We start from the raw sequence: 115,343 nt of genomic DNA, 5'->3' as shown, positions 1-115,343 counted from the left end.
CTTTCATCTCAGGGGTTAAGTGATAATGTTAGATTGGGTAAGTGCAATGAAGCCCTGCCATATAACACTCAAATTCAGCAAGAAGATTTCCAAACAGAAGATGTTTCTCAATACATTCATATTTTCTCCGACATAGTAAAAGAGAACCCATTATCATTACCCTATAAGTTCCAGCAGGGATTGCAGTATCTATCTATGGTGTCGTCAGAAAGGATAGTGAATTCATACGTTCCAAAGAATAATCAAATAAAGGGTGCTCAGGATTCTAACCATTGTGATAGGGTGGTTATTGGAGCAAGATTTGCTGCTGTAGAAGTGAGTGTTGGCCCTATGTTTAAAAATACTGGATATAAATCTAACTCATTGTGTTCGAATATTGATAATTTCGACAATAGTACTGGTTGGATTCAAGATTCATTACTAAATGAAAGTAGAAAATATACCTATTTAGCTAATCTGAAAAATTCACCTGCTGACGCATTTTATCGCAACCCGGTAGCTCGTAATTATCGTGTTTTCTTTAAAGGTATGCGCTATCTATTTAAAATAAGTGGAGATAAAGCATGGTTTAATGAGGGAGGCGAGGATGACTGCTCTTGATGTTGCGGCATTGTGTTTGAGTATTTTGAAGGATGGGGTTTTTATATTTTCTATCTGGTTTGTTATTACTGGTGTATCTGTTGGTCTATTACAAACTATATTCAGTGTACAAGATCCAGGGTTGCCATTAACTGCAAAGTTGATTGTACTTTTCATTCTTTTAACCCATGCCGGGAAAGATGTGTACGAACAGTTTCAATTATTATTTAGTGTTTTGTAACTTATTATTAACAAAAGTAAAGTTATAAGGAGAATTACGTTGAAAAATTTTAGAAATATTATTTCCAGAATTTTAATTGAGAAGTTAGGTTTGGATGCGGTGATGTTGTCACGGCTTGATGGCAATAAACCTGTTTGTATTGAACTAAACGGCGGGGCAGAGATATATATAACCTATGACGATGATTTTACATTACTCATGTTTATAGAAATACCAATTAAAGATTTTCGGGTTCTACAAATGAAATCATCACAAGTTATGGAGGTTTTTATAGCAGATGAGGAGTTACATATGAATGTGAAACAGAAAAAATTGGTTGTACTCACTCATCTGGATGCTGAAAGTAAAAATTTAGATGATAAATTGTTAGATAAATTAGTATCCTTTAATATTGTCTATGAGATCATTAATGGGTGAAGTAAGAGCTAAAATTGAGTATGTTTATTCACTCTGGAATAAACATGAATGTTAGTGAATTGAGATGGTTCTATTGGGTATACTGACTTGATTGAATTTTCCTTGAATAATAAAGATATTGTGAAAGTGGAAGGTTTTATTAAAAAGACAGTTTGAATAATGGTGAATTATCTCGATAAAAACTGGTCAGTAACAACAAGAAAGTAATAGGTAACCTGCCTTTTGGCGGGTTATTTGACGGACTGTGAATTCTACTGTTAGTACAGTTTTTCCATTCTAAATTTTGTGGTTTTGAGTGCAACCACTTCAAATGTCAAATGATACAAAGGAAAAATATCTTGGTTATGGCTATGACTAAGTAAGAGATATCACATTTTATGAGACTTTAATATGAATCTGAACTATGCGAAAAATTAGGAATATAAATCTATATAAATAATTTTTTTGAAATAAAAAACTATATTTTGTGTGATTTTCAATGCAACTTCCTTTCTTTAAGGTACTTGTGGCTGAATATGATGGCATGTGAAATAAAGTGCTACTTGATGAGGTTAGTTGAATAGTATCGTTGTGTAGAAGGCTTGGGGAGACGGACGTCATCTGCTCCCATTGGGAGGGAAGATCTTGTTGCTGAGATTTGTTTGAGCTCCTTATTGTATTGATTAGCCAGACATTTGGTGTGAATTTTAGAGGTGTTATAAAATGAAAGATTATGTTATTGGCCGGAATGTATTTTTTAACAGCTTAAAATGTAATATTTCATCTACTGTTCAGGAAATAACATTAGGAAGTAGGGAAGCAAGCCTGTTAGAGTTATTCTGTAAAAATCCAAATGAAGTGATTAATAAGACACAGATCCATGAATCAGTGTGGGGAGCAGTGATTGTTAATGAAACGTCGTTGACTAAGGCTGTTTCTAATCTTCGGAAAGCGTTATCTGGATTTGATGATTTGACTTGTGAAATAAAAACTATACCAAAAGAAGGATACATTTTTATCATTGGCGAAAAACTTGATAATTGGTGTATTAAAGAAAATTTGTTGCCTAAAGAAGTTAGCTTATCTTTTAGTCGTCAAGATAAAAAAATGGATGTCGTTTCTGATGAACTGAGCCTTCAAAATAGCATTTCTCCTGCGGTTAGTAAGTCGTTTTTAAATCTAGTATATATCGTTATTCTTTCATCCTTATTTTCATCAGTGATAACGACAGGATTAATCACATTTATCAGTCAGCGCTGAGATTACAGTGGTTTTGTAATAATACAGTCCTTATCCTTCAATGGAATAGGAACCTAATAAATCGAAATTATTTTTCTGGGAAACGTTAAAGTCATGAGTGATATATGTCGACTATCTGGTAAATTCAAATTTTTGAATCAAGATGAATTCTGAAGAATTCACTATACAAGCAGTTTCAGGCTGGTACTTTGGTGGTAAGTATGGTTGTGTTTTCAGACAGAGGATAATGAGTTAAAGATGAATGATTTTGAGATTGCGAGTATACGGAATGAGCAAGCGACTATTTTTGAAAAAACTTATAATAATGTAGGGGAAGGTTTTAAAGAGATATTTGATGTTTTGAACCAAGTCAATGCAAGTGGAGGGCATATAACAGTTACGGACACTTTCGCGCTTCAACAAGCTGTGTTCCAGTTTTCGATGTATCAGGAAATGGTCACAAAGGTAGCCTCTAAATCTGCAACAGCGGTCAATGATGTTATGAAGGCTCAGTGATGATACGTTTGAGAAATGTGATTCGTGGTTTTCTCTTTTTTTTGTTAGTAGGATGCCATGATAGCAGTGGAGTCTCTATTGCTATGTTTGAATCGGCAGATATTGCGAACAAAGTATTAGTGTTATTGAATCAATCTCAGATTAACGCCGAATTGGTTTCAACAAAAAATGGTTATTCTATTTTCGTTGATGAGACTCACGTTATGGAAGCAAGGACCTTACTATCAAGGTTTAATTTTTACTTTGAGACGGAGGATCTTAATGATTTGTTGGAATCAAAGTTTGCAAGTTTAAGCAAGTTAGAGAATATTAAAAGTAATCTGTTAGAAGGGAGAGAGATATACAATAAGCTGAATGTCGTACCTGATGTATTACGCTCTAATGTGATGGTTTCGGGTAGTGAAAGTAAAAGAGTCTCTGTTCTTATCATTAGTATTAAAGAATTAGATGCTACCAGTAAAAGTAGTATAGAAAAATTCTTGAAAGGCATTGTTTCTGAACGAGATATTCTAACCGTTGAATATTTAGTGCAATCGATAGTTGATGAAAAAATCTAAAAGACATTACTATAAAATTCTTCATTACTATTTGGTAAAGGGTTTTCTAAATGAGGAAGCATTTAACATTATTACTGAGTTAAGTGATGAAGAAATTGTTATGTGGTTTTCTTTGTCCAGAACCAGAGTGTCTAAGGTCATTGAGTTACTTTCACTCGTGGCTCAATATCAGAGAGCGAGGTTAAATTACACTGGGGTGGATTGGTTAGGTTATAGAAAAAAGCTGCTGCAGAATTATTATTTGTGGTCTGATGCGGCTTTTTTCAAAGAAATACCTGGAGGTTATACTTCGCAAGAGCTTGGTCTTATCGTGTTAGCGGCGGTTAATTGGCGTCAGGCAATTGTTTGGTCCTTAAGGCTGGGTGTTAAGTTACCAGAGGGGCGGGTTATAGTGGGGCGTCCCGAATATTTAAAATCTCTTATTTTGGGGATTACTGAAAATAATATTAAATAAAGGGAAAGATATACTTATATGAATCATCAGTTAAATGTAAAAAAAGATAATGATGTAAGTGATGATTTTGAGGTTTTTTTGGATTCTCTTGATGGAAAAAGGATAGAGAGAGAACTTGCGATATTAGCAAAATCAAATAAAATCACAATAAATCAACTTAAATCAATATACAATTTAGGCGTTAAGTTTTATGCTAATATGCAGCTAAAGGAAGCAGAGGCAGTATTTTTATCCTATTCAGTTCTTAGTCCCTATGATCATCGGGGGCCTGGTAGCCTTGCTTCTATCTATTTAGAAAAAGAAGAATTTAGAAAAGCGTTGGATTTATTAAATGTGTTGAAAACATATCCAACCTGTGATTTAGATGAAGTATTTGTAAATATTGCATTGTGTCACTATAAATTAAAAGAGTACGCAAATTCTAGCGCTGTATTTTATATTGTTAAACCAGAGAATTTAAGTGATTTTTATTGCAAACGTTATCAATTTTTACAGCAGCAGCTTAAGCCCTATATTGATACTTGAGAGATAAATATTTTGATTAACATCTTAAATACGCTGAATAGATCGTCTATTGAAATAGCTCCCTTATCTCAGGATGATGGTTCTGAAGGTCAGGAACTTTTAGTGATAAAACGCTCTGAAAACCAACTTGAAAAGGCTGACCAGAGTTTGGCGACAATGCCGAATGACGCCAATGCATCGGTGCTGGCAATGATAGCTACACAGCAAAAACAGGTGGTTCTGGCAATGTTGGGTGTCAATGCTGAACAAGCAATTGCTTTGGCATTAGCTAGCAGTATTGAGATTTACGCACAAAAATTAGAGTTCATACAAGGATGGACGAATGGTGGCGTAGAAATGTTTAAATCCAGCTTAATGCTGATGTTTGAAAATAAAAAAGCTGATGGGGTTCAGTCAACTGATCTGGAGGACTTATTCCAGCTGGCGTTACTCGAGATTATGTGTAATCCACAAGAGTATGGGTTGGAAAATTGGTACGAGAAGAATAAAGTAGATATTAGTCATATATTGGAAAGTACAGGTAGTGGCAGCCATTCCTTGCATGAGACGAATTGGAACACCCCACAAAAGCTTGGTGCTGTGGTGGTTAAACTTTATGACAGCATCATGAGCAATGGCAATATTCCTTCTGACTCATTTCTCGGTCAAATTATGCAAGAGCTGGCGAAGGCCGGTGGGGGACAAGCAATATCCAATCAGATCGTCAGTGGATGGGCGGATGATTATGGATGGTGGGTTAATCGCAATGGCCTTGGATCTACAGAAATCAGCCCTATGCTCAGACTGTTTCTCTTGAGTTCGTTGTTGGAAACTAAAGAAATGAGCCAGGAATCTGTTGAGCTTATTCTAACGGGATCTGTGGACGAAATAGATGCATTCGTTGCTTCAGAATTTGATGGGCAAGAGGGTAAATATAAGAGTGCATCATTGCAGTGGCTTATTGATCATGCTAATTGGCAGATACAAGATAAACATAATACCGACCAGATCGATTGGATAGGTGATGGGATCGAGATTAAAGAGCTGACAAAATTATATAGCGAATTCCCTGGTAGAGAGTTATCGGAAGATGAATTAGAAGAAATTAATCGTATTGGCGATCAGGTGAAAATGATTCAACAAACACTCAAATATTGGCTTCAGATCTGCAAGGATGAGCAATTAGCAATGGCTCGTAACATTTGATAAAAAATTAAACAGATGAATGTTTAGACTTTCTAAAACATGACTGGGTGCTATTATCCAACACCACATTTGATAACGTCGTTTTATGATGATAATTTAATGCTGATATTTATAATAATGAGAATTAAGAAATAGATGAGATGTGATGAATACATTTGAAAATGTATTCAACCAGTAGCTGGTTGTGGTTTTTATAAATGTTTTATTACATGTTAATTGTATGATTAAGTTTTATTTTTGAATCGCAGAATGTAAATTATTTATTGTGATTTTTATCAGTTTAAACATCAGAAAATTAGAACGTAGACTAATAGGAAAATATTAATGATTCACACTTTATATCCTTCTAGTAGGGCGTCAAATGAAATAGTTCCCTTTGATCATAATGACGATGCTAAAGGCCAAAAGCAGTTGGCCATGAATAACATAAAAATTATAGAAAGTTCTGAAAGCCAACGTGAAAAGATTGACCAGCGTTTAGCGACAATGTCGAATGACGCCAATGCATCGGTGCTGGCAATGATAGCTACACAGCAAAAACAAGTTGTATTGGCAATGTTGGGCGTCAATGCTGAACAGGCAATTGCTCTGGCATTAGCTAGCAGTATTGAGATTTACGCGCAAAAATTAGAACGCATACAAGGGTGGACTAATGGTGGCGTAGAAATGTTTAGATCCAGCTTAATGTTGATGTTTGACAATATAAAAGCCGATGGGGTTCAGCCAACTGATCTGGAGGATTTATTCCAGCTGGCGTTACTTGAGATTATGTGTAATCCACAAGAGTATGGGCTGGAAAGTTGGTACGATAAGAATAAAGAAGATATTAGCCATTTATTGGAAAGTACAGGTAGTGGCAGTCATTCACTGCATGAAGAGAAATGGAACAGCCCAGAAAAGCTTGGTGCTGTGGTGGTTAAACTTTATGACGGCATCATGAAAAATGGCAATATTCCTTCTGGCTCATTTCTCGATCAAGTTATGCAAGAATTGGAGAAGGCCGGTGGAGGACAAGCAATATCTAATCAGATTATTAAAGGGTGGGGAGATGAATATGGATGGTGGCTTAACAAGGGCAGTGGAAATATAAATATTAACGATCCTACTTCTGCCACAGTAATAAGCCCTATGCTTAGATTGTTTCTTTTAAGTTCTTTGCTTGAAAATCAAAGTATGAGCAAGGAAGAGGTTGAACTGATATTGACTGGAAGTCTGAAAGACGTCGATAAATTCGTTAAAGATAAATTTGAATTAGATGATAAAGACGTCAAATATTCTAGTGCTTCTTTAAACTGGCTTGAAGCAAAAACAACCTGGCGGATGTTGCCAGACGGTCGTCTTGATTGGCTTGGTAGCGGTATAGATCTTAATGATTTGGTTAATTTATATAGTAATTTCCCTGGTAGAGAGCTATCGGAAGATGAATTAGAAGAAATTAACCGTATTGGTGATCAGGTGAAAATGATTCAGCAAACACTCAAATATTGGCTTCAGATCTGCAAGGATGAGCAGTTAGCAATAGCTCGTAATATCTGATAAGAAATTAAAAATATCACTTCTGAGATTTATTCTCAGTGTTACGGAGTTCGTGTTCTTTTGATTGAAACGAACTCCATTTACCAGGCCCGTATGGAGGTTAAATGACTAGCATCAATGCTATTTCTGATGTCGGATATATCCGCACGGAAGAAAATAAAGAGCAGCCTGAGCTGCAAAAATCAGGGCAAAAAGGTTTGCAACCATCAGCTTCTCCATCACAGCCTTTGCCAGGCAGCACACTATCGGAGAATGCATTGTGGCGAATGATTGCTGAGGCGGCTAAGACATTGGCTAATGGAATGTCTGGCACAGCGAAAGAAAATTCAGAAGCTAAGAAGGCGTTGATTGCAACATTAAAGGATGCACAAATCGCGCAATTGAATGAGCGTATGCAGAAATTGGAAGAGCAGGCAGCGGCCGAGAAGAAAAAAGGTTTTTGGGGCAAGCTTGGAATGGCCCTTGGCTTTATTGCTGCTATTGTCATGGCCCCCTTTAATCCGGTTATGGCCGCAGTGATGATCGGTACCATGGTCGCAGCAATCGTCGTGCCTAAGGTTGTAGATAAAATTCTTGAGGCTTGCGGTGTTGATGAAAAAATCCGCAATTGGGTAAATGTCTCATTAGAAGTGATCATTGGCATCGTGGGGGCAGTGTTGAGTTTTAACCCAGGCAATATCTTAGCTTCTGCGAGTAAAACTATCGCCAGTACGACGGCTAAAGCCGTTGAACTGGTTGAGAAAGCCATGAATGTGCTTAAATCCTTTAAAGCGTTCAACACTATTGCGGGAAAAGCACAGAATATTATTAATAAAGCACTAAAGTTGCTGGAACCTTTATTTGCGAAAATACAAGAGTTTGCCAAAGGTGGTAAATTGGCAGCAGCGAGAATTGGTCAGGTAACATCCGCTTCATCCGATGTTGTTTCTGTGGTCGGAAGTGGTTATGCCATCAAATCTGCCTCAGTAATGAAAGATCTTGAGGTTAGTAAGGCTGAACAAGAAGAGATGGAAGCCCGCTTTCAGCAACTTCAAATTATGTTAAGTACGGCGATGAAAGCATTGACGAAATCGTTTGAATCTCTTTTCAAAATCAAAAGTGATGAACGTGAGTTTAGTCAAAAGATGCTGAGTATACATTTATAAAAAGGAAATGAGATATGTCAAACATTCAATTCAGTGCTGTATCCGCTATAACATCTACGTTCGAAGACCAACCTAAAGTCGGGGTAGAGAATCGGGAATTACAAGTCATTAGCGCAAAAATGGCGAGTATGGAGCCTCTGGCTAAGTCTCTAAATCAACAGGTTGAATCGGGGACTGTTAGCATGAGCCAGCTAATGAAACTGATCGGTATGATAATCGATTCATCAAAAGAGTTGCGTTCACAATTGCTATTCAATCGAATTGATGAAGCGATGTCCACGTTGGAATTGGGCATCGCTTTGGCACAAAACAAAAAGGAAACTGCGCAGGTTAAATTTGGTCTTAATATGGCTATATCTCTTGTTTCCATGACAATCCAAACAGCATCTGCATACCAAACCAGCAAGTTTAAGACAGTAAAAGATAAACATTTGCCGGAGGGCAAAGTTTCTGATCTTTCGGCACAACAGCGTAACGAAATCTCTGCAACATTACAGCAAGCCAGAACGGCTAAATATAATAATGTTACTAACTTAGCTCAAATGTCCAATAAGATTGGTTCTGATGGGGTTGAGTTTTTACATGCTGATAATGTGCAAAATGATGAGGAAAATCAGGCATCAAAAGAGACGAAGCAGAAATTTGACGAGCAACTTACACAATTCATTGAGAGTTTAGGTAATGAATTGGTGCAATTGCTAAAGATGATGGAAGCTATTCAGGGTGCAACTTTGGTTACTAACCGTTAATTGAGGAGGAGCGAGCGCTTGTCGCTCGCACTATCAGTATATGGCTATATTACCAACTTCTTTTTCGCAATACAGGGGAATTAGGGCTATTTCATCGCCTGAATCTCCAGGTCGAGCGACTGAACATAAACTTAATGATAAGGGTAAGATTCGACGAGTTCGTGATATCAAATCCGCTGAGCGACTTGTTAAAAAAAGACCTAAATTATTCCGGATTAGGTCTGTTCAATCAACGCGAAGAAATCAGCGCGATTTTGCCAGACGAGTTAATGGGGATCTTCTTAGAGCAATTAGTGACTGGCATGGCTATGTTGATCAGTTACCTGAACCAGAAGATCTGGATGATGCCACGCTCTTTGTTGTTCAATCAGCATATCATTCTCGTTATTTATACCCCAAAGATGTTTATGAAAAATTAAGTGTGTATCTTGAGAAACTAGAGATGAATACTGATAATTTACTCGAGGTAGATGCTGAACTTATTCAAAATCTTTTGGCAAGAGACAATCTAATATCTGATTTGATGACGCTATTAAATTTATGTCGTTGTTATGAAAAGCATAAAGTTAGATTAAAGCAAAGAGGTGTTAATGAATAAAAAAATACCTTCGAAGAAAATCAGACATTCTAATACCAGCAGTTTAAGTCTGGACCCTTATGAAATGCTTAAGAATAAATCAAAACGATTAAGCTGGAATGGATTGTCAAACCCAGACATTTTTCTTGATAAGGCTGCGACTATTGAATGGTTTTCCCTGCTGCGTGATTACTCTGATGAAATGGTAAATTTAGCCATTATTGAAGGGATTTTTGATAATAAATTTCATAATATTTCATTTATTTTGAGTTTGGTTCAATCAGAGGATTTCAGGGAAAAATCCTCTATGGAAGTTTATAATCTGTTATATAATTTTATTTGCAGTATGCCAAAAACACTCCGGGACTGGATTGATGATGAGGATTTTTCAATGAGTCAAAACGTATTGGCTTTATTATCGAAAAACCGAGGGAGTGTTTAAATGGAAGAGAAGGAAAATTTTTTACCTTTGCTTGAATTAGATGGTGCTTTTTTTAAACAATTTAATCGGGTGGTAGGTAAACGCTTTGATAATGAAGACTTATCTATCGATTTTAATGGCTTACATAATACAGATGAGTTAGAACAGGACGTTTTTCTTCTGCGTATTGAGCATGTAGGAATAAGTGGCGAGTTTTACCTATCTTGTTTAGAGGCACGGCGAATATTTAATGTAGATACTAAACTATTCTCCCCCTCTTATCTTGAGTATATTTTTACTCATTATATGGGAAAGTATGGCATTAAGTTTGAGCGTTATATCAGTAAGAGTGAACGGGAGCAGCAGCCTATTTTAGTCTCTGCTAAAGCTAAAGTACACGATGAATACTATTCAATCCTGTGTGATTTAAACCACTTAAAGATTGATTCGGAATATCTCCGAGGGCGAAAACGTTCCTGGCCAGGAACGTTGAAGTTGTCTCTGGATGTGATTTTGTTTGAAACATTACTGGAAACTCAAGAGATTCGTGATTTGAGTAATGAAGATCTTGTTTTATTGTGTGATAAATAAATGACGAAAGACCATATTGAATCTTTTTTGCTGCGCCTGGAAAATAATGAAGAGCAAGTTTTTGAATTTTTCCAGGATTATTTGCTTCTTCCGATTCTTCCTTTTTTTCAGTTGGTACATATTGTTAATACTGAAGAGATCATGGAGGCATTGGCAAACATCGATAAGACATTTGGTAGCATGATGATTCGTGTAGATGGGTATTTAACGGTTGCTATCGCTGAAAAGAATTATCAGGAAAAAGAGCTGAGGAATATGGTCATTCACATTTTACAAATTATGAGATTTTAATATGTTAGAACCTAGAATATCTGTTGCCTCAGGTAATAATAATGTCAATGCTGATTCTCCAGCAGTTGAATCTGAAATATCTCAAGTGGGTGTCACAAATTCAATTATTACAGGAGGCAGCAGCCAAATAATACATGCGCATAATGAGCAGCCATCTGCCGTGCGTGCAGAGCAACCTTTATTGAGGTCAGCAGATGGAGAAATAACAGCAAAAACAAAGAAACAAGCAAAACTGAGAACATCTAATTCAATTAGTAATAAGAGTAAAGCCATAGCCCATGTAGGGACTTTAACTCTCGCTTCTGTTATTGGAATTGCTTTGGCTCCATTTACCGCAGGAATCAGTTTGTTACCTACGGCATTTGTGGTGTTGTTTGGTAATGCTTCTGCTATGGCGATGTATGGGGGTTCCCAGTATTTGTTGGGTAATCCTCAAGGAAATAATGAGAATAAATCGGATATAGATAAACCACGGGAGCCGTTGCATGAGCCAGATTTTCACTCCCCTAATAGGTCAGCACGTCGTTGGTCAGTACCTGTTGTTGATGGAGAAGCTCAGCAACCTGATATTTCTGAAACTGATCATTCAGAAGAAGTAAAAATAGATAATCCAGAAAGCGAGAGTGAAAAATCTGAACGTATTGATCAAGACATAATTGATGAGAAAGCCCGCTACGAAGATAAAAATGATAAGCATCAACCCACGCTTATTGAGCAATTAAAAGAAAAGCTCAAGGATGTCCCGGTTATTAAATACGTTGAACACGCAAATGAAATTGATCAAGTGGATTTTACTGATCAATTGCAGGAGTTGCCGAATTCAGAAAATATCATAAATTCTTCGGACATGGTGGCTGTAGCGCAGCGAATGATTCATCTTGAAAATGGGATGAAACTCTATATAGGAGAAGTAGTGCCGTTGACGGAGGAATTTGTGCCAGTAACTGAGAGACAACAGTGGCCGCCAGTGAAGACGGATTATGGGATGAAAACCACGCAGGGGGCAATATCCGGGCGGGGCGATAATCATACCCGTGGCGTGAGGCATAATGCGCCAGTGTCGGAGCAGACACCACAGGTTGCCAGTCCAGCGCCGGGAACTGCTTTGTCGGTTGAGAAACAACAACAATGGCCGCCAGTGAAGGCGTATTATGGGGTGAAAACTTCGCAGGGGGCGGTATCCGGGCGGGGTGCTAATTATACCGCCGGAGTGATGAATAACGAGTCAGAGATGAAGCAGACACCACAGGTTGCCAGCCCGGTGCCGGGAACTGCGGCGGCGGTTGAGAAACAACAACAATGGCCGCCAGTGAAGGTGGATTATGGGGTGAAAACTTCGCAGGGGGCGGTATCCGGGCGAGGTGCTAATTATACCGCCGGAGTGATGAATAACGAGTCAGAGATGAAGCAGACACCACAGGTTGCCAGTCCAACGCCGGGAACTGCGTTGTCGGTTGAGAAACAACAACAATGGCCGCCAGTGAAGGCGTATTATGGGGTGAAAACTTCGCAGGGGGCGGTATCCGGGCGGGGTGCTAATTATACCGCCGGAGTGATGAATAACGAGTCAGAGATGAAGCAGACACCACAGGTTGCCAGTCCGGCACCGGGGACTGCGTCGTCGGTTGAGAAACGGCAATGGCCGCCAGTGAAGGTGGATTACGGGGTGAAAACTTCGCAGGGGGCGGTATCCGGGCGGGGTGCTAATTATACCGCCGGAGTGATGAATAACGAGTCAGAGATGAAGCAGACACCACAGGTTGCCAGTCCGGCACCGGGGACTGCGTCGTCGGTTGAGAAACGGCAATGGCCGCCAGTGAAGGTGGATTACGGGGTGAAAACTTCGCAGGGGGCGGTATCCGGGCGGGGCGATAATCATACCCGCGGCGTGAGGCATAATGCGCCAGCGTCGGAGCAGACACCACAGGTCGCCAGCCCGGTGCCGGGGATTGCGGCAGCGGTTGAGAAACAACGGTGGCCGACCGTGAAGGCGGATTATGGGGTGAAAACTTCGCAGGGGGCGGTATCCGGGCGGGGCGATAATCATACCCGTGGCGTGAGGCATAATGCGCCAGTGTCGGAGCAGACACCACAGGTTGCCAGTCCGGTGCCGGGAACTGCGTCGTCGGTTGAGAAACAACGGTGGCCGACCGTGAAGGCGGATTATGGGGTGAAAACTTCGCAGGGGGCGGTATCCGGGCGGGGCGATAATCATACCCGCGGCGTGAGGCATAATGCGCCAGCGTCGGAGCAGACACCACAGGTTGCCAGCCCGGTGTCGGGGACTGCGGCGGCGGTTGAGAAACAACAACAATGGCCGCCAGTGAAGGCGTATTATGGGGTGAAAACTTCGCAGGGGGCGGTATCCGGGCGGGGTGCTAATTATACCGCCGGAGTGATGAATAACGAGTCAGAGATAAAGCAGACACCACAGGTTGCCAGCCCGGTGCCGGGGACTGCGGCAGCGGTTGAGAAACAACGGTGGCCGACCGTGAAGGCGGATTACGGGGTGAAAACTTCGCAGGGGGCGGTATCCGGGCGGGGCGATAATCATACCCGCGGCGTGAGGCATAATGCGCCAGCGTCGGAGCAGACACCACAGGTTGCCAGCCCGGTGCCGGGGACTGCGGCAGCGGTTGAGAAACAACGGTGGGCGACCGTGAAGGCGGATTACGGGGTGAAAACTTCGCAGGGGGCGGTATCCGGGCGGGGCGATAATCATACCCGCGGCGTGAGGCATAATGCGCCAGCGTCGGAGCAGACACCACAGGTTGCCAGCTCAACGCTGGGGTCGTCATCGGTTGAGAAACAACGGTGGCCGACCGTGAAGGCGGATTACGGGGTGAAAACTTCGCAGGGGGCAGTATCCGGGCGGGGTGATAATCATACCCGCGGCGTGAGGCATAATGCGCCAGCGTCGGAGCAGACACCACAGGTTGCCAGCTCAACGCTGGGGTCGTCATCGGTTGAGAAACAACGGTGGCCGACCGTGAAGGCGGATTACGGGATGAAAACTTCGCAGGGGGCAATATCCGGGCGGGGCGATAATCATACCAGTGGAGTGAGGAATAACGTCAACGTTACTAATACAGAAGTGGGAGTAGCAGAGCCGGCAATTATTTCCGATCAAGGGAATAATTATACTGATAGGGTGAGGACTCAAGGATTAGATCCTGAGAAGGTGAAATTATTTTCCCAATCACATCGGGATAATATTGGGATGGACAAGCCGGTGAACTTGAATATTTGGAATCAAAAAGGTGAGACTCGGGTGGTATCTCCATTCAGGCTGAAACAGCTTAATTTTTCACATGAATGATATGGTTCGCTTTGCCTGTTCATGATATTTCACGTTGTTTCCATTGTGTGCAGGGGAGAGCAAAGTTTATTGTTGATTCTTTATTAAGAGTTACCATTGGATAGTATTTTGTTTATTGAAATAGAATCATCATATAAGGCGATTCCCCTGCTTGTATTTAAGCGTGATCGTCACTCGAGTATTATTAAGAAGTCGCAGGTTCGCATTTATAGTGATGCTCATGCATTGCTGATGGCCATTGAAGAGCAGGTTCAGGAGTTCCAGAAACTTATTGAACAGCAAACAGTTCAAATGATAGAGGATAAAGAGCGGGAGTTAAATGAACATATTAGCCATTTACAAGCGTCAGCCATTCATCAATTAACTCTTTCACAGCAGCAATGGCTTGAAAAGGCAGAAGAGCAGTTGAATAAACTGCTCGATACACAGGAAAAAAGACTAAGTGAAGCTATTGCTGATGCCAGGAATAGCATGGCATCAACTATTCGCAACAGACTGATAGAAATGAATCAAAGTGATAGTCTGATTGGCTATTTGAGTGATGCGTTGCATGCTGAATTAAATGACGTAGAGAAGTCATTAGTGATTGTTAAATCTTACAGTGATAACGGAATCACATTAACTATTGAAAATGATGACTGTATGGTGAGTATTAATACGCAAGAATTATTATCTGAACTTAAATCTTGTTTAGAGAATATGTCTTATGATTAAGCAACTTGGGGAGCTTTCTGGTTGGTTAAAGCCAAGTAGCGTTATTATTGCCTTATTATTACCGGCTGTAATACTGTTACCACTCCCAGGATTTGTTATTGATATCTTTGTTCTGTCCAGCTTTATTATCTCGGTAATGCTGCTGGTTATTATGTTGGAGAATGATAAACCATTAAAAGTCACCTTTCTTCCTACGGTGGTGCTGTTACTGACAACTTTCCGACTATTATTATCGATCGCTACAACTAGAAATATCCTTGCAAATGATGAAGTAGGAATGGTCATTGAAATTATAGGCCATTTTGTCATGGGGGCTGGTTTGCTCTCTGGTTTGATTATTTTCGTCATCATTACCATTGTTCAGTTTCTGGTGGTGACAAAAGGCGGGGAGAGGGTCGCTGAAGTAGGGGCTCGTTTTTCTCTTGATGCGATGCCGGGACGTCAGATGACGATTGATGGCGATCTCAAAAACAATATGATTACCGGGGAGCAGGCGCAAGCATTGCGAGCAGAGTTGAGCACAGAAAATAAACTGTTTGGCTCACTGGAAGGCGCAATGAAGTTTATTAAAGGGGATGCGATAGCTGGGATATTGATCAGCCTCGTGAACTTGTTTGGCGGTATTTATGTCGGGATTAATCAATTTGATCTTTCTGTTTCTGAGAGCGTTCAGCGGTTTTCGATATTAACCATAGGCGATGGTTTGGTTTCACAAATTCCAAGTTTATTATTATCAGTAGCCTGTGGGGTGTACCTGACGAGAATTAAAGGGGTAGATGAAAAATCTAGCTCTTTCATGGGGCAACTTACAACTCAGGTTGGCGCGTTTTGGAAAAACTTGGTGCTCATTGGTTTGATCATGATGTTTTTGGGGATGCTCAATACTAACTTAATGTATGTGTGTATTCCTATCTCTATTGTTTGTCTTGCCATCGCATTTTTTCTTCGGCGAGGGCAATCTCACACGGCGATTAAAATTTTGGACGGTGAAGGAAGTGGACTGTTCGAATCTCTAACTTTTCGTCTTAAAGATAGTAAACATCAATGTATTATCTATGATGGTGTGGTTGGAATTGAGAAGCTGCTCTGGGGACAGAGCTTGGGGAAACCTTGCGTAGTAGTGGATACTCATTTAGAAAGTGATATTGAGGTTAGTGTATTAGGGATTAAATTATATTCATTTGTACAAAATAAGGCTATTGGTGTTGACGACATTTTGGGGGATGAGATATTCATTCACTCACCCGAAATAACCAATAATTTAACAGTCATTATTAGTTATTTCTTACGTAAGCGGTTAATTGAGAAATATAATATTCAATTTACAAGTAATATTATTGACGATTTATCTAAATCAAGTGAAGTCATGAAGAAGGAAATTGATTCTGCTATAGGTATCAATCGAGTACATGATGTTATTAAACAGATGATCAATTGCCCCGAATTTTATTTAGATTCTATTAGCTTTTTTGAATCATTGATCTATTGGTCAAGGCTGGATAGCGAACCCAAAAATTGGCTTATGAGAATACGTACTCAAGCTCGCTATGAAATTACTTCTCGTTTAGTCAATCAAGATGGTGTGATTTTTGCTGCAATATTACCTGCTGAATTAACTGAACTGATTGAGTCTTTTGTGAGTGGTGAGGAGGAAAATATAGATATGCTGATGTCAGTGAGACAGTCTTTGCGAGATGAAATTTGTAGGTTAACTGAAAAAAATAAAGTTAAACCGGTATTGGTAGTAAATGATGCAGAAGTCAATTTTGTGAAATCCTTTATGCATCAGGTTGTCTCTTCACTTGCGGTTTGCAGTTATAGTGACATTACTAATTCCAGCCTCATCAAAGATACTGAAATGCTTCAGGTTACAATTCCGTGATAATAGGGTGTAATAGTGGAATCAACAGAACCTAAAAAATATCCGCCTACAGCAAAAAAATTGCGAGATTTGAGAAAAAAAGGGCAGTTTCCGAAAACGGAATTGGCAGAACCTACTTTTTCTATTGTTCTATTCTTTATATCAATATCTCTTTTTATTGTGTTATTGTTCAGTGATTTCAATTATTGGGTTGAATTTATTGTCTATGCTGATTTATCCTCTGGTTTTGACGCTATTTTGGTATCTTTGACTGTTATGATGGTATTTTTTGCCATAGCAAAATTTATCTTTTTTATAGTTAATTGGGTAGTGATTAATAAGGTTGTGTTGAATACGAAAGGGATCGGATTTAATCTTGATAAGATTAATCCAGTTAATGGATTTAAAAATACGTTAGGTTTTGATGCTATTACAAATTCATTTAGAAAAGTGCTGGAACTTGTATTTTTGATTTTTCTACTTAAGTATGTTTTCGATACTTATGGCGTTGAATTAAATAAACTACATAAAGTCAGTAACCCGTCATTTTTTGTGTATGACTTAGTATACTATATAGGGGGAGCATCTCTTCTGATGGTTATCTATGGCATTTGTGTCGGTGCGGTGGACTTTTTATTTGAATCCTATCGGTTTCAAAAAAAGAATCGTATGACGATGACAGAAATGAAAAATGAAATGAAGGATACAGAAGGTTCACCGCTGATAAAAATGGAAAGACGACACAAAATGCGTGAATTAATGAATGAACCTATGACGAAAGGCCGGCGTCCAACTTTTGCATTAGCCAATCCAACGCATATTTTAGTGCCAATTTGTTATGAACCGGAAATTGATCAGGCCCCTATTGTATTGAGTATTTATACTAATGATATGGCATTGGGAAAAAGGAGTTATTACGAGTCGTTAGGGGTGCCAATTATTGAGGATAAGCCATTAGCTAGAAAAATTTTGCATAAGATGAAGCGTGGGGAGAATTATATTGATAAAGAGTTCTACCGCGATATTGCGTTGATTATTGTTGCATTAAATAGGAAAAAAAGTTTTGCTAAAAATTAAGTGCATATGGCTATTCTTCGGCGTAATGAGTATTAGTGCTTGCAGCAGTAAAATCAAGGATGGCAACTTATTCTTGGATATGGACTGGAAACAAGACATATATAATCTGGTTTACACTAATGCTGACGATGTTGATAATTTACGATTCTGGGTGAGACAGCCGCCAGAATACACGGATGGTTCTCCACACCAAAGAGCCTGTGTTGAGGTGCAAGAAGCAATGAAACCATCCAGATTTTATATTGCAAACCTCAGTACCTATGGTTTTGATGAGATTTCTAATTGTGGAAAATCTTATTTAAGTGATCCTCACTTTGTTAAAGGAAAAAATCTTCAACCTTTCAGTGATGAAAGTTGGAATAAGCGTTCAGATGTTACTGTTCAGTTTGGTAGTGATAATGGGAATAAGAGTTCAGCCGTTGCTACTCAATTTGGTGGTAGTAAATTGGTTCATCTTATTTTTTCAGAATTATTTCCGGTTAATGAATCACAGTTGACCAGTAAAGGTAAAGCTACGTTACTGGTAGTCATAAAGGAACTGTCATCAATACCCGTCTCTGAAATGACTATTTACGGTATCGCAGATTCATCAGGAAATTATCCGATGAATAAAGTATTAGCCAATAAGAGAGCTGAATCTGTTCGTCAATTCTTGATTGAGGAAGGTCTGCGAGATATTCCGATTTTTATACGAGGCAGTGTCGAGAACAGTGAAAGTACAGCATTACAACGCGTACAGCAGCGTCGTTTTATGATTGAGGTGAGGTTAGCACCATGAATAATCGAAAATTTATCTTCTTAATGCGTGATTTCATTCAGTCAGTGAAAGCTTCAGGTACAAATTTTGATGGCAATCAAGCATTAGTGGGAATGTATGGTGAGATAGAGTGTAGGATTGAAGATGGAACACGTGTTGGGTTGCCGGGGCATTTGATTTTGCTTATATCATTAAGTAAAGCTCGTTTGGACCCAGTGAAGGCTCTCGAATTGAATGGTAATTTCCATTTGATGTTAGATAGTTACATCGCTTCAATTAATAATGCAGGCTATTTTTTAGTTAGAAGTTTTCTAATACCGGAGCACACCAATCAGTTGCATGACTATCTTAATGAAACGGTTGAACTTGTCCGGAATTTGATGAAAGAGAAGTTAATATAATGTGGTTGATTGAATTTACAGAGGGGTATTTGAATGGATTGACATTGCCTATTGAATCAACGCTATTGCTAACCGGTGAACGGGAAGTCGCGGACAATAACACGTTGAGCATTCCAGAATATCTTTCTGGTAATGTAAATCTTGTTATAAAACTTGAAGAAAAAGGGCTTTATTTAAATGGGTGGAAAAAGAGAACCGTAAAATTAAAAGAAAATGTTATTTATTCAATTTCAGGTTTGAGGTTTTTCGTTTTTTCCCAAGGCAATCGTAACCCAAAGCTTAAGCGCTTCTATTTTATGCGCTATGGTACCTTAGGGTTAATGACCTTTTTATTGAGTTTATTTGTATTGATCGCGGTATTGTTTCTTATCCAACATCAGCAGGAAAAAAACATTGGTGAGTATTTTAATAAGGCGGGCAGTGGATATATAAAAGATGGAAAACTTTATGTGTTTGATCAAAAAATAAAACAACAACTCCCTGATGGCTGGCAAAATCAAACTAAGGTTATTCAGAGTGATAATTATCCGGCAGCTGCACATCTGAATGTTGGAGTTGTATCTAATAGCAGTGGTAAACCACTCTCTTATCAGCTGATAGATAAAGAGAATTACACGCAAATTCGTGTTGATTTTCCTGAAAAGGAAATGCTGATAATGCAATTATTTGGCGAATACGGAATAACTTTTGTACGTAAAGGCGATGCCTGGTTAGTGAATGACCTTGCCAAAGCAAGCCAATTGTTAAAATCTAAAGGGTACAACTCTGAACTTTCTCAATTGAAATCAAATTATGATGATAGTCAAATAATTGATGCACAAGACTTCCCTTATTCAGTATTTTTTTCAACTCAGGGAGGAGGATATATATATGATCAACAAGTGCGTTATTGGGAAGGAAGCAATGTACCGGGGTTTGGGGTAATTGATTCAATTTCTGAAGAAAAGATTATTTTTAAGAAAGACAACAAAAGTAAAGTTTATTTCATTCATAGATAATAGGTAACTATATGGCAGATTCAATAAATTTTTCTTATGGTAATAATAATGTAGTAAATTCTGAAGCATCATTTTTGAGTTTTGATGCGCTTACTCAGCGAAAAAAATTCGTCGATGATACTGTCACGGTATTGGACAGTAAAACTGTAGAAAGTACTTTCAAACAGGCCACCTCTACCCACAGAGATCCGTTGAGCCTGATTGATGCATTGCTTTCGAAATATATCATTACGCAGACTAAAAAAGCGGAAGCTTTAGCCGTAGAAATATCAGATAAGTCTAAGGCCATAGCAGAGATAAATCGTCTTTGGGGAACGCTGATGACGGAGAATATATCTAAGTTAGACCCGACAAAAATAGATAAGACAACGAATATTTATTCTAATAGTAGCTCTGTATATAATGAAATTGATAGGTATATAAAAGAAACACTGAAAGATTCTTCAGGGATAAATGCTATTACTGGGGGTAAGAATTCTGTTAACTACGATCAGTTACAATCAATGAATGCCACTATGACCGCATATTCAGATAGCACTCAGGTGGATTTAGATAAGTTGCAGCAAGATTTTAAAAATATGATGACACAGATCACTTCAGCTCAGGAAGAAATTCGAGATGTCCGCCGAGCTGTAGTTTCTTTCGCTGAGAGGTAATAAACTATGCGTGTAAAGCTAGACGTTGTGGTGGCTAATTGTAGCATGACACTTGATGAGCTAATTCATTTGCAGAAAGGACAAGTAAAGTCATTAATGAATTTTGTTCAGTCAGAAGTAATACTCAAAAGTGGAAATCAAGTGATTGCTACAGGAATTTTAGTGAAGGTTGATGAACAATTTTGTGTAGCGATTGACCAGGTAAACCAAATAGCAGAATAATAAAATTGACGTCACTGGAATAACAGTGGCGTCCGACATATCGACTAGCGTAACCCAAAAAGCACTCAGAATTGTTTTAAGGCGTTGTTACGGGAGTCAGTGACAAATTTTTCTTTAGCCAAGACATAGAAAAAAATTACAACGCAATTGCAACCGCTTATCATCTTATCGAACAAATTAAAACAGAGTATCAGACCTCAACAGGGAAAATCGATTTAGCTCACAAAAGTTCATAAAAAATAAAGAAAAAATAGCCGCGTCCGATAAGATATCAATTAACTATAAATATAAATAAAGTTATGAGATGAAATATGCATTACTAACTCAAGACCAGGCTCTAGCATACTTAACAGCGTTTGAGAATGATATTAAATCATGGCGAGATTCTATTTATTCAATAGTCGATCCATTGTCATCATTTACTGGTAATATAAAAGATGCTCTTGGAGTTTTTAAAGTCGCTAAACATTTAAAATTACCGAATATTGGAATGGTTAAACATATAAAAAATGAATTAAAAGGGAATGGTGAAAGATAACAGGTATATACCCAATAGATTTCGAGTTGCAGCGCGGCGGCAAGTGAACGAATCCCCAGGAGCATAGATAACTCTGTGACTGGGGTGAGTGAAAGCAGCTAACAAAGCAGCAACTTGAAGGATGAAGGGTATATAGTAAATCATCATGGATGGCTCCGAATAAGTATGTTAAGGACATTTCACTTTGTCATAAGCATATGTTTAGTTGGTTGAATAGCCTACGGGGATCTCACCCGTAGGTTACTCAAAACAATTGTGTCCATTTTGATACCTATTTCCTATTGAATCCAGGGTTGAACACCTAGCAGAGATCAGCCCTTGTTTTTTACCATTCAAAGACAAATAAATCATGTATGACATAAAATTACCATCCTAGTTTTTTATAATTCAACCTAATATTCTAAGTAAGTCAAGTATGTAACCCAACACATAAGTAAAAATTGCAATAGTAATATAAATCAAGAAATAAAAATCTAAAATGTTGTTTGTTACTTGCATTAAAGTTGAATGTAAAAATGGTGATTAAAATCACTATTTTTTTTATTTGGTTCTTTAATGGCTGGTTTTAAAAGAAGTTTATTCAAACCTCTAAATTGTAAATGTTTATCTTTAATTCCTAACATAGTTTTAAAGCCATTAAGGCTAACAAGTCTATCCCCAGTTATTTTAAATTTCATCAATAACTTATAAATTCGAATGCTATGTGTTCTCTTTAGCACAGAAACTTTTTTTACCGAGGGAGTCAGTCTGACTACTGCTTTCAACAGTGCTGTAAAAAATCAGGAAAAAACTTTTCTTAATTATTTCGTATGATATTTGACGACTAAGCAAGTTCATTAACATGACTTATAACAACCAATCAACAAAACTGACAGTCGTGTTGGACCCGTTTTCCTACAAACCGGTTGATTAGGTAATATCATTTTGGCTGACTTAAAATATACTACGTGACAATGCTGGACATAGGAGCATCAATAGCCCAAGGGAACAGTTCTTCCTAAATCTGAAAACGGAATGGATACATGAGTTTTAGGGAAACCAGCATGGCAATTACGCTTCAAGTTCAGAGGCTTACAATCATAGCTTTTGCCAATTACATCAACTTCTTTTACCTTGAAAAGGTATAACCGACAACATCTCAGAGAGACAAATTATCCTTTATTAAAAAAATGAAAGAACCTGTTGATATGCTATTTTGCATGTATAACAATATAAGAGATCTTGATAGGAAGAGTCTGAGTTTCATGAAATATGTTATAAATATTATTGTTGTCTTTGATCCAAAAGAAAAAACATTAGCATTATTCAATAATCCATTAAACACAGTAAAACTCTCAAATCCAGCCAGCCGTCTATTTCTTGAGTTAATAAAAAATAATGGTGAAACGATCCCCAGAGAAGATTTACTGAAGAATGTTTGGGAAGATTATGGTTTTACAGGTTCAAATAGTAATTTAAATTCTTACATAAGCGAAATAAGAAAAAATCTTGCCTGCTTAAGTACCGATTTGACCGTAATTAAAACCATCCCAAAAGTAGGTTTTCGACTGGAGGCAGATATACAAGTATCATTGCAGGAATCTCCCGAAGAAGAAAACAACGCAGATACAGATATAATAATATCAGAGTCAGATATTAATAGCTTGCATAGAAAAGATCGACCGAGAGTGGAGGATCTTGAAGGTGAAAATCGTGTTCTTAAAGAACACAGGAATAACCATGTAAATAAATGGTTAAAAGCCCGTATTTTTTTAGGTATTGTGTTTATCTTTTTGTTACTTTCCTTTTATGTATTTTATCTGTCGAAAAGGACAGTAGAAATATCCCAAGAACATTATTCCTATCTTTATAAAACAGGCAAATGCAAAGTGTTTTCGCTCGATTATAAACTCGGTTATTCTAAGGCAACATTAAGAGAGATGGCTGAACAAGATATTAGCAACGAAAAGATTGATTGCCAGAGCGTAAAACAGTCCATTTTCCATCGAAGAATTATGCCTGAGAATAATATTGCAAAAACGTACTTTATTGGAGTTTGCTCCATAGCACCGTCAGGAAAATATAACCATTGCCTCTCTATTATAAATCACTACGGAGAATCTATATGACATATCGTAGTTTTTTTCTATTTATTCTAGCAGTAGTGCTATTTATAATCTCGTTCATCTATAAATCCTCTTACGTGAAAACCAGACCATTGAATTGTGAAGCAGAGGTGATTATCAGAAAGAAGATTAAAGATGAAATAATAACTCTGCATGTAAATACTATTCATCTCTTTCATGGGAACGGAAAAGGTACTATTAGCATTTATGGTACTCTTCAGGATGGAACAAAACATTATATTCTGGATAGAATAATTAGTTTTACCTATTCCGATGACGATAATAACGGAATTTATGTTGTAAAATATACGAATTCACAACCTAAAACTATCGATAATACGCCTACTAATTTAATGTCTTTTTTTTATGAGATTGGGAACAATGACTATTATATAGAATTATCTCGACTGAGAAAAAATACATTACTATTTAGTCAGTTATCAAAGAGCCCCATAATATGCTTAATGAATTAATATAGCATTTGATTATTCAAGAAAATATATTTTAACTAGAGGGGAGGCTATTTTAGCCTCCCTGAGATACCCAATTGCAATTGAGCTTAATATAATGATAGCTGTATAAGTGATTACCTTAAACTTGCTAACAGTTATGCAGAATGTTTTGAATGGAAAGTCTCTAAGATAGACTGGTCAAAAACAAATAATCATCAAAGTTGTTTATACAGGGAATATGATGATTTAGAACTATCAGTGAAGAAATTTTTGAAGATCATTCTATTAATGAGATTATGTCTAGCAGTGAAACGATTTACTATATATACCCGTTATCTTTCAAGTTGCCTCTTTGTTGGCTGCACTCACTCACCCCGGTCACAGAGTTATCTATGCTCCCGGGGATTCGCTCCTTTGCCGTCGCGATGCATCTTGAAATCCATAGGGTGTAAATAATTCATCTTTAGACTTTGCGATAGCTTTGAATCCAGAGCAGCTCCATGCTATTTTTTTGCTTGTTATTAATAATGTGCCACAATATCACTATTTTTTTGATGAAAATAAAAAATGGGGCTTTGTTATGAGCTATGAGGGATATATAGATTTTGAGTTTCCTAATTTACCCTGAAACATATCAATAAGGCTGGCAGATTTTCCAGCCTTTTATGATCATCTTACCTTATAATTCCCAAGCAGCTATTTCATTCGCAACTTAATTTCCCTAAGCTGGTTATGTTGCCACCGGTTGTTTAGGATAACAGCCTTTTGTTAATGCTATTTTTAATACCGGTAGCATCCAGCCCTAAATCAGCTCTGATTTCTTCCTGGCTACCTTGTGGTACAAACTGGTCAGGTAGGCCAAGATTCAGAATCTGAATATGATGACCTTCTTGCATCAGTAGTTCATTAACACCGCTTCCAGCCCCGCCCATAATGGCATTTTCTTCCAGGGTAACCAGTAAATCATGGCTGCCAGCCATTTCTAGGATCAATTCTTTATCCAGTGGCTTAACAAAGCGCATATCAATAACGGTAGCATTCAGTGATTCAGCGGCGGTTATTGCATCGGGTAACAGGGTACCAAAGTTTAGGATAGCTACTTTTTTACCTTGACGACGAATGACACCTTTACCAATGGGTAATTGCTCAAAGGGTTGAAGTTCTGCGCCGGTTCCTGCTCCTCGTGGATAGCGCACGGCTACCGGACCTTGCTGATAATGATAGCCTGTATGTAGCATCTGACGACATTCGTTCTCGTCACTTGGTGCCATAATTACCATGTTAGGAATGCAACGTAGGAATGAGAGATCAAAGGCTCCTTGGTGTGTTTGACCATCAGCCCCAACGATACCACCACGATCTATTGCAAACAGAACAGGCAGGTTCTGGATTGCAACATCATGGATAACTTGGTCATAAGCACGTTGTAGGAATGTTGAATAGATAGCGACAATAGGCTTATAACCACCAATTGCCAAACCTGCGGCAAAAGTGACGGCATGTTGCTCTGCGATAGCGACATCAAAGTATTGATCCGGATATTCGCGGGAGAAACGCACCATACCAGAACCTTCACGCATCGCCGGGGTGATTGCCATTAGTTTTTTATCATTAGCCGCTTCTTCGCATAACCACTCCCCAAAGATTTTAGAGAAAGTGGGGCGGTTGTCTGAGCTCTTAGGTAATGTCCCCGTCGCTGGATCAAATTTAGGTACTGCATGCCAGCTAATAGGATCTTTTTCGGCGGGTGCATAGCCACGACCTTTTTTGGTCATGATGTGCAGTAGCTGTGGCCCTTTCAATTCCCGCATGTTTTTCAGCGTTTGGGTCAATGTCAGTACATCATGCCCGTCAATTGGCCCAATGTAGTTAAAGCCCAGTTCTTCAAATAGAGTGCCAGGAATGACCATTCCTTTGATATGTTCTTCTGTCTTTTTCAGTAGTTCTTTAATCGGTGGTAGGTTGGAAAAGACCTTTTTTCCACCTTCCCGCAATGTGGTGTAGAGTTTGCCGGAAAGCAGCTGAGCCAGATGGTTATTTAGCGCACCAACATTCTCTGAGATAGACATTTCGTTGTCATTGAGAATGACCAGTATATCCGGGTCAATATCCCCAGCGTGGTTCATCGCTTCGAAAGCCATACCGGCAGTTATCGCGCCGTCACCAATAACGCAGACGGTACGGCGGCCTTTGTTTTCCCGTTGAGCGGCAATTGCCATGCCTAATCCGGCGCTGATAGAGGTCGATGAATGCCCGACGCATAAGGTGTCGTATTCACTTTCATCCCGCCATGGGAAAGGATGAAGTCCATTTTTTTGACGAATAGTATCAATACGATCTCGACGTCCTGTCAGAATCTTATGAGGATAAGCCTGATGACCGACATCCCATACCAGCTTATCGAAAGGCGTTTTATAAACATAATGTAACGCCACAGTCAGCTCAACGGTACCAAGACCAGAGGCAAAATGGCCACTAGAGCGACTGACACTGTTTAGCAGGAATTGCCGAAGTTCATCACATAACTTCGGCAGGCTCTCTTTTGGCAACATACGAAGTTCTTCAGGATTTTCCGCTAATGCCAATGTTGGGTATTTGGCTATATCAATGCTCATTTGATGCTCGTTAAGAAGTGTTTATTAATCGAGTTGCCAGTGGATAAATTTACCAGCAAACCTTAGCTATTACGTTCAATGATAAAGCTGGCAAGTGTGCGCAGCGTTGTTGTGTTATAGGATTTTTCTTCCAGTTTATTCAGCGCTTTTAGCGCTTCTTGATACAGTTCGTGTGCTTTTTGCTGTGCTTGTTCTAACCCCAGTAATGCGGGGTAGGTGCTTTTTCCTAACTGTTGGTCGCTGCCTTGACGTTTCCCGATCATTTCGGTACTGCCAATAACATCAAGAATATCATCCTGAACTTGGAAAGCGAGGCCAATAGCTTGAGCATACTGATCCAATTCAGGTAAAACGTCATGACCACTCTGGCCGGCACCATAGGCTCCCATTTTGACAGCACAACGGATAAGAGCTCCAGTTTTATGGCGATGAATTTGTTCTAACGCCTGAAGGTCAATGTGTTTTCCTTCAGCTTCTAAGTCCAGAGATTGGCCGCCACACATGCCAGCTATGCCACTGGCAGTCGCCAATTCAGCCAGCATTTCAAGACGATTAGCTGTTGTAACATCTGGCATTTCTCTTTTAGATAAGATTTCAAATGCCAGGGCTTGTAATGCATCTCCCGCCAGAATAGCGTGAGCTTCACCAAATTTGATATGACAGGTTGGTTGTCCACGGCGTAAATCATCGTTATCCATGGCGGGTAAGTCATCATGAATTAAGGAATAAGCGTGAATACATTCAACGGCTGCTGCTGGAGCATCCAGATTATTGGCAGATAATCCAAACATTTCACCAACGGCATAAACTAAAAATGGGCGCAGGCGTTTGCCACCAAGTAAAGCGCCATGCTGCATTGCTCGAACCAGTGGGCTATTTGGAAATGTCAGTGAAGATAATGTGCTTATCAGAACCTTATTGACCCGTTGCTGATAGGTTTTAAGCTGTTGTTCAAATTGAATGGAATTTTGTTCAGACATAGGTTTATTCAGTATCCGGGGAGAAATTACTCAGCGGAGATTGGGTGTCATCGTTAAGAAGAATTTGTACCCGCTGTTCTGCTTGTTGCAAAGTCTGTTGTCCCTGACGGGCTAATTGAATACCACGCTCAAACTCGTTCAGGGCGTCTTCCAGTGCCAGTTCACCTGATTCTAGTCGGATGACAATTTGTTCCAATTCTTTTAATGAACGTTCAAATGTCATTGCCGGTGCGGTTTCTGGTGTACTATTTGTGCTTTCTGATGTTGCATTTTTCTTTGGCATAATCTTTTACTATCTTATACAGAGTTCGCCTGAGGGATGCAGACTATCCTATTATGCTGGTACAAACAAATCCTTAACTGGCTTTGTATTTTTTACGCGCTATGTAGCGAGATGGTGTTATACTTCGCAGCCTGATTTGACTACCAGAACCTGATTGTCAGTCGTATTTATCAAAACTCCTAACCACTACTATAACTCACTATGAAGTTTATTATTAAATTATTCCCAGAAATCACGATTAAGAGCCAAACTGTTCGTTTGCGCTTTATTAAAATTCTTGCCAGTAATATTCGCAATGTGCTTAAAACGTTGGGAGATAATATTGCGGTGGTTCGCCATTGGGATAATATCGAAGTTCGTACCAAAGATGAAAACCTTGGCTCTCAAATTTGTGATGTGCTGACACGTATCCCTGGTATCCATCATATTCTGCAAGTGGAAGAGCGTGAATTTCGTGATATGCATCATATCTTTGAACAAGCTTATGAGGTTTATAGCGAATCGCTCCATAATAAGACATTTTGTGTTCGGGTTAAACGCCGTGGTAAACATGAATTTACTTCCAATGAAGTAGAACGCTATGTCGGCGGTGGTTTAAACCAGCATATTGAATCTGCGAAAGTAAAACTCAATCATCCTGATGTTACCGTTAATTTGGAAATTGATCAGGATGTGCTGATTTTGGTAAAAGCCCGTTATGAGGGAATTGGTGGTTTTCCTATCGGAACGCAGGAAGATGTGTTATCCCTGATTTCTGGTGGATTTGATTCCGGTGTTTCCAGCTATATGTTAATGCGCCGTGGTTGTCGTGTTCACTATTGCTTCTTCAATCTTGGCGGTTCTGCTCATGAAATTGGTGTGAAGCAAGTCGCTCATTATCTTTGGAATCGTTTTGGTAGTTCCCATAAGGTCCGTTTTGTTGCGGTGGATTTTGAGCCTGTTGTCGCTGAAATTTTGGAAAAAGTTGATGATGGTCAAATGGGTGTCGTGCTTAAAAGGATGATGGTAAGAGCGGCATCTAAAGTTGCAGAACGTTATGGGGTGCAGGCTATTGTTACCGGTGAGGCTTTAGGGCAGGTTTCTAGCCAAACATTGACTAATCTGCGTTTGATTGATAATGCATCGGATACGTTGATTCTGCGGCCACTGATTTCTCATGATAAAGAGCACATTATCAGGTTGGCACGTGAAATTGGCACTGAGGATTTTGCCCGTACAATGCCTGAATTTTGTGGTGTGATTTCAAAAAGTCCGACGGTGAAAGCAGTCAAAGCTAAAATTGAAGCAGAAGAAGCGAATTTCGATTTTAATATTCTGGAGAGAGTTGTCAGTGAAGCTCAGAATATTGATATTCGCCAGATCGCAGAACAAAGCAGTGAGCAAGTGGTTGAAGTTGAGACAGTAACGGAATTCGCTCCAACGGATGTATTGCTGGATATTCGCTCGCCCGATGAACAAGATGATCGGCCATTACAGTTGAATGGTATAGAGATTAAATCATTGCCATTCTATAAGTTGAGTAGCCAGTTTGGTGATTTGCCAAAAGAGAAAACTTATCTGCTCTATTGTGAACGTGGAGTCATGAGTCGTTTGCAAGCCCTTTATTTAACTGAGCAGGGTTTTGATAATGTGAAGGTTTATCGGCCTTAATTAATTGCTTTCATTAAACATTTGGGGTTCCTATTACGTGAACCCCAATTCATCGTATCAAGTAAGATATTTTTGTCTATTTTTTCAGTCCTGATAAGAATATACACCTTGTGGCAATATGAGTTGAGTTGCGACTTCTGCTGCTGTTTCTTGTCCTTTTAATAATTCGATGAGTTTTAATGCGAAATCGAAAGCGGTTGCTGGTCCCTGACTGGTCAATAAATTGACACGATCATCAAAACAGACTCTGCAATCAATCCATTTATCGGACGAAATTTTGTCTTGCAAACTAGGGTAGCCGGTCATCTTACTATCAGGGAATAAATTGTGATGTTCTAGCACGATGGCAGGTACGGCACAAATTGCAGCGATAATTTTTCCTTGATAATGTGCTTGGCGGATTTTTTCGATAATGAGCGGGTTGTCACGGAAACATTCTGCTCCCTGCATACCGCCGGGTAAGACGATGGCATCGAAGGATTCATCAATAACTTTTTCCAAAGGGATGTCAGCGACCAGTTTCACGCCTCTGGAGCAGGTTAAAACCAGTTCTCCATCTTCGGCGGTGCTGGCGATCGTAACTCTGATGCCAGCCCGCACCAATAAATCGATCGTTGTAACGGCTTCTGTTTCTTCACTACCGTGAGCCAGGCAGATGAGTGCTGAAGTATTCATAATTATCCTCCTTGTGTTTTATCAGGTTATAGATACGGGTATTTTCAGGAGTCGCCAAACCATGTGCACGGGCACGGCGCAATAAATAACCGGTGATATAGTCAATTTCAGTACGACGTTTTGCGCGGATATCCTGCAACATAGAAGAGTAGTTTTTTGCTGTGAGATCAATTACATCGTAAACATAGGTAGTCAAGTTATCGATAGAAGCATGCATGTTTTCTCGTTGCATAACCTGAATAATTTCTTCGCACAAAACATTTAATTGTTCTGGGTAGTGAAGTAAATCGCCATTCCGGCATTCGTAAAGTGCAGTCAGTGGGTTTATGACACAGTTAGCGGCAAGTTTCAGCCAGCTAATAGAGAGAATTTCATCATGCCATGTAACATTCGGTAAAGATTGATGTAATACATTAGCTAAAGAGTTGAGTCCGGTTGCATTTGGCGTTGCTGAGCCAATATATGTTAGCCCGGAAGCAGTATGATAAACCTGCTGGTCATTCTGATATGCACCATGAGTCGTGATACCAAGAAGCATTGGATTAGGCGCTGATAACAATTCTTCCTGGGTACCCATGCCATTGTGTAGTAATAAGATTAGACAATCAGGTGAAAGTTTGGGGAGTAAGCTATTCACTGCATCAGCGACTTGCCATGCTTTCAGGCACACAATCAGTAATTCACTGTTGGCAAGATGGTCATTGTTATTCGTTGGGATGGATTGGTTGAATACTTCTCCATTAATTTCGTTAATACAAACAGATAAATAAGATTGGGAAGTTTTTAACCAACCCTGTACTTGATGTTTCTGCCGTGATAATGCTGCCAGCCACAGTTTTCCTATGGCACCACAGCCAAGAACGGTTATCTTCATATATACCTTTTGAAAGACGCTGTCATAATGAATGGAAATAACAAGATCTCGCTAATCCGAGTATAGAGCTTTTGCTGATAATAGAAAGCGGTTATCATGCCAACTTATTGATTATCAGGAGGTCACGGATAATGCCATCTTTCGATATTGTCTCAGAAATTGATATACATGAAGTTCGCAATGCGGTAGAAAACGCACAGCGCGAACTTGCTACCCGCTGGGATTTCCGTAATGTCAGCGCTAGTTTTGAATTAAATGAAAAAAGTGAATCTATCAAGATTGCCAGTGAGTCGGATTTTCAAGTAAATCAATTGGTTGATATTATACGTGAAAAGCTGGCTAAGCGTGGCATCGATGGCGCTGCATTGAATATCCCTGATGATATGTTGCACAGTGGTAAGACTTACAGTATTGAAGCAACTTTGAAGCAGGGAATTGATACCCCTACGGCGAAGAAGATCGTGAAGCTGATTAAGGATAGCAAGCTGAAAGTGCAGGCTCAGATTCAGGGTGAGCAGGTGCGGGTAACAGGCAAAGCGCGTGATGATTTGCAAAGTGTTATTGCATTGGTTCGCGGAGCAGAGTTAGGACAGCCATTCCAGTTTACTAATTTCCGGGATTAATTCTTCGCCCAATAGATTGATATATCTATACCCAATAAATTTCGAGTTGCAGCGCGGCAGCAAGTGAACGAATCCCCGGGAGCATAGATAACTCTGTGACCGGGGTGAGTGAGTGCAGCCAACAAAGAGGCAACTTGAAAGATAACGGGTATAGATAACTCTGTGACTGGGGTGAGTGAAAGCAGCCAACAAAGCAGCAACTTGAAGGATGAAGGGTATAGTCTAATACGGAGAGGGGTATTCCTGATAGGAAACCCCATTCCCGATTTGCCTTAATATTGAACCAGAGTGAGTGGGTTTTTATTCGTTTTTTATATGTTCCGGTTTGATACTTAATCTATCGTGTCATTATTAGCTATCAATTGCTCAAGTTGTGCTCTGCTCGTCTGTTTGGTATCTACTTTTATGTAAGCGCTGCACTCTTCCAGTACAATAACGACTTCGCAAACACCCGGCTGAATAAGAATTTTTTGCTCTAACAATGCTTTATTGACTATATTTTTGGGCAGCGAAATTCTGATACTGCTGACATAGGAAGGTTGTTTCATTGTCGTGCTGACGATAAACCAAATGATTGTCAGGGCAATGCCTGCCATAAATACCAATGGTGCTCCCTTTAATTCATATAACCAACCACCAAGGCTACCACCTAAAGCGACACCTAAAAATTGGCTGGTGGAATAAACACCCATAGCTGTACCTTTATAACCCGCCGGTGCTTCTTTACTGATAAGTGATGGCAGGATAGCTTCCATTATATTGAAAGCAATAAAGAAAATTTGTATTCCAATAAAAATCACCCATAAATGGAGCCCCGCTGACCATAAAACAATTTCAGCAATAAATAGCATCGCGATACATAACAGAAACACTTGTTTCATGCGGCGCTTTTTTTCTGCGTAAATAATGAAAGGTAAAACAGATAAGAATGAAATCAGCATGGTGATCAGGTAAACCTTCCAATGCTGTGGTGCGGGAAACCCTGCTTTCTGCATAGCTAAAGGCAAAGCGACAAAACTTGCCATTAATAAAGTGTGCAAACTGAGAATGCCAAAGTTAAGTTTCAGCAACTGGCTATCAGCGAGAACTGTATGGAAGTTGTGACGAACAATGCCTGATTCACGGTTAAGAATACGTTTGTCTGTAGAGGGAACAGCAAATAATGTTATCAGAATGCCACAACCGGCCAGAATGGTAATTCCCCAGAACAAGCCATTTAATCCAATGGCATGAGTCAGGATAGGGCCGAGCACAATCGCTATAGCGAAAGTAATTCCGAAGCTAATGCCAATAAAAGCCATTGCTTTAGTTCGATTTTGTTCTCGGGTTAAATCAGAAAGCAGAGCCATAATTGCAGCCGATATAGCTCCAGCTCCCTGTAATGCTCTCCCAATTATTATGTTCCAGATGGAATCGCCGAGAGCTGCAATAATACTGCCAAGAACGAAGAGTATTAGTCCGCCAATAATTAGAGGCTTACGGCCAATTTTGTCTGAAAGCAGGCCAAAAGGTATCTGGAAAATTGCTTGAGTTAAACCATAAATACCAATAGCAATACCGATAAGTACTTCGGAAGAACCTTTTAGGTTAAGGCCATAGGTTGTTAAAACAGGAAGAACCATGAACATACCTAACATACGCAGAGAAAAAACTGAGCCTAAGCCCCATGTTGCTCGAAGCTCAAGTGGCGTCATTTTATTATCGTTCATGATTACCTCGAATTATTTTGATGCGTCATTGTAGATAGGTTTTCAATAAGGGGTAAATAGTTAATTGAATTAATAATATTGAAGTATAAGGGTAGGGGATGCTATGAAAGGAAAATAATGGCAGCGGTGCATACCGCTGCCATCAGGAAGAATTACCGGATGTAAGTTAAAAAGGTTTCTGAGGACACCGTCGGGTCAACAGACATCATGACACTTAGGGAAGTGATTGCCACGATGGAAAATACAAACAACTTACGGGCCCAAACACGGTCATTAGCAGTCTTGTAACCAGATAACGCCATTCCCAGCCACCAGATACTCACTGCCGCTGCAACAACCAGATACTTGTAACCCGCGTAACCGCTGATTGCTAACATTAGGGTTGCAATCATAAATGCCAGGATATAAAGGATAATGTGGTTTTTCGCCACAGAGATACCTTTAATTACTGGTAGCACAGGGATGTTTGCTGCCTGATAATCTTTGAAACGAAAAATAGCAATGGCATAGGAGTGCGGCATTTGCCACAGGCTGAAAATCAGTAACAGGATCAACGCGCCCGTATCAAATTGACCAGTCACTGCACAATAACCAATAACCGGAGGTGCAGCACCGGATAAACTGCCGATCAACGTGCCATAGACAGATTTCCTTTTCATGTAAAGGCTGTAAACCCCTACATAGACGACAAAACCGATAATCGCTAATTGCATTGCTAAGGCATTGGCTGCTACATAGAGCAGCACAATGCCAGCAATACCCAGTATTGATGCATAAATCAGGCTGATTTTCGGATCAATAAGCCCTTTTACAAGGACGCGGTTTTTTGTTCTTTCCATGATCCGGTCAATATCGCGGTCAATATAGTTGTTAAATACACAACCAGAAGCCACGACTAATGAAACGCCGAGCAGAGTCGATAAGAACAAAGGGTAATCAATCACCCCTTTCGAGGCGAGTAGAAAACCACCGATCACAGAAATTAAATTGCCGAAAATAATTCCTGGTTTAGTTACTTGCAGGTATTGCTTAATCATATATGCAGCTCTTTAATCAACCATCATATTAATGTTGAGGTTGTACATAATCCATAGTGAGCCAACAACAACAATACCGATAATCAAAATAGTGAACAGCAGTGCTACTAAGTTCCAGCGTTCTTCTGACGAAGTGTTCATGTGTAGGAAGTAGATAAAATGAACAAGAATCTGCACAACAGCCAGCGCGACTACCGTTGTCAAGATAGTCGTATGGGAGGCAGAACCATCCATTACCATCCAAAATGGAATCACTGTCAGGATGACTGAAAGAACAAAGCCGATCACATAAGACTTCAGGCTGCCGTGGCTAGCTCCAGTATGAGCTGTATTTGAATGACTCATTACATAGCTCCTAACAGATAAACAACGGTAAATACACAGATCCACACTACATCCAGGAAGTGCCAGAATAAGCTCAGGCAATTCAGACGGGTTTTGTTAACATCCGTTAAACCGCGGCGTGTTACCTGAATCATCATGATGATAATCCAGACCAGCCCACAGGTAACGTGGATACCGTGAGTAGCAACCAGAGCAAAGAATCCAGACAGGAATGCACTGCGGTCAGGGCCGTGGCCTTCTGCAATCAGGTGATGGAATTCATACAATTCCATCGCTACGAAGCCAAGGCCGAACAGGAAAGTCATACCGAGCCAGGCGTTAACCTGGCCGATTTTTCCTTTGTTCATTCCCAGCATGGCAAAGCCATAAGTGATACTACTGAATAACAGTAGGAAAGTTTCAACCAATACAAAAGAGAGGCCGAAAATTTCTTTACCAGATGGGCCGCCTGCGGTTCCGTTAACCAGTACTGCATAAGTCGCAAACAGACATGCGAACAAAATACAGTCACTCATCAGGTAGATCCAGAAACCGAATACTTTGGTGGCTCCCGCATCGTGGTGCCCATGATCGTGGTGTTCATGGGCATGATTGTGGTTAGTCATAGTTTCAGTTGACATGGTTCAGACCCGCCTTGCTAATTTGTTCATGGTGTTGATTCTCAATTTGCTCAACTTCAGCAACAGGTACGTAGTAATCAACATCTTCATCAAAGCTTTTCACGATCCAAGTGATGATCATGCCAGCGAAGCCTGCAATAGCCATCCACCAGATATGCCAAATCATAGCGAAACCGAAAACCAAGCTGAAGCCAGCAATAATCACACCGGCACCAGCATTTTTAGGCATATGGATTTCTTCATATTTAGCAGGGCGTTTATAAGCTGTGCCTTTTTCTTTCATATCCCACCATGCATCACGGGTTTGAACATGTGGAACGTCAGCAAAGTTATAAAACGGTGGTGGAGAAGATGTTGCCCACTCCAAAGTACGACCACCCCAAGGATCACCAGTCAGGTCACGGTTTTGGTCACGGTCACGGATACTGACGTAGAATTGGATGACCTGACACAGGATACCTACTGCTATCAGTGCAACACCAATTGCGGAAACAACCAGCAGGGTATGGAATTCAGGGTTGATATCTTGGCTGATACGACGAGTCATTCCCATAAAGCCAAGTGCGTAAACAGGCATAAAGGCGATGAAGAAGCCAGTGATCCAGAACCAAAATGCGCGGACGCCCCATTTTTCGTTCAGTGTAAAACCAAAGGATTTCGGGAACCAGTAAGCGGTACCAGCGAAACAGCCAAAGACAACACCACCGATGATAACGTTATGGAAGTGTGCGATCAGGAACAGGCTGTTATGCAGAACGAAGTTTGCACCTGGGACGGCCAACAGAACCCCGGTCATACCACCAATAGAGAAAGTGACGATAAAGCCAACAGTCCACAACATTGGTGTTTTATATTCAATACGGCCTCGGTACATAGTGAACAGCCAGTTGAAGATCTTAACTCCCGTAGGAATCGAGATAATCATGGTGGCTATGCCGAAGAAGGCATTAACGTTTGCACCGGAGCCCATAGTAAAGAAGTGGTGCAGCCATACGATAAATGACAATACGGTAATGGCAATAGTTGCCCATACCAGAGAGGTATAGCCGAACAGTCGTTTTTTCGAGAATGTCGCAGTCACTTCAGAGAAGACACCAAAGACCGGCAGTACCAGAATATAAACCTCAGGGTGACCCCAAGCCCATATCAGGTTGATATACATCATCATGTTACCGCCCATATCATTGGTGAAGAAATGGGTACCCATGTAGCGGTCAAAAGTTAGCAGGGCAATGGTAACTGTCAGAATCGGGAATGCGGCGATGATCAGTACGTTGGTACAGAGTGCTGCCCATGAGAATACAGGCATTTTCATCATAGACATGCCAAGGGCACGCATACGCAGGATTGTGGCAAAGAAGTTAACGCCAGTCAGCAGTGTACCGATACCGGATATCTGGAGACTCCATATCCAGTAATCGACCCCAACGCCTGGGTTATACTCTATACCTGAGAGCGGGGGATAAGCTAACCAACCGGTTTGAGCGAATTCACCAATACCCAGAGAGATATTGATCAGTGCAACACCGACGACGAAGAACCAGAAACTCAGTGAGTTCAGGAATGGGAATGCTACGTCACGGGCACCAATCTGTAGTGGAACCACGATGTTCATCAGGCCGACAACAAAAGGCGTTGCCATGAAGAAGATCATGATGACACCGTGGGCGGTAAAGATCTGGTCATAGTGGTGTGGTGGCAGGAAACCTGCTTCACCGGCAGAGGCAACAGCTTGCTGACCACGCATCATGATGGCATCAGCAAAGCCACGAAGCATCATGACCAGTGCCACGATGATATACATAATACCGATTTTTTTGTGGTCAACGCTGGTTAACCACTCGCTCCATAGCCATTTCCATTTACGGAAATAGGTCAGGGCTCCGACAATTGCGAGCCCTCCGAAGAGAATCCCGGCAAGAGTAACCATGATAATGGGCTCATGCAGTGGGATTGCATCAAGTGTTAATTTTCCCAACATTACTTTATTCCTCAACTCCGGCATGAGCAGTTTCGCTCATATTCATGTTATGACCTGCAGTTGCATTATGGCCGCCATGCATATTCATGCCGTCCATAAATTTGGCAATAATATCTTGATACAGGTTAGGCTTAACGCTTGAGAAGTATTCAACCGGATGATTTTGGCTTTGTTTGGCTAACTCATCAAACGCTTGCATGGTATCCAGGGTTTTGGGAGAAGCTTTCACTTTTTGAACCCATTGTTCAAAACCTTCACGATCTGCGGTAGCAGTGGCAGTAAATTTCATGCCAGAGAAACCATGCCCGCTGTAGCTGCTGGACAAACCTTTATAAGTACCAGGCTCATCGGCAATTAAGTGAAGTTTAGTTTGCATACCAGCCATTGCATAGATTTGACCACCTAATTGTGGAATGAAGAATGAATTCATCACAGAATCAGAGGTGATTTTGAAATTAACAGGAACCCCAGTAGGGAAAGCAATTTCGTTAACTGTAGCGATACCTTGCTCCGGATAAACGAATAGCCATTTCCAATCAAGAGAAATTACTTCAATAGTCACTGGTTTTTCATCACTGACCAGTGGCTTATATGGGTCAAGCTCGTGGGTTGTTTTCCAGGTAATGGTTGCCAAAATGATAATGATAATGATAGGAACAGTCCATACTACCAGCTCAATTTTATTTGAGTGTGCCCAGTTAGGTCGATAGGTAGCATTTTTGTTTGCTTCACGATAACGCAGGGCAAAGGTAAACGCCATGATGATTACCGGAATAACAATGATAAGCATCAGGCCAATAGCCGTGAGTATTAGTGTTTTTTGTTCAGCGCCGATAGCGCCTTTAGGATTCATCAATACCATATCGCAACCACTTAGCATAAAAGCAGCTGCGAGTATTGACAATATCCCAATACTTTTATTGTATTTCATAAGTCTCATCTAACGACTCCAAATAACAAAAGCTCTATTGTCGTTTCATCAGTGCGGGCATTCTACGGTAAGGCCATTGGAGTGTAAACATTTGTAATAGTTAGTTGCGGGGTTGTTGGTCCTTTATGTTAAAGGGATCACACGCAAGTGTAGGATTAATCAGAAGTTAGCTTGAAAAAGTTATTTAAATGTAACGAAATGGTGTCCAAATACTAATTTTATACGAAAATAATTTTATATTTTTCGGAGGAGAGGAAAATATAAATAAAAATTTGCTTTAAAGATTTCCGTAGCAGAATTTTATTTAAAAATTAAATTAACTGCGAGCTACAGGAAGTAACCCACAGTTAAAATTCAATAATTAGAAATTATATTTGATAGTGTAAACGATCCCATCCTGCCAAAATCCTTCGCCTAATTTATTATCGGCATACCGATATTGAATACCAGTTGTGAAGGATTTATGAGGTGTCCACCATAACGCTACTGCACCATTAATACCGTCACGGCCACCATTGCCATAGCGCTCATTTCGGTTAAATTCCATTTCATTCCAGTTAGTTACACTGAATTTTTCTTCCCAGAGCTGAAAATCATAGCCCGCTACCCAGCCGACAACATAGCCGTTATTACCGGAATAGAAAGTTTGATCAACATAGTGCAATGCAACGAATGGTTTTAACCAAACGCCAGCGAGCTCAGTATTGTAGCCAATACCATAGAGGGTATTTACCTCATGGAAATTCCCACCATGTGCTTTACCAGGGAGAGAATAAGTACCATAAACATGGCCATAGAGGTTAAAACCCGTGTCAGCCAGATAATAGCGTCCGGTTGTTTTAAAGGTGTATCTTTGGTTATCTCCTGGCTGAGCATGCTTGCTGTTGAAAGCATTTTCCAGATCAAAGAAACCGTATAATTCACCCCAATCAAATCCAGCCCCACCTTCCAATTCCAAGTAGGCAAAGTCGTCTTTATGAGTAGTTTGCCCTGACTTATGTGTGGTATGGCTGGTCCAGTCGAGATAGTTCATGCTGACATTGGCAAAGCCCCATTGATATTCAGCATAAGCTGGAACTGAGACAGTCGTGAACAAAGCAGTAGCCAGAATAGTTTTTCTCATAAATTTCTCTAACGCATCCATGAAAAGAGGTTTTTGGTTTTAAAGCTAATTTATATAAGCCTTAAAATGATAGTCTGATTCTATGCGGATATGAATATTCAATAATTAAATAATCGCTTAAAAATAGCACTTTTTGACAAATTACTAGCTGAAATGTGATCATTATCACTTAAATATTTAAGGGAATATAAAAGGCTGACAATGGTCAACCTTTTAATAAATTAATTTAATATTTGTATCTTTAAGCCGATTTGTTCTTTTTCTTTATTAATGCGAGATAATCTAGAGAACAACCTAAGATAATGCCTGTGATACCGATCTGTGCTCCCCATAATAGTAAGTGTTCGGCCAGATCAGGTGCATTAGTCCAGGTGAGAGCATTAGTGATTATGGTAACTAACCAAAATGCAAGAAGGATGCTTGCTAATGACAGTAATCCAAGAGCCAGTCGATAGAAATTTTTGAACTCAGTACGTGGTATAAAATCATTAGTTTGCTGGGTATAATCCAGAGTCTGACGACAGATAAGTAGCAACAATAACCCCGGAATAGAAGCAGTTATAGAAAATAAATAGAAGTTTGGCCAGCCATATAATTCAACCAACCAACCAGCAATTGGGCCGACGTATACCCGACCAACAGCCGATAAGGCAGATAATAGAGCAAACTGTGTTGCGGAGAACGATTTGTTACATAACGTCATAAGCAGGGCAACAAATGCAGCGGTTCCCATTCCACCACAGATATTTTCCAGAAAAATGGCGCTGCTCATGGTGTAGATATTTTTGTCAGTAATAGATAACAGCCAGTATCCAATGTTGGAGATTGCCTGAAGAATGCCAAATATCATTAGTGAACGGAATAAACTCCATCGTTGCATTAAATAACCGCCATATAATGCCCCAACAATGGTTGCGGCTAATCCCAGTGTTTTGTTGGCCATGCCGACTTCACCTGCATCAAAACCAATACCACGGATAAGAAATGGGGTACTTAAGCTGGCAGCAAAGGCATCTCCTAGTTTATACATGATAATCAATAACAGTATCAGCCATGCATTATTACGACTGAAAAAATCGGCTAATGGTTCTATTGCTGCTTGTTGGAGTGTTTTTGGTGGGAGAATATCAACTTCAGGTTCTTTAGCTTTTAAAGTTGCATAGACTCCAATTATCATCAGTCCAGCCATTAACCAGTATATATGTTGCCAGCCAATATAGCGGTCTGCGATCCATAATGCTAATCCACCTGAAATCAACATTGCTAATCGATAACCAAGTACTGAAACTGCTGCACCTACACCCCGTTCCTCGCTGTGCAGTAAATCTGCTTTATAAGCATCAAAGACGATATCTTGTGATGCGGAACAGAAAGCAACAGTGACCGCTAGTACGGCTAACCACCATAAATGTTGAGACGGCTGGAGAAAGCCCATTGTAGCAATACTGGCTATGAGCAATAACTGTGTTACAAGTAACCAGCCACGGCGACGTCCAAGAAAAGAGGGGGTAAACCGGTCCATAAAAGGGGACCAGAGAAATTTGAAAACATATGCTTGTCCGACAAGGGAAAAGAAACCTATTGTTTTAAGGTCGACGCCTTCAACGGTCATCCATGCTTGCAAAGTGCTGGCAGTGAGTGCAAGAGGTAAACCAGAAGCAAAACCGAGTAAAAGTAGGATACGTGAGTTATGTTGAGTAAAAACGGTGAGATAACGATAAGACATGGGCCTCCCAAAACTCTGCCCCAGGTGGGCAGAGTAAGCAATTAATCCTTAATTAGCGGGTATTTTGTTTGATGAAGTTGCTGACCGATGAATCTTGGGCCATGTCTGCTATAACTTCAGATAGTACAGTATTTACTGCGTCAGCAATTTTCTCATTTGTTGCCCCCAAAGGGCCTTGGACATTGTAACTGGTGCGATAGTTCTTAACTTGTTTGCTTCCGTTTTGCGCTGCACTGATGATAGAAATATCGGCTTTTGTTGAAATATTATGGCGAAGGCTACCTTCTTTAACATCTGCGTACAGATTGTTCACAATAATTTGCAGATTGGCATTGGCTGGGGAGCCAATCATATAACCGCGGGCGGCCATCTGTTTTTCTAAGATTTCCTGGAGAAGAAAGCGTAGATCGCGCGATGGTTTCAGTACTTCCAGCTTGGCATTACGGTTAACTTGAGCAAGTGTCTGAGACTGGCGATTGTCGGCACCGCTGATGCTGATGGTGATAGCACTCATAGTTGGGTCTGCTGTTGGCAGGGTAATTTTAGGGTCTATGGTCAGGGTATTGCTGGGAGCAGCACAACCTGCAAGGAGAAAAAGAGTAATAAGCGGGAAAAAGATTCTTTTCAACATGTTGATTTTCTCATCAGTGATAAGGATGTCCAGTAATACTTATCAATAGTGTAAACTGTTGCAATAATAACACCGCCTTTGATCGTGGCATATCCCCGATAGGGTAAACATATATAAAAACCTGATAATCTGGAATTCGATTAAAGGTATTTTAATGCGCTGGTGCTATAACTCATGAAGAATAGACTAAAATCATTAATATGGTTGATAGCATGATTACTATACGGTTTAAGGAGAATAATATGGTGTGTCAGGATATAGAAGAGAAATTACAGGCGGCATTTAACCCCTCATATCTAGAAGTCATTGATGAAAGTTATCGTCACAATGTACCCGTAGGTTCTGAAAGCCATTTTAAGGTCGTGATCATCAGTGATAAATTTGTTGGTGAACGCATGCTAAATCGCCATCGTTCCGTTTATGGTACATTATCGGCAGAATTGGCAGCAGGTGTTCATGCTTTGGCGTTACATACCTATACAGAAAAAGAATGGAGTGAATTGCAGGATACCGTTTTAGCTTCACCAGCATGTCGGGGTGGCAATAATATTGTTGCTTGAGATTTGTTGATTTGGTTCTTATTTGGGGCATTTTCTATTAATAATAGAATGGATTCGATTGATGGCCTTCGGGCCGTTTTTGTGTTTTATGCGTGACACATTTTGAACGCACATTTGGTAGTTGAGTCATTGTATTGGATAAAGTTGATGAATAGTTCGGCTTTTGTCAGCAATTCTCGACTCACACCGTCTGCATCGCTATAATGTCGCGTCTAATTTTTAGAATGGTTTCGGGACGCTTCTGACATCAGGGATTCTCGGTTTTTAAATGCGACCGCCCCGGTTCTTAGAGAGTGTTGTGATTGGTACACAGAACGCGTGCCAGTTGCATGGTCTCTGGAGTTGACCGAGCACTATGATTTTTTTGAGGTAAAAAGATGCAAGTTTCTGTTGAAACCACTCAAGGCCTTGGGCGTCGTGTGACAATCACCGTTCCTGCTGCCGATATCGAAAAAGCAGTTAGTAGTGAGCTGGTCAATGTAGCAAAAAAAGTTCGTATTGATGGTTTCCGTAAAGGCAAAGTGCCTATGAACATCATTAAACAACGTTACGGCGCTTCTGTTCTCCAGGACGTCCTGGGTGATCTGATGCAACGTAACTTTATTAATGCAATCATCGAACAAAAGATCAATCCAGCTGGTGCTCCAAGCTATGTGCCGGAGCAGTTCAAAGATGGTGAAGACTTCACTTTTTCTGTTGAGTTCGAAGTATATCCAGAAGTTGAGCTGAAAGATCTGGAAAACATTGAAGTTGAAAAACCTGTTGTTGAAGTAAAAGATGAAGATGTTGACGCAATGCTGGAAACTTTGCGTAAGCAGCAGGCTGACTGGAAAGAAACCGAAGAAGCAGCTAGTGCAGAAGATCGTGTTACCGTTGACTTTAACGGTTCTATTGATGGTGAAGAGTTTGAAGGCGGTAAAGCGTCTGACTTTGTTCTGGCTATGGGCCAGGGCCGTATGATCCCAGGTTTTGAAGACGGTATTGTTGGTCATAAGGCTGGCGAAGAATTAACCATTGATGTGAACTTCCCAGAAGATTATCATGCTGAAAATCTGAAAGGTAAAGCAGCTAAGTTTGCTATCACTTTGAAAAAAGTGGAACAGCGTGAACTGCCAGAATTGACTGAAGAGTTCATCAAGCGTTTCGGTATCACTGATGGCACAGTTGACGGCCTGCGTGCAGAAGTACGGAAGAATATGGAACGTGAACTGAAAAGTGCAGTTCGTAACCGTATTAAATCTCAGGTTATCGATGGCTTGGTTAAGGCTAACGAGATTGAAGTTCCTGCTGCGGTTGTTGATGGTGAAATCGATGTTCTGCGTCGTCAATCTGCTCAGCGTTTCGGTGGCAATGAAAAACAAGCCCTAGAATTGCCTCGTGAATTGTTTGAAGAGCAAGCTAAACGTCGTGTTGTTGTTGGCCTGTTATTAGGTGAAGTTATCAGTAGCAATGAACTGAAAGCTGACGAAGAGCGTGTTAAAGGACTGATTGAGGAAATGGCTTCTGCTTATGAAGATCCTCAGGAAGTGATCGAATTCTATGGTAAAAACCAGGAATTGATGAGCAATGTTCGTAATATTGCTTTGGAAGAACAAGCGGTTGAAGTTCTTCTGGGTAAAGCAAAAGTTTCAGAAAAAGAGACTTCTTTTAACGAATTAATGAATCAGAATCAAATGGCATAAGTTTTGGTTTTGCTGTGAGATAATGAATTTATCGTTTTTGTAAAATGGCCCGCAGATTTATCTGCGGGTCAGACTGCTGACAAACCCTACTAAGGTTATGAAAGTTTTGTATGGCTCCTATTCTGAATAAATTATTTCAACGAAAGAAGTTTCAGAGCTGATAAATATATTTCTTGCAATGAAATATTATTCACATTCTCTTTATCGTATAGTGTTATGCATAATTCATCTGAAATAAGAGGCCCCCAATTTTGAGGTTTTGTTACACCATAAAGAGCAACTATTTTCTTATTAATAGCCGCGGCTAAATGACAAATTCCACCATCGCCGACGATAACAAGATCAACGCTATTTATTAATGATAGAAAAGATTTAAGATTTTCACTTTCTATAATCTGTGATTTTCCCTCGATCATGGTTAATAGTTGATTGGCTTTTTCTCTATCTTTGTAGAGTGTTGAGATCAAAAAAACTGCATCAGGAAAATTCTTTATAATTTCGTTCGCTATTGATGCCATTCTTTCATTTTTAATTTGACTTCTTGTTCTATTATTGGATACAGAAAATAAAATTTTAGGAAACTTACTGTTTGAAAAACCAAAAAAATCTTTCATAACGATCTTTGGAAATAAATCAGATGGTATTGATTCTATTGTGGGATCAAAAATCTTTAATAATTTTAGTGATTGATGAAGTCCATCAATTTTTTTTAAATCTGTTGAGGTATTAATTAGTTTTTCATGCCATTTTTTATGACTAGTTACCGCATAACGTTTTCTCGCATTTACAGCCCATAAGAATAAATTATTTAGCTTCATAGGAGAAGTCTTTGCAGAAATTGCTATATCAAATTTTTCTTTTCTCTGTTTTAATGCTGTAGTTAAAAGAGATATATATTTATTCCCTTTTGGTATAATGTGTGTTATAATATTAGGGCAAAGATATTTAGTCAATTCTTCATTATTGAAATCAATGAATAAATGTATTTCAGATGATGGGTATTTTAATTTTAAGTAATTTATTAAAGGCTGTGTACATATTAAGTCTCCTAGACCATTCCTTCTCAAAATAGCAATTTTCATTGATTCCTCCTATCCTTATCTGAATAATTCCTTTTGTAACATTGCAAGTTTTTATTGCCAGTTCTGCGCAAAAAATCTGTACAGAGCACATAACATCTTACACATATTCAATATGTCTTTTTTAAGTTTATCTAAATAGTGTTGTTGAATTTCTGACACATATTCACTCTTAAGGTACAAAACCACAACATAACATCCCTTACAAATGTAATATTGAAATATAACAAAGAGAATATCAGTTTCTAATGACAACATACAATAACATATGATGACTCTCTATTGTGTGTCCAGTAAATTTTAACCTGGCCGTATACCAGCCTAATGGGTACCGATGTTCAGTGAAATCACAGCCAAACTAATTCCCCATTTTTTTACATTGATTTCCAGCTATGGCAACTTTTTTTAATTGTAAAAACTCACCTGCTGATAAACGGTCATCCGCTCTTTAATTGTTTGCCCATTGGTATAAATACCTTTGTTGTTAACGCATCTAATTCAATCTTTATCTGACATATAAAAGCTCCTTCCATGGGTAATGTCCATCCAGCCTTTATTGTTTTGTGTCATAATCCAACTGCTGTTACTTTTAATATCAACTTCTGATATCACATTTTGCGAAAATTGCCCCGTTATTCTGTAACGCATGGTTTCATGATTCGAGTTTCTAGCCAGGGGCTGGCGGTTTCGCCCAACATTTTTACGGCATTTAATACCTAGTGATCCGCAATAATGCAGCGATTTTGAGCAAAAAATTCCGAAATATCGGTTAGTTGTTTTGGTGGCCCTTGCTATTTCTCACGCGGAACCAGTTTCGCCAACTGGAGGAATAAATTTGTCACACACCAGATTCATCATCAGTAAAAGTTTTACGGTATATCCAGCGAACAACCGCAGACACCTGGACATCTACGGATGACGCATGTTCTTTCTGTTGCTTAAACACCAGTCCTCCTTCAACAGCGTGTAGCTGTCTTCATCAAGCGGGCAGAAAACATCAGCAGCTAAGGGATCGACCTCTCTGGCATCGATATAATGCAGAACATGCTGATTACGAGTAATTCCCCCTAAATGAACGATGTTAGTAGATTTTAGCAGTTGTCGGCCCATTAGTTCGATACAGATGGTTCTAAGCGTCCATTCATTGCGAGAGACCTTTTTCAGGGAGAAATTGTGGAGAAGGTGATATTCTTAACATAAATATGGCAATCAACTCTTTTTTTTGTACGATATTTTATTAGTATAAAGTGCTGGCTAAAAAAACAACACTCTGTTAATAATCTAGCCCGTAAATTTATCTGTAGGTTTTTTTATTCTATAGAAGACGAGATTTTTCTTGAAAAAAGTGGATTTAACCCCAGATCCTTTTTCATATTATGTATATGATTGCAAAATTTTTCAGGGGTAGTCTTCCCTTGATTGGTTAACTTTGAATCATGGTCATCATCGCTTATCTCAAGTAGAATCAGTTATGAATGGCACCAACATGAATTCTATTAGGAGACGGAAATGTCATATAGCGACAAGCGGGATCAATATGTGCCTCATATGGCTTTGGTGCCGATGGTAATTGAACAGACTGCACGTGGGGAACGTTCGTTCGATATTTATTCACGTCTGTTAAAAGAGCGAATTATTTTTCTGACAGGTCAGGTTGAAGATCATATGGCAAACCTGATTGTAGCTCAGATGTTGTTTCTTGAGGCAGAAAATCCGGAAAAAGATATTTTTTTATATATAAATTCACCAGGTGGTGTAATTACCGCCGGAATGTCTATTTACGACACTATGCAGTTTATTAAACCAGATGTCAGCACCATCTGTATGGGACAGGCTTGTTCAATGGGCGCGTTTTTGTTGACTGCTGGTGCAGAAGGAAAACGTTTCTGTTTGCCAAATTCCCGAGTCATGATCCATCAACCATTAGGTGGTTTCCAAGGGCAGGCTTCAGATATTGAAATTCATGCTCAGGAAATACTTAAGGTTAAAGGGCGTATGAATAGTTTGATGGCAAAGCATACAGGGAAATCTCTCGAAGAAATCGAGAAAGATACAGAACGTGATCGTTTCTTATCAGCAAGTGAAGCCGTAGAATATGGGTTGGTTGATAAGATTTTTACCCATCGCGATTAATTTATTATTCCCGGAAGCTATAATATAAATATTCGCCTTACCATTGCATTTGGTAAGGCAATGTTGTTCGGGGTAATAGCAGAAGTTTCCTGCTTTGCCAGATGAATCTGGGGTAGCAGTTGATAAAGTGAGGTTGTGACTGATGACAGATAAGCGCAAAGACGGTTCAGGAAAGCTGCTGTATTGCTCTTTCTGCGGGAAAAGCCAACATGAAGTGCGGAAATTGATTGCTGGCCCGTCAGTGTATATCTGCGATGAATGTGTGGATTTATGTAACGACATCATTCGCGAAGAAATTAAAGAGCTTGTACCACATCGTGAGCGTAGTGCATTACCAACTCCTCATGAAATCCGTCAGCATCTGGATGATTATGTGATCGGCCAGGAAACGGCGAAAAAGGTGTTGGCTGTTGCTGTTTATAACCATTACAAGCGGTTGCGTAATGGTGATGTGAGTAATGGCGTTGAATTAGGTAAAAGTAATATTTTGCTTATTGGACCGACAGGGAGTGGTAAGACGCTGCTGGCTGAAACGCTGGCCCGTTACCTTGATGTTCCTTTTACTATGGCAGATGCGACTACTCTGACCGAAGCGGGATATGTGGGTGAAGACGTAGAAAACATTATTCAGAAATTACTGCAAAAATGTGACTACGATGTACAAAAAGCCCAGCGCGGTATTGTTTATATCGATGAAATTGACAAAATTTCACGTAAATCTGATAACCCGTCAATTACCCGAGATGTTTCTGGTGAAGGTGTACAACAAGCACTATTAAAACTGATTGAAGGTACGATTGCGGCAGTTCCTCCTCAAGGCGGGCGTAAACATCCTCAGCAGGAGTTTTTACAGGTAGATACTTCCAAAATCTTATTCATTTGTGGTGGAGCGTTTGCAGGTCTGGATAAAGTAATTGGTCAGCGTCTAAATACCAGTACCGGTATTGGTTTTGGTGCGAAGGTGAAAGGTGAGTCGGAGAAAGCGACTGAAGGTGAACTGCTTGCACAGGCTGAACCAGAAGATTTGATCAAATTTGGTCTAATTCCTGAATTTATTGGACGGTTACCTGTTGTTGCTACACTCAGTGAACTGAGTGAAGAAGCGTTGATTCAGATTCTGAAAGAACCTAAAAATGCGTTGACTAAGCAGTATCAGGCATTGTTTAACCTCGAAGGTGTCGATCTGGAATTCAGAGCTGAAGCACTGACTGCTATTGCTAAGAAAGCGATGGTTCGTAAGACAGGTGCTCGTGGTTTGCGTTCTATTGTTGAAGGTGCATTGCTGGACACTATGTATGATCTGCCATCGATGGATAATGTTGGAAAAGTTGTCGTAGATGAATCTGTTGTCAATGGTCAATCTGCACCATTACTGATTTACAGCAAGCCGGATGCTCAGGTTTCTGGTGAGTGATTGAGGTCAGGACAGGGAATTCACTAAATGGGATATTATTGAATAAAATGAGGGGGTTACCCTCATTTTGTTTTTATTAGCGTATCATACTATTGAATGTCAAATTCCTGTCCCCATATATTTTATATTCTATGATGTGAAACTCGTGATGACCGTGTTTCACGAGATTCCCTAAAAACTGGCGAAAGCTAAACGAAGAGAGAGCTCTATGAATCCTGAGCGTTCCGAACGCATAGAAATCCCTGTATTGCCTTTGCGCGATGTGGTGGTTTACCCGCATATGGTGATCCCACTGTTTGTAGGGCGTGAAAAATCTATTCACTGCCTGGAAGCAGCAATGGATCATGACAAACAGATCATGTTGGTTGCGCAAAAAGAAGCTTCAACTGATGAGCCAGGGGTTAATGACCTTTTCTCCGTTGGTACAGTAGCTTCTATTTTACAGATGTTGAAATTGCCCGATGGTACTGTAAAAGTACTCGTTGAGGGGTTGAGACGTGCTCGTATTACAACTCTGACTGATAATGGTGAACATTTTTCTGCTCAGGCTGAATATCTTGACTCACCGATCGTTGATGAGCGTGAGCAGGAAGTTCTGATAAGGACTGTTATTAATCAGTTTGAAGGTTACATTAAGTTAAATAAGAAAATTCCACCAGAGGTTCTGACCTCGCTACACAGTATTGAAGATGCAGCCAAGTTGGCTGATACAATTGCTGCTCATATGCCATTGAAACTCAATGATAAACAGACTGTTTTGGAAATGTCTGATGTTGTTGAGCGCCTTGAATATCTGATGGCAATGATGGAATCAGAAATTGATCTGCTACAGGTAGAAAAACGAATCCGTAACCGCGTGAAGAAACAAATGGAAAAAAGCCAGCGCGAGTACTACCTGAATGAACAAATGAAAGCAATTCAGAAAGAATTGGGTGAAATGGATGATGCGCCTGATGAGTATGAAACTCTCAAGCGTAAAATTGAAGCGGCAAAAATGCCAAAAGAAGCCCGTGAAAAAGCTGAAGCTGAATTGCAAAAGCTGAAAATGATGTCGCCTATGTCAGCGGAAGCAACTGTTGTCCGTAGTTACATCGATTGGATGGTACAAGTTCCATGGGTTAACCGTAGTAAGGTTAAAAAAGATTTGGTTAAGGCCCAGGAAACGCTGGATACCGATCATTATGGCTTGGAGCGTGTAAAAGAGCGTATTCTTGAGTATCTGGCAGTACAAAGCCGAATCAGCAAAATTAAAGGGCCAATTTTATGTTTAGTTGGGCCTCCTGGAGTAGGTAAAACCTCTTTAGGTCAGTCGATTGCACGAGCGACTGGACGGAAATATGTGCGCATGGCATTGGGTGGGGTTCGTGATGAAGCTGAAATCCGTGGTCACCGCCGTACCTATATTGGTTCTATGCCAGGTAAGTTAATTCAAAAAATGTCCAAAGTTGGGGTGAAAAACCCACTATTCTTGCTGGACGAAATCGACAAAATGTCATCTGATATGCGTGGCGATCCGGCTTCCGCTTTACTGGAAGTTTTGGACCCGGAACAGAATGTGGCATTTAACGACCATTATTTGGAAGTCGATTATGATCTGTCAGATGTCATGTTTGTTGCTACATCCAACTCCATGAATATTCCTGCACCATTATTGGATCGTATGGAAATTATTCGTCTGTCCGGTTATACCGAAGATGAAAAACTGAATATTGCTAAACGTCATTTGTTGCCTAAACAAATTGAGCGTAATGCTCTGAAAGAAAATGAATTAATTATTGATGACAGCGCTATCATTGGCATTATCCGTTATTATACCCGTGAAGCAGGGGTACGTAGCTTAGAGCGAGAAATTTCTAAGCTGTGCCGTAAAACGGTAAAGACATTGCTAATGGATAAGAGTTTGAAACACATTGAAATTAATGCAGATAACCTGAAAGATTATCTGGGTGTTCAACGTGTGGACTATGGTCGTGCAGATACAGAAAACCGTATTGGTCAGGTTACAGGGCTTGCATGGACTGAAGTTGGTGGTGATTTACTGACAATTGAAACCGCATGTGTTCCAGGGAAAGGTAAACTCACTTATACCGGTTCACTGGGCGAGGTCATGCAGGAATCAATTCAGGCTGCATTAACCGTTGTTCGTGCTCGTGCTGATAAATTGGGTATCAATTCTGATTTTTATGAGAAACGGGATATCCATGTCCATGTCCCGGAAGGTGCGACGCCAAAAGATGGCCCAAGTGCAGGCATTGCTATGTGTACAGCGTTAGTATCTTGCTTGACTGGCAATCCAGTTCGTGCTGATGTTGCTATGACCGGTGAAATTACTCTTCGTGGTTTGGTTTTGCCGATTGGTGGCTTGAAAGAGAAATTATTGGCGGCTCATCGAGGTGGAATTAAAACAGTCTTAATTCCAGAAGAGAATAAACGCGATCTGGAAGAAATTCCGCAGAATATTATTGCAGACCTACAGATCCATCCAGTTAAGCGTATTGAAGATGTTTTAGCGATTACATTGCAGGACCCAGTGTTTGGTGCAGAATTGGTGTCAGTAAAGTGATACAAAAATAGTACACTATCTCAATAGTTATGGATGAAACATAAGCTGGCAAGTTAAAATTCGGGCTTGCCGGCTTTTTTGTATCGTTGATTGGAATGAACTGTCTGTTGTCTTATGATTTCTTGCCAATACCGGAAAGGATTGATATAACGGCACTGCTATCGGGTTATCCGTTAGGATTCTGATGCGATAGTAAAATACTATATGGGGATGATAAGAGTGAATAAATCACAACTGATCGACAAAATTGCTGCTGACTCTAATATTTCTAAAGCAGCTGCAGGGCGTGTAGTAGATGCATTCATTTCTTCTGTAACGGGTGCATTGAAGGATGGCGATGATGTTGCTCTGGTAGGGTTCGGTACTTTTGCTGTTCGTGAACGTTCTGCACGTACTGGTCGTAACCCTCAGACAGGTAAAGAGCTTAAAATTGCTGCGGCTAAAGTACCTGCTTTCCGTCCAGGTAAGAGTTTGAAAGATGCTGTGAACAGTAACACAAACTAAATATTGTTTGTCAGTGCTTGTTTATCGTCAAAAACACAGACTGACGAGACAGATTTGGTAGGTTAGAATAGAAGCGCATCAATTGATTGGTGCGCTTTTTTTCTCTTAACGCTTGAATTAGCGTAATATGATAGTTTCAATTTCACCAAAGCGGAGTTTTGCCTCTTTATGATGGACAACCTACGCACGGCGGCAAACAGTCCTGTGCTTAAAATCGTGCTGGCTCTCATTATCTTGTCTTTTGTATTGACAGGGGTTGGGGGCTATCTGACAAGTGGAACTGATAGTTATGCTGCCGAAGTGAATGGCCAGACTATCAGTCGTGCTCAATTAGAGCAGGCATTTCAGCAAGAGAGAAACATGTTACAAGAACAACTAGGGGACAAATTCTCTGTGTTGGCAAGTAATGAACAAAGCATGAAGCAGATTCGTAGCCAGGTTTTGGAGCGCCTGATTAATAATGCATTGATTGATCAATATTCTCAAGAACTAGGTTTGTCTGCTAGCGATGAGCAGGTTAAGGATGCTATCCGGAATATTTCCTATTTTCAGATAAACGGTAAATTTGATAACAACAAATATTTGGATTTTCTGAATCGTTCAAATTTGAGTCCGGATATTTTGGCTGAACAAACGCGTCAGAATTTAATTAATCAGCAATTAATTATGGCTTTTTCTGGTAGCGAAATTGTATTGCCTAGTGAAGTAAAACTCAATGCTGAATTGTTTCTACAGCAAAGAGCTGTCCGTTTGGCTACTTTGGAGCTAAAAAAAGTTCATGTGCGGCAAGAAGTAACAGATAAAGATTTACAAGATTACTACAATGTGAATAAGAACAGCTTTATTGCTCCTGAAGAAGTAAAAATCAGCTATATCAGAATGGATGCGGCGGATGAAATGGATAAAGTTTCTGTCACATCAGTTGATGTTGATTCCTACTATGAGCATAACCTGAAGCGTTATACTCAGCCAGAGCAGAAAAAATATAGTTTAGTTCAGCTTGCAACTGAAGTTGAAGCCAAAATAGTGCTTGATGAACTGAATAAAGGTGCTGATTTTGGTAAATTGGCGGCTGAAAAATCTACAGATAAGTTTTCAGCAAAAAATAAAGGTGAGATTGGCTGGATGGAAGAGGATTCTCTCCCTGAAGAGATGAAAAAAGCTAACTTGAAAGAGAAGGGCCAAATTTCTTCCGTTATTAAGGTTCCTAATGGTTTTGCCATTTTCCATTTGGATGATGTTAAGCCTCAAATAACCAAGCCTTTGTCTGAAGTTCGCTCTGAAATTGAGAAGACGATTAAGCAGGAAAAAGCGGTAGATGCTTTTTATGCTCTGCAACAGAAAGTTAGTGACGCGGCTACTAGCGATAATGAGTCTTTAACTTCTGCCGAGGAAGTTTCAGGTACTAAGATTGTTACAACGGGATGGTTTGATCGTAATAATGTGCCAGCAGAGATTAACTTTGGTCCTGTTATTCATGCAATTTTTGAAGGTAATCTTGTTGATGTGCAAGGACCAACAGGTGCTAACTCTGATGTGATTTCTGTTGAAGGTGATCGTGCATTTGTTCTGCGTGTAGATAACTACAAACCGGAAATAGTACAACCATTTGAGCAAGTTAAAAAGCAGGTTACTGAACTTGTTAAGCGTCAAAAAGCTGAAAAACAGCTTCAAGTTGAAAGTGAAAGATTGTTGGCTGCCTTAAAAGAGGGCAAAGCTGAACAGGTTCTGAAAGACGCAGGCATCCAGTTTGGTGAGTCTCAAATCATTCAACGTACATCTCAGAATAATGCATTGATTGATGCAGTATTTGCTTTACCACAGCCAAAAGAAGGTAAAGCAGAGTATGGCTCAGTGAAAAATAGTCTGGATGATATTGTTCTGATCCAACTGGATAAAGTTACTCCAGGTGTTATATCGGAAGAGCAAATTAAAGGTATGGCTGATGGTTACCAGAATGAGATAGGTAATGCTATGCTGGAGTCTTTACTGATTAACCTGCGTGAAAAGGCCAAAGTTAAGTTCGGTCATATCGAATAAAGTTTGCGAGGAATATCGCAAATATCTTTGTAATTATCTTGTTAATCAAGGCCGCTTTCGCGGCCTTTCGCATATCTGATACTTGTTCATTGTGCTTAAATTTATCTGTGGCAATCTTCTTTGCGCCAAATAAAACATGGAGGGATTTATATGAAAAAATCAGGAGCTTTATCTGTTTTACTCGCTAGCTTGCTTTATGTATGTGGAGGGCAATTTGCAGTTGCTGCCGAGCCAGTAAAAGATAAATTAGCTAAAGCAGTAAATGCTACAAACAATTCTTCATCAGAAAGGCAGTTACAGCAGCAAGATGCTTTGAAAGTAGAAGAAAAGGGAATGGTGAATATTAATACTGCAAGTGCCGAAGAATTAGCAAAAGCGCTGAGTGGTATTGGGGTAAAAAAAGCACAGGGAATTGTTGAATATCGTGAAAAACATGGTGCATTTACTACGGTGGAACAATTACAGGAGGTTCAGGGAATAGGGCCAGTTTTCATTGAGCGGAACAGAAGTAAGTTGAGTTACTAGTGTATCATCCAGCATCCTCAGTCATAATTTACTTTGTGATTGAGGATGTTGTGACATAGATCACAAATAAGTGACTTTAATTAGTGTCAATTTTCTGTTTTGCTATTGTTAAATCAATCTGGTCAGATGAGTAATATTAACATTAAAGGCAATATTATGAGTTCAATTATAAAAGTTCATGGCTATCATATAGATTTATTTCAACATGTGAACAATGCCCGCTATTTGGAATTTATGGAAAGTGCTCGTTGGGAATGGTTGCATAAATATTCTGTAGTGGAATGGATACAGAAAAATGATGTTGGGTTTGCGGTAGTCAACATTAATATTAATTATCGTAGTTCGGCAGTTCTTGGCGATGAATTGGAAGTAGATTGCCGATTAACGGAGTTGAGAAATAGAAGTGGTGTATTTTCTCAGCAAATAATACGTAGAAAAGATAATCAACTCATTGCAGATGCGAAAACTACGTTTGTTTGGATTGATAGACAAACGCAGAAAGCACTCTCTATTGAAGGTGAATTACGCGAAATAATGGGAGCTTTGGTGAAAACAGGACAATGAGAGTGAAAGACTCCCATCGTCATTTGTATTAGGCTAAATGTGTTTTTGCTTTCATTTCAGTCATTATTTTTTCAGGCGCATCCAGATATTGTTCTAGTCCGCTAGTTCTGAGGTGGCAAGCAGCACATGTACCACAACCGTTACCTTGAATGCCATTGTAACAAGTTAGTGTCTGGCTACGAACGAAGTCTAAATGCTGATAGTAGTCAGACAACGCCCAAGTTTCAGCTTTGTTGAGCCACATCAATGGAGTTTCAAAACGGATATCACGGGCAATGCCAAGACTTACAGCTTTATTCATAGCTTTGACAAATTCATCACGGCAATCAGGGTAGCCAGAAAAATCAGTTTCGCATACGCCGGTAATGACTGTTTCAGCTTCAACTTGATAAGCATATATAGCAGCCAGAGTTAGGAATAAAATATTGCGCCCGGGGACGAATGTGTTGGGTATGGTACTTTTTTCACTTTCATTGTAGTTGGGGATAGGGATGTTATTACGAGTCAGGCTGCTAAGAGCAAGTTCGTTAAGCAATGTGATATCCAGAACTTTATGTGCAACAACACCAAGAGAACGGCTGATATTACGTGCAACATCGATTTCAGCACAATGGCGCTGTCCATAATCAAAAGTGATACAGTGCACTTCATCATATTGATTAATTGCCTGAATCAGGCATGTGGTGGAATCTTGCCCACCACTGAATACAACAACAGCTCGTCTCATTGTAATATCCTCATTGGAATAAAACGGTTATGTTACTTATAACTACAGAGGTTGGGTAGTTGCTTGAGGTAAAGCGAGATATCGCCGATATTGTTTTTTACCCAGTCTGGGTTGTAATAAGTATCAAGGTAGCGTTCACCACTATCACACAGTAAAGTTACTATCGATCCCTGTTCTCCACGTTCATGCATTTGGTTAGCGAGCAGGAGTGCTCCCCAGATATTGGTCCCTGTGGATGCCCCAACTTTTCTACCCAGTAATTTTTCTAGCCAATAGATCGTTGCGACGCTAGCGCAATCTGGTACTTGTATCATGTCATCGATAACTGAGGGAATAAAAGAAGGCTCTGCCCGAGGACGGCCAATACCCTCAATTTTGCTGCTACAATTGCTAACGATGTCACAACAATTTTGACGGTAACAGTCATAAAATACGGAATTTTCCGGATCAACGACGATCAGTTTGGTGTTGTGTCCTTGATAACGGATATAGCGTCCTAAAGTTGCAGAAGTACCACCAGTGCCAGCACTCATAACGATGTAATCTGGTTCAGGAAATGGTTCCATTTGCATCTGGCGGAAAATACTTTCAGCAATATTGTTATTACCTCGCCAGTCTGTTGCACGCTCGGCATAAGTAAATTGATCCATATAATGACCGTTTAGCTCTTTCGCTAGTCGCTCTGATTCAGCATAAATTTGTGCTGAATGGTCGACAAAATGGCATTTACCGCCATAAAACTCAATTTCCTGAATTTTACGTTTTGCAGTATATGACGGCATAACAGCAATAAAAGGTAATCCAAGTAGACGGGCAAAATAGGCTTCAGATACAGCGGTACTACCAGATGAGGACTCAATAATTGGAGTGCCTTCCTTAATCCAACCATTGCTGAGTGCATAAAGGAATAAGGAACGGGCAAGCCGGTGTTTCAGACTACCAGTCGGGTGAGTACTTTCATCTTTCAGATATAAATGGATACCGGGAAAAGTTGGTAAATTAAGACGGATAAGATGAGTATCAGAACTGCGTTGATAGTCTGCCTGAATCTCTTTGATTGCTTTGGTAGTCCAGCAGTGTGACATAGATTACTAACTCTTGATTAGAATATAATTGATGATGAATAGATTAACTTTATACTGGGAGAAATGGATTGTTATTTTTCTTAATGTATGGGTTTTTTATGGAAAAATTTTCTATAAGAGGTGGATATGTTAGATAAAACAGACCGCAAATTGCTTAATTTATTACAGAAAGATTGTAGTCTGTCTCTGAATGCATTGGCGGAAGCTGTTAATCTTACCTCTACACCTTGTTGGAAGCGGCTAAAACGACTTGAAGATGAAGGATATATTGTTGGTAAAGTTGCTTTGCTTGATAGTGAAAAGTTAGGATTGGGATTGACAGTGATTGTGATGATAAGAACGCAGCAGCATAACAGTAGTTGGTACGAGCAATTTGTTGCATTTATAAAACAAATGCCAGAAGTTTTAGCTTTTTACCGTATGGCTGGTGAATGTGATTATCTAATGCATGTAGAAGTTGTGGATATGAAAAGTTATGATCTGTTCTATAAGCGTATGGTTAACGGTATTCCTGGGTTGATTGATGTTACATCTAGCTTTGCGATGGAAAAAATCAAATATACTACTGCATTACCGATACCAGAATAACTAATTGTTATTCAGTAAATTAGTTCAATTATTCAGAATGTTATTCAATATTTATACTATCTATTTCGGGATATACACGTGTGAGATTGTTTTCTCAATTAAGTTGGTACTTCCGCAGTGAGTGGCGTCGCTATCTTGGCGCAGTGACTCTGCTTATTATCATCTCTATTCTGCTACTAATTCCACCATATCTAGTAGGTGTAATTGTTGACGGTATTAGTACCAAATCTATGTCATCTTACCAATTGATGGTGTGGATTGGTGTTATGTTGGTCATTGCATTGATTGTTTATATTCTGCGTTATATATGGCGCTTATGGTTGTTTGGCGCGTCATATCAATTAGCGATTAAATTACGTAATAATTTTTATCGGCAACTTAGTTGCCAAAACCCCGAATTTTACTTGCGACACCGCACGGGGGATTTGATGGCCCGTGCCACTAATGATGTAGATCGTGTGGTATTTGCGGCGGGTGAGGGTGTGCTTACTTTAGTTGACTCGTTGGTTATGGGTTGTGCAGTGTTGATTATGATGAGTGTACAAATTAGTTGGCAATTAACCCTACTGTCTCTGTTACCCATGCCTATTATGGCAATTATCATTAAACGATATGGTGATCAGCTTCATAGCCGTTTTAAGTCTGCCCAAGGTGCATTTTCTGCTCTGAATAACCAAGCTCAAGAAAGTTTGACCAGTATTCGAATGATCAAGGCATTTGGTCTTGAAGATCTGCAATCAAATCAGTTTGAACGGGTTGCTGTAGAAGCTGGTCGTAAGAATATGTATGTTGCCAAAGTGGATGCCCGATTTGATCCGACAATTTTTATTGCGATCGGTATGTCAAATTTTTTGGCTATAGGTGGTGGTAGCTGGATGGTGTTGAATGGTGTTTTGACACTTGGTGAACTCACTAGCTTCGTGATGTATCTTGGCCTGATGATTTGGCCAATGTTGGCGTTGGCATGGATGTTTAATATCGTTGAGCGGGGAAGTGCTGCATACAGCCGTATCCGTAGTTTGTTGCAAGAACCTCCAGTCATTGAGGATGGTACCCGTCATTTATCGCTTGAGCGTAGTACTTTGAATGTGGATATCAAAGCGTTTAATTATCCGCAAAGTGACAAAACTGTTCTGAGTCAGATTAATTTCTGGTTATCTCCTGGGCAGTTACTGGGGATTTGCGGTCCAACCGGTTCAGGTAAGAGCACACTACTTGCACTGATACAGAGACAGTTTGATGTAACTGATGGAGAAATTCTTTTCCAGTCGATGAGAATTGCTGATATCCGGTTAGATGAGTGGCGAGCACGATTTGCTGTTGTTAATCAAACACCTTTTCTATTTTCAGATACAGTTGCTGGGAATATTGCTTTGGGATGTCCAGATGCAACACAGGAACAGATCGAAGAAGTTGCCCGTCTTGCCAATGTCCATGAAGATATTCTTCGTTTACCTGAAGGGTATCAGACGGAAGTGGGGGAGCGTGGAGTGATGTTATCTGGTGGACAGAAACAACGCATCTCTATTGCCAGGGCTTTACTTTTAGATGCAGAGATTTTAATTCTGGATGACTCTTTATCTGCAGTTGATGGGCAAACTGAGTACAATATTTTGCGAAACCTCAGTCAATGGAGACAACAACGCACTGTTATTATCAGTGCTCACCGTCTGTCTGCATTAACGGATGCAGATAATATTTTGGTGATGCAGCAGGGTTCTATTATACATCAAGGGCGACATCAGAAATTGGTGGAACAGCCAGGATGGTATCGTGATATGTATCATTATCAGCAACTTGAAGCAGCACTGGATAACGAGGAAGGAATAACAGAAGGAAATAAAGATGACTAAGGCTCGTCAATTGTGGCCATCTCTGAAACGTTTGTTAATTTATGGAAAAAATTATCGTAAACCATTGGGGGTGGCAATACTGATGCTGTGGGGTGCTGCCATTGCAGAAGTAAGCGGCCCGGTTTTAATTAGTTACTTTATCGATAATATGGTTGAGACGGGTAATATGCCTGTTGGAGTGGTTACAGGACTAGCTATAACTTTTGTTGTTTTGCAATTAATTACAGCGGCATTGCACTATTTTCAGGCTTTATTGTTTAATCAAGTGTCAGTTGATATAGTGCAACAACTTCGTACTGATGTGATGAATGCAGCATTGCGTCAGCCTCTAAGTGCTTTTGATAATCAACCTGTTGGGCAATTGATTTCCCGCGTAACGAACGATACTGAAGTTATTAAAGATCTTTATGTCAATGTGGTTCCTGCGGTATTCCGTAGCATAGCATTAATTGGCGCGATGCTGATTGCTATGTTTATGTTGGAATGGCGTATGGCACTGATTGCCATTCTTATTTTTCCTGCTGTGTTAATTGTCATGGCGATATATCAGCACCTGAGTACACCGATTGTCCGGAGGGTGCGTAGTTATCTTGCCGATATTAATGATGATTTTAATGAGATCATCAATGGAATGCATGTTGTTCAGCAGTTCAGACAACAGGCCCGTTTTGGTGAGCGTATATTATTGACCAACCGTGCTCATTATAAAGCGAGAATGCAGGCGCTGCGATTGGATGGGCTTTTATTAAGGCCATTGCTGAGTTTGTTATCGGCTATGGTGCTATGTGGCCTTCTTGTGCTGTTTGGGTTCAGTGGGTCAGGAGTAATTGGTGTTGGGGTATTGTATGCTTTCATTAATTACTTAGGTCGGTTGAATGAACCACTGATTGAATTGACTTCTCAGCAATCGATCTTGCAACAAGCTGTAGTTTCTGGTGAGAGGATATTTGAGTTGATGGATAGCCCTCAGCAAGGTTATGGCATAGATAGTCAGCCGTTATCTAGCGGTCGGATTGAAATAGAAAATGTTAGTTTTTCTTACCGAGATGACAAAGTGGTTTTACAAGATATCAATGTGCAGATTCCGGCTCTCGGTTTTGTTGCTTTGGTTGGGCATACCGGCAGCGGTAAAAGTACGTTGGCAAATTTGCTGATGGGATATTACCCGTGGCAGAAAGGGGAAATTTACCTTGATGGGCGGTCTGTATCATCCTTGTCTCATTCAGTATTACGTAATGGTGTGGCAATAGTTCAGCAGGACCCGGCTGTTCTTGCTGATTCTTTCTTTGGCAATATTACCCTTGGTAGGAATATCTCAGAAGAGAAAGTTTGGCAGGTACTGGAAACAGTGCAGTTAGCTGAATTAGTCCGCTCATTGCCTGATGGCCTCCATACTATCCTGGGAGAACAGGGTAATACGTTGTCAGCTGGGCAAAAGCAACTGCTTGCTATGGCGAGAGTGTTAGTGCAAACACCGCAGATTTTAATCCTTGATGAGGCGACAGCAAATATCGATTCTGGTACAGAACAAGCAATACAACAGGCGCTGAGATTAATTCGTCAGCAAACAACTTTGATTGTTATTGCTCATCGTCTGTCCACTATTGTAGAGGCCGATACTATTCTGGTGCTGCATCGTGGTGCAGTTATTGAACAGGGACACCATCAGCAGTTATTGGCGAAGCGTGGACGTTATTACCAGATGTATCAGTTACAACGAGTGGGGGAGACATTAAGCGAATGCGGGACAATTTCTGAGAAAGAAATATTGATTTAATTTGCCTTGCACTAATTTTGTGCGCTAATGGGAGAGTATATTCGTTGTTCTCCCTTCTTTCTTCTCCTCGTAGTTTTATTTTCTTTATTATTATTTGATTTTTATATGTTTTTAATTGCTGGCACACCCCTTGCTATTGCATTAATTGCAAACACAATAACTTAGTGGTAGGGGTATATATGAAGCTCATTACGACCATTGTAAAACCATTCAAACTAGAGGATATAAGAGAGGCTCTTTCCCTTCTTGGCGTCCAGGGACTGACGATAACAGAAGTAAAAGGATTTGGTCGTCAGAAAGGACATGCAGAGCTTTATCGTGGAGCTGAATACAACGTCAATTTTTTACCTAAAGTAAAGATCGATATCGCTGTTGCAGATGAATTAGTTGAGGAGGTAATTCATGCTATTCAGCAATCAGCTTTCACTGGAAAAGTTGGAGACGGTAAAATTTTTGTTACCGAATTACAACAGGCTATTCGTATCAGAACAGGCGAAACTAATGATGCGGCGCTGTAAGTCACTGATAGAGACAATATATATGAAAAGACAATTCTCTGTGGCTGCCGGTGTTGCGGCCAGTTGTTTACCATCATTATCTCAAGCGGCAGAAGGTGTTGCCGATAAAGCAGATAATGCCTTTATGATGATTTGTACAGCACTTGTTTTGTTTATGACAATTCCGGGAATTGCTCTGTTTTATGGAGGGTTGCTGCGGAGCAAAAACGTTTTATCTCTGATGGCTCAGGTTATGGTGAGCTTTGCTCTGGTATGTGTGTTGTGGGTAATTTATGGCTACAGCTTGGCTTTTGAACCGGGAAATGGTTTTTTCGGTAGCTTTAGTCAGATGATGTTGAAGAATTTGGTACTGACTGATTTAAGTGGCAGTTTTTATCAATTAATTCATATAGCATTTCAAGGGTCTTTCGCTTGTATTACAGTCGCCTTGATTATTGGTGCCTTGGGAGAGCGTATCCGCTTTCCGGCTTTATTAATTTTCAGTGTGCTATGGCTAACATTTTCTTATCTGCCTATGGTTCATATGGTTTGGGGAGGTGGTGTGCTTTCACAAGATGGAGCGCTGGATTTTGCTGGTGGTACGGTTGTACATATTAACGCGGCTGTAGCTGGATTGGTGGGGGCGTACTTGTTAGGAAAACGTATTGGTTTTGGGAAAGAAGCATTCAAGCCACATAATTTGCCAATGGTTTTCATTGGTACAGCTGTACTTTATATTGGTTGGTTTGGTTTTAATGCTGGCTCTGCTGGTGAAGCTAATGAGATAGCTGCTTTGGCATTTTTGAATACAGTTGTGGCGACGGCGGCGGCTGTTCTGTCGTGGGTTTTTGCTGAATGGTTCTTCCGTAATAGGCCGTCACTTTTAGGTGCTTGTTCAGGTTGCATTGCTGGATTGGTTGGTGTTACACCAGCTGCGGGAACGGTTGGTGTCGGTGGTGCCCTTATCATTGGCCTGATAGCAGGTTTTGCAGGGCTTTGGGGAGTAGTTATCCTGAAAAAGTGGTTACGTGCTGATGATGTGTGTGATGTATTTGGTATACATGGCGTATGTGGGATAGTTGGTTGCCTTTTGACTGGAGTTTTTACAGCTAAATCACTGGGAGGGACCGGTTATTCTGACGGGGTAACTATGTTGGAGCAAGTTAGTATCCAAGCTTTCAGCATATTAGTTTGTGTTGTTTGGTCAATAGTTGTTGCGTTTATTGCTTTCAAAATAGCAGCTCTATTGGTAGGGCTGCGGGTTACTGTTGAAACAGAAAGAGAAGGTTTGGATATAAATGCTCACGGTGAGAGTGCTTATAACTAATCTATAATAAATGGCAGCGGTAAAAGGCCATAAATGTAATACTAGCTTCTTATTGCTGCCTTTGTTACCTTTCTACCTGGTTTTCTTTCTGATCAGACCTTCCTGTACAGTTGAAGCGATAAGCACTCCTTCTCGGTTGTAAATTTGTCCACGAACAAAACCACGGGCACCAGAGGCTGATGGGCTGTCTATAGCATATAGTAACCAGTCATCCAATTTAAATGGACGATGGAACCACATAGAATGGTCAATAGTTGCTATTTGGATATTTTTTTCAAGGAATCCAACACCATGAGGCTGTAATGCTGTTGGTAGAAAGTTAAAATCAGAGGCATAGCCAAGCAAATATTGATGAATCAAAGGATTCGCAGGCATATCGCCATTACTGCGAAACCAGACATAGCGTGTAGGTTCTTCAGGTGGGCAATTAAATGGACTGTAATATTTTATGGGCCTCATTTCAAATGGGCAGGGGAAGAGAAACATGTTTTGCATTCTTTGCGGTAATAGGTGAGATATTTTCTTCGCAATTTCATCTTGAGGAGTAAGCTCTTCAGGATATGGTACATCCGGCATCATGTTTTGGTGTTCGAAACCTTCTTCATAGCTTTGGAACGAGGCTGTCATGTAAAAGATAGGTTTGCCATTTTGGATTGCGCTAACTCGTCGAGCGCTGAAACTTCCTCCATCACGTAAAATTTCAACGTCATAGACGATAGGTTTGCTACTGTCACCGGGACGTAAAAAATAGCTGTGAAAAGAGTTACAGATCCGGTTATAAGCAACAGTTTGTGTGGCAGCATAGAGTGCTTGGCCGATAACTTGCCCTCCGAAAACCTGAGGAAAGCCTAAGTCTTTACTTTGACCCCGGTAAATACCTTCTTCAATTTTTTCTAGATTCATCAAATTGATTAGATTATGTAATGACTTACTCATAATATGCCTTTGTTTTTTACTGGGTTATTAGAGTACAACATGTGATTATTGTCCCATTAATGAATGATAAATAAATAACTAAATTGTAAATGTTTCAAGTCCTGATAGTAGCGCAATAAAGAATATGGCATTGATCTGAGACTTATATCCATTTTTTAATCTATAATTCAGGCGGTTTGGATTTAATAGTTTGATATTTAAATTTATTTTATTATTTATATAGATCATTTAAAAATGGAGAAGTATGTATGAAATTATGGAAACTATCTACGAGTGTATTACTGGCAGTTGCTTTGATTGGGTGTAATAGCAAAGGTACTGAGGCAGTAAATACCCAGGTGGAACAGATTGAAAACTCAGTAGAGCGGTATTATGTTAAAGGCAATATCAATATCTTACAGCGTATTGCATTACCGGCAGATGCTGTTCTGACAGTGTCTTTATCTGATGTATCTCTACTTGATGCACCCTCAGTTACTTTGTCCGAAAAGAAAGAGCGTTTAGACGGAAAACAATCACCTTTCCATTTTGTTCTACCGTATCGTCCAAGCGACATTAAGCCAAATGCGCGTATTATCGTCAGTGCTTCTGTTTCTCTACATGATCGTTTAATGTTTGTTACGGATACTGCATACGAAGTGATTAATAATGGGAAGACTAAAGATATTGAAATCATACTAAAAGCGGTTAGATAATACATTTTCCTAAGTATTTATTCGCTATGTGTAAGAAATCATCATTCGAACCTGCTTGTCTTGCTATTTAGACAGGTATGAATGATAATGGCACCGCTTTGAAGTCAAAGCAGCAAGTCAATGGGGGCTCTGTTGGTTCTCCCGCAACGCTAACTTGTTAACTTGGTCAGGTCCGGAAGGAAGCAGCCATAGCAAGGGATGTGTGTGCCGGGATGTCGCTGGCAGAGCCCTCGCCAATTTTGTTGACAGCTAACCTGATAAGCCGATAGCACTTTACCGGCCCGGATCATTTTCTGTTTAATGAAGACTATTTTAGCGAACGTATTTCCATACCGAAGGTGGAATTCTGTCATACAGTTTATTCATGGTCAGTTCTGCCAGACGATGATCCGCAGCAGAGTAGAATAGTTCAAGTTCGTCTCCTGAAAGTTCGTATTTGTTCTTTTCAATCACACGTTCCAGTGTATCAATCGTGGTGCATTTTCTTAAACGCATCAGATAATCAGTTTTAGTCATAGTCGCCTTTCTTATTTAACATATATAAAAAATTATTTAAGGAAATATTCAACCAAATTTTACCCAAGGAACAATTTAAATCATGCAATCGTATGCTGGTTAAACGTTCATTGGTTTTTGGGTATTCTGCAAGTTTAGAAAAGTTAATCTCATCGCTTCCAAACAAAGTATATGTATCATCAAAATATTCATCAATTCAAGCGGGAAGGCTGAAATCATCAGAATACTTGATTTTAAAGTGCTAAACGAAAGTTGATATGTACTCAATTCATTTAGCTTTAAATTATCCTGAGACGTAAAGATTATTTATACAACTAGTCTCGGTGTACTCTAACACTGAAAGTAGCTTCTTGTCTTAGATTCTCACACAAGTATTTCAATTCAGCAATATCATATCATTCTAGTGAATTATTCATCCATGTCATGTTGATCTCCCTGTATATGCCATTACTTAATTTGAGTCAAAGGCTAAACATATACATGTATTATAGAAACTCTTTTTCGAGAGATTATTATTATGTGTCTATAATCGTTCTTTGGGATTATTTATCTTTTTCACAGACAATTCTGGTTTGCTTTTGGTAAAGCAAAATCAGCTCTTAACAAAAATTCATACCTTTAACACAATAAACTATAAATATCGGCCAGTATATGTGAGTTAATATGTAAGCTTATATAAAATAGTATTACCCTCAGATGCTAGTAACAGCAGATTATAGCCTGATGGCTACAATAATCAACGAATATAACATCATTATTACATAAGTCACTATGCGCTGGTATTGTTTTTTGTCATTTAATGTAAAAAAGGTAAAATAATTCTTGCCCAACAACTTTCCTATTAATTTTATTAAAGTCAGTAATACTCGGATTTTTAAAGCTATTTTCTACTCATAAGTGGTGTTTTTAATTAAATTTGGACGAAATTATGTAAAAGTTAAGTGGATAGGTTGATGATCAGAATCTGCTGAATGTGAAGCAACTATTATATTTAAGAAGGCCGTTTAACGGCCTTCCGATTATAGTTAGTTGCATTAGTGAGATTCTGACGCTGGTTCAATCTCCTCTACTTTCTTACTGAAACGTCGTTTTATAACTACAAAGAATACTGGTACGAAAAAGATAGCCAGCGAGGTAGCAGCAATCATACCTCCTAATACCCCGGTACCTACTGCGTTTTGAGAGCCGGAACCAGCCCCGTTACTCAGTACCAGAGGGATGACACCCAACATAAATGCTAATGATGTCATCAGGATTGGACGGAGACGCATTCTTACAGCATCTAATGTAGCTTCTATCAGTCCTTTGCCTTCTTTTTCCATCAAATCTTTAGCGAACTCAACGATTAAGATTGCGTTCTTTGCGGATAAGCCGATGGTGGTTAACAGGCCAACTTTGAAGTAAACATCGTTATCTAGACCACGGAATGTTGTTGCTAACAAAGCGCCAACGATACCCAATGGCACTACCAGCATGACAGAGAATGGAATTGACCAGCTTTCATATAGCGCAGCTAAGCAGAGGAATACCACTATCAATGATAATGCATATAGAGCGGGGGCTTGATTACCTGACAGGCGTTCTTGATAGGACATGCCTGTCCAGTCAAAACCGATGCCATTTGGTAACTGGGATGCCAGTTCTTCCATCAAGGCCATTGCATCACCAGTACTTTTGCCAGGTGCTGCTTCACCCAGAATTTCCATTGATGGCAGACCGTTGTAGCGCTCTAAACGTGGTGAGCCATAGGTCCATGGTTCTTTAGACATATCTGCAAAGGCAGAGAATGGAACCATTTCACCCTGTTTGTTACGGACATATAATTTATAGATATCACTCGGTAGCATACGATAAGGTGCTTCTGACTGAATGTAAACTTTTTTGACCCGACCACGGTCGATAAAATCGTTCACATAGTGACTACCAAACATTGTGCTTAGTGTCGAGTTGATATCAGCGATGGAAACACCTAAAGTCTCAGCCTTTTCCTGATCAATCCTAACTCGATATTGAGGGGTATCTTCCTGACCGTTAGGACGAACACCCACTAACATATCTGGACGTTGTTGTATCATACCAAGCAATTGGTTACGGGCTTCGGTTAGTTTGTCATGCCCAAGGTTTGCTTTGTCAATTAATTCGAAATCAAAACCAGTTGCTGAGCCTAACTCTACAATTGCTGGGACGTTAAACGCAAAAACCATACCTTCTTTGATTTTCTGGAAGTGAGCACTTGCCCTGGCAACAATAGCAGGTACTTTATTCTCAGCACCAGGGCGTTCACTCCAGTCTTTCAAACTCATAAATGCCAGGCCAGTATTTTGCCCCTGACCACTGAAACCAAAGCCACTTACTGTAAATACAGAAACCACACGATCTTTTTCTTCCGTGCTGAAATAGTGATTGACTTCATCCAGAACTTTCTGCGTCTGTTCTTGTGTTGCGCCGGCAGGCAATTGAACCATTGTCAGCAATACACCTTGATCTTCTTCAGGAAGGAAAGAGGATGGTAGACGAGTAAACATGACAGCCATACCAGCAACCAGTAATACATAAATCACCAGATAACGGCCTGTATTGCGTAGAATGCGGCCGACACTGTCAGTATAGTGGTGGGTACTTTTATCGAACAAACGGTTAAACCAGCCGAAGATCCCAGTCTGTTTACCGTGACTACCTTTAGCAATTGGTTTCAGCATGGAAGCACACAGAGCAGGTGTTAGGATTAATGCAACGAGTACAGATAGTACCATTGCAGATACGATGGTGATCGAGAACTGACGATAAATTGCACCGGTTGAACCACCGAAGAAGGCCATTGGAACAAATACAGCAGATAGTACCATAGCAATACCAACCAAGGCGCTTTGGATTTGTCCCATTGATTTCTTAGTTGCTTCCTTAGGTGATAATCCTTCTTCTTGCATAACACGTTCAACGTTTTCTACCACGACAATGGCATCATCTACTAGTAAGCCGATGGCGAGTACCATAGCAAACATGGTCAACGTATTTATTGAGTAGCCAAATGCAGCGAGTATCGCAAATGTTCCCAGCAGTACGACTGGAACCGCGATGGTAGGAATAAGTGTTGCACGGAAGTTTTGCAGGAACAGGTACATTACCACGAACACCAGCATAATTGCTTCAATTAGTGTTTTTACTACCTCGTGAATAGAAATTTTAACGAATGGGGTGGTGTCATATGGATATACGATTTTCAGCCCGTGAGGGAAGAAAGGTTCCATATTTTTTAGCGCTTCTTTTACCGCTTTGGATGTATCCAGGGCGTTAGCGCCTGTTCCTAATTTGATACCGATACCAGCAGCAGGTTTGCCGTTAAAGCGGCCAATGAGGTTGTAGCTTTCTGAGCCTAATTCCACTTTTGCCACATCTTTCAGACGAACCTGAGAACCGTCGGTATTAACACGCAGAAGAATCTTACTGAACTCTTCAGGAGAAGTCAGACGTGTTTGGGCAATAATTGAAGCATTTAGCCGTTGACCTGGAACCGGAGGAGTTCCTCCTAATTGACCGGCTGCTATCTGGTTGTTTTGCGCTTTGATTGCATTTATTACATCCAGAGTTGTCATTTTGTAGTTAATAAGCTTGTCGGGATTTAACCAAATGCGCATTGCATACTGGTTACCAAACAGCATTGCATCGCCTACACCAGTTACACGGCTTAGTGGATCTTTAACGTTTGCACCAACATAGTCAGCGATATCCTCCTGTGACATGCTTCCATCTTCAGAGGTGAATCCAGCTACCATTAGGAAGGCATTGGTGGACTTGTCCACATGTATCCCTTGCTGTTGTACTTCCTGAGGTAATAGAGGCATAGCTAGTTGCAGTTTGTTCTGCACCTGTACCTGGGCAATATCAGGATCAGTACCAGCTTCAAAGGTTAGCGTGATGTTCATGTTACCAGCAGAATCACTGTTGGAAGACATATAAACCAAGTTATCGATACCATTCATATTTTGTTCTATAACTTGGGTAACTGTGTTTTGCACAGTCGTCGCATCAGCACCGGGATAAGTTGCGGAGATAGAAATCGCCGGTGGTGCGATAGTAGGGTACTGCGCCACGGGTAATTTCATAATTGCCAGCAGCCCAGCCAGCATGGTGATAATTGCAATTACCCATGCAAATATTGGCCGATCTATAAAAAACTTAGGCATGAATCACCGACTCCTTAATTAAGACTTTTTCGCAGGCTCAGTTTGGTTCGTAGCAGATTTAGCATTTAAATCTACTTCTTCTGCTTTGACTGGTATACCAGGCTTAATTTTTTGTAAACCAGTGACGATAACCCGATCACCTGTTTTCAAGCCGGAATTTACTAGCCATTTGTTACCAATAGCCTGACTTACATTAATAATTCGTAGTTCGACTTTTTCGTCTTTACCAACCACCATGGTGGTGGCTTCGCCACGAGGTGTACGGGTGACTGCTTGCTGAGGAACCAGTATTGCATCTCGGCGAACACCATCTTCTAGTTTTGCGCGAACAAACATACCAGGCAGTAATTCTTCATTCCGATTAGGGAATATTGCACGGATGGTAATAGAGCCGGTTGTTTCATCTACGGTGATATCAGAGAATTCCAGATAGCCTGTTTCACTGTATTCTTTACCGTCTTCCATGATCAGATGAATTTTAGTTTTACTATTCCCTTTCTGCACAATACCCTTAGCGATTTCATTTTTCAGGCGCAGGTAATCATCACTTGACTGAGTGACATCTACATAAATTGGATCTAACTGTTGAATAGTCGTCAGTGCTGTTGGTTGGCCAACTGAGACCAGAGCACCTTCAGTTATGGTCGATTTGCCGGAACGGCCACTAATCGGTGCTGTTACTTTGGTATATGCCAAATTGATACGGGCAGTTTCTACAGCAGCTTTTGATGACTGTACTGCTGCATTTGCCTGTGTATAATCAGCATTAGCTTTATCAAATTCCTGTTGACTAATATAGTTTGTTCCTAATAGTGGCTTATAGCGGTTTACTGTCAGGCGTGCAATTTCTGCCTTAGCCTGAGCTTGCGCCAAATCAGCTTTAGCACTGTCATAGGTAGCCTGGTAAGTTGCTGGATCTATTTGATATAAGGAAGTACCTGCTTTTACATCGCTTCCTTCTTCATAGTTTCGTTTCAGAATTATACCGCTTACTTGCGGACGCACTTCTGCAATACGGAAGGCTGATGTTCTGCCTGGCAATTCAGTCGTGACCATCAGAGGTTCAGTTTTCAGCGTCACGATACCGACTTCAGGGGCTTGTTGGTTCCCAGCCGCTTGCTGAGAGTCTTTGTCGTTACATCCTGAAAGAGCTAAGCTGCCTGATAGTACCAGTACTGCAGCCAGAGGCAAAACTCCCCTGTTTATTCGCATAAGTAAACCTCAATATTTTTAAATGTTGATCTTTCAATCCGTAAAACCATTACTCCATTAATAACAGCATGCTATAATACAAACATACATGAATGTATGTAAATCAACTTCAGGCTAAAAACAGAGTGTATGGCACGAAAAACTAAACAACAGGCTGAGGAGACCCGGCAACAGATTATAGACGCAGCTATAAAAGAGTTCTCTGAGCGCGGTGTCTCGGCTACTTCACTGACAGATATTGCTACAGCGGCTGGGGTAACCCGAGGAGCAATTTACTGGCACTTTAAAAATAAAGTAGACCTGTTTTCTGAAGCTTGTAAAATATCAGATTCTAAGATTGATGAATTAGAAAAAGAGTATCAAGCAAAATATTCTAATAATCCACTCCTGATTTTAAGAACTTTAATAATTCATATTTTGACGTCGGTTGTCGATGATCCGAAGAGTCGGTTATTAATGGAGATTTTTTTCCACAAATGTGAATTTGTTGGTGAAATGTCTGCTTTGGTGGAAGCTCGTCAGGAACTGTGTGTTGCAGACTATGTTCGTATTGAAGGGTTACTTTCTGACTGTATTGCATTAGGTCAGCTTCCTTATAATCTGAATCTAAGGCGAGCCGCTATCATGTTGAGAGGGTTGATAACAGGTTTACTGGAGAATTGGTTGTTTGCACCAGATAGTTTTGATATTCAGAAAGAAGCTGAATCGTTAACGGATAGCTTTATCGATGTGCTTAAATATAGTGAGTATATGAAAATTGTTGAAAAATGAAGAATCAGAATTATAGAGGAGGAATTATAGAGTAGTTCTATTCTGGTAATTGCTAATAACGTGACTAATGGTCAAAAGTCATTATCTTGTGCTCTTCGTTTATCTATAAAAAGAACAATACCCAGAAACTAGCCGGAAATTATATTTAAAATATTAGATACTGTTGCTACTGGCCTTAAGGGCAGTAATCTTAAAAGGTAAAGTTATAACCTAAAGTAAATGCTGATGATTCTGACTATACAAAATTACCGGTAGAATTCACAAGGCTGGTACAAGTGCTTGTGATATCAGCGATTCAGTGCACTGGTTAGGCGTATCTGGTAGATGCAAGCGAAGTTCTGAGTGGATACAGCGTTACGCAGTTGGTCGTAATTGTTGAGGGGTAGCTATCATCTATGTTGGAAATACAAAATGTAACGCATGCTTACGGTGAGCGTGTGATATTGAGAGACTTAAATTTGCAGTTGAAGGAAAAAAGAATTGCCATCATAGGTAGTAATGGCTGTGGCAAGAGTACATTTGTGCGTCTTCTCAATGGACTATTAGTACCGAAAAGTGGTGATGTTCTGGTGGATGGTTTGAACACGAGAGCAGATGGAAAAGCGATTCGGCGTAAGGTCGGTTTTGTATTCCAAAATCCTGACAATCAGATTGTTTTTCCAGTTGTTGAAGAGGATTTGGCTTTTGGAATGAAAAATCTTGGTTTTACCAAGGACACGATTCAACAAAGAGTTCAGGAGGTACTTTCACGATATGATTTACTTCAGTTTAGAGAGCATCCTGCCCATCTTTTAAGTGGTGGTCAGAAACAACTCCTTGCAATCTCTGGTGTGCTTGTAATGGACCCTGCTTACATAATTTTCGATGAGCCTACAACTTTGCTTGATTTGCGGAACAAGCGCCGTGTTGCCGAAGCGATCGATAACTTATCTCAAACTGTGATTGTAGTATCTCATGACCTTGAGTTTTTGGCAGGATTCGATCGCGTGCTTGTTTTCGATGATGGTCGTGTGGTTATCGATGACATTCCCTCCATTGCTATTCCTGAATATGTAAGGATGATGTCATGAGCTTGTCTGGGCATGAGCATAGTTCATCATTTGTACATCGAGCCAGCCCAGGGCTCAAGATTATTTCTTTGGTTATTTTGGGAACATTACTCTTTATTATTCCGCGTATTGATCTTTCAGTTGCAGTTTTGTCAGGCATTGTACTTTTATATTTGTTGGCCAGAATTTCATTAAAAACTGCTTGGGCGCAACTACGGCCGGCTATGTGGATTCTCTCACTTATTTTTATAGTTCAAGTGTTTTTGCATCATTGGACTGTTGGTGTTCTTGTGATAGTTCGCCTTGTTTCACTTTTGCTGCTAGCTTCGCTTGTTACTTTCACTACTCGTACCTCTGACATGATTGACGCATTGGAAAAGGGCCTTGCGTGGCTGTACTATCTTGGTGTTAATCCTGGAAAAGTGAGCCTGGCATTATCGCTTGCTTTACGATTTATCCCTGTTCTAGTGTCAATTACAGGGGAAGTACGGGAGGCGCAGAAAGCAAGGGGTCTTGATAAGAGTGTCATAGCAATTGCAGTACCCGTTATTGTAAGAACACTTAAGATGGCAGATGATATTTCTGCTGCTATTGATGCTCGGTCCTATGATCCTGGGTTTGTGAGAAAGAAATCAATCAGTAAATAAAGCACAATTTGTAGCCTTATTTAAAAACAAGGGGAGAAAATGTCCACGAAAGATATTGTTTATATAGCACTATTTGCTGCATTAACCGCAGCATTGGGTTTATTCCCGCCATTGATACTATCTGTTGTGGGCGTTCCGATAACAGCTCAATCGATGGGAGCAATGCTTGCCGGCGCCATTGTTGGTGCGAAACGGGGGGGATTGGCGTTGTTGCTTTTTTGTGTGCTTGTTGCAGTTGGATTACCGGTAATGGCTGGAGGTATGGGGGGATTGGGGGTATTTCTCAGTCCGAGTGGTGGTTTTGTTTTGGCATGGCCAATTGCAGCTTTTGTTATCGGCTACTTGTATGAGCAGAACTTGGCGAAACTGAACGTCTTCAAAGAAGCTGGATTTCTTGTATTTGGTGGGATAGTGTTTGTTTACGTGATTGGCATCCCATGGGTTGCAGCATTTGCCAATATCAACCTCTGGCAAGCAACCGTAGGTTCGCTTGGATTCATACCGGGAGATATTATCAAAGTTGTACTGGTTATCTTGATTGCGAAAACTATTCGCCGGGCTTATCCCACTTATGAGTAACGCTTCTAAATGTTGGTCTTTGTGACTGGCTGGTACTTGGTTGTGAGCACCAATAGTTACCACTAAGAGTCATCATTGTACCGACTATGGCAAATCCGCATGCTCCGAGTGAATCGAAGAAAAGATGATCACGCTAGGTATATATGATTTTCCCGTGAGATCGTCACGATGTGTAGGCCAGTAGTAGTGCAAGAAAAGGGTACCTTCATGTTCAGACTCCAGCGTCTTACCAAAATGTATTACGACCATAGGATCAGATTCTTCTCATTTAGCAATCCGATAAAAGAACCTGTTGTAATCCGATAGCCTCCCGCAGGTAAGACGATATGGGGATTACTAGTATTAAAAATGACGATAGAGCCAACTTGAGGTTGGAAGGTGAAGGATTCGCAATCAACCAATAGTGAACTATCATATGGCTTATATGTTTTATCTATAACAGTACTCTTGAATGGTTGATTATAGATCACTGTTTCTCCTCCTTGAGAAGGAGACGAAACATAGAGGTTCCAAGCGAGTTGAGTTGACACATCACCGATAGCCAGGTTTCCTTTCGCAAAAGTAGGTGCATAGTCCACATGTAAGTCCGAACCATTGGAGATAATGCGGATGATGCCGGCAAAATAGGGACCTAATCCCGGTTCTTCAGCGACCGAAATGTTGAAATTTGTATCATGTTTGATACATCGTATGAATCGAACAATTGGATCAAAAGCTTGATTGATGACTTGAGTACGTTCTTGCTCAGCCGAACTGACTTGAGCAAAGTACTCTTCTTTGGGCCGATTACGATAATGAGCTAACGGATTTCCCAGATAAAAGCCTGGTCTCCCGAATGCATAGGGTTTTGCCTTCATGCTCAGTATTGCAGTTGAAAGCTGTTCACATTCCTCTGTCGTTGCAAAATCATTTATCACTGCTGCCGGAATCTTGTTATCTATGATTGCTTGCAAGCTTTCTGATGATAATTTGATAAGTTCGTTTGATGCCCACCTTGACGACATGATAGCCAATTCCTAGTTTATTTCGTTACATTAGAAAAATTGATCTATTTGAAGGCTGGAATTGATCGTATAACATTGATTGTATAATAATGCAACATTTGGTCACACTCAGGAACACGATAATGACAATATCTCTGAGAGGTCATCACCTTCTTTGTATGCTTACCTACGCCGGCAACGGATATACCCCAGGTTTTATCGAAAACTACAATAAAATTATTCCCCGAATTCGGGACGAGGATATTCTGATTGTGGCTGGGCCGGATGACGTATGTGCTCCTTTGCTTGGAGAAGATAACCCTCATTGTTTGGGAGAGAGTGTCATTATTCGCGATAGCCATGCTTTAGAAGCTGTAGGTACTCTTATGGGGCGGTCTGTCGAAATAGGACATAGATTAAGACTTGATTCAGCTTATTTTAGGCAGGCGCGATGGGCTTTCGGTCGTGGGATTGTAAGGGGTGCCTGTGTAGGTTGTGAATGGGAGTTGCTTTGCACTCGAATAGCTGCTGACGACTATTCTTCAACGCTTCTTAAACTAAGCGATGGGAAGAGTTAAAAAATGCACTAAACATAAAGCCGTTCTGGTAGTGGTTGTGGATATACCCTGAAACAGCTTCCTTTTTAAGTAGGCTATTGGCGTATCCGAGGCACCATATAAACCATGACCGCGACATTAATGCGGTACGAAATATTAAAGTTATCGAGTTGACATTGTTAGCCCATGGAGAGAAGGTCAGCCCTAATTCGCGTCACTGTGGGTAAGGTTCGTCTCTGGGAATCCTCTTCTTTAAGAAGAAGAGCAGTCAATCGTAGATTGTAGTTGCTTCACTAATTTTGCTTGATAATCATGTTTGACTATTTCCAGTGCGGCAAGTGCGATTTCAGGAGTGATTTCATTGCACTCCAGTAAATAGATTAGATCAACAGCAAGCTGAACTTCAGGTGGTGCATGTTCGACGGACATAAAATATTCCTCATTTGAGTTGTTAATCCATGTTTTCTTTATATTCGATTGATTTTTCAATTCGCATCATAGATTGGCGGCAACGTGCCAATCTTCCAGCTAAGGCTGCAATTTCTTTCTGTACTTTTTGCTGATTACTAAGTGTAGTCTGTTGATTCAATCTTAGTTCTCTATCATTGATCATTGCGAGTAGGCGGCGTTCATAATCCTGATGCTCAGCCAGTTTATGATACAGGTCAGTAGCTTGTTGTTTATGCTCGAACTGACTCTCTTTTCTTCTCAGGGACTGGGTAGATGACTCACGCTTTAATGCTTCTATTTGAATAATTAAACGTTCAGATAGAAATGCGACTTGTTCTGTCCGGTTATCCTGAACACACTCTTTTAGTTGTTCCATGTTGTGCTTTACTTCTTGCAAATAGCCACGGAGCTTATCGCTGTGTCGGTTAAATAAAGTCTGATCAAACCGGGCAGTGGAAAATGGAGTGTCTGCTAGTGGAGCAAGTTCTTTTGCCAGTATGTCGACCTGTTTTTCGAGCAAGTTTAATAAATTTCGTGTACTCATTTATACCTTAAAGTGGTTATGTGTTGTAAAGTAGAATTGATTTTGAACGACAAAAAATAGGCTGATGAATGTTGATTGGTTGCTTTTTTCTATCAGTTTGCATAGATTTTAGCACTTTCGTGTTCTACTCACTGGCCCCGATTATGATCACAAACGCGCAGCAACTGCAATTTATTAAAGACAGTATAGAAACTATTCCGAATTACCCGAAACCAGGGGTCCTTTTTCGTGATATCACAACTTTATTGGATAATCCTCCTGCCTACCAAGCAACGATTGATCTTCTGGTAGAGCGATATCAAGGCAAGGGCATAACAAAAATTGTTGGCACTGAAGCTCGTGGTTTTCTATTCGGAGCTCCAGTTGCGTTGCGTCTCGGTGTTGGTTTTGTCCCCGTGCGTAAAGCCGGTAAGTTACCTCGTGAAACATTGAGTGAAACTTACGATCTAGAGTATGGCACTGATACATTGGAAATGCATAAAAATAGTATAAGAGAGAACGATAAAGTGCTGGTTGTTGATGATTTATTAGCAACCGGTGGCACTGTTGAGGCAACTGTCCGCTTAATCCGTCGTTTAGGAGGTAAAGTTTCTGAAGCTGCCTTTGTTATTGGTTTGCCAGATTTGGGGGGCATTGAGCGCCTGCAAAGGCAAGGAGTGAATAGTTTTACTCTGCTTGAATTCCCAGGTCATTGATCTGTTTATTTTCGCATTACTAACATATCGGCCTCGCTGTCTGTAGTGGGGCTGTGTTAGCATGGTAGCCAATCATCTTTAATTTCTCCGGTATCAATGAGCTATCAGGTACTTGCCCGTAAGTGGCGCCCACAAATATTTTCTAATGTGATTGGCCAGGAACACGTCCTGACTGCGTTAGCTAATGGTCTTGCCCATGATCGGCTTCATCACGCTTACTTGTTTTCTGGCACCAGAGGCGTTGGAAAAACGACAATTGCCCGTTTATTTTCTAAGGGATTGAATTGCGAAATAGGTATTACTGATAAGCCTTGTGGTAAATGTGCTAATTGTCTTGAAATTGAACAAGGGCGGTTTGTTGATCTGATTGAGATTGATGCTGCTTCCCGTACTAAAGTTGAAGATACGCGTGAATTGCTGGATAACGTGCAATATGCTCCAACTCGCGGGCGTTTCAAAGTTTACCTGATTGATGAAGTGCATATGCTTTCTCGCCACAGTTTCAATGCATTATTGAAAACGTTGGAAGAGCCACCTGAACATGTGAAATTTTTGCTGGCAACAACTGATCCGCAGAAATTGCCAGTGACCATTCTATCCCGTTGTTTACAGTTCCATCTCAAAGCGCTGGATGTCGCTCAAATAAGCGATCAGCTTGAGCGTATACTTAAAGCTGAACATCTAGAGAGTGACAGCCGTGCTCGCCAGCTTTTGGCTCGTGCTGCTGATGGTAGTATGCGTGATGCCCTAAGTCTGGCCGATCAGGCTATTGCTATGGGGCAAGGACAGGTGACGGCTGAAATAGTCAGCCAAATGCTGGGGACGCTGGATGATGAACAGCCTTTATCCATTATTGAAGCATTGGTTCGGGCTGACGGTCGGCAGGTTATGGCATTGGTGGAGCAAGTTGCTTTACGCGGTACTGACTGGGAAAATCTGTTGGTAGAGACACTTTCATTGCTACATCGTATTGCAATGATCCAACTGTTACCTTCTCAATCAGAGATTGGTCCTTCTTCAATAGATGGCCGTTTGCGGATATTAGCAAAGACTATCTCACCGGAAGATTTGCAACTTTATTATCAAACGTTACTGATTGGTCGTAGAGATCTGGCGTATGCGCCAGAGCGCAGAATGGGTGTTGAAATGGCTTTACTCAGGGCTTTAGCATTTCATCCCAAAACAGTCATAGAAGAGGTTCCTGTACCGGTGGTACAACCCACGGTTACGCCACCCACGGCAGCTCAGCGGCAACATGATCACCAGAAGGAGATAACTTCTACTAATCATGTTGGTGAGTTGGTACCGGTGGATAGAACTTCTCAGAAAGAATCTCAGATACCCCAGGCACTTGTATCGAGCCCGACCGCGCAACTATTAAAAGCAAGGAATGCGTTATCCCGACAGCAAGAGCAAACACCACCAAAAAAGTCTGAACCGGCTACGTCTGTTAAGACGAGGCCGGCGACCTCGGCACTGGAACGGCTTGCCGCAGTGTCAGGGCAACGACCTCAATCATCAGTGGCTAAAATTCAGGAAAACAAGCCTGAGAAAAAAGAGGCTTACCGTTGGCGTGCTAAGAATATTGAGAAAAAACCAGAAACTTATGTGGCTACGCCAAAAGCTTTAAGAACAGCGTTGGAACATGAGAAAACACCAGAGCTGGCAGAGAAATTAGCGGAAGAATCTAAACAAAGAGATGCATGGGCCGCAGAAGTTGATAAACTTAAAATTCCTAAACTGGTGCAACAATTAGCATTAAATGCGTTCAAAGAGCAGGTTGGTGAAAATCAGATCTGCCTACACTTGCGTTCGAGCCAGCGTCACCTTAATTCCGCTTTTGCACAAAAGTCATTAACGGAAGCGTTAAGCGAGTTGCATGGTGCAACGGTTGAATTCAGCATTATTGAAGATGATAATCCGGCGGAAAAAACTCCGCTGGAATGGCGACAAGCCATTTATGAAGAGAAGTTGGCACAAGCTCGCCAATCAATTATTGCGGATAAAACTATTCAGACATTGCGGCAGGTATTTGATGCTGAATTGGATGAAGAGAGTATCCGACCGGTCTAACCGCTGCAATCTGTACCTGTTGTACGATGTAGCCATAGCGAAGAGAGAAAACTATGTTTGGTAAAGGTGGTTTGGGCAATTTGATGAAACAGGCCCAGCAAATGCAAGACAAAATGCAAAAAATGCAGGAAGAGATCGCCAATTTGGAAGTGACAGGTGAATCTGGTGCAGGTTTGGTTAAAGTGACTATCAATGGTGCTCATAATTGTCGTCGTGTTGATATCGATCCAAGCCTGATGGAGGACGACAAAGAGATGTTGGAAGATCTTATTGCTGCCGCATTCAATGATGCAGCCCGCCGTATCGAAGAAACTCAGAAAGAGAAAATGGCAAGTGTTTCCAGCGGAATGCAACTGCCACCAGGCTTTAAGATGCCATTCTGATGCAAACCAGTCCTCTCCTTGAATCCTTGATGGAAGCATTGCGCTGTTTGCCAGGGGTTGGCCCTAAATCTGCACAACGGATGGCTTTTCATCTGCTACAGCGTGATCGCAGTGGTGGAATGCGTTTGGCTCAGGCGTTGACAAAAGCGATGTCAGAAATTGGACATTGTCAGTATTGCCGGACTTTTACTGAGCAGGAACAGTGTACGATTTGTGCCAACTCACGCCGTCAGCAAAATGGTCAAATTTGTGTGGTTGAAAGTCCCGCGGATATTCATGCTATTGAGCAAACGGGTCAGTTTGCTGGGCGCTACTTTGTATTGATGGGACATTTATCTCCGCTGGATGGTATTGGCCCGATGGATATTGGGTTAGATCGTCTTGAGGAGCGTCTCTCCACTGAAGTGATTTCAGAGGTCATTCTGGCGACCAATCCGACAGTGGAAGGAGAGGCAACTGCTAATTATATTGCAGATATGTGCGCCCAGTATGAAGTAACTGCGAGCCGTATTGCTCATGGTGTGCCGGTTGGCGGTGAACTTGAAATGGTAGATGGCACAACTTTGTCACATTCACTTGCTGGGCGGCAGAAGATTACTTATTAATTTTCTGTTAGTGCCTTACGGTTTTATCTGGCTGGAAAAATATGGTTGTGTATCCTGTTATAGATCAAACCGTAAAGACTTTAAAGCGCTGCATTTATGCAGCGTATTCTATAAGTTATTTAAATAATTAACTTATTTACTCTATTTCATATTCTTTTGAATAACCTAACTTGAAATTCAATTTATTTATCCCCATTTGAACTTCATCGTCTGATTTTATCTATCTGAACTGGATTTAGATTGAGGTAACAAATGAGTATGAAAGGTCAGGAAACCCGTGGATTTCAGTCTGAAGTAAAACAACTTCTGCAATTAATGATCCATTCACTCTATTCCAATAAAGAGATTTTTCTTCGTGAGCTAATCTCAAACGCTTCTGATGCTGCTGACAAATTACGTTTCCGCGCATTATCTGCCCCAGATCTTTATGAAAACGATGGTGAACTGCGTGTTCGCCTCTCTTTTGATAAAGAAAAGAGAATTATTACGATTAGTGATAATGGCATTGGTATGACCCGAGATGAAGTCATTGATAATCTTGGAACTATTGCTAAATCAGGCACCAAAGCTTTCCTGGAATCTATTGGTTCAGATCAGGCGAAAGATAGCCAGCTAATTGGACAATTTGGTGTTGGTTTTTACTCTGCATTTATTGTAGCGGATAAAGTCACTGTACGTACCCGTGCTGCTGGTGCTTCAACTGATCAAGGGGTATTCTGGGAATCGGCTGGTGAAGGCGATTACACTATCGCTGATATTGAAAGAGAAACTCGTGGTACAGAGATCACTCTTCATTTACGTGAAGGGGAAGATGAATTCCTGGATAACTGGCGTTTGCGTTCTGTTATCAGCAAATATTCTGACCATATTGCTCTGCCAGTTGAAATTGAAACTAAAAATAAGAGTGAAGAAGAAGGCGAAGAAGATACCGTAACCTGGGAAAAGATTAATAAAGCCCAGGCTTTGTGGACTCGTGGTAAATCTGAAATTACAGATGAAGAATACAAAGAGTTCTACAAACATATCTCTCATGATTTTGCTGATCCGATGATCTGGAGCCATAATCGTGTAGAAGGTAAACAGGAATATACCAGCATGCTCTATATTCCATCCCAGGCTCCGTGGGATATGTGGAATCGTGAGCATAAGCACGGATTGAAACTGTATGTCCAACGCGTGTTTATTATGGATGATGCAGAACAGTTCATGCCAAACTATTTGCGCTTTGTTCGTGGTCTGATTGATTCCAATGACTTGCCGCTGAATGTTTCTCGTGAAATTCTACAAGATAACTCTATTACCCGTAATTTGCGTAATGCGTTGACCAAACGTGCATTACAGATGTTGGATAAATTGTCAAAAGATGATGCAGAGAAATACCAGCAATTCTGGCAACAGTTTGGTCTGGTGATGAAAGAAGGTCCGGCAGAAGATCATACTAACAAAGAAACTATTGCTAAATTGTTACGTTTTGCTTCTACCCATAATGATAGCTCTGCCCAGACAGTTTCTCTGGAAGAATATGTTAGTAGAATGACGGAAGGTCAGGATAAAATCTACTACATCACTGCGGACAGTTATGCTGCGGCGAAAAATAGCCCGCACTTAGAACTGTTTCGTAAGAAAGGTATCGAAGTTCTGCTATTGTCAGATCGTATAGATGAATGGATGATGAGCTATCTTACTGAGTTCGATAGTAAAAAATTCCAATCAGTCAGTAAAGCCGATGAATCTTTGAATAAATTGGCAGACGAAAACAAAGCTGAGCAGGAAGAAGCTGAAAAGCAATTAGAGCCATTTGTTGAGCGTGTGAAAACATTGCTTGGCGATCGGGTAAAAGAGGTCAAATTGACTTACCGCCTAACTGATACTCCGGCAATTGTGACAACAAACGCGGATGAAATGAGTACACAGATGGCGAAATTGTTTGCTGCGGCTGGTCAGCAGGTCCCAGAAGTTAAATACAATTTTGAACTGAATCCTGATCATCAATTAGTAAAACTGGCGGCTGATATTAGTGATGAAACACAGTTTGCTGATTGGGTCGAATTATTGTTCGATCAGGCATTATTTGCTGAGCGGGGCACATTGGAAGATCCAAATCAGTTTATCCGTCGTATGAATCAGTTATTACTGTCTGGAAAAGCTTGATTTAGTTATATTTTGGTAACGATTGTAAACCACGCCTCCGGTAGTGAAATGAGGCGTGGTTTATTTTTTGCAGAAAAATATCACGAAATCGTTTACCTGTTTCCTTGAGGGAACCCCATTCCAAATGGTATGGTGATTTGTTTTCTTAAAATATAAAAACTAACTAGCAAGGGGATTTACGCAATGCGTATTATTCTGCTGGGCGCTCCGGGCGCCGGTAAAGGGACTCAGGCACAATTTATCATGGAGAAATATGGGATCTCTCAAATTTCTACCGGTGATATGTTGCGTACTGCAGTTAAGGCTGGCACAGAATTGGGTTTAAAAGCAAAAGAGCTGATGGATAATGGCAAGCTAGTTACTGATGAACTAGTCATTGCTTTGGTAAAAGAGCGCATCAAACAAGATGATTGCCGAAATGGATTCTTGTTGGATGGGTTCCCTCGTACCATTCCTCAGGCTGATGCAATGAAAGAAGCCGGTATTAATGTTGATTATGTTCTGGAATTCGATGTACCTGATGAATTGATTATTGAACGTATCATTGGGCGCCGTGTGCATGCACCATCTGGACGTGTTTATCACATCAAATTTAATCCACCTGCAATGGAAAATAAAGATGATGTTACTGGTGAAGAATTGACTATTCGTAAAGATGATCACGAAGATATCGTGCGTAAGCGTTTGGTTGAATATCATCAACAGACTGCACCTTTGGTTTCTTACTATCAGAAAGAAGCTGAAATAGGTAACACTGAATACTTCAAAATTGATGGTACTCGAAAGGTATCTGAAGTTAGTGAAGAATTGACCAAAATTTTGATTAATCAATCTGAGTGATTCTTAAAAGGCGGCGTTAAGCTGCCTTAATCTTATATTATTTCTTTACTATTTCAGCTGATTAGTTGGTTTTTATTTATTGTTTTTCATGGATAAACATGATTTTCATCCGTATTTTATTATGTTAGGGTTCTCATCAGTGAAAACAATAGGGAATCGGCATAATGAGCAGCAGCGATAAGTATGGCGTTTTATTAGTTAATCTTGGCACTCCTGATCAGCCAACAACTGCGGCTATAAAGCGTTACTTAGCCGAGTTTCTTAGTGATAAAAGAGTTGTAGATGTTTCCACACTAATTTGGAAGCCAATATTATATGGTGTTATTTTGCCTTTACGTTCCTCACGTGTGGCAAAGTTATATCAGAAAATCTGGACAGATGAAGGTTCTCCTCTGTTAGTATATAGCCGCCGTCAGCAGAAATTATTAGCAGAGAAATTGGTAGATATTCCTATTGAACTAGGAATGAGTTATGGTTCTCCATCTATTGAACAGGCAATTGATAATCTACTCAGGCAGAATGTTGAACAATTGGTTGTTTTACCACTTTATCCCCAGTATTCTTGTTCCACATCTGCGGCTGTATTTGATGGTATCAGTCTGGCATTACAGAAATATCGTACTATTCCTGGAGTCCACTTTATTCGCAGCTATGCTGATCACCCGGCTTATATTTCTGCACTGAAGGAGACGATTGAGAAGAGTTTTTATGTGCATGGTCAACCGGATAGATTATTGCTTTCCTATCATAGTATTCCGCAACGTTTTGTTGATACTGGTGATATTTATGCCGAGCAATGTAAGTTAACAACACGATTGTTAAAGCAAACTATTAATTATCCGGCAGAACAAGTAATGATGGCTTATCAGTCGCGTTTTGGTCGAGAGCCATGGTTGATGCCATTCATGGATCAGACGATGAAATCATTGCCTGATCAGGGAATAAAACATATTCAGGTACTTTGTCCCGGTTTTTCATCTGATTGTCTGGAAACGCTGGAAGAGATAAAATTGCAGAATAAGGAGATATTTCTTGATGCTGGTGGAGAGAAATTTGAATATATTCCTGCGCTTAACGACAATAGTAGTCATATTTTGCTGCTTGAAGCATTAGTGAACAGTGTTGTCAGAGGCAGAGTTGAGTCGTAATGGAATTAATCTATCATTAGGATGAATTGATTCTTTAGTGGTATATTCCTACTCAAGTACCTGTCTATCTGAACTGCCATACTTGGTTTTTAGGATAAATGAAATTAACCATAGGGTTCAGTGGGATGATGTTTTGTAGAGCAATTAGTAACAGCCATATTTGAATTTGGATATAAATAATGATTAATAAACCGGTTAAAAGCACTAACTTCAATGAAGAATATTTTAATTATTACAATTCAAAACAAGACGATGAAATCGATTTGTTTGAGTTATTTTCTGTTTTATTTCAATCAAAGTTATTGATTATTGCTGTTACTATCGTTTTTGCTGTTATTGGTTTTGTAGCAACATCGTTGATGCCACAAAAATGGACGAGTTCAGCTTCAGTTATTCAACCTCAACTTGAAGAAATACAGCCACTTAAAAATCTCCTGACTACGTTAGAGGTTTTAAGTTTACAACCATCGGTAACTTCATCATCGTTGTATCATAATTTTTTGAATAATTTTAATTCACGGGTTTTACGAGAAGAATATCTGATTAATACAGAATATTTTAAAAATCTGATAGCTAAATCAGATGATCATTCGCCACTTGCAAAAAGAAAACTTATTGAAAAAATTGTAAATGATAATATTTCCTCTTCTTCAAAAGTGGAAAAAGATGATCAAAATAATGAGGAGGTTAAACTGGTTTTCAGTGCAGAGACTGCTGAAGATGCATATAACCTGCTAAATGGCTACATTAACTATGCATCGTCTGTTGTTCGTGACCAAGTGAAAAACGAATTGGGTGATATGGTTGAACAGAAGCTTGCTTACTCTGAAGGTTTATACCAGGTTGATTTAAACCGCGTGAGTAATATACAGAGAGCTAATGTTGAGCGGCTGAAACATGCATTATCCATTGCTAATTCAGCGGGAATTAAAAAACCTATTTCTAGTGAAGGAGCAATGATTAAAGACGATCCAGATTACTCTATTGCCTTAGGTTCTGATGCATTACAGCGTAAGTTAAAAATTACGGAAGAAATTAAAGATCCAGCCTCAATTGATGCTGATTTACGTAACCGTATGTTTTATATAAATGAACTTAAATCACTTAGAATAAATAAAGTTGACTTTCAGCCGTTCAGATATATGCAGGCTCCTTATGAACCAACGGCGAAAGATTCGCCTAAGCGCCTGATTATCTTGATAGGCAGTGCTTTTATCGGTCTTATCCTGTCTGTTATTTTCGTTATGCTTCGTCACATGGTGCGCAGTCGTCGACAAGCGGCCTAATGTTCTTTAGGCAGCAAGTGTCATTGTGACACTTGCTGCTTGTCTGTTTTTATTGTGCTAATATGCCGCATCTTTATGTCCCTATAGCATCAATCAAATATGAAATTCCCTGGTAAACGTAAATCAAAACACTATTTTCCTGTCAGTCTGCGTGATCCCTTACTCCAGCCAATTAAAGACATGATGGATAGTGAGAATAATCGGGCTTATATCGTTGGTATCGATCAGACATTAGTGGATATTGAAGCGAAAGTAGACGAAGATTTTATCCGGCGTTATAACCTTAGCCAGGGGCACTCATTGGTTATTGAAGATGATGTAGCTGAAACCTTGTATAAAGAACTTACTGATAATAATCTTATTAGCCATGAATTTGCTGGTGGTACTATCGGTAATACCCTCCATAATTACTCAGTTCTTGCTGATGATCGCTCCGTTTTACTGGGGGCTATGTGTAATAATATTCAGATTGGTAGCTATGCTTATCGCTATTTATGTAATACCTCTAGCCGTACTGATCTAAATTATTTACAAGGTGTGGATGGAGCAATTGGCCGCTGTTTCACTTTGGTAACAGAAAATGGTGAACGGACTTTTGCCATCAGTCCTGGACAAATGAATCAACTTAAGCCTGAGAGTATTCCTGAACAGATTATTGCTGAAGCTTCAGCTTTGGTATTGACCGCTTATTTGGTTCGTTGCAGACCAGGAGAGCCGATGCCTGAAGCAACAATGAAAGCTATTGAATATGCGAAAAAATATAGTGTTCCCGTCGTTCTGACTTTGGGGACAAAGTATGTTATTGCTGATGATCCACAATGGTGGCGTGATTTTCTGGCTGAGAATATTTCTGTTCTGGCAATGAATGAAGATGAAGCTTATGAGCTTACTGGTTTTAGTGATCCATTATTGGCTTCAGATATGGCATTAAATTGGGTAGATTTAGTTCTGTGTACCGCTGGCCCGGCTGGATTATATATGGCTGGTTATACCGAAGAAAGTTATAAACGCCGGACAACTCATCCATTGTTACCGGGTGCGATTGCTGAATTTAACCGTTATGAATTTAGCCGTGCTATGCGTAAATCTGATTGCCAGTCTCCTATGAAGGTTTATTCTCATATTGAACCTTATATGGGGGGACCAGAAAAAATTATGAATACCAATGGTGCTGGTGATGGTGCTTTATCTGCTTTATTACATGATATAACGGCTAATAACTATCACAGAACGAATGTGCCGAATTCCAGTAAGCATGTTCGTACTTACTTAACATATTCATCTCTTGCTCAAGTTTGTAAATATTCAAACAGGGTCAGCTATCAGGTATTGAGTCAGCATTCTCCACGATTAAGCCGTGGTTTGCCGGAAAAAGAAGATAGCCTGGAAGAGTCTTACTGGGAAAGATAATTTAATAATATTAGCGAAATCCGCTGTAAACCTTGGCCCTATGTCCGATAGGGCGAGGGGCTCTTTTATAAGAAATTTGTTGATACGAGCACCTCGGTGGATTTAGCACCGAGGTCTTTAAGCGGATTTATTTGTGAATACAGGATTCGTTCACTTCTGGGGATTGCCCAGTACAAGAAGACTTTTCTAGCACCAATATGATAATGAGCTTGCTCCACGTTGATCGGGTTTAATTGATAAGTTTGCTTATTGGGAATAATTCATTAATAATCAACGCACTAAGGTAAATTCCTACCCCAAAACTAGTGTGTGCGACCAAACTGCGCAGACGGGCTACATTAGGCTGCGGCGTTTTAGCCGCAGCAAACCCAAATCCAAAACCAGGCTGCATCAGAAAAAATGGGGCGATTATGCTAATGATCCCCATGGCTAGGGCAGGTAAAAGGGTAGGATTTTCCAGCCAGGATTGACCTATTATGATAATAAATAGCAGGGAGAAAAATACGCCAATAATATAGTGCGTTGTCCAGCCAAGGACTTTTTCACCTCTAATTGGGGTTGCTTGAATAATGGTATGGTGAACAAATTTGCCGCCCGGCATGTGTGTCCGAGCCAGCGTCCAACCAGTTGATAATTAAGGGAGGGAATATTGAATAGGCGTTTTTGTACTATTGCCCAAAGATCCATAATCAAGGTAGCACCGATTCCTATTATCACTGCGTGCAGTAGTATATCCATTTGACACTTCCAGGTAATTGAAAGAAATATAGAACATGCTTTGTAATAAACTAGGTTGAAAAATAGCAGAAAAAAATGACCACACGCTGGGTAGTATGAGCAACCTTTGATATGATCATGTTCAACTATTATATTGAATGATTGAGCAATGAAAACAGTATGTCAATATTCAATGATGATGCCCAACGACAACTCTTTGACGAGTTGGCGGAGGTAGCTCGAATTTTGGGAAATACCCACCGTCTGATGCTACTGGAACATATTACTCAGGGAGAAAGGCCGGTAGAACGTCTGGCTGAGCTAACTGGATTGACAATAGCTAATTCGTCACAACATCTTCAGCATCTTAAGCGAGCAGGTTTTGTGCAGTCACGTCGGGAAGGTAAGAACGTTTACTATCGTTTGGGTAACGGTCCGGTACAAAATCTATTGGCGGCACTCCATCAGTATGTTGAATATAGAAATAGTGAGATAGCAGCATTTATCGCCGATACATTTAACCGACGAGAGCATCTGGAGTCGATTTCACGTGAAGAATTGTTTCAAAGACTTAATCTGGGGGAGGTTACCTTGCTGGATGTTCGCCCTTCGGAAGAGTTCGCTTCCGGGCATCTTCCTGGGGCTATCAATATTCCCGCTGAAGAACTTGAGGGGCGTTTGTCAGAGTTGCCTAAGGAGCAAGAAATTGTGGCTTATTGTCGCGGACCATATTGTGTACTTTCCCTTAATGCGATGAAGATACTGCGATCAAAGGGGTTTCTTGCGCGGCGTTTGGAAGAGGGATTTCCAGCTTGGAAAGCGGCTGGGTTCGAGGTACAGAATGACAGATAGGTAGCTCTTCGCGTTTACCTGCCTGTTATGGCACTGAATCCTGATGTACAGGATTCAGTGATTGGCAAGGTCAGTTTAGTGTTTTATTTTTCTTAGGTAAAACAATGCGCCAAGAGCGGCTAGTAAATAAGCCCCACCGGCGGTGCCAAATGCCCAAGCATATCCATTGATAACATCCACTCTGGTAGCTGCAACGGCCATTAATGTTGCCAGCCCGACTGTTGGTCCTAGCTCCATTGAGGTATTCATCACACCACCTGCAAGCCCGGCTTGGCTCAGGGGAACATTAGCTGTAGAAAGCACGGCGCTGCCTGAAAACACTAAAGATGCGCCAGTTGGTAGTATAAACAGCCCTGGAAGCAGGCCCACAGTATAGGTGGTTTTGTCATCGATCATTGCCAGTAGAAATAGCCCGACTGCACCAATCAATAATCCGGTTATTGTGATATGAAATGCACCGTAGCGCATTACCAGAGGTCCTGCGGCTCGATTTATAATCAGAAGACCAAGTGTATAGGGTATAAAAGCCATAGAAGTGGCGAATGATGACCAGCCGCGGAATTGTTGTAGATACAGAGAAAGTAAAAATGTAATCAATCCCATTCCTGCCGCAGCCATCAGAATACCCACCAGGCCGGTAATACGCATAGGATCGCGGATAAAACTTAAGGGTAACAGAGGAGAAGTTACCCGTTTTTCAGCAATCAAGAAGGAAATAATCAATAGAACACCGACGATTATTGGTACTGATACCTGTGGTGTTAGCCAAGAATATTCTCCACTCATAATAAGGCCGAAGCTGAATATTGAAATACCGCTGGTTGCCAGTAACGCGCCCAATAAATCCAGATCAGGTGAATCGGTACTGCTGAGCGATGTAGGCTTCATCATTTTGCGAACTAGTATTAGGCCGATGAAAGCAACTAAAACTGGAACGATAAACATCCAGCGCCAAGATAGCCATGTGGTAATCACACCGGAAGAGAGGAATCCGATGGCGCCGCCCAGCACAGATACCCCTCCCCAGGTTGCCATTGCTTGGTTGAACTGGTTGGGATCGTGGTAAAGCTGGCGTAATAGCGCCATCAACGCCGGAGCAGTGAGAGCAGCGCCAATACCTTGGATAAAACGAATAGTAACTAATGCCCAGTAAGTTGGGGCAAACATACCGGCCAGAGACGAAAGACCAAATATTAGCAGACCGAGGGTGAACATTTTCCTGCCACCATGACGGTCAGTCAGTCGTCCTCCAAACAACAATAGGCCACTGAAGGGAAGACCATAGGCGGCGCTAACCAACACCAATTCAGCTTGAAATAACTTGAACTCAAGACCAATGGCGGGCATGGGTACTCCGATCATTACGATCGTAAAAATCAATGTTGCTTGTATTACAGCAAGGATAGTAAATACTCGGGAGCTGTTGGTTGATATTTGGTCGTTGATTGTCGATTGAACGCTGATTTTTTCAAGTTCGGTCAATTTTTTGCTCTTTATCACGATACCTTCACTCATTTTTTTCACCTTAATCATTCAATTGAATATTTTAGTGATATTCCCGTTGTTTTTACTTTGTCAAGATGAATAACTAAGTGGAATGATTAACATTATTTTTTGCTGATTTTAATTACAATAAATGCTACGTAGATCAAGCTATATATTAGGAATCATATTGGTAATAAAATTCAAATAGTTATTGTGAATCATTTTGCTGGTTATATCTTCATTAGCGATAGGAATATATGGTGTATACCCTTCATCCTTCAAGTTGCTGCTTTGTTGGCTGCTTTCACTCACCCCAGTCACATCGTTATCTATGCTCCTGGGGATTCGTTCACTTGCCGCCGTGCTGCAACTCGAAATTTATTGGGTATATTATTTAATTAATTTTGATGAAAATCCTAATGTTCATTCCTTAAATGGGTGGATTATTATTATTTCATGACATTGCTGATTTTCTATATTAATTAACCATGGAGTGAACTTGGTGATGGTTTTATTTAACTAGAAATATCTTTAATATAAAGCTTCTATTAAAAATTGCAGTTCGGGTTTTTCGTTCTGCCCAATGGGTGGCTATTTTTCACGTTATTTTGTTTTTAGTGATTTCTTAATAATTTCACAGGGGTACATTATGTATATAGTGCAGGAATCTGCGGATAAAATTGGTTTAAATAATTTAGTTATAGAAGAGAGTTATATTGCTAAGCATACTGAAAATGCGACTAGTAAATATGCTATAAAAATAAATGATCTTCTCAATGTAAAATTACCTGTTGATGATTTGTTGCTTTTTAATATAGAAGATAAAAGAGAAGTATCTGAGCCATTTTCACTTACTGACATCCAATATGCTTATCTGATTGGTCGTAATGCAGGTATGACTTTGGGGGGGATTGCAACCCGCTACTATTTTGAAACTGAAATATTTAACCTTGATCTGCAAAAGCTCAATGAAGCGTTAAATCAGACAATTGCTGTTCATCCTATGCTTAGCGCTGAGCTGACTGACTGTGGCAGGCAGAGGGCGTCGTTTACTCCCAAGCGTTATGAGATTGCCATAACTGACTGTGCTTCAATGGATGAGAAGGTACAGCAGGATTTTATTAAACAGACGCGAAATGAAATGGAAACTCATCTGAATTCTTTAGAAACGTCGCCTCCATTCGATATTAGAGCTACATTGCTCAATAATAATGTGGTTCGTTTGCATCTGTGTTTTGAATTGATGTTTCTTGATTTGCATAGCGTAAAAATATTGATGAAGGATTGGTGGGGGTTTTATAAGAATGCCAAAGCATTAAATAAATTACCGGAGTTTGGTTTTGTTGATTATATCTATGCGGAAAAAAACTCATGCATAATGAACAGGGTATTAGAGATAAAGACTATTGGATTAGAAAATTAGATAATATGCCTTCCGCGCCTGAATTACCGTTTCAGCAGTCACCGGAGTTAATTAAGAAACCGATATTCAAAACGATTTCTCATAAAATCACTTTTGAATTGTTGAATAAACTCCGTCAGATTGGTACCGCTCAAGGTATTACCATGGAAACGCTTTTTCTAGGGGCCTATGTAGAAACGTTACGGCAGTGGTCACGTCATCAGACTTTTACTTTGACATTAACTCAACATACCCGACGTCCGCATTTTCCCCTTGTTCAATCGTGTGTTGGGAATTTTCTTCAGTCAAGTTTGCTCTGCGTTGACGACAACAAATCGGATTCTTTTATAAATCGGCTGACTATATTGCAAACAGAGCTGTTTATGAATCGATGGCACTCTTCGTTTAACGGTATCCAGGTGCTGAGAGAACTAAATCGTCGTGGTAGCAATGGACGCGCACTTTCCATGCCGGTTGTGTTTAGTAATACGCTTGACATAGAACTGCGCGATATTATCACCGATTATACCTGGGAGGGTACTGCACCGGTAACTTACAGTAGTACACAGACGCCAGGGATCTGGCTTGAGAATCAGCTATTGAATGTCAACGGCAACTTAGTAATGAACTGGAATTATGTTGATGGCTTGTTCCCACAAGGCATGCTGGAAATGATGTTTGATGCTTCTGTAACGCTTTTGGAGCAATGTGCTGATAACCCGGAAATTTGGGACCAAAAAGGCTCGGTGGTTGTTCTGTCACCACATGATTTATGGGAAAGGCAGGTGGCGAACGCTACTGCTAATGATACTCAACCAGAGTTATTGCAAAATCTTATCCTGAATAGTGCCCGTCAATTCCCCCACAAAACGGCAATTATTCAGGGGGAGCGTCAGGTTAGCTATGGTGAACTAGTAACTAGCGCCAATAATGTGGCTGACCGACTGAGAGCGTCGGTGTCGATTAAGTCCGGTGACATCATCGCAGTCTCACTTCCGCAGGGGCCGGAAATGATTGCTGCTATTCTAGGGGTATTAATTGCCGGGGCTGCTTACGTTTCCATCGATCCGATGTTGCCGAGACAGCGTAGGTCGCGATTGATAGAACGTTGTTCAGCCAAGGCGATAGTTACTCATGCTTGTGCTGATGAGCCAGATTTGTTGGTGAGAATCAATGTGGATATTGATAGCAGTGCCCCTGTTAGGTTCCCTGAACGGGTCGCGTTTCAAACGTTGGATGATCTAGCCTATGTGATCTTTACCTCTGGTTCCACAGGTGAACCGAAAGGAGTGATGATTACCCACCGTAATGCGGCTAATACCGTTTTGGATATTAATCGTCGTTTTGGCGTCAGCGAAGATGACGGGGTATTTTCCATTGCACCAGCCGGTTTTGATCTTTCTGTTTATGACTATTTTGGCGTATTGGGTGCAGGTGGCAAGATATTGTTTCCTTCAGAAGATGAAGCTAACGATCCTAAAGCCTGGGCCAGACAAATAATTAAACACCAAATAACCCTCTGGAACAGTGTGCCTGCACCGGTTAAGGCGCTGATTGAACATGCTGGGCCTCAACTCTCCACCAGCGCTTTGCGTTTGGTTTTGATGAGTGGCGACTGGATACCCGTTAATCTGCCGGACCAGATTAAAGCAGCAATAGACGGTATTGAGGTGGTGAGTCTTGGTGGGGCGACTGAAGGTTCGATTTGGTCAATTGTTTATCCCATCCGAGAGGTTGATGCGAACTGGAAAAGTATTCCCTATGGCAAACCGCTCGCTAATCAGCGATTCCACGTACTCAATAACTGGTTTGAACCTTGCCCTAAGTGGGTAACTGGTGAGCTTTTTATTGCCGGAGAGGGTGTTGCACAAGGCTACCTCTGCGACGAGGAAAAAACCCGCGAGCGTTTTATTATCCATCCTGTCACTGGCGAACGATTGTATAAAACGGGTGATTTAGGACGCTATATTGATCAGGGATTAATTGAAATTCTTGGGAGGGAAGATAGCCAGATAAAAATTAACGGATATCGTATTGAACTGGGAGAAATTGAAGCCTGTTTGCTATCACATCAACAGGCTAACCATGTGGTAATCAATGCTGCAATCCATCCGAAAACCGGTCAAAAGCAGTTGGCTGCGTATATCGTTGCAGAAAAAGGAAGTAACGATAGCGATAACAGGTTATTAGAGAATGAATTGCGGGGGATTGCTCAAGACAATCTTCCTTCTTACATGGTACCTACCTGGTTTGTATTACTGGATAGCATGCCACTGACCACCAACGGAAAAATTGATCGTAAAGCTTTGCCAACGCCTTGGGGTGAAGCGGTAGCTGAAAAAAGTAAAAGCTTGCCGTCCAATGATATTGAGTCCCGTTTATTCGATCTCTGGTCGAAGCAATTGAAACATAACGATTTTGATGTCAATGACGGCTTTTTTGATATTGGTGGAGATTCATTACATGCAGTGGGCATTCTCAGTGCAGTGCGTGAATCCTTTAATGTCAGCCCTACAAGCGAGCAGGATATGATTGAAAGCTTATTTATGAATGCTTCTGTTCGTGATTTTTCAAAGATTCTTGCAACTGTGTCGGATAATGGTTAGGAGCAGTATGTATGAGTAATCACTCTACCGCGGCCCATACGTCTATTCAGTTTGATTTTATCGTCGTAGGGGGAGGAACATCCGGTTGCGTCATGGCATCGCGTCTTTCAGAGAATGGTAAATACTCGGTCATGCTGATTGAAGCCGGACAGGATTCTGATGTGGACAGGCCCGACAGCCCATTGTTGGATGCTTCTCGGTTGGTTCTGGAAGGATATAATTGGCAGTACGAAGCGAATGTTCATGGTGCAGACAGATTCTCACGATTTGTTCAGGCTGATGATATCTCTCCCGTAGGGAGAGATAGACGTAAACAATTTGGTTACAGCTTAGGGAAAGTGATGGGGGGATCTTCAGCCATTAATGGTGCCGTCGCATTAAGAGCTTTTCCCAGTGACTTCGAATATTGGGTGAAAATGGGCTGTGAGAAATGGTCATGGCAGGATGTCTTGCCGTGGTACAAATTTCTTGAAAATGATTGTGATCGACAGAATTCTTCATTGCATGGTCACAAGGGTTCGCTGAGATTGCGCAGGCCGGGTGACGCTGAAATTCTGCCTTTAGAAAAGGCTTTTTCTGTGGCGTGCCAAGATCACGGTATTCCTTTTGTGGATGACCTGAATGAAGGGGAAGGGCCTGCCGTTGGAACTGTTCCTGCCAATGTGGTGCAGGGTGCGGAACGGTTTGATCTTTATCGAGCCTACCTTTCCACGGCTCGGGAGCGGAAAAACTTGCATATTCTCACCAATGTGATGGTTGAAAGAGTGCTGTTTTCCGCCAGCAGGGCGACGGGCGTTGAAGTGACTAAAAATGGGGAACATACCACTTATCATGCTGAACAGGTCGTGCTCTGTGCTGGGGCTGTGGGATCAGCCGCTATATTGCAACGTTCCGGTGCGGGATATATGAGTGATTCCTTTATTGGAAAATCTTGGGCAAATAGTCGTGTACAAACTATTTATGGCGGTACTAGCGAAATTCTTAAAGAGTTTATTAGTAAATCGATGGGCTTGTGAGTATTACGTTTTAATCTGACCGCGGGAAAATATGAATATGATAAGTGAATTGTCTGAAGATAATTTTCAGGTGAAGATTGCTACGCCTGAAATATGGTTACCTGCCATCGATATGGCCCGCCGGGAGTGCTGGGATTTGGGGCGGGAGGATGCTCGGAGATTTTTTAATGTTGATGCAAACGGCTTTTATATTGGCTATTTGCATGGGCAACCCGTGTCATCGGTGTCTGTGGTGAATTACGCTCAAAATTACTCGCATCTTGGCCATTATATCGTTAATCCTGCTTTTCGCGGCAAAGGGCTAGGGCTTAATACATGGCGTGTGGCGATTGAACATGCTGAAGGGCGTTGTATTGGGTTGGATGGCATGCCTGCCCAAGAGAAAAATTATCAAAAATGGGGTTTTGTAACGCATTATCAGACGTTGAGAGTTTTGGGAACAGCCAGTAAACAAATGGTCAATTTCCAGAATGTTGAAACGGTGAATCAAGAAAATATTTTGGCGGTGGTGGAGTATGACTCTCGTTTTATGGGCTATTCACGCCTGAGTTTACTCTCGACTTGGTTTTTTGGCGACGGTAGAAAAGGTTTTATTATTACCGGAAAAAACGGCATCGAAGGTTTAATTGGTTTGCGGCCTTCTGATGAGGGATATCGTATCGGACCTTTTTATGCTGGAAATAAACAGGACATGAAAGTTCTGATGTCAATGGCGCTGAATGAAATATCTGAGAATACTAAGGTAACGTTGGATATTCCTGAATATGCTCATGATGTAATAGCTCTTGTCAACTCTTTAGGATTTAAACCGCTTTTTTACACGTGCAGGATGTATCGTGGGAATCCGCCTGTTCAGTATCATCCAGAGATTAATGCATTGGCTTCTCTGGAATTGGGCTAAATAACATTAATTCATTTGAACTGTAGCTGATTAAGCTTAATGGAGAAATTATGTCTGACAGTACACCAACATTATTTGAATGGATGGGGGGAAGAGAAGTGTTGATGAAATTAATGACGACCTTTTACGCTAAAGTTGAAAAAGATGAATTATTAGCACCTATGTTTTCCCGTATGTCATCCGATCATCCAGAACATGTGGCAATTTGGTTGGAGGAGGTTTTAGGTGGAGAGCCGAATTATACGGCTCATAGGGGCGGTTTTAAGGGCATGATTTCTAAACACCGAGGTAGAAATACTCAGCCTGAACAGCGTAAGCGTTGGGTGGATTTAATGATGGAATGTGCTGATGAGGTTAATCTTCCTTCTGATCCAGAATTTCGCTCTGCTTTTGCAGCTTACATTGAGTGGGGGTCTCGTCGTGCGCAGGCCAACTCACAACCTAAAGCCCCATGCTCCAAACGTGAAACGATTAAAAAATGGGGATGGGGAGAAGCGCCTCCCGGAACACTTTAATTATTGCTGTTAATACTTCAGTGAAAGTGAAGGCTTTTACTTTCACAATGACTGCTGCTAAATATCTTTGCCTTGTGGAATATTATAATGGTGAAAAAAAGAATTTTAATAGGTGCCTGTGGCTCGGTAGATATTACTTATCTTCCGGAATATTTGAAGGCAATTAAGGCGAATATTAACTGCTCATTAACGGTATTGATGACCAAACAGGCAACTCAATTTATCCCTGCTGAAACTCTGAGATTGTGGGCTGATCGCGTCATCGCTGATGAAAATCCAGCTGATTGGCCAACAGATAAGCCCTCAAAAATTGTTGCCGATCACGATATTATGGCTGTTATACCAGCAACGGCTAATACCCTGGCTTCAGTAGCACAGGGGGCGGCCCCTAATCGTCTAACGACGGTTATTCTTGCTGCTGATTTCCCAGTCTTATTTTTTCCCGCTATGGGGGCGGTAATGTGGAAGAAATCTGCTGTGTGTAGAAATGTTCGTCAAATTTGTGAGGATAATTATGAGGTTATTCAACCTGTATGGCATGAAAACTATGATACTGCGCTACAGCGGATAGTTGGTCATCCTTCCTTGCCACCAGCTAGCGAAGTCGTGGAGTTGTTGAGGTCCAGGTTGATAGAGGTAAAATCAGGGCAACATTGATAAAAGGTGCTTGCCTGGTTTGCCATCAAGGATTAGCTGATATGCTAGGATCTAGCGGTTTATGTAAACAGTTCCCTTGTAGTAACTCCTATCAGTGTAGGGATGGCAACGAAAAGCTATTAGTTTTTGCTAAAGGTCATAAGAAGCCCCGCCAGAGTTACTGGTGACTTAGCGGCGGGAGCAGGTCACTAATATTCACTGCCAATCTTTTGACCTGTAGATGTGATCAAGAGACAGGATAAGGCGGAGAACAGTCACGTTATTAAAAACAGAAATAAACTTATCCATAGAGTCAAAACGATATTAATCCCTCACTTGCACTATTAAAACCCAATAAGTTGAAATATCAAGCCTAAAAAAATCAGATATAACCATTCGTCAATAAATAACCTTCCTAAAATTCGTCATTTTATTTATTCAATGTCTTATAAAAAACGTAAAAATATGACTGAAAATTATGACCACATATAAATAATCATATTAATAAATAGTTCAAATAATTAATAATTGATATTTAAATATATACACAGTTGATTATATTCAATGGTTATCACTTATGTGATCTGCAATATAAACGAAAAATAAAGGAAACAATGATGACTACAATTATAGAGCAAAGAACTATTAGCTATCCAATATTCACCAACCTAAAGAACCATGGCCTGCGACTATCGCTCAAATAAAGGAGTACCAAATGATATTTACCTTCGACCCGGCCGTATGTGCGGGAATTCCACGGTAAATGTATTGGATAACAAATCCGTATCGACAGACAGCCTTTCGTGGTGCGAAGGGCTTCCCTCAAAAACAGACAAAGGATCACTGTAATGGCTTTTATATCTGGAGACTTTACGAACCTGCTTAATACTCTGATCGAGCGACAGATCAAAGCGGCGGGTCGTCAGACCGAATGGTTCAACATGAGCCCTGACGAGCGTGCCGACTACATCAGGCAGGTAAACGAACGGCTGCAAGAAATACAGCAGAGTACCCTGAGTGTGCTGGCTGCTCAGCATTTTCAGATGCAGGACAACCCTATTTCTGTCGGCGACCAGTTGCAGACGCTACAGCAAAGACGCAAGCAGATGGACAATGTGCCCGGTACGCCGGCGGTCAACGCCTACAAGCAGCAATTGGACCGTGACATCTTGTTATATCGCCGCCAGCAAACAGCCATAACGCACTTTGACAGCACTTGGGGCAAGGCCCTGGGCATGCTGAGTCCAGGCGGCTTAAAGACCCTGAATGAGGCGCCCCTGAATGTGGAGACGGCGACCCTGAAGGAGGTGACCTCGAAGGAGATGATTCTGAAGGAGGATAAGGTGAACAAGCGGGCTAAGCTGGATGCCGAGATTAAGCGTTTGGAACAGCAACTGACCGTACAGGTAGCCGACTCTACATTTAGCCCAAAATATGTGACGCTGTTTTCCGAACTGCAAGCTTACAAGGATGTCAATGCCCGCTACAACGCCTTTCTCAATGCATCATCTCCTAAGGAAGAAGCGGCGGCCCTCGACGCGCTGACCAAGGTGCCTCAAGCCTCTGATGATCTGCCGGTAAATATTTCACTCTTGATGATGGAGGAACGTCCTGGCTACATCCGCATGAACGTCGCGTTGGTCAATGCCAGCACTGATGGCCGCTTCAAGGACTTCTTCCTGGAGAAAGGTAGGTTGGTCGTACCGACGAATGGGGTACTCAACTTCTCCTTCGGTACCGCAGCCCGCTCCCTAGCCTGGCAACAACAATACCGGCTCAAAAATGAGCCTCCATCTTTCCGTTCACCGACCTATGCGCCAATTCGCTCGGTGCTGGTCAAAACTGCATTCGTCGAGAAGTACTTTGCCAACTACTTGGTTTCGGAAAGTACCTTGCGCGAAGGTTTTAAGGCACAGTTGCTGAGTGACGGTCACAAGATGCTGTTGACCAACGTTGACCGCAAGGTGCCGAACCAGATTGGGATTCAGGTGGTTGGTCAGGCGCTGAATACCACTATCTCTCGTGAGGTGCCATTGCCAGGCGCCTTGAGTGACCTGATTAACCAGAACGCTGATATCTCCAGCTTCCAGACTATCGGCCTGGAGGGGTTTCGCCAGAACAGTTACCACCCGGACCGTGACGGGCTTTTCGTCAATATCCATGAGCTGGAACGCTCGGTCGGTTTTGCCGGTCGTCAGTACTTGCTAGAAATGCCACAGGGCAAAACCCCGAGCAAAACCTACTTGTCGGCAACGCCCTTCGTGGTGATGAGCGTTGACGGCGACAAGATTAGCAGTAGTCACTTGAGTAAGGCGCAGACCACTGAATTGTATCAATACAACGCTACATTTTTTGAGAAGCTGGATCAATTGCGAGACGATGGTGCGGAGGCTAGTCGTTTGTTCGAAGGTAGCAGCGAACGCACGGAGTTCGAGCAGCAACTGGTGCGTTTGCTTGAACGCAACCACATCACCCCCGCAGGAGTGTTGGAGACGGAATACACCTATGACAGAATGCGCGATATCAAGGGCAATAACCTGAACAAAGTGCTATGGGAACAGGCGTTCGCCGCTGCGGTCTGGCAGAGCGTTGATCATGACCCGCTGCTGTTCGGGTTAGCGGCGAGTCTGGTGAAGAACCCGGCTGTAGTCAAGGTCCTGCAAAGTGGCTATGTACAAAGTGACATTGCCCAAGCCAAGAAGCTGTTGGCTCCGTTGTACGAACAGTGGCGCATTCAGGCTGTCGAAGCGGAAACCCTGCGGGTTGCCAGCGCCAATGCTGCACAGCATCCAAGCAACCCGAAAATACAGGTTTTCGATCAGGTTGCGGTTGAGCGCTTGCTGGACGGCAAGTTGCTCACCCTGTTGTTAGCTGGTCCCAAGGGCCTTGAGAGTACCGATGTGCAACTGCGTCTGACGGTTAAAGGGGCGCTGTTGAGTCATGAGGGCCGGAGCTTGCGTAAACAGGTCTTGTTCCATGTTTTGCGTCCGGTAGCTGATGGTCTTTCCAAAGCTGCGGTCCCAGTCAATCCCCACGCCGAGCTGGGTGCCGGCAAGGTTATGATCAATAACCGGTTGAATCAGCCTGACCCGTATTTGATCCTCAATACCAGCTCTGAGGGGCAGGTGTATCACGGTGGTTCGTACCCGATCAAGGACGATAAATACCGCAGCTACAACCAATTCCGTCCGGACCCCAATAATGACGCCACACGTTACATGAATGACTTGGATACCCCGTTTGTGGGGGGGATTTCCGGGACCACCCAAACCGTCAGCAATGCCTTGCCGGAATTATTCAGTGGCGCGTTGAGTATCAAAGAGTACTGGCAGCTCCAGATGGTCAATGCGGCCTTCATGATCCGTAACGGCTATCATTCGTTCTTCGAAACCTTCTACGTCGCTGCGCGTTACGAACCGAAAGGTACGGGTAGTATCGGCGAGGACATGTTAAAGATGTTTGACAAGTACCGCGCTGAAGGCAGCAAGATGGCGTTGCAGGGTGCACTGTATGACGGAGTAATGAAGCGAGTTTTGCCGATCATCAATCAGGGTTTACCGAAGGCTGATGAGTTTCATCCACCACGTTTTACCCGCATTGGTCCAATGCCGGCGCTGTTGGGGCAGGCGGTGAAGGATCTCGAACTCAAGGCCGGATTGGCGTCTGTAGGTGATAGATTTGAACCCCGTCAAGGCAGCATCGACATCCATCAATTTGCCACCGATCCTATACAGTTTGCCAAAACCCATACCATTAGTGCCGAGGCACTGGTTAAGTCTGGTCGCCTGCCGGCAGAGGGTAATGTCCAGTTGGTGAAGGTCACGCCTAACTTGTATGAGCTTGAATACATCGAGCGAAGCACCAATGACATATTGACAAACCGCGTGGTGGCGTATTTCCTTGGTTACAACGGTCCAGATCAGGCCAATGCGGTGCCTGCCTATGTGGATATTCCTAAGCAGGGAGAACCGGGCAATTTCCTCTTCACCGGTACGTTGTCGGGTGGATCGCTGGTGGTGACTAGTCTTGACGATAATACCTACCGGGTCTACCACGATGGCCGGGTCAACAGCTCGCTGCTGTATGACAACGTGGTGATGGCGGTCGACTACAAGGATTACCAAGTATCCGGTACCACTGAGGGACTTGCTACGGCGTACATGCAGTACGTTGATGGCGAATGGCAACTGGCGTTCCAACGTCAAGAATATCAACAAGATGGGCAGAGGGTCTGGCCGAAGTTACGCGATGGTGGGGAGCCACTCTCGATCCTGGTCGCCGACAGTCAAGTTGGGCAGCACAATCAGGGCGAGTTTGCCACCTACCGCGAACAGATTCACCAACAACTGAAGAAGGTAGCAACGCAGTTTGGGGTATCGGTTGAAGGGGTTGCCGACGGTGTCTACACAGAGGGCGAGTTTTCTCCCGAACATCCAGCGATTGCTGCATGGACCCGGTTGCGCGAAGCGGTTCAGGCTAAGGTCAAAGCTGACATCGACCAAGTGGCGGGCAAGCACCAACAGCTCCAGGAAGCACGACGTACCTCAAGCGATACAGCCTTGATCGACCAGCAGATCAAGCAACTCAATCTTACGCAGGATTACTACAGGGCACAGTACGATTCAGTATTGCGTGAAGCTGACTTTGTCGAAAAGGCTTGGCTCTGGCAGCAGATCAAGGCCAAAGACGGTAGCGCTGCGGTGGTACGGATTGACGATACGGCCATTCAGGGCGGGAAGCGTACCAGCAGCGTAGGTGAGCGTTATGCGATCGCCGAGGCTTACCAACGTGGTGTGCTGGGCACCGCGTTTGCCTATGGTTTGCAAAACTTCCGTGAGATCAATATCCCCGGGGTGGATGATAAAACGTCAGTCCTGGACATGAAGAGTCTATTTCTTGAGGGAAAACTCACCACCGAACAACGAGGTGCCTTGAGCGGTCGCATCACCGAAACCAGCCAGGCCGAGTACATCGACAAGGTACTGCGGCAGACTGCGGTGTTCAGTGAGGACTTCCATGATGCCGGCAGTGTCTTCAATCGCCTGGTACCACAAGACTTTTATCTGTTGCTGGTCGGTGACCGATCCGGTGGTCGTTGTTACCCCTTGGTTAGAGCCATGGCTGTGGCATTGGCTAGTAGTGGAGAGACCGGCATCAACAATCTGGTGCAAAAACTGTTCTTCGCTTCTGCCGACCCACAGGCGGGCGGCTCTACGTTGCTCAAGAACAGCCTGATCAGGCTGCACTCCAATGTCGAAGCCGTTCAGGCATCCACAAAGTTGGGTCTGTCCAATTTGTCCGAAGTGGTGTCGCGGCTGACTACAACGGCCCACACTGCGATGTTCGCGCTTAATACCCAGAATCACTCGATGATGGTAGGGATCACTGTCACAGCTGAAGGGCGTCGCTACTACTTCTATGACCCGAACGTCGGAATCTTTGCCTTTGACAACACTAAGAATTTGTTCAATGCAATGAACAAGCACTTGGTGGAGCGCAATCTGGCCGTACACTATGGCTCGTTCGGCAGTCAGTCGGAGCCAGCCTTCAACTTGGTTGAGATCGATACCGGTAAGATGGCTGAGGTACCTGTGGGTAATGGCCTGAACGTGGCCGATCTGACCCGGTTCGAGGAACTGGCCAGTGTCATTGGGCAACGGCGCCAGGTTGAGCAGGCGGTGAGAGCACCAGAGCGGGTCACGGAAGACTTGCGACTAAGTACCTTGCTCAAGACCCTTGATGCCGAGCAATTGGGGGGACGGTTCGAAGTTGCCAGCACTCAGTTGGCGCAAGAGTATCAACTGGACAGCCATTGGCTACCGATTATTGCCACGACTGAAGAGCTAGGAGAAGGTCACTACCGGGTCCAGTTCATCAACAGTGACCAACCCGAACAGACCCTCTGGTTGACCACCGACGATAGCACTTTTGTCGAATTCCGGCGCTTCGTCGATGAACACATGAGAGTGTTGAATGAGCACTTTACCCTAGAGAATGGCCGGATGCAGCTTCGCAGAGGGGTTAGCGAGGTCGCGCCGGTAGACGGATTGAACGCCGGGTTTACGGTCCAGACACTGATCCAGTGGTTTGCTGACAAGAACCGCCATGATGCTGCAAGCGGAGTGGCTTCGCCTGATTTAGCTACTGCACTCAAGATCCACAGCTATCTTGGTCTGACTCAGATGGCCCACGGTAGTCTCCAGGACGTAGTCAAGATCACTGAACTGGTACGCACGGCGCTGCGCGGCGAAGTGAAGGCCGCCGAAACCTCGTTTAAGGACTTTGCTTTGAGCTTAGGTCACACTGTCAACGAAGGTGCCGGTGTGTTATTTGGTGGAGTCATGGTCGGTCTGGATGCCTATGAGTTGGCCCACGCCGAGAACGATGTACAGAAGGCCGTGTTCGGTACCCAGCTGGCGTTCGACTCGGCTAGCTTAGTCACTGGCGTAGCCGGGGTGGGGGCCGGGTTGGTCGGTGCCTCAACGACTGCGGCGGTACTCGGTGGGGCTGGGGTAATCCTTGGCGGACTCGCAGTGGGCTTCACGGCACTGGCGCAGGCTTTTGGTGCGGTTGCTGAGGATGCCAAGGCGGTGGGCCGTTACTTCGACACGGTCGACTATGCCTACGGTCACAACGGCTATGATCATAAAGTCGAGAACGAGAAGAAGGTGCTGGTGTCCCTGCCTGGAGCGGTAGTCAAGTGCCTCGACCTGCAAAAGAACCAGATAGTCTTCGACAGCCAGTACATCTACCGTACCCATTCCGGCTCTACCGGTTCGGGGGAAATCAATTACTTCTTCTGGATCGGTGACTTTCCGCAAATGGTCCACGACCGTGATCAGGCAATCGAAGTGCGCAGCGGCATTGGTTACAAGGAGGCTTCCAAGTCCCTTGAGTACGGCGACAGTGCAATTATCCTGCCGGGCACGCCCAAGTCCTACATCAGATACGAATACATGCTGCTCCCCGGTGCTACCACTCGCCACGACACCGGCTTTGACGTGATCCGCAGGCTTGAGGAAGACAAGCGGTTCGACTACGACTTTTACATCTTTCCGGGTGAGCAGACAATTCGCAGGATTCATCATGAGTACGTCGACACCTCGATTGAGGTGGTGCTCGATCAGCGTGACCGACAACTGGTGGTGCCTAAGTTGCCCAAGGAACTGCATGGCTACCTGCATTACGAGATAAAGGGTAACGGTGGTAAGTACCAGATCGGCCTCAACGAAGGCACTCGAGTTAAGCTCACAAACGTTGCTGCTAGTGAATGGATCATCGATCTCAGTCAGCTAGCCAGTAACGGCATCAGCGTGTCGAAGAATCAGCTGGTGTTCGGTGGAGTTGTGGTAGAGCTTGACCCGGTCAAGAATAAGTCGGTCTCTGTGGTCAACAAGGGTGAGATGCACGTAGTCGATTTCTCTAACTCGCAGCCGATCGTTAATTTAGTAAGCGTAGATGCGGACGGATGGCAGGGGCCTGACCAGCAAATTGAGCAGCATCTAAAAAAACTGAATAAGGCGCATCAGCTACACGGACATTACGTGGTAGTCGAGAACTATCGTCACAATGGGCGAGATGTCGGTCGAGCGTTCTACGATGTGGTTAAGGACCGTATGCTGTTTACTGACACCAGCCAGAAACAGGCCAGACATGCCCAATTGGGTGCGGTGATAGATGACTATGCTTATTTCTACGATGCCGATAACGTGGCGGTGTGGCGGGTAGACATCGCTACCGGACAGGTCGATGCGCAGTTTGAACTATGGTTCAACCAGTGTGACGGTAAGATCAGTCGGCTATGGCAGGAGGGAGATGCCGTTTACCTGGCGCGCCATTATTGGCTAAAGGTAAAGGAGCAGCCAGAAAAGCGGCTAGAGGAGCAGCTAAAGGATTGGCCAGAGGAACAGGCAGAGGAGCTGCTAAAACAACGACCAGAGAAGAGGGGGGCTGAGCTTGGCTATAAGATCCTCGGTGACCGAATGGAGTTGGTTAGTGCGGTGGGTGATGATGAGCTGCTCCAGCTTTCGGCAGGTACTAACCGGCATAATGATGAGCTTCAGGTCATACGCAAGGGTTATGAGAGCGATGGTATCCCGCGCAAGACTCCGACGTATACGCTGGGCGCACGGTTGATCCAGCCAACCAGTGCGGAGTTGATCACGGTGTTCGGCTTGGATGCTGCTAACGTGCCGCACCGCTACTGGATACGTACTAGCGACAGGACGCTAATCAAACCGAATCTGGCGCCACCGGCGGATCAGGCTTGGAACCTCAAAGAGGGCAAACAAACCCGTAGTGCCTGGAAGATCCCGTCCGACCTGGTGTTGGCGGGGAGTATGCCGCAGCCCGGAGGCAAGGAAGTGTTTTTCTTCTACAGCAAGAAGGAAAAGGCTCTGTTCCGCCAGGAAGGGCCAGGGCAGGCGGTACTCGACGCCAGCCAGCCGAGCGCATTACGGGTCACCACGCCGGCCTTGTCTAATGTGATCAATGTGAACGGTCACCTGATTGCGATAACTGAGGATGGGTATGTGGCCCGGCTTGATGCACAGGGTCAGCTTAACTACGCAGCAGTTAACGAGCATTGGCTCAAGAAACATATCCACTGGTGGCAGGACTTGGCCGGTGTTGCCGGCTTTAGAGCCACTCTGGCGGTGTTTGGAGTCAAGGGCACCAATGACAACCTGCTGCCGGTGTGGTACCACAATGGTCAGGTGGTGGTGGCTTCGGCTCCCCTGCAAGACAAGCATTTACAGTTCCTGGGTTTCGAAGCGGACGGTTCCAGCGCACGACTGTTCGAACTTGCCAACGGTAAGTTGTATCGTCAGCCGCCTATGACTGCCGATGCGCTGGCTGCCGCGTTCGGTAGCGAAGCGGTGCTTAAAGCCTCGGCGCAACTTCCTGCTGTCAGTGAGCTGATGCCGGAACTGCACCTCAAGGCGGCGGAGCAAGTTGATGCCGGGCTGCGTTTGACCACCGTTAAGGGCGAGATCTTGTTGCGAACCAATGATGGCAAATTGCAGTTGGTTGCGGTCGACAAAGACTGGCAACAGGTCAACCTTGCCCGTCTGCCACAAGCACTTGCTGAGGTTGCTGGTCAGTGGCCTACCAAAGGTGTGCTGACCTTGCAAGGAGATGAATCTCGAGGATGGTTCGATGTCGACAGTGGTCAACTGTTTTCCGTCGGTGGCATCCTTGCCGCCGCAGACAACTTGCGTTTCGTCGGAGTTGATGCCGGGAAGAAGGGGGCGTACGTGTATAGCCCAACGGACCAGGCGTTGTACCGGATTCAGGGCGGTGGTGTGCATTACACCAGTGTCGAGCGCATTGGTTCGTCGCTGTTGCTTCAGGGCGGGGAGATGAGTGGCCGTCAGGACGAGCTGACACCTCCGCTGATTGCCGGTGTCGACAGCGTGGTGCTGCATGGCGGGGCTGATAGCGATACTTACCGTCTCAGTGAGGCGATGTGGTCCCATTACCGCACGATCGTCATTGACAACGATGACCTGAGCCAGGCTCTGGACCACTTGATCATCCCGGTGGCCGATGCGGAAAAAATCCTCGTCAGCCGTCACGAGGATGACCTGATATTGACCGACTCGGCCAATGGCACGGACCTGGTAATGCGCAAGGTGTTTGGTAATCAAGCGGTGACACACCGGCATCTGAAAATCAAGCTGAAAGGTTCCTCGTCAGTGATCAGCATTGATCACTTGGTCGAGTGTTTTACCAGGATGGGAGTGGCTAAGGATGGCTTGTTTGAACTGTCTTGGGCCATCCAGTAGCCGGTGATGGTGTTTGCGAGCACTTGCCGCAAAACTGTCAGACCGCATAGCGGTACTGGTGCCTTCATTGTCTTGAACTAGCAAGAGAAACCACAGGAGGGGCGCAAAGCCCTTCCTGTCTCTTGGCCCCAGTTAAACGTAAATTCAATATTTTTACAGTGACAATTACCGGGAATTAGCATGCGCACCTGCTGAATTTTCGGGTCTTAACATTGAAACGATCAGGCTCAATATCGCATTACTTGTCGTTGTAACATGGTTATTTGTGAAATGGGATCAGAAATGCTTTGTACCAGCGTGTCGGTGAGATCCCAAAAACCTCTTTAATAGCAAGCAATAAGTAACATTAAGACGAACTATAATATAAATGGCACAGATAATTTGCGAGCTGCTGATCATATAGAGAAAGATTGAATTGGTTAAAAGGGGCACTAACTATTTTTTTAGGGGTGTAAATGTATAAAGAAAATAAATTAATGAATGAAATATTTGTTCATGAAAACTTTATGGAAGTTATTCAGGAAGGCAGAAATACGACAAGTGGTAGATATAAAAACGCAGAATTTCAATGCATTAATAAGAAAAAATTGGATGATGAAGGTTATATTGATTTGTTGTCCAGAGTTGATAGTAACGTTAAAAATGGAAGTGAAAATTATGAGAAGGTATTTCAGTTGTTGAACGAAATTACTCAGTCTTATGAAAACTTGGATTGTAGAATGAGTGGTGATGGGAAAAGTAAAATATCCTTGTTTATTTCTTATATGAGACAAGATAGCGATAAGTTTGACAATTTCATTGCTGAGCTGGATAAACAAAATAAGTTGATGTCGGTAATATGTTCTTACTTATTTATATTTCATAAAATAGTTTGTTTACCGGCAGATGACAATTCAAAAGATATAATACTGAATATCCCGGACTGTCTTACGTTGTCACAGGTAGATGTTGTGAAGCGTTCGATGGAAATACTCTTTGAAATCATTTCCTTGAAGCGAAGTGATAAATTGCTTGCTCATGTTGTTTATGACAGATTCGCAGAGGATGATTTCGCATATACACGTCCTGAAATATCAAGTAAAAAAGTATTGGAATGTAATCATAAGCAAACAATTACATGTTTCGTTTATCCTAACGTTATAACAGATATAAAAAATTGGGATGTAAGCCTGGTGGTTTTTAGTGAAACTGAGTTAGTGGCGGTATGGAATTATCTTTGTGAAATATTATCTCCCTTTTTTCTGTGGAGTTATAAGATTGTGAAGACGTACACGCAGGTTGATGTGATTGTATTGCCGACTTCTTATGAAAAACTGATGAATGGAGGAAAACAATATTCGGAGGCGTTGCTAAATTTTGCAGGGAAATATATTGATAAAGCAGAAGCATTCGTGGTGCCGTCTGTTATAGAAGGTATTATTGGAAAGGATGAATTAGAGAAGAAACTGAAAAAGACTTTTTCCTTGGGGGATTACTTTTTAGTTATACAAATAAGGGAAATTTTAACGCAAATATCTCGAAACATTCAAAGTGGTGCTAATCGTATTAAGATTACTGCGTTGGGTGAGGTTCGTGTGGTAAGTTACGTGCTACCGTTAATTGAGCAATATGATTGTTTTGACTTGGTCGTAGGGCAGGAGGCATATTGTGCAAATGTTGTAATCATTTTGCAGGGAGAAAAGTTGTGGGATATCAGAGAATTTGATCAAGTTTCAATATTGGTTGATATGCAAGGAAATGTACTTAACAAATATCACCTTATTTGTCAGAGAGCTAATTTATTAATTATAAAAGATGTTTATTTTGAAACACATGAGGAAGATTGTCATCGTGCTTTTTCCTGGCTTCCTTATTCGATTATTTACGAATCAATTTTGTTATCGATGATTATTGCGAAGTTTTTCGATGTTTCCAATAGTCTACTATTAAACAATAAGATAATTAATGATATCGAAACACACCTTGCTTTAAAAGATAATTGTAATCCCATCTTAATAAGCCAATATGGACCAGTGGTACCATATGAAATTGAAAATGTTCTATCTCTTCATGGAGTATTAACTAGACCTTCTAGAGATGGTCTCAATAATTATTTCGGGGCTATTCAAGCCAGAAATGCACTAAAAACTCTCAAGGGAAATAGAATGAATCTATGTAATTTTATTTTCAAGCCGGGTAGAGGAATAGCGCTGTTTGATCCTAATACTGGCGAACATCTGACTTACGATCAGCTCAACCAGAATACAAAGAGATATTCTCAAAAACTTAATACTCTTGGGTTGAATATTGGTGACGTTGTGGCATTAGCGGCTGTTGATAGTTTTCAAAGTGTAATCATTATGCTGGCATGTTTTTGGCGGGGATTGGTCTTTTGTCCAATAAATTATTCAGCTTCGGTAGAACATATAGAGAAAATGCTGCGTGCAGCGAATCCGTTTGTATTGATATGTGATGAAACTGCTCAGAATGTAGATTTACGAGCTTTGTTCAATGGTCTTATCATTAATTTTCATGAGATTACATTAGGTCTTGTAGGTGAGAGTAATAACATAACCGATGAAGCGGTTCTATTACCTGAAGAGCACCCGGCTGTAATATTGTTTACATCTGGATCAACAGGTTCACCAAAGGCATTGATACATGAGCATAAAGATTTTGTGCTATGTAATATGAATTATACTCCTGTCGTTGTTGGCTTACGTGAGGGGGAATGTGTATATACCCCATCGAGAATATTTTTTGCGTATGGTTTGAATAGCCTATTAATTTCGCTTTTTTCGGGGGCATCGCATGTAATTGCGGCTCCTCTAGCGAAGGGAAAAAGTTATGCTGAAACTCTCAAACGCTTCTCAGTGAATGTTTTTTTTACTGTACCCATGATACTAAAAATGATTTTGCAGGATGAAATTAAAGATAATAATTTACCTAATTTAAGACTTTGTATCTCTTCAGGTGAAGTTTTACCAGAAACGCTTTATATTGAAGCAAAGCAAAAGATGGGGACAGATATTATTGATGGTATCGGCACGACAGAAGTGCTTTCCACCTTTATTTCAAATCGTGATGGTTATAGCCGCCCAGGTTCTAGTGGACTGTTGGTTCCCGGCTTTGTGGTTAAATTGGTAAATAGTGATGGAAGAATATGTAGTGTTGGTGAGGTTGGGGTATTGTGGGTGAAAGGAAATACCTTAGCTAAAGGATATATAAATGATGCTAAAGGTGAAAACTCGGATTCCTTTGTCGATGGCTGGTTTAATACTCGAGATCTATATTTCGTGGATGCAGAAGGTTTTTACTATTATGTTGGGAGATCAGGAGCGACGCTAAAAATAAATGGCTGTTGGTTTTCACCGCAAGTTCTTGAACAGGTTTTAATGAAGCATCCTAAGGTAAAAGAAAGTGCTGTGTGGTTTAGTAAAGATGAATTTGAACTTATAAGACCTTATGCATTAATTGTTCTGGCTGAAGAAGTATCTGATTTACCAAAGTTATGGTCTGAGCTGAAGGAATATGCACGTAGTAAATTAGGGAAATCTCACTACCCCCACTTTTTCCGTTCTGTCAATGCGCTTCCTAAGACAAGTAGTGGGAAGTTAATTAGGTACGCTTTATCAGATCTTGCCAAGAAAAACGGATAAGATCTTTTTTGTTTTCTTGATGCTATATTATATCTTTAAATTCAGTGGTCTTAACAGCATGAATTTCCCCTGTGAATAGCAGGACGGGATGTCCTTATTTCGTCATTATTTTCCATCTGTGAACTCTGTAACGTTATTTCCAGCCTTTTTCTATTCACTTGTGTGGGTTGGTTAATGTTCATTATTTCATAATTCTCATTTTCTGCCGAAGTTGCGGTAACCTTCACGGCTGGTCTCATATGGGAAAGATGATAACGCATTGTCCGGGTTATCGTCTTTGTGGAGACTGCGTTGTGGACTTACCTTGACCCCTAATCGTATTTGATAAATTGAGTCCAGCCTGTTGTGGGCGGTTTTTGGTTGCGAGTTGTATTGCAGCAGGCCAGTCGTCATATCCAGATGGTTGTCACTGAAAAACAGGGTTTTATCTTCAAACCAAACATTGATCCTCTCTTCGGTAGTCAACCGATAGAAGAAAATCATAGTCGGATTCTTGTTTCTGAATTACATGTTTTCTGTCCTGATGTGCGTCTTCGAGTTGCGAATCTACGTTTTTTCCGGTCAGGAGTATACCGTCTGGTGGTGGCGTAAAAAATCCTGTCTGGAGGAAAATAGTACAATGGGTTTTATTATTTAAGGGATGAATTATCTGTCTTTAATAATATTTGAATACAATGTAATTGATTATATTTTTTAATCATATTCATGGTTTTTTTGTTTTTGGTTAATCTAAAGCTTAGATTAATGTTCTTGATGTTATACATGATATGTTTTAATAATTCTGGCTTTTTGCCTTTTTGTTGCATATTTATAGTTAAATAATCTAAATGTTTGTCTTTGTAATTAATTCTATACCGATTAACTTGAAGATAAAACAACTTTAACCATAATACCCTATCTCAAATTCCCCACTAAATTGTTAAATAAAAATTAAGTATAATAATTGGTTTAGCGATGATAATGGTAACTCCTGACAAAATGATCGCAGGGCTGGTTGGATGGGCTGACAGTCAGGGATAAATATCGGCAGGAATATGACCGGGTTCAGGCGCGGATAGTAACGTGTTCAGGGGCTGACCAGTGCGTTGCGGTTGCCAAAGAATTGCGAGCATTACAGGGTGATTACAGTGCCCGAATGAGCGAAATTCAGGAAAAAGCCAGAATGCAGGGACTGGATTCCCTTACGCCGGCAGAAGTAAGGGAATGGGCAGATTTACGCGGTGCCATGTCAAATATTGATGCATCACGGAATTTAGTGCTCCATCGTGCCCAAGTCACCGGCGGCTCAGAAGAGACGACCCAGGAAATCGTGAAGATTATGGGGCAGACGGGGATTGCAGGCGGAATTAGTAAAGCGGGTGCAAAAGTTATCAACTCAGACCAAAGCCAGCAGGCTAATGCTGATAAAGGTTCTAAATCTGAGGTAGCGGGAAAAACAAACTATCCAGAAGGAATAAACTTTAAGATAGAGCAACCTAAGCATTTAGCAACCCGCCAGAAAAAAGGAATTTCAGGGGCACACAATGCAGATGTTTTTTATAAGGCAGCTTCTGACAATGGAGTGAAAATAGTTTCACAAACTCCTGGAACAGTGAATGGCATTACGCATATTAAATATCAAGTGCCAACCAAAGACAGGGCAGGTAATTTTGATGGCGGGTATAAAAAGGAAATTCTCGAAAAAACTGTTTATGACCCGAAAGTGTTTAGTGATAAAAGGATATTAGAATTGGGGCAGAAAGCAGCCGCTAACGGTTACCATGATGCAATTGCTTCAGGTAAAAGAGAGTATATGGCAACTGCAGATGGTGTTAAGTTCCAAGTTTATTTAGACCAAAAGACAGGGACAGTGACTAATTTTTTCCCAGTGACGAAATGATGAATGAATATCTCTTTGAAAAGATAGACTATGATAATGATCCTAAATGGGTGATAAAGGATTTTCTTAACTCAATTAATCTTTCAGAAAGGTTAATTGAGTGTGTGGAAAAGATCATTAACAGATGTGGTTTTGTTATTAATGAAACATACTGCCATTTTCCAGACTTAGAAGATCCAGATCCTGAATATCACTTTGATGGAATTATGTTTGGTGTATGGGAGGGAGAAATTATCGTACCTGAATCTGTTGGTTTTGAGTATGTCAGATTGGCATGTGAGAAATATCTTCAATTACATCCAGAAGATAAAGACAAGGTAAGTGCATTACTAGCTAGGCTACCTTGTTAATACCAAGATCCCAGCCTGAGAGCTGGGATCTTCCCTTTAGCTGTCAGTCCTGCTCAGCGAGCTGAATAATCAACAGCCCGTGCTCAATGCTGACCTGCACTGGCTGCCCGGTCATAAAGCCCGCCTCTTCCAGCCAGTTGCCCTTAAGATGTATTCCGTCTACTGTGGGTAATTTAGGGGATTAGCTGCATCAGGTTTATTTAATAGTGGTGTCGGAAGCACTATAGAAAATAAGGAGAAACAAGATGAATTGTATGCATAAAGATCCAGTTATGTACTCCGGTGAAGATGACGGCACTATTAATATAACCTTATCCTTATTAATCGGGCCTGAGTCGGAAAGTGGGAGTGAATATTTTGATCTTTTTATCTGTACACCTGAATGGCTTTGTAATCATCATTGGCAGCCGGAATTGATACGTCATACGCTTCTGGTACGTAAATATGATTTGGCTGAAATTCAAAAGACCATCACGGATTATATTGAACAGTGTGAAGGTAATGACTGGATGGAGATAGCCCAAAAGCTTTCCCGTGTCTTTGCCTGGGAATATGAGGATTATCAACCTTAACCTGTTGTTATCCAAAGAGTCCAGCTAAAGAACTGGACTCTTCCGTTAGCCGTCAGTCATTCTCAGCCAATGGGAATAAGACCTATCACATAGATGGACAAGGAAGGAGCAGTAATATTGAAGCGTCTTTGTCTCCGTCAAGAAATGATCGCAATACATATCAGCAATGTAAGGCTGGAAAGTGCGGGAATACAGGAGATGAAGGAGGGCATCTAATTGCCAGTATTTTTAATGGTCCCGGTGAAAAAATAAATATTGTGCCTATGGATGGAAATCTTAATAAGGGAGCCTGGAAACAAATGGAAAATACCTGGGAAAAAGCATTGAAGGACGGTAAGCAGGTCGATGTGAAGATAGAGCCGATTTATTCAGGTAATAATATTCGTCCAGATAGATTAAACGTTCAATACTCTATTAATGGTGAGAGACCTGTGATTGTTGACTTCAAAAATGTGCCAGGAGGCGGGAAATGACCGATGATTTAGATATCTATCAAAAAATTGGGCAGCTTTTGGTTGATGCAGGGCCAAGCGATGCTCAGAAGATGATAGTCAGGGCAAAACTTTTTCCCGAAAATGACGGTTGTAAATATGAATTTGATTATATTGATGAAAATGGTGATCTAGGCTGGTTTTCTCCTGATAGTAAAGCCTCCGGAGACCTTACAGAATTATTAGTACAACTGAGATCTTTCTTTGTTGACAATAATCTTACTAATGGGAAACTCGCATGGTCAGGGTGTGAAATCACCGTTGATCTAGATAAAATGAAAATCAACATAGATTTTAAATATGATGATTAGAATCCGCCTCGGCTCCATGCCGGGGCAGTTTTATCCTATTCTTCTGTCAGCATCGACCCACCCAGATAATACTTTATCCAGTCAACAGCCGCACAGGGGGTAAACGGCTCAATACTCAGTCCTTCCAGACACTGCCAGAGCTCCAGCGTGTTCTGTGCTGTAATCACAATACAGTTTGGTATGACCCGTATCTTTAGCGGCAATTAACCCCAGCGGAAACGATCAGATTCTCTGATCCTAGGAGAGGACTTGAGCCTAAAACATGGGGAGAGGCAATCACAGGAAGGATAAATAAACAAACGGCGGGTTTAGTAAGAATAACCCCTATGGTTCCGATGAACCTCCTAGAATTACTGGAAAATCAAAGGATTAATCCATTATGACATGTTACTTATATTCAACAGAAGAACTACCAGAAGGATTTAGTTTTCCATCCTCTTTTTTGGAAATAGTAAATAAAGAACCTATTTTGGATTTAGAACCTTGGTGGTTTTTATGCGAATTTGAGAAATTCGCTAAATACTGGTTGTCTGAAATGAAAACGCAATATCCAGAGAGAAAACTCGTGCCATTTGCAAAAGTATCTTATTCTGATGATATTGCTTGCTTTGATGGTTCTGATATCTCTGGTGATCCAAAAGTATTTTTTATCCATGCTTTTGCATCAACTGGATGGGAAGATAGAGGGAATCTTAATAATTTTGATGAGTGGCTAGAATTAGCAAAGGAAGAATCAGCCCGTTATAAAATAGAACAGGAAGCAGAGTGAAACGTGAGATTTTGCTAATTAACCCGAATTCCGTTTTAAGCCGCTACCGGGAAATCGTCTTCTGAGTAGAAAATCTTTGGTGACGGTTTCTTTTCTTTAATGCAATAAGCAATCAATCCATATAAAACAGTCAATTGAAATCCTTTTATACTTCGGTGGCGAGAATGCTCTATTTGAGAAATGAGTTTCAATTGACCATTAATGGTTTCGATAATAAAACGCTTTAATAACATTATCCTATCCCACTCCGCTTGTTGCGTATTACCACGATGGAGATCACTGAGTAACCCCCTGTGTCAGCCAGGTTGGAAAATCGTGATGATGATATTTCCAAATATGCTCCAGATAAAAATGCTTAAAATTACGGTAATGTGACAAGTGGAAGAGGATCAGAATGGCCCTGATTTCACTGGGAGACATATGACCTTGTCTGCGACGCAGACGGGAGCTATGATCAAGACAAAATTGCGTCCATTGTGGGATAAAAAAACGGCAAAAATCATCGACCTCATAGAAGATTTCAACTAAGTTGTTCATAGCCTGTTCCTCCTCGAAGCTGTTTCGGCGAGTACCAAAACATTGCTCCTGGAACAGGCTTCTCGTCAACTTCTTATACAGAATTCGGGTTAACTAATTAAGGTGCAGTTTTATGAAACAGAAACATTCCTTTGAATTGAGACTGGCAGTTGCCAGGCATTAGTATTAATCTGACAGGGCCAGCAATGCCAGCCCCGTTAACTATAATCAAGTTATCTTGATATTATCCTTAATTGACAGCGTATTAATTATTTTTTCGCTGATAATGGGAACAGCTTCAATAATATTTTGGTGATAATAGTCATTAAGCAATGTAATCACTAATGGATTGACTGTCCATTGAG

General features: G+C 41.4%; 108 protein-coding genes, 1 other RNA gene and 3 pseudogenes (2 of these 112 cut by a window edge). 76 read left to right on the top strand and 36 right to left on the bottom strand.

The window, feature by feature from the left end:
- The 27 genes and pseudogenes from BDD30_RS07465 to BDD30_RS24875 all read left to right on the top strand — a co-directional run.
- Window positions 1-600, top strand: the 3' portion of a protein-coding gene (locus tag BDD30_RS07465; protein WP_015835585.1) for a hypothetical protein. The gene continues 585 nt to the left of window position 1, outside the view; only the last 600 of its 1,185 coding nucleotides appear in the window; the start codon falls outside the window, past its left edge; its stop codon occupies window positions 598-600.
- Complete coding sequence (locus tag BDD30_RS07460) at window positions 587-820, top strand: flagellar biosynthetic protein FliQ (protein ID WP_015835584.1); 234 nt, start codon at window positions 587-589, stop codon at window positions 818-820. Before BDD30_RS07465 ends, BDD30_RS07460 begins: the two co-directional genes overlap by 14 nt.
- Window positions 821-859: 39 nt before the next feature.
- Window positions 860-1,237: a hypothetical protein gene (locus BDD30_RS07455; protein WP_015835583.1), complete on the top strand. Its 378-nt coding sequence runs from the start codon at window positions 860-862 to the stop codon at window positions 1,235-1,237.
- A 702-nt stretch (window positions 1,238-1,939) separates the two neighbouring features.
- Window positions 1,940-2,476 (top strand): winged helix-turn-helix domain-containing protein, encoded by a 537-nt coding sequence (locus BDD30_RS07450; protein ID WP_015835582.1) that lies wholly within the window; start codon window positions 1,940-1,942, stop codon window positions 2,474-2,476.
- Window positions 2,477-2,713: 237 nt separating this feature from the next.
- Window positions 2,714-2,971 (top strand): hypothetical protein, encoded by a 258-nt coding sequence (locus BDD30_RS07445; RefSeq protein ID WP_015835581.1) that lies wholly within the window; start codon window positions 2,714-2,716, stop codon window positions 2,969-2,971.
- On the top strand, window positions 2,971-3,528 hold the full coding sequence (locus BDD30_RS07440) for a type III secretion protein (protein WP_015835580.1): 558 nt from the start codon (window positions 2,971-2,973) through the stop codon (window positions 3,526-3,528). The genes BDD30_RS07445 and BDD30_RS07440 overlap by 1 nt, the downstream gene beginning before the upstream one ends.
- Window positions 3,515-3,982 (top strand): hypothetical protein, encoded by a 468-nt coding sequence (locus tag BDD30_RS07435; protein WP_015835579.1) that lies wholly within the window; start codon window positions 3,515-3,517, stop codon window positions 3,980-3,982. The genes BDD30_RS07440 and BDD30_RS07435 overlap by 14 nt, the downstream gene beginning before the upstream one ends.
- Before the next feature lie 18 nt (window positions 3,983-4,000).
- Window positions 4,001-4,507 carry a hypothetical protein gene (locus BDD30_RS07430; RefSeq protein WP_015835578.1) on the top strand — a complete coding sequence of 169 codons (507 nt, stop codon included), beginning with the start codon at window positions 4,001-4,003 and terminating at the stop codon, window positions 4,505-4,507.
- Window positions 4,508-4,609: 102 nt separating this feature from the next.
- On the top strand, window positions 4,610-5,692 hold the full coding sequence (locus tag BDD30_RS07425; RefSeq protein WP_249039922.1) for a hypothetical protein: 1,083 nt from the start codon (window positions 4,610-4,612) through the stop codon (window positions 5,690-5,692).
- Between the two features lie 324 nt (window positions 5,693-6,016).
- Entirely contained in the window at window positions 6,017-7,228 is a 1,212-nt protein-coding gene (locus BDD30_RS07420) for a hypothetical protein (protein ID WP_015835576.1), read from the top strand.
- A gap of 104 nt (window positions 7,229-7,332) precedes the next feature.
- The gene (locus BDD30_RS07415; protein WP_015835575.1) at window positions 7,333-8,373 is read left to right on the top strand and encodes a hypothetical protein; all 1,041 of its coding nucleotides are present in this window, start codon (window positions 7,333-7,335) and stop codon (window positions 8,371-8,373) included.
- Between the two features lie 14 nt (window positions 8,374-8,387).
- A complete protein-coding gene (locus BDD30_RS07410; RefSeq protein ID WP_015835574.1) occupies window positions 8,388-9,122 on the top strand; it encodes a hypothetical protein in 735 nt (244 codons plus the stop codon).
- A gap of 40 nt (window positions 9,123-9,162) precedes the next feature.
- Window positions 9,163-9,720, top strand: a complete 558-nt coding sequence (locus BDD30_RS07405) for a hypothetical protein (protein ID WP_015835573.1) — start codon at window positions 9,163-9,165, stop codon at window positions 9,718-9,720.
- Window positions 9,713-10,141 (top strand): hypothetical protein, encoded by a 429-nt coding sequence (locus BDD30_RS07400; protein ID WP_015835572.1) that lies wholly within the window; start codon window positions 9,713-9,715, stop codon window positions 10,139-10,141. The genes BDD30_RS07405 and BDD30_RS07400 overlap by 8 nt, the downstream gene beginning before the upstream one ends.
- On the top strand, window positions 10,142-10,711 hold the full coding sequence (locus BDD30_RS07395; protein ID WP_049795219.1) for a hypothetical protein: 570 nt from the start codon (window positions 10,142-10,144) through the stop codon (window positions 10,709-10,711). It begins immediately after the preceding gene.
- Window positions 10,712-11,002: a hypothetical protein gene (locus BDD30_RS07390; RefSeq protein ID WP_041382362.1), complete on the top strand. Its 291-nt coding sequence runs from the start codon at window positions 10,712-10,714 to the stop codon at window positions 11,000-11,002.
- Window position 11,003: 1 nt separating this feature from the next.
- Window positions 11,004-14,321, top strand: a complete 3,318-nt coding sequence (locus BDD30_RS07385; RefSeq protein ID WP_015835570.1) for a hypothetical protein — start codon at window positions 11,004-11,006, stop codon at window positions 14,319-14,321.
- 96 nt (window positions 14,322-14,417) lie between these two features.
- Window positions 14,418-15,035 (top strand): hypothetical protein, encoded by a 618-nt coding sequence (locus BDD30_RS07380; RefSeq protein WP_015835569.1) that lies wholly within the window; start codon window positions 14,418-14,420, stop codon window positions 15,033-15,035.
- Entirely contained in the window at window positions 15,028-16,917 is a 1,890-nt protein-coding gene (locus tag BDD30_RS07375; RefSeq protein ID WP_015835568.1) for an FHIPEP family type III secretion protein, read from the top strand. Before BDD30_RS07380 ends, BDD30_RS07375 begins: the two co-directional genes overlap by 8 nt.
- Window positions 16,918-16,932: 15 nt before the next feature.
- A complete protein-coding gene (locus tag BDD30_RS07370; RefSeq protein WP_015835567.1) occupies window positions 16,933-17,973 on the top strand; it encodes an EscU/YscU/HrcU family type III secretion system export apparatus switch protein in 1,041 nt (346 codons plus the stop codon).
- Complete coding sequence (locus BDD30_RS07365) at window positions 17,960-18,751, top strand: OmpA family protein (RefSeq protein ID WP_041382358.1); 792 nt, start codon at window positions 17,960-17,962, stop codon at window positions 18,749-18,751. Before BDD30_RS07370 ends, BDD30_RS07365 begins: the two co-directional genes overlap by 14 nt.
- The gene (locus tag BDD30_RS07360; RefSeq protein ID WP_041382356.1) at window positions 18,748-19,131 is read left to right on the top strand and encodes a hypothetical protein; all 384 of its coding nucleotides are present in this window, start codon (window positions 18,748-18,750) and stop codon (window positions 19,129-19,131) included. Before BDD30_RS07365 ends, BDD30_RS07360 begins: the two co-directional genes overlap by 4 nt.
- Window positions 19,131-20,129: a hypothetical protein gene (locus BDD30_RS07355; protein WP_015835564.1), complete on the top strand. Its 999-nt coding sequence runs from the start codon at window positions 19,131-19,133 to the stop codon at window positions 20,127-20,129. Before BDD30_RS07360 ends, BDD30_RS07355 begins: the two co-directional genes overlap by 1 nt.
- An 11-nt stretch (window positions 20,130-20,140) precedes the next feature.
- Window positions 20,141-20,785, top strand: a complete 645-nt coding sequence (locus tag BDD30_RS07350; RefSeq protein WP_015835563.1) for a hypothetical protein — start codon at window positions 20,141-20,143, stop codon at window positions 20,783-20,785.
- 6 nt (window positions 20,786-20,791) lie between these two features.
- Window positions 20,792-21,007, top strand: coding sequence for a FliM/FliN family flagellar motor C-terminal domain-containing protein (locus tag BDD30_RS07345; protein WP_015835562.1), 216 nt, complete (start codon window positions 20,792-20,794; stop codon window positions 21,005-21,007).
- A 304-nt stretch (window positions 21,008-21,311) separates the two neighbouring features.
- A complete protein-coding gene (locus BDD30_RS07340) occupies window positions 21,312-21,545 on the top strand; it encodes a hypothetical protein (RefSeq protein WP_015835561.1) in 234 nt (77 codons plus the stop codon).
- 134 nt (window positions 21,546-21,679) lie between these two features.
- A pseudogene (locus BDD30_RS24875) lies at window positions 21,680-21,784 on the top strand (DUF1240 domain-containing protein); the annotation flags it as partial.
- A gap of 16 nt (window positions 21,785-21,800) precedes the next feature.
- Here the strand turns inward: BDD30_RS24875 and BDD30_RS24120 are convergent.
- Window positions 21,801-21,905 (bottom strand): annotated as a pseudogene (locus tag BDD30_RS24120) (type VI secretion system tube protein Hcp); the annotation flags it as partial.
- A 137-nt stretch (window positions 21,906-22,042) separates the two neighbouring features.
- Window positions 22,043-22,222 carry a replication initiation protein gene (locus BDD30_RS25000; protein ID WP_041382353.1) on the bottom strand — a complete coding sequence of 60 codons (180 nt, stop codon included), beginning with the start codon at window positions 22,220-22,222 and terminating at the stop codon, window positions 22,043-22,045.
- Window positions 22,223-22,789: 567 nt separating this feature from the next.
- Between BDD30_RS25000 and BDD30_RS07320 the strand changes: the two genes are divergently transcribed.
- Window positions 22,790-23,653 (top strand): winged helix-turn-helix domain-containing protein, encoded by an 864-nt coding sequence (locus BDD30_RS07320; protein WP_158307079.1) that lies wholly within the window; start codon window positions 22,790-22,792, stop codon window positions 23,651-23,653.
- Window positions 23,650-24,123: a FidL-like protein gene (locus BDD30_RS24995; protein WP_015835558.1), complete on the top strand. Its 474-nt coding sequence runs from the start codon at window positions 23,650-23,652 to the stop codon at window positions 24,121-24,123. Before BDD30_RS07320 ends, BDD30_RS24995 begins: the two co-directional genes overlap by 4 nt.
- Before the next feature lie 728 nt (window positions 24,124-24,851).
- Here BDD30_RS24995 and dxs read toward each other — a convergent pair.
- The 3 genes from dxs to xseB all read right to left on the bottom strand — a co-directional run bounded on the left by dxs (window position 24,852) and on the right by xseB (window position 27,980).
- Entirely contained in the window at window positions 24,852-26,717 is a 1,866-nt protein-coding gene (gene dxs / locus BDD30_RS07310; protein ID WP_015835557.1) for a 1-deoxy-D-xylulose-5-phosphate synthase, read from the bottom strand.
- Window positions 26,718-26,779: 62 nt separating this feature from the next.
- Entirely contained in the window at window positions 26,780-27,697 is a 918-nt protein-coding gene (ispA, locus tag BDD30_RS07305) for a (2E,6E)-farnesyl diphosphate synthase (RefSeq protein ID WP_015835556.1), read from the bottom strand.
- Window positions 27,698-27,701: 4 nt separating this feature from the next.
- Complete coding sequence (gene xseB / locus BDD30_RS07300) at window positions 27,702-27,980, bottom strand: exodeoxyribonuclease VII small subunit (RefSeq protein WP_015835555.1); 279 nt, start codon at window positions 27,978-27,980, stop codon at window positions 27,702-27,704.
- A 201-nt stretch (window positions 27,981-28,181) separates the two neighbouring features.
- Here xseB and thiI point away from each other — a divergent pair, with 201 nt between their 5' ends.
- Window positions 28,182-29,630, top strand: coding sequence for a tRNA uracil 4-sulfurtransferase ThiI (gene thiI, locus BDD30_RS07295; RefSeq protein WP_015835554.1), 1,449 nt, complete (start codon window positions 28,182-28,184; stop codon window positions 29,628-29,630).
- Window positions 29,631-29,714: 84 nt separating this feature from the next.
- On the opposite strand, the gene yajL is transcribed toward thiI, so the two are convergent.
- Together yajL and panE are read right to left on the bottom strand one after the other, a co-directional pair.
- A complete protein-coding gene (yajL, locus tag BDD30_RS07290) occupies window positions 29,715-30,305 on the bottom strand; it encodes a protein deglycase YajL (protein WP_015835553.1) in 591 nt (196 codons plus the stop codon).
- A complete protein-coding gene (gene panE, locus BDD30_RS07285; protein WP_015835552.1) occupies window positions 30,268-31,179 on the bottom strand; it encodes a 2-dehydropantoate 2-reductase in 912 nt (303 codons plus the stop codon). The genes yajL and panE overlap by 38 nt, the downstream gene beginning before the upstream one ends.
- A gap of 131 nt (window positions 31,180-31,310) precedes the next feature.
- Between panE and BDD30_RS07280 the strand changes: the two genes are divergently transcribed.
- Window positions 31,311-31,802, top strand: a complete 492-nt coding sequence (locus tag BDD30_RS07280) for a YajQ family cyclic di-GMP-binding protein (RefSeq protein ID WP_015835551.1) — start codon at window positions 31,311-31,313, stop codon at window positions 31,800-31,802.
- Between the two features lie 332 nt (window positions 31,803-32,134).
- Here BDD30_RS07280 and BDD30_RS07270 read toward each other — a convergent pair whose 3' ends face one another.
- From BDD30_RS07270 to BDD30_RS07230, 9 genes are all read right to left on the bottom strand, one after another.
- On the bottom strand, window positions 32,135-33,511 hold the full coding sequence (locus BDD30_RS07270) for an MFS transporter (protein ID WP_015835550.1): 1,377 nt from the start codon (window positions 33,509-33,511) through the stop codon (window positions 32,135-32,137).
- Between the two features lie 152 nt (window positions 33,512-33,663).
- Complete coding sequence (cyoE, locus tag BDD30_RS07265) at window positions 33,664-34,548, bottom strand: heme o synthase (RefSeq protein ID WP_015835549.1); 885 nt, start codon at window positions 34,546-34,548, stop codon at window positions 33,664-33,666.
- Window positions 34,549-34,560: 12 nt separating this feature from the next.
- The gene (locus BDD30_RS07260) at window positions 34,561-34,893 is read right to left on the bottom strand and encodes a cytochrome o ubiquinol oxidase subunit IV (protein WP_015835548.1); all 333 of its coding nucleotides are present in this window, start codon (window positions 34,891-34,893) and stop codon (window positions 34,561-34,563) included.
- Window positions 34,893-35,513, bottom strand: coding sequence for a cytochrome o ubiquinol oxidase subunit III (locus BDD30_RS07255; protein WP_015835547.1), 621 nt, complete (start codon window positions 35,511-35,513; stop codon window positions 34,893-34,895). The genes BDD30_RS07260 and BDD30_RS07255 overlap by 1 nt, the downstream gene beginning before the upstream one ends.
- Window positions 35,503-37,494 carry a cytochrome o ubiquinol oxidase subunit I gene (gene cyoB, locus BDD30_RS07250; protein ID WP_015835546.1) on the bottom strand — a complete coding sequence of 664 codons (1,992 nt, stop codon included), beginning with the start codon at window positions 37,492-37,494 and terminating at the stop codon, window positions 35,503-35,505. The genes BDD30_RS07255 and cyoB overlap by 11 nt, the downstream gene beginning before the upstream one ends.
- 4 nt (window positions 37,495-37,498) lie before the next feature.
- Window positions 37,499-38,434, bottom strand: a complete 936-nt coding sequence (gene cyoA / locus BDD30_RS07245) for a cytochrome o ubiquinol oxidase subunit II (protein ID WP_015835545.1) — start codon at window positions 38,432-38,434, stop codon at window positions 37,499-37,501.
- Between the two features lie 352 nt (window positions 38,435-38,786).
- Window positions 38,787-39,548, bottom strand: a complete 762-nt coding sequence (locus BDD30_RS07240; RefSeq protein ID WP_041382350.1) for a nucleoside-specific channel-forming Tsx family protein — start codon at window positions 39,546-39,548, stop codon at window positions 38,787-38,789.
- 241 nt (window positions 39,549-39,789) lie between these two features.
- A complete protein-coding gene (ampG, locus tag BDD30_RS07235; protein WP_015835543.1) occupies window positions 39,790-41,274 on the bottom strand; it encodes a muropeptide MFS transporter AmpG in 1,485 nt (494 codons plus the stop codon).
- 52 nt (window positions 41,275-41,326) lie between these two features.
- Window positions 41,327-41,905 carry a lipoprotein gene (locus BDD30_RS07230; RefSeq protein WP_015835542.1) on the bottom strand — a complete coding sequence of 193 codons (579 nt, stop codon included), beginning with the start codon at window positions 41,903-41,905 and terminating at the stop codon, window positions 41,327-41,329.
- Between the two features lie 242 nt (window positions 41,906-42,147).
- Here BDD30_RS07230 and bolA point away from each other — a divergent pair, with 242 nt between their 5' ends.
- Both bolA and tig read left to right on the top strand, forming a co-directional pair.
- Window positions 42,148-42,465, top strand: a complete 318-nt coding sequence (bolA, locus tag BDD30_RS07225) for a transcriptional regulator BolA (RefSeq protein WP_041382348.1) — start codon at window positions 42,148-42,150, stop codon at window positions 42,463-42,465.
- Window positions 42,466-42,842: 377 nt separating this feature from the next.
- A complete protein-coding gene (tig, locus tag BDD30_RS07220) occupies window positions 42,843-44,147 on the top strand; it encodes a trigger factor (protein ID WP_015835540.1) in 1,305 nt (434 codons plus the stop codon).
- Window positions 44,148-44,278: 131 nt separating this feature from the next.
- Here the strand turns inward: tig and BDD30_RS07215 are convergent, their stop codons facing one another.
- Together BDD30_RS07215 and pilV are read right to left on the bottom strand one after the other, a co-directional pair.
- Window positions 44,279-45,229, bottom strand: coding sequence for a glycosyltransferase family 9 protein (locus tag BDD30_RS07215; protein WP_015835539.1), 951 nt, complete (start codon window positions 45,227-45,229; stop codon window positions 44,279-44,281).
- 495 nt (window positions 45,230-45,724) lie between these two features.
- Window positions 45,725-45,874, bottom strand: coding sequence for a shufflon system plasmid conjugative transfer pilus tip adhesin PilV (gene pilV / locus BDD30_RS24990; RefSeq protein ID WP_015835537.1), 150 nt, complete (start codon window positions 45,872-45,874; stop codon window positions 45,725-45,727).
- Window positions 45,875-46,735: 861 nt separating this feature from the next.
- On the opposite strand from pilV, the gene clpP reads away from it, so the two are divergent.
- The 7 genes from clpP to BDD30_RS07170 all read left to right on the top strand — a co-directional run bounded on the left by clpP (window position 46,736) and on the right by BDD30_RS07170 (window position 54,969).
- Window positions 46,736-47,359, top strand: coding sequence for an ATP-dependent Clp endopeptidase proteolytic subunit ClpP (gene clpP, locus BDD30_RS07200; protein WP_015835535.1), 624 nt, complete (start codon window positions 46,736-46,738; stop codon window positions 47,357-47,359).
- Between the two features lie 142 nt (window positions 47,360-47,501).
- Complete coding sequence (gene clpX, locus BDD30_RS07195) at window positions 47,502-48,773, top strand: ATP-dependent protease ATP-binding subunit ClpX (RefSeq protein ID WP_015835534.1); 1,272 nt, start codon at window positions 47,502-47,504, stop codon at window positions 48,771-48,773.
- Between the two features lie 208 nt (window positions 48,774-48,981).
- On the top strand, window positions 48,982-51,336 hold the full coding sequence (gene lon, locus BDD30_RS07190) for an endopeptidase La (RefSeq protein WP_015835533.1): 2,355 nt from the start codon (window positions 48,982-48,984) through the stop codon (window positions 51,334-51,336).
- Between the two features lie 219 nt (window positions 51,337-51,555).
- Window positions 51,556-51,840 carry a nucleoid-associated protein HU-beta gene (gene hupB, locus BDD30_RS07185; protein WP_081461611.1) on the top strand — a complete coding sequence of 95 codons (285 nt, stop codon included), beginning with the start codon at window positions 51,556-51,558 and terminating at the stop codon, window positions 51,838-51,840.
- Window positions 51,841-52,008: 168 nt separating this feature from the next.
- Complete coding sequence (gene ppiD, locus BDD30_RS07180; protein WP_015835531.1) at window positions 52,009-53,880, top strand: peptidylprolyl isomerase; 1,872 nt, start codon at window positions 52,009-52,011, stop codon at window positions 53,878-53,880.
- 150 nt (window positions 53,881-54,030) lie between these two features.
- On the top strand, window positions 54,031-54,405 hold the full coding sequence (locus tag BDD30_RS07175) for a ComEA family DNA-binding protein (RefSeq protein WP_015835530.1): 375 nt from the start codon (window positions 54,031-54,033) through the stop codon (window positions 54,403-54,405).
- A 156-nt stretch (window positions 54,406-54,561) separates the two neighbouring features.
- Window positions 54,562-54,969 (top strand): acyl-CoA thioesterase, encoded by a 408-nt coding sequence (locus BDD30_RS07170; protein WP_036768548.1) that lies wholly within the window; start codon window positions 54,562-54,564, stop codon window positions 54,967-54,969.
- Between the two features lie 28 nt (window positions 54,970-54,997).
- Here BDD30_RS07170 and queC read toward each other — a convergent pair whose 3' ends face one another.
- A complete protein-coding gene (gene queC, locus BDD30_RS07165) occupies window positions 54,998-55,696 on the bottom strand; it encodes a 7-cyano-7-deazaguanine synthase QueC (protein WP_015835528.1) in 699 nt (232 codons plus the stop codon).
- A gap of 32 nt (window positions 55,697-55,728) precedes the next feature.
- The gene (locus BDD30_RS07160; RefSeq protein WP_015835527.1) at window positions 55,729-56,781 is read right to left on the bottom strand and encodes a PLP-dependent cysteine synthase family protein; all 1,053 of its coding nucleotides are present in this window, start codon (window positions 56,779-56,781) and stop codon (window positions 55,729-55,731) included.
- 126 nt (window positions 56,782-56,907) lie between these two features.
- Here BDD30_RS07160 and BDD30_RS07155 point away from each other — a divergent pair, with 126 nt between their 5' ends.
- The 5 genes from BDD30_RS07155 to amtB all read left to right on the top strand — a co-directional run bounded on the left by BDD30_RS07155 (window position 56,908) and on the right by amtB (window position 62,823).
- Window positions 56,908-57,369 carry an Lrp/AsnC family transcriptional regulator gene (locus BDD30_RS07155; protein ID WP_015835526.1) on the top strand — a complete coding sequence of 154 codons (462 nt, stop codon included), beginning with the start codon at window positions 56,908-56,910 and terminating at the stop codon, window positions 57,367-57,369.
- A gap of 80 nt (window positions 57,370-57,449) precedes the next feature.
- A complete protein-coding gene (locus tag BDD30_RS07150; RefSeq protein WP_015835525.1) occupies window positions 57,450-59,222 on the top strand; it encodes a SmdA family multidrug ABC transporter permease/ATP-binding protein in 1,773 nt (590 codons plus the stop codon).
- A complete protein-coding gene (locus BDD30_RS07145; RefSeq protein WP_015835524.1) occupies window positions 59,215-60,999 on the top strand; it encodes a SmdB family multidrug efflux ABC transporter permease/ATP-binding protein in 1,785 nt (594 codons plus the stop codon). Before BDD30_RS07150 ends, BDD30_RS07145 begins: the two co-directional genes overlap by 8 nt.
- Window positions 61,000-61,178: 179 nt before the next feature.
- The gene (gene glnK, locus BDD30_RS07140; protein ID WP_041382343.1) at window positions 61,179-61,517 is read left to right on the top strand and encodes a P-II family nitrogen regulator; all 339 of its coding nucleotides are present in this window, start codon (window positions 61,179-61,181) and stop codon (window positions 61,515-61,517) included.
- A 22-nt stretch (window positions 61,518-61,539) separates the two neighbouring features.
- The gene (amtB, locus tag BDD30_RS07135; protein WP_015835522.1) at window positions 61,540-62,823 is read left to right on the top strand and encodes an ammonium transporter AmtB; all 1,284 of its coding nucleotides are present in this window, start codon (window positions 61,540-61,542) and stop codon (window positions 62,821-62,823) included.
- A 72-nt stretch (window positions 62,824-62,895) separates the two neighbouring features.
- Here amtB and tesB read toward each other — a convergent pair whose 3' ends face one another.
- Complete coding sequence (gene tesB / locus BDD30_RS07130; protein ID WP_015835521.1) at window positions 62,896-63,759, bottom strand: acyl-CoA thioesterase II; 864 nt, start codon at window positions 63,757-63,759, stop codon at window positions 62,896-62,898.
- Between the two features lie 248 nt (window positions 63,760-64,007).
- On the opposite strand from tesB, the gene BDD30_RS07125 reads away from it, so the two are divergent.
- Entirely contained in the window at window positions 64,008-64,454 is a 447-nt protein-coding gene (locus BDD30_RS07125) for a YbaY family lipoprotein (protein ID WP_015835520.1), read from the top strand.
- A gap of 130 nt (window positions 64,455-64,584) precedes the next feature.
- Window positions 64,585-64,681, top strand: an RNA gene (gene ffs / locus BDD30_RS07120) — signal recognition particle sRNA small type.
- Between the two features lie 85 nt (window positions 64,682-64,766).
- Here ffs and BDD30_RS07115 read toward each other — a convergent pair.
- The 4 genes from BDD30_RS07115 to BDD30_RS07100 form a co-directional block, all read right to left on the bottom strand.
- A complete protein-coding gene (locus BDD30_RS07115; RefSeq protein ID WP_011147992.1) occupies window positions 64,767-64,970 on the bottom strand; it encodes an HHA domain-containing protein in 204 nt (67 codons plus the stop codon).
- Window positions 64,963-65,136 carry a hypothetical protein gene (locus BDD30_RS24110; protein ID WP_015835519.1) on the bottom strand — a complete coding sequence of 58 codons (174 nt, stop codon included), beginning with the start codon at window positions 65,134-65,136 and terminating at the stop codon, window positions 64,963-64,965. The genes BDD30_RS07115 and BDD30_RS24110 overlap by 8 nt, the downstream gene beginning before the upstream one ends.
- Before the next feature lie 868 nt (window positions 65,137-66,004).
- Window positions 66,005-69,154 (bottom strand): efflux RND transporter permease subunit, encoded by a 3,150-nt coding sequence (locus BDD30_RS07105; protein ID WP_015835518.1) that lies wholly within the window; start codon window positions 69,152-69,154, stop codon window positions 66,005-66,007.
- 18 nt (window positions 69,155-69,172) lie between these two features.
- A complete protein-coding gene (locus BDD30_RS07100) occupies window positions 69,173-70,366 on the bottom strand; it encodes an efflux RND transporter periplasmic adaptor subunit (RefSeq protein ID WP_015835517.1) in 1,194 nt (397 codons plus the stop codon).
- Window positions 70,367-70,495: 129 nt separating this feature from the next.
- Between BDD30_RS07100 and acrR the strand changes: the two genes are divergently transcribed.
- From acrR to BDD30_RS07080, 4 genes are all read left to right on the top strand, one after another.
- Window positions 70,496-71,137: a multidrug efflux transporter transcriptional repressor AcrR gene (acrR, locus tag BDD30_RS07095; protein ID WP_015835516.1), complete on the top strand. Its 642-nt coding sequence runs from the start codon at window positions 70,496-70,498 to the stop codon at window positions 71,135-71,137.
- Window positions 71,138-71,532: 395 nt separating this feature from the next.
- Window positions 71,533-72,207: an energy-coupling factor ABC transporter ATP-binding protein gene (locus tag BDD30_RS07090; protein ID WP_015835515.1), complete on the top strand. Its 675-nt coding sequence runs from the start codon at window positions 71,533-71,535 to the stop codon at window positions 72,205-72,207.
- Window positions 72,204-72,833: an energy-coupling factor transporter transmembrane component T family protein gene (locus tag BDD30_RS07085; RefSeq protein WP_015835514.1), complete on the top strand. Its 630-nt coding sequence runs from the start codon at window positions 72,204-72,206 to the stop codon at window positions 72,831-72,833. Before BDD30_RS07090 ends, BDD30_RS07085 begins: the two co-directional genes overlap by 4 nt.
- A 39-nt stretch (window positions 72,834-72,872) precedes the next feature.
- A complete protein-coding gene (locus BDD30_RS07080; RefSeq protein ID WP_015835513.1) occupies window positions 72,873-73,412 on the top strand; it encodes a biotin transporter BioY in 540 nt (179 codons plus the stop codon).
- Between the two features lie 239 nt (window positions 73,413-73,651).
- Here the strand turns inward: BDD30_RS07080 and BDD30_RS07075 are convergent, their stop codons facing one another.
- Window positions 73,652-74,416 (bottom strand): 2OG-Fe(II)-dependent halogenase WelO5 family protein, encoded by a 765-nt coding sequence (locus tag BDD30_RS07075; RefSeq protein ID WP_041382340.1) that lies wholly within the window; start codon window positions 74,414-74,416, stop codon window positions 73,652-73,654.
- A 122-nt stretch (window positions 74,417-74,538) separates the two neighbouring features.
- On the opposite strand from BDD30_RS07075, the gene BDD30_RS07070 reads away from it, so the two are divergent.
- A complete protein-coding gene (locus tag BDD30_RS07070; protein ID WP_041382338.1) occupies window positions 74,539-74,973 on the top strand; it encodes a DUF1284 domain-containing protein in 435 nt (144 codons plus the stop codon).
- Between the two features lie 231 nt (window positions 74,974-75,204).
- Here BDD30_RS07070 and rsmS read toward each other — a convergent pair whose 3' ends face one another.
- Complete coding sequence (rsmS, locus tag BDD30_RS07065; protein WP_015835510.1) at window positions 75,205-75,381, bottom strand: pleiotropic regulatory protein RsmS; 177 nt, start codon at window positions 75,379-75,381, stop codon at window positions 75,205-75,207.
- A 22-nt stretch (window positions 75,382-75,403) separates the two neighbouring features.
- Complete coding sequence (gene priC / locus BDD30_RS07060) at window positions 75,404-75,946, bottom strand: primosomal replication protein PriC (protein ID WP_015835509.1); 543 nt, start codon at window positions 75,944-75,946, stop codon at window positions 75,404-75,406.
- Window positions 75,947-76,089: 143 nt separating this feature from the next.
- On the opposite strand from priC, the gene apt reads away from it, so the two are divergent.
- From apt to BDD30_RS07015, 9 genes are all read left to right on the top strand, one after another.
- Complete coding sequence (gene apt, locus BDD30_RS07055) at window positions 76,090-76,641, top strand: adenine phosphoribosyltransferase (protein WP_041382964.1); 552 nt, start codon at window positions 76,090-76,092, stop codon at window positions 76,639-76,641.
- A gap of 96 nt (window positions 76,642-76,737) precedes the next feature.
- Window positions 76,738-78,714 (top strand): DNA polymerase III subunit gamma/tau, encoded by a 1,977-nt coding sequence (gene dnaX, locus BDD30_RS07050; RefSeq protein WP_015835507.1) that lies wholly within the window; start codon window positions 76,738-76,740, stop codon window positions 78,712-78,714.
- A gap of 53 nt (window positions 78,715-78,767) precedes the next feature.
- Window positions 78,768-79,097: a YbaB/EbfC family nucleoid-associated protein gene (locus tag BDD30_RS07045; RefSeq protein WP_015835506.1), complete on the top strand. Its 330-nt coding sequence runs from the start codon at window positions 78,768-78,770 to the stop codon at window positions 79,095-79,097.
- Window positions 79,097-79,702 (top strand): recombination mediator RecR, encoded by a 606-nt coding sequence (recR, locus tag BDD30_RS07040; protein WP_015835505.1) that lies wholly within the window; start codon window positions 79,097-79,099, stop codon window positions 79,700-79,702. The genes BDD30_RS07045 and recR overlap by 1 nt, the downstream gene beginning before the upstream one ends.
- 258 nt (window positions 79,703-79,960) lie before the next feature.
- Window positions 79,961-81,853, top strand: coding sequence for a molecular chaperone HtpG (gene htpG, locus BDD30_RS07035; RefSeq protein ID WP_197535182.1), 1,893 nt, complete (start codon window positions 79,961-79,963; stop codon window positions 81,851-81,853).
- Window positions 81,854-82,036: 183 nt separating this feature from the next.
- On the top strand, window positions 82,037-82,693 hold the full coding sequence (adk, locus tag BDD30_RS07030; RefSeq protein WP_015835502.1) for an adenylate kinase: 657 nt from the start codon (window positions 82,037-82,039) through the stop codon (window positions 82,691-82,693).
- A 164-nt stretch (window positions 82,694-82,857) separates the two neighbouring features.
- Window positions 82,858-83,841, top strand: a complete 984-nt coding sequence (gene hemH, locus BDD30_RS07025; RefSeq protein ID WP_015835501.1) for a ferrochelatase — start codon at window positions 82,858-82,860, stop codon at window positions 83,839-83,841.
- A 179-nt stretch (window positions 83,842-84,020) separates the two neighbouring features.
- Window positions 84,021-85,127, top strand: coding sequence for an LPS O-antigen length regulator Wzz(fepE) (wzz(fepE), locus tag BDD30_RS07020; protein WP_015835500.1), 1,107 nt, complete (start codon window positions 84,021-84,023; stop codon window positions 85,125-85,127).
- Between the two features lie 99 nt (window positions 85,128-85,226).
- Window positions 85,227-86,537 (top strand): inosine/guanosine kinase, encoded by a 1,311-nt coding sequence (locus tag BDD30_RS07015; protein WP_015835499.1) that lies wholly within the window; start codon window positions 85,227-85,229, stop codon window positions 86,535-86,537.
- Window positions 86,538-86,766: 229 nt separating this feature from the next.
- On the opposite strand, the gene BDD30_RS07010 is transcribed toward BDD30_RS07015, so the two are convergent.
- Complete coding sequence (locus tag BDD30_RS07010; RefSeq protein WP_407946588.1) at window positions 86,767-87,090, bottom strand: DUF2938 family protein; 324 nt, start codon at window positions 87,088-87,090, stop codon at window positions 86,767-86,769.
- Window positions 87,012-87,224, bottom strand: coding sequence for a DUF2938 family protein (locus BDD30_RS24985; RefSeq protein ID WP_407946587.1), 213 nt, complete (start codon window positions 87,222-87,224; stop codon window positions 87,012-87,014). Before BDD30_RS24985 ends, BDD30_RS07010 begins: the two co-directional genes overlap by 79 nt.
- 210 nt (window positions 87,225-87,434) lie before the next feature.
- Here BDD30_RS24985 and BDD30_RS07005 point away from each other — a divergent pair, with 210 nt between their 5' ends.
- Window positions 87,435-88,106 (top strand): ArsR/SmtB family transcription factor, encoded by a 672-nt coding sequence (locus tag BDD30_RS07005; protein ID WP_015835497.1) that lies wholly within the window; start codon window positions 87,435-87,437, stop codon window positions 88,104-88,106.
- 75 nt (window positions 88,107-88,181) lie between these two features.
- Here the strand turns inward: BDD30_RS07005 and BDD30_RS07000 are convergent, their stop codons facing one another.
- Together BDD30_RS07000 and BDD30_RS23510 are read right to left on the bottom strand one after the other, a co-directional pair.
- Window positions 88,182-89,621, bottom strand: coding sequence for an MFS transporter (locus BDD30_RS07000; protein ID WP_071823753.1), 1,440 nt, complete (start codon window positions 89,619-89,621; stop codon window positions 88,182-88,184).
- Between the two features lie 138 nt (window positions 89,622-89,759).
- Window positions 89,760-89,912, bottom strand: a complete 153-nt coding sequence (locus tag BDD30_RS23510; RefSeq protein WP_170152949.1) for a hypothetical protein — start codon at window positions 89,910-89,912, stop codon at window positions 89,760-89,762.
- Window positions 89,913-90,240: 328 nt separating this feature from the next.
- Between BDD30_RS23510 and BDD30_RS24105 the strand changes: the two genes are divergently transcribed.
- The 8 genes from BDD30_RS24105 (at window position 90,241) to BDD30_RS06960 (ending at window position 110,090) form a co-directional block, all read left to right on the top strand.
- On the top strand, window positions 90,241-91,014 hold the full coding sequence (locus tag BDD30_RS24105; protein ID WP_081461610.1) for a condensation domain-containing protein: 774 nt from the start codon (window positions 90,241-90,243) through the stop codon (window positions 91,012-91,014).
- Window positions 90,963-93,599 carry a non-ribosomal peptide synthetase gene (locus tag BDD30_RS06990; RefSeq protein ID WP_015835493.1) on the top strand — a complete coding sequence of 879 codons (2,637 nt, stop codon included), beginning with the start codon at window positions 90,963-90,965 and terminating at the stop codon, window positions 93,597-93,599. Before BDD30_RS24105 ends, BDD30_RS06990 begins: the two co-directional genes overlap by 52 nt.
- 11 nt (window positions 93,600-93,610) lie before the next feature.
- Window positions 93,611-94,615: a GMC family oxidoreductase gene (locus BDD30_RS06985; RefSeq protein WP_015835492.1), complete on the top strand. Its 1,005-nt coding sequence runs from the start codon at window positions 93,611-93,613 to the stop codon at window positions 94,613-94,615.
- 31 nt (window positions 94,616-94,646) lie between these two features.
- Window positions 94,647-95,516 (top strand): GNAT family N-acetyltransferase, encoded by an 870-nt coding sequence (locus tag BDD30_RS06980; protein ID WP_015835491.1) that lies wholly within the window; start codon window positions 94,647-94,649, stop codon window positions 95,514-95,516.
- Window positions 95,517-95,566: 50 nt separating this feature from the next.
- Window positions 95,567-96,031, top strand: a complete 465-nt coding sequence (locus tag BDD30_RS06975; RefSeq protein ID WP_015835490.1) for a group II truncated hemoglobin — start codon at window positions 95,567-95,569, stop codon at window positions 96,029-96,031.
- Between the two features lie 87 nt (window positions 96,032-96,118).
- Window positions 96,119-96,688 (top strand): flavoprotein, encoded by a 570-nt coding sequence (locus tag BDD30_RS06970; RefSeq protein ID WP_015835489.1) that lies wholly within the window; start codon window positions 96,119-96,121, stop codon window positions 96,686-96,688.
- 827 nt (window positions 96,689-97,515) lie between these two features.
- Complete coding sequence (locus BDD30_RS06965) at window positions 97,516-106,452, top strand: TcdA/TcdB pore-forming domain-containing protein (protein WP_049795218.1); 8,937 nt, start codon at window positions 97,516-97,518, stop codon at window positions 106,450-106,452.
- A 455-nt stretch (window positions 106,453-106,907) separates the two neighbouring features.
- Window positions 106,908-110,090, top strand: a complete 3,183-nt coding sequence (locus BDD30_RS06960; protein ID WP_041382334.1) for an AMP-binding protein — start codon at window positions 106,908-106,910, stop codon at window positions 110,088-110,090.
- A 195-nt stretch (window positions 110,091-110,285) separates the two neighbouring features.
- Here the strand turns inward: BDD30_RS06960 and BDD30_RS06955 are convergent, their stop codons facing one another.
- The gene (locus BDD30_RS06955) at window positions 110,286-110,573 is read right to left on the bottom strand and encodes a hypothetical protein (protein ID WP_015835486.1); all 288 of its coding nucleotides are present in this window, start codon (window positions 110,571-110,573) and stop codon (window positions 110,286-110,288) included.
- Window positions 110,574-111,225: 652 nt separating this feature from the next.
- Between BDD30_RS06955 and BDD30_RS24640 the strand changes: the two genes are divergently transcribed.
- On the top strand, window positions 111,226-111,969 hold the full coding sequence (locus tag BDD30_RS24640; protein ID WP_147408125.1) for a CdiA family toxin C-terminal domain-containing protein: 744 nt from the start codon (window positions 111,226-111,228) through the stop codon (window positions 111,967-111,969).
- Window positions 111,969-112,319: a ribonuclease toxin immunity protein CdiI gene (cdiI, locus tag BDD30_RS06940; RefSeq protein ID WP_071823795.1), complete on the top strand. Its 351-nt coding sequence runs from the start codon at window positions 111,969-111,971 to the stop codon at window positions 112,317-112,319. The genes BDD30_RS24640 and cdiI overlap by 1 nt, the downstream gene beginning before the upstream one ends.
- 43 nt (window positions 112,320-112,362) lie before the next feature.
- On the opposite strand, the gene BDD30_RS24635 is transcribed toward cdiI, so the two are convergent.
- Entirely contained in the window at window positions 112,363-112,473 is a 111-nt protein-coding gene (locus BDD30_RS24635) for a SymE family type I addiction module toxin (RefSeq protein WP_121302638.1), read from the bottom strand.
- Between the two features lie 91 nt (window positions 112,474-112,564).
- On the opposite strand from BDD30_RS24635, the gene BDD30_RS06930 reads away from it, so the two are divergent.
- From BDD30_RS06930 to BDD30_RS06915, 4 genes are all read left to right on the top strand, one after another.
- On the top strand, window positions 112,565-112,891 hold the full coding sequence (locus tag BDD30_RS06930; protein WP_015835483.1) for an immunity 8 family protein: 327 nt from the start codon (window positions 112,565-112,567) through the stop codon (window positions 112,889-112,891).
- Between the two features lie 32 nt (window positions 112,892-112,923).
- A complete protein-coding gene (locus tag BDD30_RS06925; RefSeq protein ID WP_081461609.1) occupies window positions 112,924-113,364 on the top strand; it encodes a DNA/RNA non-specific endonuclease in 441 nt (146 codons plus the stop codon).
- Window positions 113,361-113,693: a hypothetical protein gene (locus tag BDD30_RS06920; RefSeq protein ID WP_015835481.1), complete on the top strand. Its 333-nt coding sequence runs from the start codon at window positions 113,361-113,363 to the stop codon at window positions 113,691-113,693. The genes BDD30_RS06925 and BDD30_RS06920 overlap by 4 nt, the downstream gene beginning before the upstream one ends.
- 379 nt (window positions 113,694-114,072) lie before the next feature.
- Complete coding sequence (locus tag BDD30_RS06915; protein WP_015835479.1) at window positions 114,073-114,462, top strand: hypothetical protein; 390 nt, start codon at window positions 114,073-114,075, stop codon at window positions 114,460-114,462.
- A 35-nt stretch (window positions 114,463-114,497) separates the two neighbouring features.
- On the opposite strand, the pseudogene BDD30_RS06910 reads toward BDD30_RS06915, so the two are convergent.
- Window positions 114,498-114,999: pseudogene (locus tag BDD30_RS06910) on the bottom strand (transposase).
- Between the two features lie 207 nt (window positions 115,000-115,206).
- On the bottom strand, window positions 115,207-115,343 hold the 3' end of the coding sequence (locus BDD30_RS06905) for a non-ribosomal peptide synthetase (RefSeq protein WP_015835476.1). Its footprint extends 7,180 nt past the window's final position; 137 of the gene's 7,317 nt are visible here — the last part of the coding sequence; its start codon lies off the right edge, out of view — the gene reads right to left on this strand; its stop codon occupies window positions 115,207-115,209.

The organism is Photorhabdus asymbiotica (assembly GCF_003634575.1).
GTDB lineage: Bacteria > Pseudomonadota > Gammaproteobacteria > Enterobacterales > Enterobacteriaceae > Photorhabdus > Photorhabdus asymbiotica.
Note: the sequence above shows the minus strand (reverse complement) of the source record. Positions and strands in the feature narration are given on the sequence as shown.

What these genes read in the sequence shown, in the direction of transcription:
- BDD30_RS07460 (WP_015835584.1), top strand. Translation starts at nt 587, where the DNA reads ATGACTGCTCTTGATGTTGCGGCATTGTGTTTGAGTATTTTGAAGGAT.
- BDD30_RS07450 (WP_015835582.1), top strand. Translation starts at nt 1,940, where the DNA reads ATGAAAGATTATGTTATTGGCCGGAATGTATTTTTTAACAGCTTAAAA.
- BDD30_RS07445 (WP_015835581.1), top strand. Translation starts at nt 2,714, where the DNA reads ATGAATGATTTTGAGATTGCGAGTATACGGAATGAGCAAGCGACTATT.
- BDD30_RS07440 (WP_015835580.1), top strand. Translation starts at nt 2,971, where the DNA reads ATGATACGTTTGAGAAATGTGATTCGTGGTTTTCTCTTTTTTTTGTTA.
- BDD30_RS07435 (WP_015835579.1), top strand. Translation starts at nt 3,515, where the DNA reads ATGAAAAAATCTAAAAGACATTACTATAAAATTCTTCATTACTATTTG.
- BDD30_RS07430 (WP_015835578.1), top strand. Translation starts at nt 4,001, where the DNA reads ATGAATCATCAGTTAAATGTAAAAAAAGATAATGATGTAAGTGATGAT.
- BDD30_RS07420 (WP_015835576.1), top strand. Translation starts at nt 6,017, where the DNA reads ATGATTCACACTTTATATCCTTCTAGTAGGGCGTCAAATGAAATAGTT.
- BDD30_RS07415 (WP_015835575.1), top strand. Translation starts at nt 7,333, where the DNA reads ATGACTAGCATCAATGCTATTTCTGATGTCGGATATATCCGCACGGAA.
- BDD30_RS07410 (WP_015835574.1), top strand. Translation starts at nt 8,388, where the DNA reads ATGTCAAACATTCAATTCAGTGCTGTATCCGCTATAACATCTACGTTC.
- BDD30_RS07405 (WP_015835573.1), top strand. Translation starts at nt 9,163, where the DNA reads ATGGCTATATTACCAACTTCTTTTTCGCAATACAGGGGAATTAGGGCT.
- BDD30_RS07400 (WP_015835572.1), top strand. Translation starts at nt 9,713, where the DNA reads ATGAATAAAAAAATACCTTCGAAGAAAATCAGACATTCTAATACCAGC.
- BDD30_RS07395 (WP_049795219.1), top strand. Translation starts at nt 10,142, where the DNA reads ATGGAAGAGAAGGAAAATTTTTTACCTTTGCTTGAATTAGATGGTGCT.
- BDD30_RS07390 (WP_041382362.1), top strand. Translation starts at nt 10,712, where the DNA reads ATGACGAAAGACCATATTGAATCTTTTTTGCTGCGCCTGGAAAATAAT.
- BDD30_RS07385 (WP_015835570.1), top strand. Translation starts at nt 11,004, where the DNA reads ATGTTAGAACCTAGAATATCTGTTGCCTCAGGTAATAATAATGTCAAT.
- BDD30_RS07375 (WP_015835568.1), top strand. Translation starts at nt 15,028, where the DNA reads ATGATTAAGCAACTTGGGGAGCTTTCTGGTTGGTTAAAGCCAAGTAGC.
- BDD30_RS07360 (WP_041382356.1), top strand. Translation starts at nt 18,748, where the DNA reads ATGAATAATCGAAAATTTATCTTCTTAATGCGTGATTTCATTCAGTCA.
- BDD30_RS07355 (WP_015835564.1), top strand. Translation starts at nt 19,131, where the DNA reads ATGTGGTTGATTGAATTTACAGAGGGGTATTTGAATGGATTGACATTG.
- BDD30_RS07350 (WP_015835563.1), top strand. Translation starts at nt 20,141, where the DNA reads ATGGCAGATTCAATAAATTTTTCTTATGGTAATAATAATGTAGTAAAT.
- BDD30_RS07345 (WP_015835562.1), top strand. Translation starts at nt 20,792, where the DNA reads ATGCGTGTAAAGCTAGACGTTGTGGTGGCTAATTGTAGCATGACACTT.
- BDD30_RS07340 (WP_015835561.1), top strand. Translation starts at nt 21,312, where the DNA reads ATGAAATATGCATTACTAACTCAAGACCAGGCTCTAGCATACTTAACA.
- BDD30_RS25000 (WP_041382353.1), bottom strand. Translation starts at nt 22,222, where the DNA reads ATGAAATTTAAAATAACTGGGGATAGACTTGTTAGCCTTAATGGCTTT.
- BDD30_RS07320 (WP_158307079.1), top strand. Translation starts at nt 22,790, where the DNA reads ATGAAATATGTTATAAATATTATTGTTGTCTTTGATCCAAAAGAAAAA.
- BDD30_RS24995 (WP_015835558.1), top strand. Translation starts at nt 23,650, where the DNA reads ATGACATATCGTAGTTTTTTTCTATTTATTCTAGCAGTAGTGCTATTT.
- dxs (WP_015835557.1), bottom strand. Translation starts at nt 26,717, where the DNA reads ATGAGCATTGATATAGCCAAATACCCAACATTGGCATTAGCGGAAAAT.
- ispA (WP_015835556.1), bottom strand. Translation starts at nt 27,697, where the DNA reads ATGTCTGAACAAAATTCCATTCAATTTGAACAACAGCTTAAAACCTAT.
- xseB (WP_015835555.1), bottom strand. Translation starts at nt 27,980, where the DNA reads ATGCCAAAGAAAAATGCAACATCAGAAAGCACAAATAGTACACCAGAA.
- thiI (WP_015835554.1), top strand. Translation starts at nt 28,182, where the DNA reads ATGAAGTTTATTATTAAATTATTCCCAGAAATCACGATTAAGAGCCAA.
- yajL (WP_015835553.1), bottom strand. Translation starts at nt 30,305, where the DNA reads ATGAATACTTCAGCACTCATCTGCCTGGCTCACGGTAGTGAAGAAACA.
- panE (WP_015835552.1), bottom strand. Translation starts at nt 31,179, where the DNA reads ATGAAGATAACCGTTCTTGGCTGTGGTGCCATAGGAAAACTGTGGCTG.
- BDD30_RS07280 (WP_015835551.1), top strand. Translation starts at nt 31,311, where the DNA reads ATGCCATCTTTCGATATTGTCTCAGAAATTGATATACATGAAGTTCGC.
- BDD30_RS07270 (WP_015835550.1), bottom strand. Translation starts at nt 33,511, where the DNA reads ATGAACGATAATAAAATGACGCCACTTGAGCTTCGAGCAACATGGGGC.
- cyoE (WP_015835549.1), bottom strand. Translation starts at nt 34,548, where the DNA reads ATGATTAAGCAATACCTGCAAGTAACTAAACCAGGAATTATTTTCGGC.
- BDD30_RS07260 (WP_015835548.1), bottom strand. Translation starts at nt 34,893, where the DNA reads ATGAGTCATTCAAATACAGCTCATACTGGAGCTAGCCACGGCAGCCTG.
- BDD30_RS07255 (WP_015835547.1), bottom strand. Translation starts at nt 35,513, where the DNA reads ATGTCAACTGAAACTATGACTAACCACAATCATGCCCATGAACACCAC.
- cyoB (WP_015835546.1), bottom strand. Translation starts at nt 37,494, where the DNA reads ATGTTGGGAAAATTAACACTTGATGCAATCCCACTGCATGAGCCCATT.
- cyoA (WP_015835545.1), bottom strand. Translation starts at nt 38,434, where the DNA reads ATGAGACTTATGAAATACAATAAAAGTATTGGGATATTGTCAATACTC.
- BDD30_RS07240 (WP_041382350.1), bottom strand. Translation starts at nt 39,548, where the DNA reads ATGAGAAAAACTATTCTGGCTACTGCTTTGTTCACGACTGTCTCAGTT.
- ampG (WP_015835543.1), bottom strand. Translation starts at nt 41,274, where the DNA reads ATGTCTTATCGTTATCTCACCGTTTTTACTCAACATAACTCACGTATC.
- BDD30_RS07230 (WP_015835542.1), bottom strand. Translation starts at nt 41,905, where the DNA reads ATGTTGAAAAGAATCTTTTTCCCGCTTATTACTCTTTTTCTCCTTGCA.
- bolA (WP_041382348.1), top strand. Translation starts at nt 42,148, where the DNA reads ATGGTGTGTCAGGATATAGAAGAGAAATTACAGGCGGCATTTAACCCC.
- tig (WP_015835540.1), top strand. Translation starts at nt 42,843, where the DNA reads ATGCAAGTTTCTGTTGAAACCACTCAAGGCCTTGGGCGTCGTGTGACA.
- BDD30_RS07215 (WP_015835539.1), bottom strand. Translation starts at nt 45,229, where the DNA reads ATGAAAATTGCTATTTTGAGAAGGAATGGTCTAGGAGACTTAATATGT.
- pilV (WP_015835537.1), bottom strand. Translation starts at nt 45,874, where the DNA reads ATGCGTTACAGAATAACGGGGCAATTTTCGCAAAATGTGATATCAGAA.
- clpP (WP_015835535.1), top strand. Translation starts at nt 46,736, where the DNA reads ATGTCATATAGCGACAAGCGGGATCAATATGTGCCTCATATGGCTTTG.
- clpX (WP_015835534.1), top strand. Translation starts at nt 47,502, where the DNA reads ATGACAGATAAGCGCAAAGACGGTTCAGGAAAGCTGCTGTATTGCTCT.
- lon (WP_015835533.1), top strand. Translation starts at nt 48,982, where the DNA reads ATGAATCCTGAGCGTTCCGAACGCATAGAAATCCCTGTATTGCCTTTG.
- ppiD (WP_015835531.1), top strand. Translation starts at nt 52,009, where the DNA reads ATGATGGACAACCTACGCACGGCGGCAAACAGTCCTGTGCTTAAAATC.
- BDD30_RS07175 (WP_015835530.1), top strand. Translation starts at nt 54,031, where the DNA reads ATGAAAAAATCAGGAGCTTTATCTGTTTTACTCGCTAGCTTGCTTTAT.
- BDD30_RS07170 (WP_036768548.1), top strand. Translation starts at nt 54,562, where the DNA reads ATGAGTTCAATTATAAAAGTTCATGGCTATCATATAGATTTATTTCAA.
- queC (WP_015835528.1), bottom strand. Translation starts at nt 55,696, where the DNA reads ATGAGACGAGCTGTTGTTGTATTCAGTGGTGGGCAAGATTCCACCACA.
- BDD30_RS07160 (WP_015835527.1), bottom strand. Translation starts at nt 56,781, where the DNA reads ATGTCACACTGCTGGACTACCAAAGCAATCAAAGAGATTCAGGCAGAC.
- BDD30_RS07155 (WP_015835526.1), top strand. Translation starts at nt 56,908, where the DNA reads ATGTTAGATAAAACAGACCGCAAATTGCTTAATTTATTACAGAAAGAT.
- BDD30_RS07145 (WP_015835524.1), top strand. Translation starts at nt 59,215, where the DNA reads ATGACTAAGGCTCGTCAATTGTGGCCATCTCTGAAACGTTTGTTAATT.
- glnK (WP_041382343.1), top strand. Translation starts at nt 61,179, where the DNA reads ATGAAGCTCATTACGACCATTGTAAAACCATTCAAACTAGAGGATATA.
- amtB (WP_015835522.1), top strand. Translation starts at nt 61,540, where the DNA reads ATGAAAAGACAATTCTCTGTGGCTGCCGGTGTTGCGGCCAGTTGTTTA.
- tesB (WP_015835521.1), bottom strand. Translation starts at nt 63,759, where the DNA reads ATGAGTAAGTCATTACATAATCTAATCAATTTGATGAATCTAGAAAAA.
- BDD30_RS07125 (WP_015835520.1), top strand. Translation starts at nt 64,008, where the DNA reads ATGAAATTATGGAAACTATCTACGAGTGTATTACTGGCAGTTGCTTTG.
- BDD30_RS07115 (WP_011147992.1), bottom strand. Translation starts at nt 64,970, where the DNA reads ATGACTAAAACTGATTATCTGATGCGTTTAAGAAAATGCACCACGATT.
- BDD30_RS07105 (WP_015835518.1), bottom strand. Translation starts at nt 69,154, where the DNA reads ATGCCTAAGTTTTTTATAGATCGGCCAATATTTGCATGGGTAATTGCA.
- BDD30_RS07100 (WP_015835517.1), bottom strand. Translation starts at nt 70,366, where the DNA reads ATGCGAATAAACAGGGGAGTTTTGCCTCTGGCTGCAGTACTGGTACTA.
- acrR (WP_015835516.1), top strand. Translation starts at nt 70,496, where the DNA reads ATGGCACGAAAAACTAAACAACAGGCTGAGGAGACCCGGCAACAGATT.
- BDD30_RS07090 (WP_015835515.1), top strand. Translation starts at nt 71,533, where the DNA reads ATGTTGGAAATACAAAATGTAACGCATGCTTACGGTGAGCGTGTGATA.
- BDD30_RS07085 (WP_015835514.1), top strand. Translation starts at nt 72,204, where the DNA reads ATGAGCTTGTCTGGGCATGAGCATAGTTCATCATTTGTACATCGAGCC.
- BDD30_RS07080 (WP_015835513.1), top strand. Translation starts at nt 72,873, where the DNA reads ATGTCCACGAAAGATATTGTTTATATAGCACTATTTGCTGCATTAACC.
- BDD30_RS07075 (WP_041382340.1), bottom strand. Translation starts at nt 74,416, where the DNA reads ATGTCGTCAAGGTGGGCATCAAACGAACTTATCAAATTATCATCAGAA.
- BDD30_RS07070 (WP_041382338.1), top strand. Translation starts at nt 74,539, where the DNA reads ATGACAATATCTCTGAGAGGTCATCACCTTCTTTGTATGCTTACCTAC.
- rsmS (WP_015835510.1), bottom strand. Translation starts at nt 75,381, where the DNA reads ATGTCCGTCGAACATGCACCACCTGAAGTTCAGCTTGCTGTTGATCTA.
- priC (WP_015835509.1), bottom strand. Translation starts at nt 75,946, where the DNA reads ATGAGTACACGAAATTTATTAAACTTGCTCGAAAAACAGGTCGACATA.
- apt (WP_041382964.1), top strand. Translation starts at nt 76,090, where the DNA reads ATGATCACAAACGCGCAGCAACTGCAATTTATTAAAGACAGTATAGAA.
- dnaX (WP_015835507.1), top strand. Translation starts at nt 76,738, where the DNA reads ATGAGCTATCAGGTACTTGCCCGTAAGTGGCGCCCACAAATATTTTCT.
- BDD30_RS07045 (WP_015835506.1), top strand. Translation starts at nt 78,768, where the DNA reads ATGTTTGGTAAAGGTGGTTTGGGCAATTTGATGAAACAGGCCCAGCAA.
- recR (WP_015835505.1), top strand. Translation starts at nt 79,097, where the DNA reads ATGCAAACCAGTCCTCTCCTTGAATCCTTGATGGAAGCATTGCGCTGT.
- htpG (WP_197535182.1), top strand. Translation starts at nt 79,961, where the DNA reads ATGAAAGGTCAGGAAACCCGTGGATTTCAGTCTGAAGTAAAACAACTT.
- adk (WP_015835502.1), top strand. Translation starts at nt 82,037, where the DNA reads ATGCGTATTATTCTGCTGGGCGCTCCGGGCGCCGGTAAAGGGACTCAG.
- hemH (WP_015835501.1), top strand. Translation starts at nt 82,858, where the DNA reads ATGAGCAGCAGCGATAAGTATGGCGTTTTATTAGTTAATCTTGGCACT.
- BDD30_RS07015 (WP_015835499.1), top strand. Translation starts at nt 85,227, where the DNA reads ATGAAATTCCCTGGTAAACGTAAATCAAAACACTATTTTCCTGTCAGT.
- BDD30_RS24985 (WP_407946587.1), bottom strand. Translation starts at nt 87,224, where the DNA reads ATGGATCTTTGGGCAATAGTACAAAAACGCCTATTCAATATTCCCTCC.
- BDD30_RS07005 (WP_015835497.1), top strand. Translation starts at nt 87,435, where the DNA reads ATGTCAATATTCAATGATGATGCCCAACGACAACTCTTTGACGAGTTG.
- BDD30_RS07000 (WP_071823753.1), bottom strand. Translation starts at nt 89,621, where the DNA reads ATGAGTGAAGGTATCGTGATAAAGAGCAAAAAATTGACCGAACTTGAA.
- BDD30_RS24105 (WP_081461610.1), top strand. Translation starts at nt 90,241, where the DNA reads ATGTATATAGTGCAGGAATCTGCGGATAAAATTGGTTTAAATAATTTA.
- BDD30_RS06990 (WP_015835493.1), top strand. Translation starts at nt 90,963, where the DNA reads ATGCATAATGAACAGGGTATTAGAGATAAAGACTATTGGATTAGAAAA.
- BDD30_RS06985 (WP_015835492.1), top strand. Translation starts at nt 93,611, where the DNA reads ATGAGTAATCACTCTACCGCGGCCCATACGTCTATTCAGTTTGATTTT.
- BDD30_RS06980 (WP_015835491.1), top strand. Translation starts at nt 94,647, where the DNA reads ATGAATATGATAAGTGAATTGTCTGAAGATAATTTTCAGGTGAAGATT.
- BDD30_RS06975 (WP_015835490.1), top strand. Translation starts at nt 95,567, where the DNA reads ATGTCTGACAGTACACCAACATTATTTGAATGGATGGGGGGAAGAGAA.
- BDD30_RS06970 (WP_015835489.1), top strand. Translation starts at nt 96,119, where the DNA reads ATGGTGAAAAAAAGAATTTTAATAGGTGCCTGTGGCTCGGTAGATATT.
- BDD30_RS06965 (WP_049795218.1), top strand. Translation starts at nt 97,516, where the DNA reads ATGGCTTTTATATCTGGAGACTTTACGAACCTGCTTAATACTCTGATC.
- BDD30_RS06960 (WP_041382334.1), top strand. Translation starts at nt 106,908, where the DNA reads ATGTATAAAGAAAATAAATTAATGAATGAAATATTTGTTCATGAAAAC.
- BDD30_RS06955 (WP_015835486.1), bottom strand. Translation starts at nt 110,573, where the DNA reads ATGATTTTCTTCTATCGGTTGACTACCGAAGAGAGGATCAATGTTTGG.
- BDD30_RS24640 (WP_147408125.1), top strand. Translation starts at nt 111,226, where the DNA reads ATGAGCGAAATTCAGGAAAAAGCCAGAATGCAGGGACTGGATTCCCTT.
- cdiI (WP_071823795.1), top strand. Translation starts at nt 111,969, where the DNA reads ATGAATGAATATCTCTTTGAAAAGATAGACTATGATAATGATCCTAAA.
- BDD30_RS06930 (WP_015835483.1), top strand. Translation starts at nt 112,565, where the DNA reads ATGAATTGTATGCATAAAGATCCAGTTATGTACTCCGGTGAAGATGAC.
- BDD30_RS06920 (WP_015835481.1), top strand. Translation starts at nt 113,361, where the DNA reads ATGACCGATGATTTAGATATCTATCAAAAAATTGGGCAGCTTTTGGTT.
- BDD30_RS06915 (WP_015835479.1), top strand. Translation starts at nt 114,073, where the DNA reads ATGACATGTTACTTATATTCAACAGAAGAACTACCAGAAGGATTTAGT.